This window comes from Microbacterium sp. STRO-2N (genome assembly GCF_057747775.1).
The window spans coordinates 457,430-572,772 of the sequence record NZ_CM173223.1; the positions used below are offsets into that span (position 1 = coordinate 457,430).

General features: G+C 69.8%; 93 protein-coding genes (2 of these 93 running past the window's edge). 59 read left to right on the forward strand and 34 right to left on the reverse strand.

What is annotated here, in order from left to right:
• Together AC3ANN_RS01915 and AC3ANN_RS01920 are read left to right on the forward strand one after the other, a co-directional pair.
• A protein-coding gene (locus tag AC3ANN_RS01915; protein ID WP_488339326.1) for an IclR family transcriptional regulator crosses the window boundary here: on the forward strand, positions 1-142 show its final stretch. Its footprint begins 599 nt before the window's first position; the window shows 142 of its 741 coding nt (coding positions 600-741); its start codon lies off the left edge, out of view; its stop codon occupies positions 140-142.
• 4 nt (positions 143-146) lie between these two features.
• On the forward strand, positions 147-806 hold the full coding sequence (locus tag AC3ANN_RS01920) for an IclR family transcriptional regulator (RefSeq protein ID WP_488339327.1): 660 nt from the start codon (positions 147-149) through the stop codon (positions 804-806).
• 8 nt (positions 807-814) lie between these two features.
• Here the strand turns inward: AC3ANN_RS01920 and AC3ANN_RS01925 are convergent, their stop codons facing one another.
• From AC3ANN_RS01925 to AC3ANN_RS01940, 4 genes are read right to left on the reverse strand one after another with little or no spacing between them, the layout of a single operon-like run.
• On the reverse strand, positions 815-1,489 hold the full coding sequence (locus tag AC3ANN_RS01925) for a TetR family transcriptional regulator (protein WP_488339328.1): 675 nt from the start codon (positions 1,487-1,489) through the stop codon (positions 815-817).
• Entirely contained in the window at positions 1,486-2,412 is a 927-nt protein-coding gene (locus tag AC3ANN_RS01930; protein WP_488339329.1) for a shikimate dehydrogenase, read from the reverse strand. The genes AC3ANN_RS01925 and AC3ANN_RS01930 overlap by 4 nt, the downstream gene beginning before the upstream one ends.
• Positions 2,409-2,711 carry a Dabb family protein gene (locus AC3ANN_RS01935; RefSeq protein ID WP_488339330.1) on the reverse strand — a complete coding sequence of 101 codons (303 nt, stop codon included), beginning with the start codon at positions 2,709-2,711 and terminating at the stop codon, positions 2,409-2,411. Before AC3ANN_RS01935 ends, AC3ANN_RS01930 begins: the two co-directional genes overlap by 4 nt.
• Positions 2,708-4,555 carry a bifunctional sugar phosphate isomerase/epimerase/4-hydroxyphenylpyruvate dioxygenase family protein gene (locus AC3ANN_RS01940; protein ID WP_488339331.1) on the reverse strand — a complete coding sequence of 616 codons (1,848 nt, stop codon included), beginning with the start codon at positions 4,553-4,555 and terminating at the stop codon, positions 2,708-2,710. The genes AC3ANN_RS01935 and AC3ANN_RS01940 overlap by 4 nt, the downstream gene beginning before the upstream one ends.
• A gap of 133 nt (positions 4,556-4,688) precedes the next feature.
• Here AC3ANN_RS01940 and AC3ANN_RS01945 point away from each other — a divergent pair, with 133 nt between their 5' ends.
• Together AC3ANN_RS01945 and AC3ANN_RS01950 are read left to right on the forward strand one after the other, a co-directional pair.
• Complete coding sequence (locus AC3ANN_RS01945) at positions 4,689-5,447, forward strand: IclR family transcriptional regulator (RefSeq protein ID WP_488339332.1); 759 nt, start codon at positions 4,689-4,691, stop codon at positions 5,445-5,447.
• Between the two features lie 3 nt (positions 5,448-5,450).
• Positions 5,451-6,215 (forward strand): IclR family transcriptional regulator, encoded by a 765-nt coding sequence (locus AC3ANN_RS01950; protein ID WP_488339333.1) that lies wholly within the window; start codon positions 5,451-5,453, stop codon positions 6,213-6,215.
• An 88-nt stretch (positions 6,216-6,303) separates the two neighbouring features.
• Here AC3ANN_RS01950 and dctP read toward each other — a convergent pair whose 3' ends face one another.
• Positions 6,304-7,365: a TRAP transporter substrate-binding protein DctP gene (gene dctP / locus AC3ANN_RS01955; RefSeq protein ID WP_488339334.1), complete on the reverse strand. Its 1,062-nt coding sequence runs from the start codon at positions 7,363-7,365 to the stop codon at positions 6,304-6,306.
• 319 nt (positions 7,366-7,684) lie between these two features.
• Between dctP and AC3ANN_RS01960 the strand changes: the two genes are divergently transcribed.
• Complete coding sequence (locus tag AC3ANN_RS01960; protein ID WP_488339335.1) at positions 7,685-8,770, forward strand: Gfo/Idh/MocA family protein; 1,086 nt, start codon at positions 7,685-7,687, stop codon at positions 8,768-8,770.
• A complete protein-coding gene (locus AC3ANN_RS01965) occupies positions 8,767-10,155 on the forward strand; it encodes an FAD-dependent oxidoreductase (RefSeq protein WP_488339336.1) in 1,389 nt (462 codons plus the stop codon). The genes AC3ANN_RS01960 and AC3ANN_RS01965 overlap by 4 nt, the downstream gene beginning before the upstream one ends.
• Before the next feature lie 15 nt (positions 10,156-10,170).
• Here AC3ANN_RS01965 and AC3ANN_RS01970 read toward each other — a convergent pair whose 3' ends face one another.
• The 4 genes from AC3ANN_RS01970 to AC3ANN_RS01985 all read right to left on the reverse strand — a co-directional run bounded on the left by AC3ANN_RS01970 (position 10,171) and on the right by AC3ANN_RS01985 (position 15,459).
• The gene (locus tag AC3ANN_RS01970; RefSeq protein WP_488339337.1) at positions 10,171-10,620 is read right to left on the reverse strand and encodes a type II 3-dehydroquinate dehydratase; all 450 of its coding nucleotides are present in this window, start codon (positions 10,618-10,620) and stop codon (positions 10,171-10,173) included.
• 13 nt (positions 10,621-10,633) lie between these two features.
• Positions 10,634-11,914 carry a TRAP transporter large permease gene (locus AC3ANN_RS01975; protein ID WP_488339338.1) on the reverse strand — a complete coding sequence of 427 codons (1,281 nt, stop codon included), beginning with the start codon at positions 11,912-11,914 and terminating at the stop codon, positions 10,634-10,636.
• A gap of 3 nt (positions 11,915-11,917) precedes the next feature.
• Positions 11,918-12,565, reverse strand: coding sequence for a TRAP transporter small permease (locus AC3ANN_RS01980; protein ID WP_488339339.1), 648 nt, complete (start codon positions 12,563-12,565; stop codon positions 11,918-11,920).
• 200 nt (positions 12,566-12,765) lie between these two features.
• Entirely contained in the window at positions 12,766-15,459 is a 2,694-nt protein-coding gene (locus AC3ANN_RS01985) for an outer membrane protein assembly factor BamB family protein (RefSeq protein ID WP_488339340.1), read from the reverse strand.
• A gap of 240 nt (positions 15,460-15,699) precedes the next feature.
• Between AC3ANN_RS01985 and AC3ANN_RS01990 the strand changes: the two genes are divergently transcribed.
• Genes AC3ANN_RS01990 through AC3ANN_RS02000 form a run of 3 tightly spaced genes read left to right on the forward strand, consistent with a single transcriptional unit; the run spans position 15,700 to position 19,792 of the window.
• Positions 15,700-17,151 carry an aldehyde dehydrogenase family protein gene (locus AC3ANN_RS01990; protein ID WP_488339341.1) on the forward strand — a complete coding sequence of 484 codons (1,452 nt, stop codon included), beginning with the start codon at positions 15,700-15,702 and terminating at the stop codon, positions 17,149-17,151.
• Positions 17,148-18,035, forward strand: coding sequence for a citryl-CoA lyase (locus AC3ANN_RS01995; protein WP_488339342.1), 888 nt, complete (start codon positions 17,148-17,150; stop codon positions 18,033-18,035). The genes AC3ANN_RS01990 and AC3ANN_RS01995 overlap by 4 nt, the downstream gene beginning before the upstream one ends.
• Complete coding sequence (locus tag AC3ANN_RS02000; protein ID WP_488339343.1) at positions 18,032-19,792, forward strand: thiamine pyrophosphate-binding protein; 1,761 nt, start codon at positions 18,032-18,034, stop codon at positions 19,790-19,792. Before AC3ANN_RS01995 ends, AC3ANN_RS02000 begins: the two co-directional genes overlap by 4 nt.
• Positions 19,793-19,845: 53 nt before the next feature.
• On the opposite strand, the gene AC3ANN_RS02005 is transcribed toward AC3ANN_RS02000, so the two are convergent.
• Positions 19,846-21,507 (reverse strand): ABC transporter ATP-binding protein, encoded by a 1,662-nt coding sequence (locus AC3ANN_RS02005; RefSeq protein WP_488339344.1) that lies wholly within the window; start codon positions 21,505-21,507, stop codon positions 19,846-19,848.
• 169 nt (positions 21,508-21,676) lie between these two features.
• Between AC3ANN_RS02005 and AC3ANN_RS02010 the strand changes: the two genes are divergently transcribed.
• Genes AC3ANN_RS02010 through AC3ANN_RS02040 form a run of 7 tightly spaced genes read left to right on the forward strand, consistent with a single transcriptional unit; the run spans position 21,677 to position 29,509 of the window.
• On the forward strand, positions 21,677-22,885 hold the full coding sequence (locus AC3ANN_RS02010; RefSeq protein WP_488339345.1) for a dipeptidase: 1,209 nt from the start codon (positions 21,677-21,679) through the stop codon (positions 22,883-22,885).
• Positions 22,882-24,507: an ABC transporter substrate-binding protein gene (locus AC3ANN_RS02015; protein WP_488339346.1), complete on the forward strand. Its 1,626-nt coding sequence runs from the start codon at positions 22,882-22,884 to the stop codon at positions 24,505-24,507. The genes AC3ANN_RS02010 and AC3ANN_RS02015 overlap by 4 nt, the downstream gene beginning before the upstream one ends.
• Before the next feature lie 21 nt (positions 24,508-24,528).
• Positions 24,529-25,491 carry an ABC transporter permease gene (locus AC3ANN_RS02020; protein ID WP_488339347.1) on the forward strand — a complete coding sequence of 321 codons (963 nt, stop codon included), beginning with the start codon at positions 24,529-24,531 and terminating at the stop codon, positions 25,489-25,491.
• Positions 25,488-26,390, forward strand: a complete 903-nt coding sequence (locus AC3ANN_RS02025) for an ABC transporter permease (protein ID WP_488339348.1) — start codon at positions 25,488-25,490, stop codon at positions 26,388-26,390. Before AC3ANN_RS02020 ends, AC3ANN_RS02025 begins: the two co-directional genes overlap by 4 nt.
• Positions 26,380-27,573, forward strand: coding sequence for a M24 family metallopeptidase (locus AC3ANN_RS02030; RefSeq protein WP_488339349.1), 1,194 nt, complete (start codon positions 26,380-26,382; stop codon positions 27,571-27,573). The genes AC3ANN_RS02025 and AC3ANN_RS02030 overlap by 11 nt, the downstream gene beginning before the upstream one ends.
• Positions 27,574-27,596: 23 nt before the next feature.
• Complete coding sequence (locus tag AC3ANN_RS02035; protein WP_488339350.1) at positions 27,597-28,505, forward strand: alpha/beta fold hydrolase; 909 nt, start codon at positions 27,597-27,599, stop codon at positions 28,503-28,505.
• Positions 28,502-29,509 (forward strand): Lrp/AsnC family transcriptional regulator, encoded by a 1,008-nt coding sequence (locus AC3ANN_RS02040; RefSeq protein ID WP_488339351.1) that lies wholly within the window; start codon positions 28,502-28,504, stop codon positions 29,507-29,509. Before AC3ANN_RS02035 ends, AC3ANN_RS02040 begins: the two co-directional genes overlap by 4 nt.
• Here the strand turns inward: AC3ANN_RS02040 and AC3ANN_RS02045 are convergent.
• Positions 29,469-30,674: an MFS transporter gene (locus AC3ANN_RS02045; protein WP_488339352.1), complete on the reverse strand. Its 1,206-nt coding sequence runs from the start codon at positions 30,672-30,674 to the stop codon at positions 29,469-29,471. The two genes, AC3ANN_RS02040 and AC3ANN_RS02045, sit on opposite strands and share 41 nt — an antisense overlap.
• Positions 30,675-30,791: 117 nt before the next feature.
• Here AC3ANN_RS02045 and AC3ANN_RS02050 point away from each other — a divergent pair, with 117 nt between their 5' ends.
• A complete protein-coding gene (locus AC3ANN_RS02050; protein WP_488339353.1) occupies positions 30,792-31,250 on the forward strand; it encodes a MarR family winged helix-turn-helix transcriptional regulator in 459 nt (152 codons plus the stop codon).
• A gap of 27 nt (positions 31,251-31,277) precedes the next feature.
• On the opposite strand, the gene AC3ANN_RS02055 is transcribed toward AC3ANN_RS02050, so the two are convergent.
• Together AC3ANN_RS02055 and AC3ANN_RS02060 are read right to left on the reverse strand one after the other, a co-directional pair.
• Positions 31,278-32,189, reverse strand: coding sequence for a shikimate dehydrogenase family protein (locus AC3ANN_RS02055; protein WP_488339354.1), 912 nt, complete (start codon positions 32,187-32,189; stop codon positions 31,278-31,280).
• Entirely contained in the window at positions 32,186-33,037 is an 852-nt protein-coding gene (locus tag AC3ANN_RS02060; RefSeq protein WP_488339355.1) for an MBL fold metallo-hydrolase, read from the reverse strand. Before AC3ANN_RS02060 ends, AC3ANN_RS02055 begins: the two co-directional genes overlap by 4 nt.
• 110 nt (positions 33,038-33,147) lie before the next feature.
• Between AC3ANN_RS02060 and AC3ANN_RS02065 the strand changes: the two genes are divergently transcribed.
• The 11 genes from AC3ANN_RS02065 (at position 33,148) to AC3ANN_RS02115 (ending at position 43,207) form a co-directional block, all read left to right on the forward strand.
• Complete coding sequence (locus AC3ANN_RS02065; RefSeq protein ID WP_488339356.1) at positions 33,148-34,185, forward strand: substrate-binding domain-containing protein; 1,038 nt, start codon at positions 33,148-33,150, stop codon at positions 34,183-34,185.
• Between the two features lie 92 nt (positions 34,186-34,277).
• Positions 34,278-35,357, forward strand: a complete 1,080-nt coding sequence (locus AC3ANN_RS02070) for an ABC transporter permease (protein ID WP_488339357.1) — start codon at positions 34,278-34,280, stop codon at positions 35,355-35,357.
• Between the two features lies 1 nt (position 35,358).
• A complete protein-coding gene (locus tag AC3ANN_RS02075; RefSeq protein WP_488339358.1) occupies positions 35,359-36,156 on the forward strand; it encodes an ATP-binding cassette domain-containing protein in 798 nt (265 codons plus the stop codon).
• A complete protein-coding gene (eda, locus tag AC3ANN_RS02080; RefSeq protein ID WP_488339359.1) occupies positions 36,153-36,821 on the forward strand; it encodes a bifunctional 4-hydroxy-2-oxoglutarate aldolase/2-dehydro-3-deoxy-phosphogluconate aldolase in 669 nt (222 codons plus the stop codon). The genes AC3ANN_RS02075 and eda overlap by 4 nt, the downstream gene beginning before the upstream one ends.
• Positions 36,821-37,657 carry an SDR family NAD(P)-dependent oxidoreductase gene (locus tag AC3ANN_RS02085; RefSeq protein WP_488339360.1) on the forward strand — a complete coding sequence of 279 codons (837 nt, stop codon included), beginning with the start codon at positions 36,821-36,823 and terminating at the stop codon, positions 37,655-37,657. The genes eda and AC3ANN_RS02085 overlap by 1 nt, the downstream gene beginning before the upstream one ends.
• A 2-nt stretch (positions 37,658-37,659) precedes the next feature.
• Positions 37,660-38,763 carry a galactitol-1-phosphate 5-dehydrogenase gene (locus AC3ANN_RS02090; RefSeq protein ID WP_488339361.1) on the forward strand — a complete coding sequence of 368 codons (1,104 nt, stop codon included), beginning with the start codon at positions 37,660-37,662 and terminating at the stop codon, positions 38,761-38,763.
• On the forward strand, positions 38,760-39,809 hold the full coding sequence (locus AC3ANN_RS02095; protein WP_488339362.1) for a zinc-dependent dehydrogenase: 1,050 nt from the start codon (positions 38,760-38,762) through the stop codon (positions 39,807-39,809). The genes AC3ANN_RS02090 and AC3ANN_RS02095 overlap by 4 nt, the downstream gene beginning before the upstream one ends.
• A 1-nt stretch (position 39,810) precedes the next feature.
• Positions 39,811-40,758: a shikimate dehydrogenase gene (locus AC3ANN_RS02100; RefSeq protein ID WP_488339363.1), complete on the forward strand. Its 948-nt coding sequence runs from the start codon at positions 39,811-39,813 to the stop codon at positions 40,756-40,758.
• A gap of 19 nt (positions 40,759-40,777) precedes the next feature.
• Positions 40,778-41,374 carry a glucose-6-phosphate isomerase gene (locus AC3ANN_RS02105; protein ID WP_488339364.1) on the forward strand — a complete coding sequence of 199 codons (597 nt, stop codon included), beginning with the start codon at positions 40,778-40,780 and terminating at the stop codon, positions 41,372-41,374.
• Positions 41,371-42,327: a phosphoglycerate dehydrogenase gene (locus AC3ANN_RS02110; RefSeq protein WP_488339365.1), complete on the forward strand. Its 957-nt coding sequence runs from the start codon at positions 41,371-41,373 to the stop codon at positions 42,325-42,327. Before AC3ANN_RS02105 ends, AC3ANN_RS02110 begins: the two co-directional genes overlap by 4 nt.
• The gene (locus AC3ANN_RS02115) at positions 42,302-43,207 is read left to right on the forward strand and encodes a MurR/RpiR family transcriptional regulator (RefSeq protein WP_488339366.1); all 906 of its coding nucleotides are present in this window, start codon (positions 42,302-42,304) and stop codon (positions 43,205-43,207) included. The genes AC3ANN_RS02110 and AC3ANN_RS02115 overlap by 26 nt, the downstream gene beginning before the upstream one ends.
• Before the next feature lie 44 nt (positions 43,208-43,251).
• On the opposite strand, the gene glpK is transcribed toward AC3ANN_RS02115, so the two are convergent.
• Complete coding sequence (gene glpK / locus AC3ANN_RS02120) at positions 43,252-44,751, reverse strand: glycerol kinase GlpK (protein WP_488339367.1); 1,500 nt, start codon at positions 44,749-44,751, stop codon at positions 43,252-43,254.
• Positions 44,752-44,879: 128 nt separating this feature from the next.
• Between glpK and AC3ANN_RS02125 the strand changes: the two genes are divergently transcribed.
• From AC3ANN_RS02125 to AC3ANN_RS02200, 16 genes are all read left to right on the forward strand, one after another.
• A complete protein-coding gene (locus AC3ANN_RS02125; protein WP_488339368.1) occupies positions 44,880-45,971 on the forward strand; it encodes a zinc-binding dehydrogenase in 1,092 nt (363 codons plus the stop codon).
• Between the two features lie 14 nt (positions 45,972-45,985).
• Complete coding sequence (locus AC3ANN_RS02130; protein ID WP_488339369.1) at positions 45,986-46,834, forward strand: transketolase; 849 nt, start codon at positions 45,986-45,988, stop codon at positions 46,832-46,834.
• Positions 46,831-47,811 (forward strand): transketolase family protein, encoded by a 981-nt coding sequence (locus tag AC3ANN_RS02135; RefSeq protein WP_488339370.1) that lies wholly within the window; start codon positions 46,831-46,833, stop codon positions 47,809-47,811. Before AC3ANN_RS02130 ends, AC3ANN_RS02135 begins: the two co-directional genes overlap by 4 nt.
• On the forward strand, positions 47,808-48,350 hold the full coding sequence (locus AC3ANN_RS02140; RefSeq protein ID WP_488339371.1) for a phosphatase domain-containing protein: 543 nt from the start codon (positions 47,808-47,810) through the stop codon (positions 48,348-48,350). Before AC3ANN_RS02135 ends, AC3ANN_RS02140 begins: the two co-directional genes overlap by 4 nt.
• Entirely contained in the window at positions 48,350-49,108 is a 759-nt protein-coding gene (locus AC3ANN_RS02145; RefSeq protein ID WP_488339372.1) for an SDR family NAD(P)-dependent oxidoreductase, read from the forward strand. Before AC3ANN_RS02140 ends, AC3ANN_RS02145 begins: the two co-directional genes overlap by 1 nt.
• 372 nt (positions 49,109-49,480) lie before the next feature.
• Positions 49,481-50,557, forward strand: coding sequence for an ABC transporter substrate-binding protein (locus tag AC3ANN_RS02150; protein ID WP_488339373.1), 1,077 nt, complete (start codon positions 49,481-49,483; stop codon positions 50,555-50,557).
• Between the two features lie 76 nt (positions 50,558-50,633).
• On the forward strand, positions 50,634-52,472 hold the full coding sequence (locus AC3ANN_RS02155; protein WP_488339374.1) for an ABC transporter permease subunit: 1,839 nt from the start codon (positions 50,634-50,636) through the stop codon (positions 52,470-52,472).
• Positions 52,469-53,569 carry an ABC transporter ATP-binding protein gene (locus AC3ANN_RS02160; RefSeq protein ID WP_488339375.1) on the forward strand — a complete coding sequence of 367 codons (1,101 nt, stop codon included), beginning with the start codon at positions 52,469-52,471 and terminating at the stop codon, positions 53,567-53,569. Before AC3ANN_RS02155 ends, AC3ANN_RS02160 begins: the two co-directional genes overlap by 4 nt.
• Complete coding sequence (locus tag AC3ANN_RS02165) at positions 53,562-54,863, forward strand: M24 family metallopeptidase (protein ID WP_488339376.1); 1,302 nt, start codon at positions 53,562-53,564, stop codon at positions 54,861-54,863. Before AC3ANN_RS02160 ends, AC3ANN_RS02165 begins: the two co-directional genes overlap by 8 nt.
• On the forward strand, positions 54,860-56,944 hold the full coding sequence (locus AC3ANN_RS02170) for a prolyl oligopeptidase family serine peptidase (RefSeq protein WP_488339377.1): 2,085 nt from the start codon (positions 54,860-54,862) through the stop codon (positions 56,942-56,944). Before AC3ANN_RS02165 ends, AC3ANN_RS02170 begins: the two co-directional genes overlap by 4 nt.
• 118 nt (positions 56,945-57,062) lie before the next feature.
• Positions 57,063-57,437, forward strand: a complete 375-nt coding sequence (locus tag AC3ANN_RS02175; RefSeq protein WP_488339378.1) for a nuclear transport factor 2 family protein — start codon at positions 57,063-57,065, stop codon at positions 57,435-57,437.
• A gap of 37 nt (positions 57,438-57,474) precedes the next feature.
• A complete protein-coding gene (locus AC3ANN_RS02180) occupies positions 57,475-59,112 on the forward strand; it encodes a phytoene desaturase family protein (RefSeq protein WP_488339379.1) in 1,638 nt (545 codons plus the stop codon).
• Between the two features lie 38 nt (positions 59,113-59,150).
• The gene (locus AC3ANN_RS02185) at positions 59,151-59,531 is read left to right on the forward strand and encodes a cupin domain-containing protein (protein WP_488339380.1); all 381 of its coding nucleotides are present in this window, start codon (positions 59,151-59,153) and stop codon (positions 59,529-59,531) included.
• Positions 59,528-60,985 (forward strand): aldehyde dehydrogenase family protein, encoded by a 1,458-nt coding sequence (locus AC3ANN_RS02190; RefSeq protein WP_488339381.1) that lies wholly within the window; start codon positions 59,528-59,530, stop codon positions 60,983-60,985. The genes AC3ANN_RS02185 and AC3ANN_RS02190 overlap by 4 nt, the downstream gene beginning before the upstream one ends.
• A gap of 22 nt (positions 60,986-61,007) precedes the next feature.
• Entirely contained in the window at positions 61,008-62,636 is a 1,629-nt protein-coding gene (locus tag AC3ANN_RS02195) for an amidohydrolase (protein WP_488339382.1), read from the forward strand.
• An 11-nt stretch (positions 62,637-62,647) separates the two neighbouring features.
• The gene (locus tag AC3ANN_RS02200; RefSeq protein ID WP_488339383.1) at positions 62,648-63,754 is read left to right on the forward strand and encodes a PLP-dependent cysteine synthase family protein; all 1,107 of its coding nucleotides are present in this window, start codon (positions 62,648-62,650) and stop codon (positions 63,752-63,754) included.
• A gap of 13 nt (positions 63,755-63,767) precedes the next feature.
• On the opposite strand, the gene AC3ANN_RS02205 is transcribed toward AC3ANN_RS02200, so the two are convergent.
• The 3 genes from AC3ANN_RS02205 to AC3ANN_RS02215 all read right to left on the reverse strand — a co-directional run bounded on the left by AC3ANN_RS02205 (position 63,768) and on the right by AC3ANN_RS02215 (position 66,414).
• Positions 63,768-64,724 carry a LysR family transcriptional regulator gene (locus AC3ANN_RS02205; RefSeq protein WP_488339384.1) on the reverse strand — a complete coding sequence of 319 codons (957 nt, stop codon included), beginning with the start codon at positions 64,722-64,724 and terminating at the stop codon, positions 63,768-63,770.
• Between the two features lie 69 nt (positions 64,725-64,793).
• Positions 64,794-65,873: a DNA polymerase IV gene (locus AC3ANN_RS02210; protein ID WP_488339385.1), complete on the reverse strand. Its 1,080-nt coding sequence runs from the start codon at positions 65,871-65,873 to the stop codon at positions 64,794-64,796.
• 31 nt (positions 65,874-65,904) lie between these two features.
• Positions 65,905-66,414 carry a TetR family transcriptional regulator C-terminal domain-containing protein gene (locus tag AC3ANN_RS02215; protein ID WP_488340890.1) on the reverse strand — a complete coding sequence of 170 codons (510 nt, stop codon included), beginning with the start codon at positions 66,412-66,414 and terminating at the stop codon, positions 65,905-65,907.
• 14 nt (positions 66,415-66,428) lie between these two features.
• On the opposite strand from AC3ANN_RS02215, the gene AC3ANN_RS02220 reads away from it, so the two are divergent.
• Positions 66,429-67,109: an amidase family protein gene (locus tag AC3ANN_RS02220; protein ID WP_488340891.1), complete on the forward strand. Its 681-nt coding sequence runs from the start codon at positions 66,429-66,431 to the stop codon at positions 67,107-67,109.
• Positions 67,110-67,132: 23 nt separating this feature from the next.
• Here AC3ANN_RS02220 and AC3ANN_RS02225 read toward each other — a convergent pair whose 3' ends face one another.
• The 3 genes from AC3ANN_RS02225 to AC3ANN_RS02235 are packed head-to-tail and all read right to left on the reverse strand — an operon-like array spanning position 67,133 to position 69,543.
• Positions 67,133-67,810 carry a FadR/GntR family transcriptional regulator gene (locus AC3ANN_RS02225; RefSeq protein ID WP_488339386.1) on the reverse strand — a complete coding sequence of 226 codons (678 nt, stop codon included), beginning with the start codon at positions 67,808-67,810 and terminating at the stop codon, positions 67,133-67,135.
• Positions 67,811-67,852: 42 nt separating this feature from the next.
• Complete coding sequence (locus AC3ANN_RS02230) at positions 67,853-68,686, reverse strand: SDR family NAD(P)-dependent oxidoreductase (RefSeq protein ID WP_488339387.1); 834 nt, start codon at positions 68,684-68,686, stop codon at positions 67,853-67,855.
• A complete protein-coding gene (locus tag AC3ANN_RS02235) occupies positions 68,683-69,543 on the reverse strand; it encodes a fumarylacetoacetate hydrolase family protein (protein WP_488339388.1) in 861 nt (286 codons plus the stop codon). The genes AC3ANN_RS02230 and AC3ANN_RS02235 overlap by 4 nt, the downstream gene beginning before the upstream one ends.
• Before the next feature lie 209 nt (positions 69,544-69,752).
• Here AC3ANN_RS02235 and AC3ANN_RS02240 point away from each other — a divergent pair, with 209 nt between their 5' ends.
• The 4 genes from AC3ANN_RS02240 (at position 69,753) to AC3ANN_RS02255 (ending at position 72,704) form a co-directional block, all read left to right on the forward strand.
• Positions 69,753-70,241 carry a DUF6098 family protein gene (locus AC3ANN_RS02240; RefSeq protein WP_488339389.1) on the forward strand — a complete coding sequence of 163 codons (489 nt, stop codon included), beginning with the start codon at positions 69,753-69,755 and terminating at the stop codon, positions 70,239-70,241.
• 15 nt (positions 70,242-70,256) lie between these two features.
• Positions 70,257-70,601 carry a sugar ABC transporter ATPase gene (locus AC3ANN_RS02245; protein ID WP_488339390.1) on the forward strand — a complete coding sequence of 115 codons (345 nt, stop codon included), beginning with the start codon at positions 70,257-70,259 and terminating at the stop codon, positions 70,599-70,601.
• A gap of 52 nt (positions 70,602-70,653) precedes the next feature.
• On the forward strand, positions 70,654-71,649 hold the full coding sequence (locus AC3ANN_RS02250; protein ID WP_488339391.1) for a glycosyltransferase: 996 nt from the start codon (positions 70,654-70,656) through the stop codon (positions 71,647-71,649).
• A 485-nt stretch (positions 71,650-72,134) separates the two neighbouring features.
• On the forward strand, positions 72,135-72,704 hold the full coding sequence (locus tag AC3ANN_RS02255) for a dihydrofolate reductase family protein (protein WP_488339392.1): 570 nt from the start codon (positions 72,135-72,137) through the stop codon (positions 72,702-72,704).
• Between the two features lie 34 nt (positions 72,705-72,738).
• On the opposite strand, the gene AC3ANN_RS02260 is transcribed toward AC3ANN_RS02255, so the two are convergent.
• Together AC3ANN_RS02260 and AC3ANN_RS02265 are read right to left on the reverse strand one after the other, a co-directional pair.
• Positions 72,739-74,124: a permease prefix domain 1-containing protein gene (locus AC3ANN_RS02260; RefSeq protein WP_488339393.1), complete on the reverse strand. Its 1,386-nt coding sequence runs from the start codon at positions 74,122-74,124 to the stop codon at positions 72,739-72,741.
• 1 nt (position 74,125) lies between these two features.
• On the reverse strand, positions 74,126-74,512 hold the full coding sequence (locus AC3ANN_RS02265; protein WP_488339394.1) for a PadR family transcriptional regulator: 387 nt from the start codon (positions 74,510-74,512) through the stop codon (positions 74,126-74,128).
• 155 nt (positions 74,513-74,667) lie between these two features.
• Between AC3ANN_RS02265 and AC3ANN_RS02270 the strand changes: the two genes are divergently transcribed.
• Positions 74,668-75,729, forward strand: coding sequence for an ion transporter (locus AC3ANN_RS02270; RefSeq protein WP_488339395.1), 1,062 nt, complete (start codon positions 74,668-74,670; stop codon positions 75,727-75,729).
• 12 nt (positions 75,730-75,741) lie between these two features.
• Here the strand turns inward: AC3ANN_RS02270 and AC3ANN_RS02275 are convergent, their stop codons facing one another.
• The 5 genes from AC3ANN_RS02275 to AC3ANN_RS02295 all read right to left on the reverse strand — a co-directional run bounded on the left by AC3ANN_RS02275 (position 75,742) and on the right by AC3ANN_RS02295 (position 82,290).
• Entirely contained in the window at positions 75,742-76,998 is a 1,257-nt protein-coding gene (locus AC3ANN_RS02275) for an MFS transporter (protein WP_488339396.1), read from the reverse strand.
• Between the two features lie 154 nt (positions 76,999-77,152).
• Positions 77,153-79,087 (reverse strand): glycoside hydrolase family 127 protein, encoded by a 1,935-nt coding sequence (locus tag AC3ANN_RS02280; protein WP_488339397.1) that lies wholly within the window; start codon positions 79,085-79,087, stop codon positions 77,153-77,155.
• The gene (locus AC3ANN_RS02285) at positions 79,084-79,977 is read right to left on the reverse strand and encodes a carbohydrate ABC transporter permease (RefSeq protein WP_488339398.1); all 894 of its coding nucleotides are present in this window, start codon (positions 79,975-79,977) and stop codon (positions 79,084-79,086) included. The genes AC3ANN_RS02280 and AC3ANN_RS02285 overlap by 4 nt, the downstream gene beginning before the upstream one ends.
• Before the next feature lies 1 nt (position 79,978).
• The gene (locus AC3ANN_RS02290; protein ID WP_488339399.1) at positions 79,979-80,911 is read right to left on the reverse strand and encodes a carbohydrate ABC transporter permease; all 933 of its coding nucleotides are present in this window, start codon (positions 80,909-80,911) and stop codon (positions 79,979-79,981) included.
• A gap of 80 nt (positions 80,912-80,991) precedes the next feature.
• Positions 80,992-82,290, reverse strand: coding sequence for an ABC transporter substrate-binding protein (locus AC3ANN_RS02295; protein WP_488339400.1), 1,299 nt, complete (start codon positions 82,288-82,290; stop codon positions 80,992-80,994).
• A gap of 176 nt (positions 82,291-82,466) precedes the next feature.
• On the opposite strand from AC3ANN_RS02295, the gene AC3ANN_RS02300 reads away from it, so the two are divergent.
• The 3 genes from AC3ANN_RS02300 to AC3ANN_RS02310 all read left to right on the forward strand — a co-directional run bounded on the left by AC3ANN_RS02300 (position 82,467) and on the right by AC3ANN_RS02310 (position 93,716).
• A complete protein-coding gene (locus AC3ANN_RS02300) occupies positions 82,467-83,492 on the forward strand; it encodes a LacI family DNA-binding transcriptional regulator (RefSeq protein ID WP_488339401.1) in 1,026 nt (341 codons plus the stop codon).
• A gap of 192 nt (positions 83,493-83,684) precedes the next feature.
• Positions 83,685-89,825 (forward strand): Ig-like domain-containing protein, encoded by a 6,141-nt coding sequence (locus AC3ANN_RS02305; protein ID WP_488339402.1) that lies wholly within the window; start codon positions 83,685-83,687, stop codon positions 89,823-89,825.
• A gap of 24 nt (positions 89,826-89,849) precedes the next feature.
• Positions 89,850-93,716, forward strand: coding sequence for a family 43 glycosylhydrolase (locus AC3ANN_RS02310; RefSeq protein WP_488339403.1), 3,867 nt, complete (start codon positions 89,850-89,852; stop codon positions 93,714-93,716).
• A gap of 6 nt (positions 93,717-93,722) precedes the next feature.
• On the opposite strand, the gene AC3ANN_RS02315 is transcribed toward AC3ANN_RS02310, so the two are convergent.
• Positions 93,723-94,715 carry an ArsR/SmtB family transcription factor gene (locus AC3ANN_RS02315; protein WP_488339404.1) on the reverse strand — a complete coding sequence of 331 codons (993 nt, stop codon included), beginning with the start codon at positions 94,713-94,715 and terminating at the stop codon, positions 93,723-93,725.
• Positions 94,716-94,760: 45 nt separating this feature from the next.
• On the opposite strand from AC3ANN_RS02315, the gene AC3ANN_RS02320 reads away from it, so the two are divergent.
• Both AC3ANN_RS02320 and AC3ANN_RS02325 read left to right on the forward strand, forming a co-directional pair.
• On the forward strand, positions 94,761-95,147 hold the full coding sequence (locus AC3ANN_RS02320) for a cupin domain-containing protein (protein ID WP_488339405.1): 387 nt from the start codon (positions 94,761-94,763) through the stop codon (positions 95,145-95,147).
• Between the two features lie 9 nt (positions 95,148-95,156).
• Complete coding sequence (locus AC3ANN_RS02325) at positions 95,157-95,447, forward strand: DUF4287 domain-containing protein (RefSeq protein ID WP_488339406.1); 291 nt, start codon at positions 95,157-95,159, stop codon at positions 95,445-95,447.
• Here the strand turns inward: AC3ANN_RS02325 and AC3ANN_RS02330 are convergent.
• Positions 95,444-96,064, reverse strand: a complete 621-nt coding sequence (locus tag AC3ANN_RS02330; protein ID WP_488339407.1) for a DnaJ family domain-containing protein — start codon at positions 96,062-96,064, stop codon at positions 95,444-95,446. The two genes, AC3ANN_RS02325 and AC3ANN_RS02330, sit on opposite strands and share 4 nt — an antisense overlap.
• Complete coding sequence (locus AC3ANN_RS02335; RefSeq protein ID WP_488339408.1) at positions 96,061-96,915, reverse strand: NAD-dependent epimerase/dehydratase family protein; 855 nt, start codon at positions 96,913-96,915, stop codon at positions 96,061-96,063. The genes AC3ANN_RS02330 and AC3ANN_RS02335 overlap by 4 nt, the downstream gene beginning before the upstream one ends.
• A gap of 150 nt (positions 96,916-97,065) precedes the next feature.
• Between AC3ANN_RS02335 and AC3ANN_RS02340 the strand changes: the two genes are divergently transcribed.
• Both AC3ANN_RS02340 and AC3ANN_RS02345 read left to right on the forward strand, forming a co-directional pair.
• Entirely contained in the window at positions 97,066-99,396 is a 2,331-nt protein-coding gene (locus AC3ANN_RS02340) for a glycoside hydrolase family 127 protein (RefSeq protein ID WP_488339409.1), read from the forward strand.
• 28 nt (positions 99,397-99,424) lie between these two features.
• Entirely contained in the window at positions 99,425-101,398 is a 1,974-nt protein-coding gene (locus AC3ANN_RS02345) for an OmpL47-type beta-barrel domain-containing protein (RefSeq protein WP_488339410.1), read from the forward strand.
• Positions 101,399-101,477: 79 nt separating this feature from the next.
• Here AC3ANN_RS02345 and AC3ANN_RS02350 read toward each other — a convergent pair whose 3' ends face one another.
• Together AC3ANN_RS02350 and AC3ANN_RS02355 are read right to left on the reverse strand one after the other, a co-directional pair.
• A complete protein-coding gene (locus AC3ANN_RS02350; RefSeq protein WP_488340892.1) occupies positions 101,478-102,431 on the reverse strand; it encodes an oxygenase MpaB family protein in 954 nt (317 codons plus the stop codon).
• 103 nt (positions 102,432-102,534) lie between these two features.
• Positions 102,535-105,975 carry an immunoglobulin-like domain-containing protein gene (locus tag AC3ANN_RS02355; protein ID WP_488339411.1) on the reverse strand — a complete coding sequence of 1,147 codons (3,441 nt, stop codon included), beginning with the start codon at positions 105,973-105,975 and terminating at the stop codon, positions 102,535-102,537.
• 219 nt (positions 105,976-106,194) lie between these two features.
• On the opposite strand from AC3ANN_RS02355, the gene AC3ANN_RS02360 reads away from it, so the two are divergent.
• Together AC3ANN_RS02360 and AC3ANN_RS02365 are read left to right on the forward strand one after the other, a co-directional pair.
• Positions 106,195-109,698: a family 43 glycosylhydrolase gene (locus AC3ANN_RS02360; protein WP_488339412.1), complete on the forward strand. Its 3,504-nt coding sequence runs from the start codon at positions 106,195-106,197 to the stop codon at positions 109,696-109,698.
• A 13-nt stretch (positions 109,699-109,711) separates the two neighbouring features.
• On the forward strand, positions 109,712-113,110 hold the full coding sequence (locus AC3ANN_RS02365; protein ID WP_488339413.1) for a family 43 glycosylhydrolase: 3,399 nt from the start codon (positions 109,712-109,714) through the stop codon (positions 113,108-113,110).
• 219 nt (positions 113,111-113,329) lie between these two features.
• Here AC3ANN_RS02365 and AC3ANN_RS02370 read toward each other — a convergent pair whose 3' ends face one another.
• Entirely contained in the window at positions 113,330-114,253 is a 924-nt protein-coding gene (locus AC3ANN_RS02370; RefSeq protein WP_488339414.1) for a S1C family serine protease, read from the reverse strand.
• Positions 114,254-114,360: 107 nt separating this feature from the next.
• Positions 114,361-115,343, reverse strand: partial view of a winged helix DNA-binding domain-containing protein gene (locus AC3ANN_RS02375; protein ID WP_488339415.1) — the 3' portion only. Its footprint extends 91 nt past the window's final position; 983 of the gene's 1,074 nt are visible here — the last part of the coding sequence; its start codon lies beyond the right edge, outside the window; the stop codon is at positions 114,361-114,363.

Here is a 115,343-nt window from a genome sequence, read left to right on the forward strand (position 1 = left end):
GATCCTCTCTTCGGAGCGACTGCCGGTCGCGGCGATCTCGGTCGCCGGACCCGTCACCGACATGGACCCGAACCGCATCGCACCGCTCGTGCGCCACGCCGCCCTCGCGCTCACGCACCGGCTGGCGTCCCAGGTGGCCTGACCCCATGGCCGGGGACGACTCCGCCGATGCGCTCGGCGTCCTCGACCGGATGACGTCCATCCTCGAGGCGTTCGACGAGGATGATCGCGGACTCGGGCTGTCCGAACTCGCCGCGCGGGCCGGCCTGCCGAAGTCGACGGTCTCGCGACTCGTCGCGACGCTCGTGCGGCAGCGCTTCCTGGAGCGCGACGGCAAGCGCATCCATCTCGGCCTCCGGCTCTTCGAGCTCGGTCAGCTCGCGGAGCACCCCCGCGAGCTCAGGATCGCCGCCCTCCCGGTCATGGCCGACCTGCGCACCAGGACTGGGCACAACGCGCACCTTGCGATACGCGACGGAGACCAGCTGGTCTGCCTCGCGGCCATGCGCGGCCGAGGCGCACCCCCGCTCGCACCGCGCACCGGCGGGCGCCTGGAACTGAACGCCATGGCCATCGGTGACGCCGTCCTCGGGCGCTCGAGCACTGCCGACCCGGGGCGGGAGTCGCCCGACGGCGTCCGCACGATCGCGCACCCGATCCGCGACTCCACCGGGCGGGTCGTGGCGGCGATCTCGGTGTCGGGCTGGACGGAAGGCTTCGACATCGAACGCTCCGCCGCTGCGGTCCGCGTCGCCGCCCTCGCGGTCTCCCGCCGTCTCGCGCCCGCGGGACGCTCCGCCGGCTGAGGCCTGGATCAGCGAGCAGGCCGTGGGGACGTGGGGTCGGTCATCGTCGCGACGACCAGATCGCCGATGAGGCGGCGGTGCGAATCCTGGAGCGCCGGATCCAGCATGTCGCGCCCGAAGATCGCCGCGAACGTGTGGCGGTTGGCCACATGGAAGCAGGCGTAGGCGCTGATCACCATGTGCACGTCGAGCGCGTCGACGTCGTCGCGGAAGATCCCGTCCCGTACGCCTCGCTCGATCACCTGCTGAAGCAGCGTGATGGCCGTGGCGTTCTCGCGCAGGATGGTCTGCGACTGACGCAGGTGCTCGGCGCGGTGGATGTTCTCGATGCTCACCAGCTGGATGAACGCCTCGTGCGTCGTGTGATGGTCGTACGTGGCCTCTGCGAGCTTTCGCAGGGCCTCGTCCGGCGAGAGCTCGTCGACGTTGATGCCGCGCTCGACCCGGCGGATCTGGGCGTACACGCGCTCCAGAACGGCCAGGAAGAGCCCCTGCTTCGAGCCGAAGTAGTAGTAGATCATCCGCTTCGTCGTGCGCGTCCGTGCGGCGATCTCGTCGACCCGGGCGCCCGCGAACCCGTTGGCGGCGAACTCGGCGGTCGCGACCTCGAGGATGTCGTCCTGTGTCCGGGCGGCGCGTTCGGTCGTCCCGGTGTCGCGCACCTCGTTCAATCCAGCCGTCATCGCAGGCTCCCTTCGGCGCCGGACTCCTCTTCGGCGCGGATGAGCGCGCGGAAATGGCGCTCCATCCGTTCACGATCGGGCTCGGTCCCCGTGATGATTCGGAGACTAGCGCACGCCTGGCCCACGGCCATCCGGCCGCCGTCGAGCACGGGGTGGCCGCGTTCCCGAGCCTGCCGGACGAGCTCCGTCTCGAGCGGCCGGTACACCACGTCCGACACCCACGCGCCCGCGGGCAGCAGGTCGAGGTCGAAGGCGACGCCCGGATGGTGGAGCATGCCGAGCGGTGTGGCGTGCACGACGCCGTCCGCTCGGGCGATCGCTGCGGGAAGCTCGCCGGGGGCGAGCGTGACGATGGTCTGCGTCGGGAAGTGGCCGCGCATTCGGTCGGCGAGCTCCTCCGCCCGTACCGGGTCCACGTCCGACAGGTCGAGCCGCGCGGCGCCGTGGGAGAGGAGCGCATAGGCGGTCGCGGCGCCGGCGCCGCCGCAGCCCAGCTGCACGACGTGCTCGAACGACGCCCCCGGCAGGCCCGTCTCCAGGCCCTCGCGGTACCCCATCCAGTCGGTGTTGTAGCCGACGAGGCCGTCGTCGTCGAACACGACGAGGTTCACCGCCTGCAGGTGCGCGGCATCCTCGTGCAGGTCGTCGACGAGATCGAGGACCAGCTGCTTGCAGGGGTGCGTGATGTTCATCGCGGAGAAGCCGGCGGCGCGGGCCTCGGCGAGGAGCTCCCCGACATCGCCGGCGCGTCGGCCGAGTCGGATGAGATCGAGGACGCGGTACTCGTAGTCCAGCCCGAGCTCGCGCGCTTCCGCCTCGTGCATGGCGGGCGTGAGGGATGCCGTGATCCCTTCGCCGATCAGTCCGACGAGGTAGTGCCGGTCCGGGAGACGGGATGCCGCGGCATCCGTTCGGCTCGTCACGAGACGTCCGGGATCTCGAAGTCGACGGTCGCGAGAGAGACCTTCACCGGCGCGGAGATGCGCAGCACCTCGGCGTGGGCCGGATGCCGCGTGTACGCATCGAGGCCGTCCAGGTCGTCGAAGTCCGCGACGATCGCGAGCTCATGGGAGGCGGGGCCGCCGAGAAGGTCGGGGCCCACTGTCATGCTCCGCAGCTGCGGGATCTGCTCCGGGAGCGCGCGAAGGAGCGTCATCCAGTGCTCACGCTGCTCTGCGGTGAACTCCGGGACGAATCGGAAGACGGCCACGTGCCGGATCACGCGTCGGCCCTCTCATGTTCGCGCCGATGCTGGTACTGCGCTGCGAGACGGACAGGGGCGTTGAGTGCGCCGTACCCGGCGTACCCTCCACGGCGCTCGACGACCTCGAGGAACACGGTTCCGACCGGGTGCGTATAGAAGTGAAGGAACTCGCCCGACGCGTCCCTGTCGTACATGACGTTCAGCTCCCTCAGCTCATCGAGCAGGCCGGGCTCCAGTTGGTAACGGGCCTCGATGTCGTCGTAGTAGTTCGCGGGGATGTCGAGCGGCCGGAAGCCGCGCTCCCGTGCCGCTCGGGCGAGCGCCAGCACGTCATGACTCGCGAAGGCGAGATGCTGCGGCAGGATCGCGTCGTCGGCGGCGCCCGAGGGCACGAGGTTGAGAGCGATCCGCACGACTCCGTCGGAGCTGCGGAGGACCTGGCTGCGTACGAGCCCCACCGGAGCGGCGACCTCGATGGTGGGATCGGCGCCGAGGTCCAGCACGGAGTGGAAGAACAGCACGGCCGCGTCGAAGTGCTGCCAGGGCTGCGCGAGGTTCACGTGGTCGACCCGCGCGATGAGGTGCGGCTCGTCGTCGTCGCGCGCAGGACCGAACTCGCCGACCCATCGCGGGACTGATCCCTCCGCGGCCCCGAAGAACACCTCCGACCCGTCCGGTGCGCGCACGCCCACGAGCGGCTCCTCGTCCACGCCCTGGGACCGCGGGATCTCGGGGGCGAACAGCTCGGTGGCTCGCCGCAGCGCCATCGGGGGATCGTCGACGGAGAGGCCGATGCCTGCCACGGTCGGCCGGGCGCGGTCCGCGCCCGGGGCGCCGAGCACGACCCGGGCTGCTCCCTGCGACCACAGCTCGACGCTCTTGGTGCGGTGCCCGCCGTGGGAGCGGAAGCCCAGTTGCCCGAGGAGTCTCCGGAGCTCCGGCAGCGCGGTCGTGCGCAGCTCCACGTAGTTCAGGTCGGCGGGAGGCCGCACCGGGGGCAGCGTGGCGGCGGGCATCCGTGCCGCGCTCCCGCCTGCTCCCGGTCCGAGTGCGACGGCGGTCTCGTGCTCCAGCCAGCGGAGCGAGCGACGCGCGTCGATCGCCGTCTCGAGGGGGTCGGCCTGGCGGAACGTGTCGTTGAAGATCTCCAGCGACACCGGACCGTCGTAGCCGGTGCGGACGAGGTGCGCCATGAAGGCACCGAGATCGAAGCCGCCCTCGCCGGGGAACAGGCGGTGATGACGGCTCCACGAGAGCACATCCATCGAGAGGAGAGGTGCGTCCGCCATCTGCACGAAGAAGATCTTCTCCGCCGGGATCGTCTCGATCGCCTCGGGGCTGTGCCCCTTGGAGAGGATGTGGAAGCTGTCCAGGCAGAGGCCGATGCGCGGATGGTCTGCGAGGCGGACGATGCGCGCCGCGGTCTCATAGCTGTCGACGAAGCGGCCCCACGCGAGCGCCTCGTAGGCGACCCGGACGCCGAACCGCTCGGCGAGGTCTCCGAGGAGGCGCAGCTGTGTCGCGGCGAGCTGCTCGTCACCGCTGCGGGCCGTCGCGACATTGCTGCACAGCAGCATGGTCTCTATGCCCAGCCGGTTCATGAGCCCGAACTTCGCGGCGGCACGGCGGAGATTGTCGTCCAGGAGTTCGGGGCCGACGCCTTCGAAGTCCCGGAACGGCTGGTAGAGGTCCAGCGAGAGCCCGAGCTCGGCCGCACGGGACCGGATCTGCTCGGGCGACCAAGGTGACGCGATGAGATCCGGCTCGAAGATCTCCACTCCGTCGAAGCCGGCCTCGTGGGCGGCCGCGAGCTTCTGATCGAGGGTGCCGCTCAGGCAGACCGTGGCGATCGATGTGCGCATGGCGCCTTTCTGCGCGCACCGGCGCTGGTGCCCGCGTGATTCTCGGAACAGCATTGCATGGTTGTGTACTAACTAGTACGTTCGAAGCGAAGCGCGATCGACGACGATTCAAGCCGCTGGGAGGGGATGCTCGATGGAGAGTCTCGCCGAATGGAACACGTTTCCCGCTCATGAGGGCGGGCCCGTCTCGGTGCTCGACCGCATCATCGCGATCCTCGACGCCGTGAAGGAGTCGGCCGGGTCGATCTCGGTCACGGATGTCGCGGCGCGGACCGATCTGCCGAAGTCGACGGTCTCGCGACTCGTCGCCGAGCTGATCGCACAGCGTTACCTGGAGCGCACCGAGGACGGCGTCGCTCTCGGCCTTCGCCTGTTCGAGCTCGGCGCGCGCGCGAGCATTCCCCGCAGGCTCATCGGCGCCGCGGCGCCGGTGATCCGACAGCTGCGCGAGGTGACGGGGGAGCGCGTCGGGCTCTGGGTGCAGCAGGGAACCGACATGGTCTCGATCGCCGCCGTCGCGGGTCGCCTCCCGATGCTTCCGACGCGCGCGGGCATGCGATCGCCGGCGCTCACGACCGCCAGCGGCAAGGCCTACCTCGCGTTCTGCGCCGACCAGGGAGTGGTGGACCGCGTGAGCGCGCCGCTGGCCGAGGCAGCCGCGGACCACTTCCGCGATGAGCTCCTGCACGTCCGCTCGGCCGTGGTCGCGATGGACATCGAGGAGTCGTATCCCGGCATCCTCGCCGTCGCGAGCCCGGTCCTCTCGGCCGACCGCGGCGTCGTGGGGGCGATCTCGGTGGCGGGGCCCAGCGGCGGCATGGATCCGGATCGCGTGGCACCGCTCGTGAGAGCGGCCGGCACGACCGTCAGCCGCCGGCTGACGGCGGCGTAGACGATGCGCACCGCCACCTGGACCGACTCGGTCAGCGTGCTCGACCGCGTGACAGCCCTCTTCGACGCCTTCGGCGAGCACGACGAGGGCCTCGGGGTGTCAGAGCTGGCCCGGCGCGCGAACCTCCCGAAGTCCACGGTCTCGAGAATCGCGGCCGATCTGGTCGCGCAGCGCTTCCTCGATCGCGACGGCGACAAGCTGTACCTGGGAATCCGGCTGTTCGAGCTGGCTGAGACCGTGCAGCAGCCGCGGAGGCTGCGGCACGTCGCGTTGCCCGTGATGTCCGAGCTGCGCGACGTGACGCACCAGACGGTGAGTCTCGCGGTGCTCGAGGATGCCGATGTGCTCTTCATCGCGATCGTCCGCGGCGAGGCGAGCCCCGCGCCCGCGGCGAGGGTCGGCGGGCGTCTGCCGGCGCACGCGACCGCGCTCGGGAAAGCACTCCTCGCCTTCTCCTCGCGCGATGTCGTCGAGCGGGTCATCCGCGGAGGGCTCCACCCCCGCACGCCACGGACCATCTGCGATCCGACGAATCTCGCCCGCGAGCTGAGCGACGTTCGCCGTATGGGCGTCGCCACCGAGAACGAGGAGTGCCTCACGGGGCGCGTGTGCGTGGCGAGCCCGATCCTCAGTCACGGCGGCGCGGCCGTCGCCGCGGTCTCGGTGAGCGGCGCCGCCTCGGACGTCGTTCCGGCGCGCCTGGCCCCGGCCGTGCGCGCGGCCGCATTGACGCTCAGCCGCAGGATGGACATCGCGCACCGCGACTGACCGCCGTTGGTGCAGCCTGGGGCGCACGCGAACGGGGTGGGTGCCTTCGCACCCACCCCGTTCGCTCGCCGCGGTCGGGTCCGCGGACTCAGCCCGCAGTCTCGCGGATCGCCTCGTACGCTTCGAGGTTCTCGCCCGTGAAGTAGCCCTGGAAGAACTCCTCGGCCTGGCTGATGAAGGCATCCATGTCGATGTCCTCCTGCTCGACCACGGTGAAGGCGTCGTTCTCGCGGTACTCGTCGAGGATCTTCTCGGTCTCCTCGTCGACGCACGCGCGGTTCTCGGGACGGATCTCGTGGATCGTCTCCTCGAGGAGGGCCGTCTGCTCCTCGTTCATCTTCTCGTAGGTCTTGTCGCTGACGATGATCCAGTGGATGCCGACGTTGTGGTTGTTGAGGATCGCGGTGTTGAGCACCTCGTCGTAGCTCGACGAGCGCGTCGCGACGATCGGGTTCTCCTGGCCGACGGCGATGCCCTGCTGCAGGGCCGTGTAGAGCTCCTCGACCGCGACGGAGACGGGGTTGGTCACGCCGAGCGCCTCGGCGTTGGCGAGGAAGATCGGTGAGTTCGGGAACCGGATCGGGACGCCTGCCAGATCCTCGGGACTCGTCACCTCGACATCCTTCGTCGTGAAGGTGCGGTTGCCGAAGAACCAGCCATCGACGATGTTCACTCCTGTGGCCTCGTGGAAGCCCGTGAACAGATCCTCGGAGCTCTCGTCGATCCACTGGAACGCATGCTCGACATCGTCGAACGCGTAGGCCGCGTCCACGACGCCGATCGGCTCGTAGGTGGCGCTGAGCGCGGACGCGCCCTGCAGGTCGATGTCGATGTCGCCGGCCTGCACCTGCGGGAAGCGATCGGCGTCGGGGCCGAGCTGGCTCGCGGGGTACAGCTCGACGGTGAAGCCCATGTCGGCCTCTTCGAGGCGCTCCTTGAGCAGCTCGACACCGCAGAAGTAGTTCGGCGTCTGCTCGTTCTGGCTGGTGGCGACGGTCAGGGTGACCGGGTTGTTCTCGGCTCCGCCTCCGTCGCCGGTCTCGTCGGGGGCGTCGCCGCCGCCTCCGGCGCAGCCGGTGACGACGAGGGCTGTTGCGGCGAGCACCGACGCGGCGATTCGGCCTCGGCGCGTCGAGCGGGCTGTGCTCATGGGACTCTCCTCTGATTCTGCGCACGTCCTTGTGCAAGCGGTGACGTGTCATTCGATGGCCGGAGCGGGACATCCGGTCGCGGCGTTCGCTCGAGGGCGAGATCGTCGTCGACCACGCTGTCACGTTACGGCCCGGTGGCAGTGCCGACTCTTACCGAGATCGCACGGTTCGCAAAGCGATGTCCCGTCGAGTGGAACATGGCGCATGGCGTGCTGCGCGCATGCCTCCCCGGTGAATGGAACGACTCCCGCGCGCCGGTCCATCGTGGCATACGCTCGGTGCCGACCCGCGCAGACGGCACGCATGCAGGGAGGCTTCGTGACGGCATCCGATCGCCCGACGCTCCGCATGGGCGTGATCGGCGCCGGTTTCATGGGGCGCCAGCACATCGGCTTCATCCGTGCGGCGGCGGGCCTCTCTCTCGCGGCGGTGGCCGACCCCGCCGTCGCAGACGGGGCTTTCGAGTGCCCGACCTACGGATCGGTCGGACGGATGCTGGAGCATGAGCACCTGGATGCCGTCATCATCTCCAACCCGAACGCGCTGCACGTCGACACCGCCGTCGAATGCCTCGAGGCCGGCCTCGCGGTGCTGCTCGAGAAGCCGGCCGCCGTGGACTACGCACAGTCCCTCCGGCTCGTCGACGCGGTGGCGCGGCTCGACGGGCGGCTACTGGTCGGTCACCACCGGCGCCACCATCCCGCGGTCGCGCGAGCGCGCACCGCGGTGGGCAGCGGCGACCTCGGCGAGGTCGTCGCCGTCAGCGGGCTGTGGTCGGCCCGCAAGGAGGACTCGTACTTCACCGAGATGCCGTGGCACAGCCTCCCCGGCGCCGGCGTGACGCTCATCAACGCCGTCCACGATCTCGACCTGCTCCGGCACCTGTGCGGCGAAGTCGCCGAGGTCCAGGCGATGCAGAGCTCACATGCGCGCGGGCTGCCGGTGGAAGACACGGTGTCGCTGAACCTGCGGTTCGAGAGCGGTGCGGTCGGGAGCCTGATCGCGTCCGACGCGGGGGTGTCGCCGTGGGGCTGGGATCAGGCGACCCAAGAGACGTCGGCGTTCCCATACCTCCCGGACGGCGTCGCGTACCGGATCGTCGGCACGCGCGCCGCGCTGTCCGTGCCCAATCTGGCGAGGTACGCCTACGACCCGTCGGTGTCGCCCGACTGGCACTCGCCGCTGTCGCGCACCTACCTCCCGTTCGAGCCGCGAGGATCCTTCCCCGCGCAGCTCGATCATTTCGCGGACGTCGCGCGAGGGCTCGCGGAGCCCCTCGTCTCGGCGCGCGATTCGTCGCGCACGCTCGCGCTGGTGGAGGCGGCGGCGCTCGCGGCCCGGACGCAGCGGACCGTGGACGTGGCCCGGTTCCGCGCCGAGGTCGAGGCGAGCGAGCGGCGATGACACGCGACGAGAAGGCGGCGGCGACGACGCGGCGGAGCGAGCGGGAATACGACACGATCGTCGTCGGCGGAGGGCTTGCGGGGCTGGCCGCGGCGCACCGACTCGCCTCGCACGGGCTGAGCGTGGCGCTCGTCGAGAAGAGCGACCGCCTCGGTGGCAGCTCGGCGCTGAGCGGCGGTTGGTTCGCCCTGTCCGGCACGGAGCGCCAGCGTCGCGCGGGCGTCGACGACTCCGACGGCCTCTTCTTCGCCGACATGCGCGAGACCGGGGGCGAATACGCCGACGAGTCGCTCCTGCACGCGCTTGTCGGCGACCAGGCGGCCGCGGTCGAGGCGATCGATCGTGCCGGCGCGTGGACGGACGAGCTCAAGGTGAGCGCGGGCATGACGGTCGCGCGGGCGCACCTGGTGCGCATCCGCGAGCTGCTCGCACACCTCGAGGCGGAGGCGCTCGCCGCGGGCGCGACCATCGTCACCGGTCGCGCAGCGCACCGCCTCCTCACGGACGGGCCGCGGGTCGTCGGCATCCGATCCGATGACGGGTCCCTCCTGGCGCGGTCGGGAGTGGTCCTCGCCAGCGGAGGATTCTCGCGGTCTCGCGAACTCCTCGAGCTCTTCGTCCCCGATCAGGCGGCCGCGATGCCGTACGGCGGTGTGGGCAACACCGGCGACGGCCTTCGCATGGCATGGATGCTGGGAGCCGGGCTGGCCGACATCGGCCATGTGAGCGGCACCTACGGCCAGCACGCCGAGACGACCGATGACGAGCACGAGCTCCTCACCGCCAACTACCTCGGAGCGATCCTCGTCAACGTGCGCGGCGAGCGCTTCGCGGACGAGTCCGACTCGTACAAGGTCCTCGGCTCCGCGGTCCTGAACCAGCCGGGACGATCCGCCTTCCAGGTCTTCGACGCCGTCGTGCGCGCGCGGTCCCGGCCCGGGGTGCCCCTCTCGGACATGGAGCGGCTCGAGGAGCTGGGCCACCTGGTGAGCGCACCCACCGTCTCGTCGCTGGCGCAGGAGCTCGGCATCCCTCCGGAGAATCTGGAGCGCACCATCGCGCAGTACAACGAGGGCGTGTCGCGGGGGAGCGGCGACGCCTTCGGCCGGACCGGACTGGTCAATGGCGTCGGCGAGCTGACGCCGATCCGCGCCGCCCCGTTCTACGCGTATGCCGCGGTGACGGCGATGACGTCGACGTACGGTGGCTTGCGTGTCGCACCGGACGCATCCGTGCTTCGCGTCGACGGCACACGCATCGACGGGCTCTATGCTGCGGGCGAGATCGCCGGCGGCTTCCACGGCGCCTCGTACATGACCGGCACCGCCCTCACGAAGGCGCTCGTGTTCGGGGTGGTGGCCGCCGACGCGATCGCCGGTGGGTGACGTCCCCGGACGGCGTCAGCCGTTCCCGTCCGACGTGAGCCGATCGGCTGCGCGGATCGCGAGCTCGTACCCGTAGGTTCCCGCGCCCGCGATCACGACCCGCGCCACCGTCGAGATCAGGGAGTCCTGATGGACGGCGTCGCGGGCGTGGATGTTGGTGATGTGAACCTCGACGACCGGCGTCGTCAGCATGTGCAGCGCGTCGAGCAGGGGCACCGAGCCGAAGCTGAACCCGGCGGGGTTGATCACGACGACCGCGCCTTGACGGAACGCGTCGTGCACCAGCTCGACCAGCTCGTGCTCCGCGTTGGTCTGCGCGAAGAACAGGTCGAAGCCGCACTCCGCCGCGACCCGCTCGCACTCCGAACGCACGTCCTCCAGGGTGGCGGTGCCGTACAGTCCGGGCTCGCGCAGCCCGAGCATGTTGAGGTTCGACCCGTTCAGGACGAAGAGCTTGCGTGTCATGCCTCTCCTCGCCCTACATCAGCCCGAGCCACGTCGGCAGAATCGTGACGATCACCGGGAAGAGCGTCAGCAGCAGCAGCACGACGCCGAGGGGGATGAGGAACGGCAGGATGCCGCGGAAGAGCTCTCCCATCGGCCTTCGCGTGATCGAGCCGACCACGAAGAGCACGGCGCCCACGGGCGGTGTCAGCGAGCCGATCATCAGGTTGAGGATCATGATGACGCCGAGCTGGACCGGCTCGATGCCGAACTGTCCGATGATCGGCATGAGGATCGGCACGAGCACGAGGATCACCGGCGGTGCCTCGAGCGGGATGCCGAGCAGGATCAGCAGCACGTTGAGCATCAAGAGGAACAGGAACGGGTTGTCGGTGAGCCCGGTGAGCCACTCGCCCAGGTTGCGCGAGACCTGCTCGCGGGCGAGCACCTGGCCCATGAGGTTCGACGCGCCGAGGATCAGGAGGATCCCGCCCGAGATCACGACCGTCTCCTTGGCCGCCTTCCAGAACACGTGCCACGTGAGGGTGCGATAGATCAGGCCGAGGATCAGCATGTAGACCGCGGCGATGCCGGCGCTCTCGGTGGGGGTGAACCAGCCGCTGAAGATGCCGCCGAGGATGATCACGGGAAGCATCGCGGGCCCGATGACACGCACCGAGGCCTTGGCGAGCATCGACCCGACGAAGGGCTTCGCAACGGCGACGTCCGGGTGGCGCCGCACCCAGAAGAAGACGTACGCCGCGAGGCCCAGCGCCATGAGCATGGCCGGGATGATGGAGCCGGCGAACAGCGCGCCGGTCGAGATCGACGCGGTCGCCGCGAAGAGCACGGCGGGGATGCTCGGGGGCATCACGGTGCTCAGCAGCGAGCCCGAGGCCGTCAGTCCCGCGGAGAAGCCGTACGGGTAGCCGGCCTTGAGCATCTGCGGGATCTGGACCTTGCTCGTGGACGCCGCGTCGGCCAAGGCCGACCCGCTGATCCACGAGAACCCGACCGCGGTGCCCAGGTTGACGTAGGCGAGGTTGCCGGGGAGTCGAGGCAGCAGCGCGCGAGCGAGGTCGTAGAGGCGCGTCGCGATGCCCAGGTGGTTGGCGATCGTGCCGACGAAGATGAAGAGCGGGACGGCGAGCAGCGGGAAGCTGTTGATGCCGTTCACGACCGACGAGATGGCGTAGCCGGCCGAGAGGCCGTGGCTGTAGAAGTACAGCATGCTCGCAGCGATCATCGAGAACGCGACGGGCACCCGCAGCAGCAGGAAGACGACGAACAGCAGGATGTAGAGCCAGAGGTCCAAGGGTCAGGCCTCCATCTCGCCGATGTCGAGCTTCTTCTCGGGCCGGTTGGCGTACGGGATCTTGAACCCGGAGTGGATGGCCGCCGAGACGAAGCCGATGAGGGCGAAGAGGTAGAGGACGCCGATCGGCAGGTTCATCGCGGCGCTCAGCCGGCCCCATTCGGCTTCGAGCTTGACGTACGCCTCGTAGGCGAGGGCGAGGCTCGTGGCGATCATGATGATGGCCGAGATCACGCGCAGGGCGACGAAGAGCTTCGTTCCGGCCAGCAGCTCGTCGAAGATCTCGAGCACGATGTGGCCGTTGCGGCCCACCAGGTAGCCGGTGGTGATGAAGGTCATCGCGATCATCGACAGGAGCGCGATCTCGCCGGCGCCGACCCAGCCGATCGCGGGGAAGTAGCGGCCCAGCACCTGGTACATGACGCCGAAGACGATCAGGGCGAACAGCGCGACGCCGAGGGTGATCTCGATCGCGGAGAGACCGCGGATGAACGCCGGGTCGCGCGGAACGCCCTGGTTGAGCTTCGGCGCGGTGTAGTAGGTGTTCGTGTGCGGGAAGATCGAGTCGCCGATGCCCGGCTCGGCCGGCGGGCCGGGTGCCTTCTCGGGCTCCGGACCCTTCCCGGGGTCTGCGCCGGGCTTGTCTGTCATGGCGCCACCGCCACGGTGTCAGGGTGCATTGCCAACCTCTCTGTCGGTGCGGGGCGGAGCGCGCACGCGTCGCCTCTGTGACTCTGGTCGCTGCGCGCCGGCCTGCAAAGACGAGTTTCGCCGAATGGGACACCGTGCCGCACACGACGATCCGCCCCCGTCGAGGACGACGGAGGCGGATCGGCGCCGTGCGGTCCCGGCTACTTCGTGACGGTCACCGTCGCACTCGAGGTGAGCTGCTCCTGGACTCCCTGCGCGTTCAGCACATTCGCCCGGAGCGTGAGGGTCACCTCCCCGGTCGGCACGTTGTTGTCGACATCGTCGGCCTCGAACTGGACGATGATCCGGTTCTTGTTGGCCGTCACCTTCGACGCCTCGACCGGGGTCGAGGAGAGCGGCGTGAGCAGGACGGCGCCGCTGTCGTACGTGTAGCCGTCGGGCAGCTCGAACTTCGCCGTGACCTTCCCGTCCACGCCGGTGAACAGTCCCGTCTCCGATCGGAGGTCGAGCTTGTCCGGCGGGAAGGTGAGGGCCCCCGGCTGGTCCTGCGGAGTGAGGTAGACCTCGATCTTGCCGGTCGGCCGCGGGTCGGTGCAGTCGTTGAAGAAGTACTCGCCGGCACGCGTGAACGTGTGCTGGTACGTCTCGCCCGGCTGCAGCTTCACGTTGAACTCACCCTCGAAGAACTGCGTCGCGCAATGCGGCTTCTGGTTGGGGAAGTTCGGGAACGTCTCGGCCCCGGGATTGCGGAACGTCACCGTCGTGCCGACGGGCACGCGCAGGTGCGTCGGCTGCATGCCGGCCTGCGCCACGCTGTCGCGCGCCGCTGCCGTGTCGGCGGTGCGGCTCGAGCGGGCCAGGAGGACGGTGTTGCCCACCGTCGAACCCTCGACCGCCGCGCCGCTCACCGGACGGCGGATCGACAGGGGTGCTGTCATCGGACCCTCCTGGCTTCCCGACTCGGTGGTGTACGTGCCACCGAGCTTGAACGCCCACAGCGAGTCGCCCTGCGTGACCGAGTTGCCGTACGGGTTGGTCGAACCAGCGGCGAAGATCGCGACGTACTGCTCGCCGTCGACCTCGTAGGTCACCGGTGCCGCCGCGATCCCGGAGCCCGTCTGGAACTCCCAGAGCACGTCGCCGCTCACGGCGTCCATCGCGAGCAGGCGTCCGTCGATCTGGCCCACGAAGAGCAGGTCGGATGCCGTCGCCAGCGGTCCCTGGCCGTGCGACATGTCCGTTCCCAGATGGTTCTCCCACGCCACCGCCCCGGTCGAGGCGTCGTAGGCGAGGATGCCGCCGGTCTGGTACTGCCCCATCGCGCGCTGTCCGTTGGCCGCGGCGCCGTTCCAGTGCGCCACCGGGTTGGTGCCATACGGGAAGTACACGAGGTTCGTGCTGTGGCTGTACGCGTGGTTCGACCAGTCGCCGCCGCCGTTCTGGCTCGTCGTCGACAGGACCGGCACGTCCCACTGCGGGTCGTACATGCAGCCTTCGCGGTGGCCCACGTGGCCCTCCGGATAGGAGAGGTACGGCTCGTCCACGGCGACGTAGCTGTCGGGGTTGAAGACGAGGTTGCCGTCGGCATCCGGCTGATAGCCGTTGTAGTTCGGCACCGCGCGCCACGGGTCTCCGGGGATGTTGTCAGGGTCGAGCTTCTCCCACACCAGGCACTCGGGCAGCAGTCGCTGCTCGGGGAACGGCTGCGTCTCGGCGTGCGCCTGCCGCGAGTCGGTGATCATCTCCTTCTCGGTGACCGGGAGCACAGGGTCGCCGTTCGTGCGGTCGAGGACGAAGTGGTGACCCGACTTGCTGCCGTAGAACACCACCTTGCGCTCCTCGCCGGCGACGACGATGTCGGCCAGGGTCGGCGGGTGGACGTTGTCCATGTCCCACACGTCGTGGTGGATCGACTGGTAGTGCCACTTGTAGGCGCCGGTCGCGGCGTCCACCGCCACGATCGTGCTCGAGAAGAGGTTGTCTCCGGGGCGGAGCGACCCGTTCTGCGAGGACGTGCAGCTGCGCGCGTTGCCGAACGTCATGTAGTACATGTTCAGCTCGGGGTCGACGGCGCCATGGATCCAGGACGTCGCGCCGCCCTCTTCGGAGCAGTCGGTGCCGTCGGGCAGGACGGGGCCCCAGGTCGCCGACGCGTCGAAGGTCACACCGTCGGGGCCGGTGAACTGCTCGCCCCGCTTGGGCCCGCCGAAGAAGTGCCACTTGTACGATCCGTCGTTCGCATTGAGGGCCACAACCGCCCCGCGGTCGCCGTCGGCCGCATGCGCGTAGACGATCCCGTCGAAATAGACCGTCGCGACCTTGCCGACGCGGCCGAGGTCTTCGCCGTTCGGGCCGGTCGGCTGCACCGCCCAGACCTCCTGGCCGGTGGCCTGGTCCAGTGCGACGACGCGGTTGCCACCCGCGAGCGTGTAGATCCGGCCGTCGCCGGCGGACACACCGCGGCGCGTTCCCGACAGCCCGTAGTCGGTGTTCTCCCACTTCCACACGGGGTCGCCGGTCACGCCGTCGACCGCGATCACGCCGCCGCTCGGGGTGTCGAGGTAGATGACGCCGTCGATCACGATCGGCGTCGTCTGCTGCCCCGTGTCGTCGCTCGCGGGAGCGACTGCCGAGACGTGCGTGCGCCAGGTAGGCGCCAGCTCGCCGAGGTTCTCCTTCGTGATCTGCGTCAATCCGGAGTAGTGCTGGTTGCCGAGGTTCCCCCCGACAGTCGGCATGTTCGCGCCCGTCGGCTCGAGACCGGTCAGACCTGCGGGAGGGACCGGTTCGGCGGGTCTGGCGAGCCCGTAGGCGGGTGAGGCCGCGACGGCGAGCGCCAGCGCGAGTGCGCCGATACCCGCAGCTCTCCACCTCGTGGTCAGTCGTTTGCGCATCAGGTGCTCCTTGATCATCATCGATCGGGTGCCGCCCATGACGGCCGGCGCTCGGACGCTAACCCCGGGCGCCGGGCCCGGCAACCGTGCGACCCATCGAGTGGCACAAACCGCGCCCTTCCCTCCCCGGGGCCGCCTCACCGCTGCCGCGAAACTGCCCAGTGGGACACGCTTTGTCGCCGCTGACGGCGCGTGCTTAGCATGCGGCAGTCGGCACCCACGCCCACGGACGGAGTTGTCATGGCCGCCTCAGCCCCCAGATCGTTGTCGCCCGAGCAGGAGCAGGAACTCGATGACGTGTTCGCGCGAGCGCGGGCGGCGCTCGCCGTCATCGAGACCTTCGATCAGGAGCGCGTCGACCGCTTGATCCGCGCCGTCGCGTGGGCGGTGGCGAACCGCTCGACCTTCCAGCGGCTCGTGAAGATGGGCATCGAGGAGTCCGGCCTCGGCGACTTCGACAGCCGCATGGCCAAGCGCATGAAGATCCGCGGCGTGCTTCGCGACGCCCTGCGCAGCCCCTCAGTGGGGGTCATCGAGGAGGATGCCGAGAAGGGCCTCATCAAATACGGCAAGCCGGTCGGCATCATCGGCTGCATCGTCCCGACGACGAACCCCGATCTGACCCCGGCGGGCAACGCCATCTACGCCATCAAGGCGCGGGACGTCGTGGTCTTCTCGCCGCATCCGCGTTCGAAGGACACCACGTTCGAGACGGTCCGGCTGATGCGCGAGGCGCTGGAGGCGGAGGGCGCGCCGGCAGACATCCTCCAGTGCATCACGCAGCCGAGCCTCGCTGCGTCGCAGGAGATCATGCGCCGGTCTGACCTCGTCATCGCCACCGGCGGACAGGGTCTGGTCCGCGCGGCGTACAGCTCGGGAACACCTGCCTACGGCGTGGGCGCGGGCAACGCGACGGAGTTCGTCGACGAGACGGCGGACCTCCAGGAGACCGCGCGCAACTGCGCGATCTCGAAGACCTCGGACTTCGGCTCCGGGTGCTCCGCCGACGGGAACGTCCTGGTCCCGGCGTCGAGATACCGGGAGATGCTCGACGCGCTCCAGGCCGAAGGCGGATACCTCGCGACGGCCGAGGAGCGGGCGGCGCTGCAGCGGGTGATGTGGGATGACGAGGGGCATCGGCTGCCCGACACCGTCGCCGTGTCGCCCCAAGCCCTCGCGAAGGCGGCGGGTTTCGGCATCCCGTCCCAATCGAGGTTCATCGTGGTGGAGGGTGACGGGATCGGCGAGGACCGGCAGTTCTGCAAGGAGAAGCTCACCACGCTGATGGCGGTGCATGCCTACGAAGGCAGCTTCGAGGACGGCGTGGAGCTCGCCAAGCGGCTCTATGACATCGGAGGCAAGGGGCACTCGTGCGGCATCGCGTCGACGGACGACGCGCACATCGACTACTTCGCGCGGCACATGCCGGTGTCGCGCATCATGGTGCGCCAGCCGAACTCGAAGGCGAACGCCGGGTCGTTCACGAACGGGATGCCGATGACCTCGTCCATGGGGTGCGGCACGTGGGGAGGCAACATCACCTCCGAGAACGTCTCATTGCGTCACTACCTCAACACGACCTGGGTCTCCCGCACGATCGCGGAGGATCGGCCGTCGGACGAAGAGCTCTTCGGCGACTTCTACGACGCCGCGCTCGAGTCGGTCGACGCGACCCTGGCGACGGCGCCGTGAACGCCGACGAAGGCCCCGGCGAGGGGAGCGAGGCGACGGCCGAACAGCTCGTCGATGAAGCGCGGCGCTGGTGGCAGACCGACATCATCGACGTGCATCCGGGTGAGATCTCGCTGCGGGGCTATCCGATCGAGGAGCTCCTCGGGAGAGTCGGCTTCGTCGACACGATCTGGCTCATGCTGCGCGGCGAGCTGCCCTCGCGCGCGCAGGCGACGCTCTTCGAGGCCGCGCTCGTCGCGTCGGTCGACCACGGCCCCCAGGCGCCGTCCATCGCCATCGCGCGGATGGCCGCGACCTGCGGGGTGCCGATCAACGCCGCGATGGCGTCCGCGATCAACGTGCTGGGCGACGTGCACGGCGGACCCGGGCAGCAGTGCATGGAGCTCTACCTCGAGATCGACGCCGAGCTCGGCCGGACGGGTGACCTCGTCGAGGCGACGCGCGTCGTCCTGCAGCGTCACCGCGATGCCGGCGTCCGGTACGTCCCGGGGTTCGGGCACCGCTTCCATCCGCTCGATCCCCGCACGCCGCGGCTGCTGTCGCTCGTCGACGCGGCGGCCGCCGCGGGCGCGGTCGACGGCCGCTTCGCGGCGATCGGGCGTGCCGTCGAAGACGCCATCAGCGAGGGAAGGCCCCGGCGCGTGCCGATGAACGTCGACGGCGTGACGGCCGTCATCTACTGCGAACTGGGGCTGACCCCCGAACTCGGACGCGGCGTGTTCATCCTCGCCCGCTCCGTCGGGATCCTGGCGCACGCCAGTGAGCAGATGACGCAGGGTGGCCGCATCAAGGGCCCGATGCCCAGATCCATCGGCTACACGTACACGGGACCGGCTCGCCGCTCGGTGCCGCTCAGAGGCGACGAGAGAGGAACAACGTCATGAAGGACCTGGTGTCCAACCAGATCGTCCGGTACCTGGAGGCGCGCGATGTCGCGCACGTCTTCGGGCTCTGCGGGCACACCAACATCGCGCTGCTGGCGGCCCTGGAGAAGAGCGATCGCATCTCGTTCGTGAACGTGCGGCACGAGCAGATCGCCGCCCATGCGGCCGACGGCTACGCCCGGGTGACGCAGCGCGCGGGAGTCGTACTCACGCACCTCGGTCCGGGGCTGACCAACGCGACGACCGGCGTGGCGAACGCGGCGCTGGACTCGATCCCGCTCGTCGTCATCGCCGGCGATGTGCCCACCCACTACTTCGGCAAGCATCCCCACCAGGAGATCAACCTCCACGCCGACGCCGCCCAGTACGAGATCTACCGGCCCTTCGTCAAGCGCGCGTGGCGGGTCGACCAGCCGCATCTCATCGCCGAGGTGCTCGACAAGGCGTTCACGCTCGCCGAGAGCGGGCGCCCAGGGCCGGTGCTTGTCGACGTGCCGATGGACGTGTTCTCGGCCGAGATCGACGTGGCGCTCTTCGACAAGGTGATGCTGAACACGCGCTCGCTCGCGAGGCCGTCGCTGGACGAAGCGGTCGCGGAGCGCATCGTGCAGAACCTGCTGGATGCCGAGAGGCCCGTGCTGTACGTCGGTGGCGGCATCGTCGCCGCCGACGCCGCGGACGAGCTCGCCGAGTTCGCCGAGCTGCTCTCGCTCCCGATCGCGCACAGTCTCATGGGCAAGGGCGCGGTGCCCGACGACAGCCCGCTGGTGCTGGGGATGACCGGCTTCTGGGGGACGGCGTTCACGAACGAGACGACGCGCACCGCCGACTGGATCCTCGCCCTCGGCACGCGGTTCGCCGAGGCCGACTCGAGCTCGTGGTACCCCGAGTACACCTTCGACATCCCCACCACGAAGCTCATGCAGATCGACATCGACCCCACGGAGCTGGGCCGCAACTATCCGCTCGAGATCGGCGCGCTCGCCGACCTCAAGTCCGCGCTGGCGGTGCTCACCCGTGTCGCGCGGCGGCTCGCGCCTGCTGGAGTGGAGCGCGGCGAGCTGCTCTCGCAGATCGCGGCGAACCGTGCCGCGGTGAAGCTCCAGAACGCCGATGCCCAGGTCTCCGACGCGTGGCCGATGCGGCCCGAGCGGATCCTCTCCGAGACCCGCGAGGTGCTCCCGGCCGACGCGATCATCACCACCGATGTCGGATGGAACAAGAACGGCGTCGGACAGCAGTTCGACATCCTCACCCCCGGCACGTTCCTGACGCCCGGCGGCTTCGCCACCATGGGCTTCGGCGCGCCCGCGGCGGTCGGCGCCAAGATCGCCCGACCGGATCGCGTCGTCGTCTCCCTGGTGGGGGACGGCGGCTTCGGGCAGAACCCCGCGGTGCTGGCGACCGCTCGCGAGGAGAATGTGCCCGTCGTCTGGGTCGTCATGAACAACAACGCCTTCGGCACGATCGCCGGGCTCGAGAAGGCCGCGTTCGACACGACATACGGGACCGTGTTCGGCAACGGCGACGATCCGATGTACACCGACTTCGCAGCGATCGCGGAGGCGTACGGCGTGACGGGGATCAAGGTCGAGTCCGCCGCCGAGTTCAAGCCCGCGCTCGAGCGCGCCATAGCGCTCCGGGCGCCGGTCGTGATCGACGTCTCGATGGTGAACGTGCCGACGCCGACGACGGGGCACTGGAACATCCTCGACATCTATTCACCCGGTGAGGCGATCGAGCACGTCGCGACGTAGTCACGGCGCGAGAGCAGCATCGCGCGAAAGCGGTCTCCGCACGACCAGCCCGCTCACGCCGCAGCGGAGCGGGTGAGCTTACCCCGCTCGGCGCGAGTGAGCGGTGGGATCGATGCGAGCAGCTGCTTCGTGTAGTCGCGGCTCGGGTTCTCGAAGATCTGCTCCGTCTCGCCGGTCTCGACCTCGTTGCCGTGGTACATCACCAGCACGCGATGTGCAAGGTTGCGCACCACAGACAAGTCGTGCGAGATGAAAAGGATGCTCAGGCCCAGGCGATCCTGGATGTCGGTGAGCAGATCGACGACCTGCGCCTGGATCGTGACGTCCAGCGCAGAGACCGGCTCATCGCACACCAGGATGTCGGGATCCCGCATGAGAGAGCGGGCGATGCCGATCCGCTGCCGCTGACCTCCCGAGAACTGATGCGGGAAGCGGTACATCATGTCGGGCTTCATGCCCACGAGCTCCAGCAGCTCGGCGACGCGGTCGCGCCGCGATGCCGCGGTGCCCGTGCGGGTGACGGCAAGCGGCTCGGCGATGACGTCCCGCACGCGCATGCGCGGGTCGAGAGACGTGTAGGGGTCCTGAAAGATCATCTGGATGCCGGACTGCGCGGGCGGTCGCGGGCCCCTGGTGCGTCGAGTGATGTCACGCCCGCGGTAAACGACGCTTCCGCTGTCGGCGCTCTCCAACCCTACGATCATGCGGGCGAGCGTCGACTTGCCGCTGCCCGACTCGCCCACGATCCCGAGTGTCTCGCCGCGACGGAGGTACAGGTCGATCCCGTCGACGGCGGCGACCGTCTTCCGTGCGAGCGCCGGGCCGGTGCGGAAGCTCCGCTGCAGGCCAGTGACTGACAGCACGACGTCGTCGGCCTCCGGTGCGGGCTCCTCGAGCACGCGCGCCGGTTCGGGGTGCGGCGCCGACGCCAGCAGCGTGCGGGTGTACGGCATCTGCGGGTCGGCGAACACTCGATCGGCGTCGCCCGCCTCGACGATGCCGCCGTTGCGCATGACCACCACCCGATCGGCCACCTCCGTCACGACGCCGATGTCGTGCGTGATGAGGAGGACGCCCATGTCGAGGCGCCCACGGAGATCGTGGAGCAGGCGGAGGATCTGCGCCTGCACCGTGACGTCCAGCGCTGTCGTCGGCTCGTCTGCGATCAGCAGCTCGGGTTCGAGGGCGATCGCCATCGCGATCAGGATGCGCTGACGCATGCCGCCGGAGAACTGGTGGGGATAATCGTCGACGCGTGTCTGGGGCGACGAGATCCCGACGATCTCGAGCAGCTCGATCGCGCGCGCACGCGCCTGACGCCGGCCCATGCGGCGGTGCACGCGGAACACCTCGCCGATCTGGTCTCCGATCGTGAGGACGGGGTTGAGAGCCGACAGGGCGTCCTGCATCACCATGCTCATGCGCTCGCCGCGCAGTCGCCGCCGGGCCTCGTCGCCGAGCTCCAGAAGGGAGACCTCGCCGAGCCGCATCTCGCGCGCCGCGACCACCGCCGCGGGATCCTGCACTCCCATGATGGCTCGGGCCGTCACGGTCTTGCCGGAACCGGATTCGCCGAGCAGAGCGACCAGCTCGCCGGGTCGCACATCGAGGTCGATGTCGCTCACCGCGCGGGTGTACGAGTCGTGTGAGCGGAACCCCACCTCGAGACCGCGAACGGTGAGCACGGGCGCACGTCGGGCGATTTCTTTGTCCACGTCCCCATTGTGCAGCGGAACTCGGGCCGAATTGTTACATCTGTGTAAAGAAATGCGCCGGATCCGCTCATCCCGATTGACACATGCGCCGGATTGGCGACATGGTCGTGTCCAGCCCGAACAGCCGACCCACGCTGTGCGGGCTGCCCGTTCCACGAAGGGAGACACAGTGCTCGAACCTGCCGAGCGTTACACCGGTTACACCGCCTATGAGTACCTCGAGGCCGGGGTCGACTACCGCGCGTTCGAATACGCCAAGCAGATCGGGCGCGTGCCCGAATATGCAGGCCTCGAGCTGACTGCCGCCCAGGCGGAGCGCGCCGAGCGGCTGCTCCGCGAGGAGACCGTCATCTCCCTCCACGAGCACGTCCAGGTGTTTCCCGAGAACATGGACTACCTGAAGGATCACATCCGCCAGGGACGCGAACCCACCGGCTACGAGGGTCTTGCCCGTTCGGGACTGACGGCCGTCTTCGACAATGGCATGGACGGCACGTGCTGCATCTCCAGCGATGCCGGCTGGAAGTATCAGGACGTGCTGTTCGACCTCGGCGTGCGGATGGCCGACCTCGCTCACCAGGACTTCGTCATCAAGGGCGAGACGCTCAAGGACATCCAGTACGCGAAGGAGACGGGCCGCATCGCCCACATCTTCGCGCTCGAGGCCGCGACGATGATCGAGAACGAGGTGGACCGCCTCGACGTGCTGTACGGCTTCGGCGTGCGGCAGATGGGCATCGCGTACTCGGAGGCGAACACGCTGGGCAGCGGTCTGAAGGAGCGCGGCGACGGCGGGCTCACCTATTTCGGCGAGCGAGCGGTCGCGCGCATGAACAAGCTCGGCATCGCGATCGACATCTCGCACTCGGGCGACCGGACCTGCGTCGACGTCATCAAGGCGTCGACCAAGCCGGTGTTCATCACGCACGCCGGTGCCCGCACGGTGTGGCCGACGAACCGCATGAAGACAGACGAGACAATCGTCGAATGCGCGAAGCGGGGCGGTGTGATCGGCATCGAGGCAGCGCCGCACACGACACTGTCGCCCGCACATCCCAAGCACTCGCTCGAGTCGGTCATGGACCACTTCGCCTACTGCGTGGACCTCGTGGGCATCGAGCACGTGAGCTTCGGACCCGACACGCTCTTCGGCGACCACGTCGGCCTGCACCACGCGTTCGCGGCCCAGCTGTCGCTCGGCCAGGCGCACGGTCAGGTCGAGTTCGAAGAGGTGCCCTACGTCGACGGGGTCGAGAACCCCGCCGAGGCGATGGGCAACATCATCGGCTGGCTGGTCAAGCACGAGTATTCCGACGACGAGATCCGCGCCGTCGTCGGTGGCAACACGATGCGGGTCCTAGAGGAGGTATGGGTGTGAAACGTCACAGCACTATCGCCGCCATCGGCGGCGTCGCGGCACTCGCCGCTCTCGTCTTGAGCGCCTGCGCACCGCAGGCGCCCGAGACCTCGAGCACCTCGTCGCCGGAAGCGGGCGACGACACGCTCACCATCGCCACGACGACGGATGTCGTCAATTACAACCCGCTCATCGGCAACAGTCGCAGCGACTACTGGGTCACGAACCTCATGTACCCGCACCTGCTCAGCATCGGCCCCGATGGGTCGAAGGAGGCGCAGCTCGCGGTCGAGTGGGGCTACGTCGATGAGACCACCGGGTACTACGAGATCCGTGACGACATGACGTGGAGCGACGGCGAGCCGCTGACGGCGGAGGACGTCGCATACACGATGAACGCGGTGAAACGAGACGCTCCCGCCGGCACGTACTACGGCCAGATGGGCAACTTCGAGTCCGCCGAGGCCGTCTCCGACACACGCGTCGAGATCACGCTGACTCAGCCCGACTCGTCGATCGTCGAGGAGATCGGCTTCTGGGGCAACGTGGTGCCGCAGCACGTGTTCGAGCCCGCAGGATCGGTGGCCGAGTTCGCGAACGACGGGTCGGACGGGGGCTGGGTCAGCGCGGGTCCGTACGTGCTCACGAAGGTCCAAGTCGGGCAGTCCTACACGCTCGATCGGGTCGAGGACTACCCGCTCGTCGAGGGCGGGACGCCGATCCCGGCCTCGATCGTCTACCGCGTCTTCCCCGACGTAAACACCGAGATCCTCGCCCTGCAGAGCGGCGAGGTCGACGCGATCGCCAACTCGCTGCCCCCGTCGCAGGTTCAGCAGCTGCAGAACACCGAGGGGATCGAGGTGGTGGAGGTCACCGGCCTCGGCTACGCACACATGACGTACAACATGGAGAACCCCGACCTGGCCAAACTCGAGGTGCGCCAGGCGCTCGCCCACGCGGCGGACTACGAGGCGATCCGCAACGTCGTCCTGCAGGGCCAGGCGGTCTCGACAGGGTCGAGCCCGCTCATGCCGGTGCTGTCGAAGTACTACGACGACTCGATCACGGAGTACGATTACGATCCAGAGCTCTCGCGCGAGCTCATGCAGGAGGCGGGTTATACGGAGGGTGCCGACGGCATGTTCCCCGTGTCGTTCCGGCTGATCTACTCGCTGCAGGACCCGGTCACCAGTCAGTGGGCACAGCTCGTGAAGGACGGAGCGGCCGAGGCCGGCATCCCGATCGAACTGCAGGGCATGGAGCGCAACACGTACCTGGCCCGCACCAACGAGGGCGACTACGACATCTATGCCGGCAACTTCGCCATCATGGACGACCCGGTGACGAACTTCAGCCTGTCGTACCTGCCGGGCGGCGCGATCAACTACACCTATGTCGACGACCCGGAGCTGAACGACCTCATCGCACAGGCGTCGGCGACGTTCGACGAGGACGAGAAGATCGACATCATGCGTGAGGCGGCGAAGATCGTCCACGAACAGGTGTACGACAACGTGATGTACACGCAGAACCTGTACGTCGCGCACAGCTCGGACTGGGCCGGATTCATCTCCAAGCCGAGTGAGCTCCTGTCGATCGTCAACCCGGTCTCGCTCGCGAGCGCCCACAAGGTGTCCGACTGATCCCCGAGGAGGGCCCCCCGCGTGTCCATCGCCCTGTTCATCCTGCGCCGTCTCGGCCGCGGACTCTTCACGATCCTGTTCGCCGTGACCGTGACGTTCCTGCTGCTGCGACTGCTGCCGGGCGACCCGGCCCTCGCCGTGGCGAGTCCGAACATGACCGATGATGCGCGGGCGGCCCTCCTCACCCAGTACGGGCTCAGTGAGCCCCTCTTCGTCCAGTACTTCCTGTACCTCGGCCAGCTGGTGCAGGGGAATCTGGGCACGTCCTTCACACAGTCGATCCCGGTGATCGACGTGGTCATGCAGCGGCTGCCGTGGACGCTGCTGCTCACGGTGAGCTCCCTCGTGCTGACGATCGTCATCGGCATCCCGCTCGGCGTGCTCGCCGCCTCGCACAAGAACCGCTTCTTCGACCGGCTCGTGCAGGTGTTCGGAGTCACCGGGCAGTCGCTCTTCGTACCCTCGGTCGGGATCGTGCTGTTGTTCGTCTTCGGCCTCAACCTGCGCTGGTTCCCGATCGGCGGCGCATACGACGAGGGCGTGTACGGCATGGAGTGGTACGGCTCCGTGCTGTCGCACCTCGTGCTCCCGGTGATCTCGCTGACCCTCATCCAGCTGGGCTCGTACGTGCTGACCATGCGCGCCACCCTCATCGACGCGCTCGGTGAGGATTACATCACGCTGGCCAGGGCCAAGGGCGTGCCACAACGCACCGTGCTGTGGAAGCATGCCGTCCGCAACGCCATGCTGCCTGCCACCACTCTCATCGGCCTCCAGCTGGGCTTCGTCGTGGGCGGTGCCGTGCTCACCGAGACCGTGTTCGCCTACCCGGGCATCGGGCGCGGCATCTACGAGGCGGTGACCCAGCTGGACTTCCCCGTGCTGCAGGGCGCGTTCCTGCTGCTGGCCGTGACCGTCGTGATCGCGAACATGCTCACCGATATCGCGTACGGATTCCTCGACCCGAGAGTGAGGACATCATGACCGCGCCGATCCCCGAGACGGAGCTCGCCCCCGTCCTGGTCGACCCTGCGGCGGAAGAGGGTCGCCGGGCGAGCCGGCAGACCTGGCACGCGTTCCGGCGCCAGCCGCTCGGCATGGCATCCCTCGTGATCCTGGCACTGCTCGTGCTGATCACCGTGATCGCGCCGCTGCTGGCTCCCTACCCCGCCAGCTATGGCACCGACGTCCTGCAGCCGCCGAGCGCCGAGTACTGGTTCGGCACCGATTCGCTTGGGCGCGACGTCTACGCCGAGGTCATCTGGGGCACGCAGCAGTCCGTCTTCGTCGCTCTCGCGGCGTCCGCCATCGCGATCGTGTTCGGCACCCTCGTCGCCGTCGTGGGGGCGTACGTGCCCAAGCTGGATGCGGTCATCGGCGTCGTCGTCGACCTCACGCTGTCGCTGCCGGTTCTGCCCCTCATGATCCTCGTCGCGGCACTCGTCGGGCCGAGCACGACGACCATCATCCTGGTCGTGGCCGCCTTCTCGTGGCCCGAAGTGACGCGACTGGTGCGGTCGCAGGCTCTGGCAGTGGTGAAGCTGCCCTACGTGGATGCCGCGAGGCTCATGACGCGCAGGTCGACCTGGATCCTCGGCCGGCACGTCATCCCCGCCGTCACGCCGGTGATCGTCGTGTCGGTCGTCGTGACCGCGTCGCGCGCGGTGCTCTCGGCCGCCGGACTGGCATTCCTCGGGCTCGGCGATCCGACGACGTGGTCCTGGGGGCGCATCCTCTACGAGGCGCAGCAGTCCGGGGCGATGGTCAGCGCGTGGTGGCTCACGCTGTACCCGTCGCTCGCGATCCTCGCGCTCGTCCTGTCCGCCACGCTGTTCTCCATCGCCTACAACGACGCACGCAATCCGAGGAGCCATGAACGCTGACACCGCACCGGCACCCTTCTCCCAGCGCCTGACGGCCGCCGTCTACGACCGCATCCAGGCTCGCGTGCGCGAGCGCCTGTCGCTGGCGGGGCTGGAGGCGATCGTCACTGACGACCCCGAGGATGTCTCGTACCTGACGGGCTTCTTCCATCACCCGTGTGAGCGGCCCGTCGCGGTCTATCTCGACGCCGAGCGCGCGATCCTGCTGGTCCCGGAGCTCGAGAGACAGCACGCCGAGGAGCAGTGCGCCCGCGCCGACATCGTCACGTTCGCGGAGTACCCCGGCGTCGAGAACCCGTTCGCGCCGCTCGCACGCGCCATCCCGCCGCGACGGCGACTGGGCGTGACAACGCTCGTGACGCAGCACCGCCTCGCGCTCATGGCGGCAGCGCTGCCCGGTTCCGAGCTCGTGCCTACGGAGCTGGTCACAGTGGCCCGCTACGTCAAGTTCCCGGAGGAGGTCGCGCTGCACCGCGAGGCCGCCCGCATCACCGATCTCATGCTCGACGCGGGCGTCGCCCTGATCACCGACGCGATCGCCGCCGGCGGTGAGCTCCCGTCCGAAGCAGAGCTCGCCTCCCACGTCGGACGTGACGGAGTCGGGAGGATGTTCGCCGAGCACCACGACGTCGTGGTGATCTCGTTCATGGCCGGCGGGCTCGTCTACGCAGGAGCCAACTCCGCGATTCCGCACGGGCTGCCGTCGTCGTATCGTCTGCGAGCAGGCGACACTTTCATGCTGTCGCTGGGTGCTGCCGTCGGCGGGCGGTTCGTCGAGGGGGAGCGCACCTTCGTGCTGGGCGAACCCACCGCGGAGCAGCGGCGGTACCACGACACCGTGAGGCTCGCTCAGGCCACTGGCTCCGCGGCCATCGCGCCCGGCGTGCGGTGCGCTGACAGCAACGCCCGCTGCCTGGACGTCATCCGGGGGGCCGGTCTCGGGCAGTATCTGCGCCACCGACAGGGGCACGGGATCGGGCTCGGCATGCACGAGCCGCCGTGGCTGGAGGACGGCGACGCGACCGTGCTCGAGCCCGGCATGATCGTGTCGAACGAGCCCGGGATCTACATCCCCGGACACGCCGGCTACCGCATCAGCGACAGCATGCTGGTGACCGCGTCCGGTTCGGAGCCCCTCACGAGCTTCCCGCGGTCGCTCGAGGACTGCGTCATCCCCCTGTGAACGTCCGATCGAGAGGATCATCGATGTCCGATTCCACTGTGTCGCCCGAGTTCGCGCGCGCGACGAGTGCCGCCCAGCGCGTACGGATCAACGGCAACGAGCTCGCCGTCGAGGTTATGGGACCCGAGGGTGCCCCCGTCATCATCGCCCACCACGGCGCGCCGGGTCTGGGCTCTCGCGCCGAGCCGCGCGCGAGCTTCGGCCGACTCGCCGACGAGTACCGTGTCGTCGTTTTCGATGCGCGCGGCAGCGGCGAGAGTGAGGGCTCCGGGGTGTTCAGCCACGAGCAGTGGGCCGCCGACATAGACGGGCTGCGCCACTGGATCGGCGCCGAACGAATCGCGATGGCGGGCGGCTCGTACGGCGGCTTCATGGCGATGGAGTACGCGGTGCGCTATCCGGATCGCGTGAGCGCTCTCGTGCTCCGCGACACCTCCGCCGACAACTCGAACGCCCACTTGGCTCGGGAGAATGCTCTGGCCAGCGATCGCGTCACCATCGACATGGAGAAGTTCGACCGCATCGACGAAGGCCGCGTGCGCGACAACGAGGACCTCAAGGACTGCTGGCGCGAGATCCTGCCGTTGTACGACTTCGTGTACGACCCCGAGGCGACCGAGCGCAAAGTGCAGGCCACGCCCTATCGATACGAGGCGCACAACTACGCGTTCTCGGTGAACCTGCCCTCGTACGACCTGAAGCCGCAGCTGCCTTCGATCACTGTCCCCACCTTGGTCACAGTGGGTCGAACCGACTGGATCACGCCGGTATCGTGCAGTGAGACCATCGTGGAGCTCATCCCCGGCGCGCGCCTCGCGATCTTCGAGGAGTCGGGGCACTCGCCCCAGATCGAGCAGGCGGAGGAATGGACGCGGACGGTGAGGGACTTCCTGCGCGAGGTCTATCCGCCCACGACGAGCGGACGCGGATGACGGTCAGCGCTCTCGACAGGCTGACGGACCTCGACAAGCGGATCATCGTCGCGCTGCAGCGCGACGGGCGCGCCAGCTGGCGCGCGATCGCCGACGCCATCGACGCGCCGGTCTCGACGGTGTCCCGTCGTGGTCAGGCGCTGATCGCTGACGGCGTCGTGCGGATCGTCGCGCTGCCCGCGCTCGACGCCGACGGCCCTCACGCGCAGTTCTTCGTCAGGATCAACTGCGCCCCGGGCAGCCAGATGGCGGTCGCGGCCGAGCTGGTGCGCAACCCGGATGTGCGATTCTGCACAGTGGTGACCGGCAGCTACGACATCATGGCCGAGCTGGTCGTGCGCGGAGGAGCGACCCACTACCCACAGTTGGCAGTGGCTCTTCAGCCGATCGCCGGTGTCGAGCGGTGGCGAAGCGATCTCATCATGCACGTCTACAAGGTCAGCTACGACTGGGGCCGGCAGCTGTACGAGGAGGTCGTGGGAGCACTCGCGGACGACCGATCGGGCGACACGGTGCCCGAGACGTGCTCGCCCGATCACTTCGACCAGGCGGACCGGGCGATCCTGGAGGTGCTCAAGGAGGACGGGCGCGAGTCGTTCCAACGCATCGCGGACCGGCTCGGGCTCAACGAGTCGAGCGTGCGGCGCCGGTTCGAGCGCCTCCGGGCGTCCCGCTGCGTGGACATCGTGACGCTCGTGCAGTCCGCCGCCCTCGGCATGGGAGCGGAGACGTTCCTCACGGTGAAGGTCTCACCCGACCGGCTCGACGCGGTGGCGCGCCAGCTCGCGCAGTACCCCTTCGTGAGGTACCTCGCCGCTCTCCTCGACGACAACGCACTGCTGTGCGAGGTGATCACGACGTCGGTGGATGACCTGTTCTCGTTCGTGACGGACTCCCTCGCGCATCTCGACGGTGTCGAGGGATGGTCGGCGAACATGGAGCTGCTCTTCCTCAAGCGAGGCTTCATCGAGACGCCGTGGTGGCGTGCGCAGGTGGGGATGTGACGAGCCCCTGCGGGCTCACTCCGCGGCGGGCGGTCGCCGCCGCGACGATCATCGCGATCAGCGCGGCGGCCGTGATGATCGCACCGATCCAGATCGGTGATGCGTAGCCGAGCCCGGCTGCGATTCCCACGCCGCCCGCCCACGCCCCCAGCGCGTTGCCGACGTTGAACGCGCCGATGTTCGCGCCGGAGGCGAGCGCAGGGGCTTGGCCCGCGAACGTCATGACGCGGCTCTGCAGACCAGGTACGGTCCCGAAACCGAACCCGCCCATGAGGAGCAGGGCGAGGATCGTCGCGAGCTGCGAGCCGGCGAGCACGGCGAACAGTGCCAGCACGGCCACGAGCGCCGCGATGAAGAGGATGAGGGTGCCGTCGATGGAACGGTCGGCGAGCCGGCCGCCGAGCCAGTTGCCGATCACGAGACCACCGCCGAACAGGACGAGCAGCCATGGCACGGCCGTCGCCGCGAAGCCGCTGACCTCCGTGAGTGTGTAGGCGATGTAGGTGAACGCGCCGAACATGCCGCCGAACGCGAGAGCCGTCACCAGGAGGGAGAGCCATACCTGGCCGGACCGGAAGGCCCGCAGCTCGCTTCGGAGGCTGATCGCCTCGTCGGGCTGGTGGAGCGCAGGCACGAGCGCTGCCACGCCGATGAAGGCGAGCACGCCGATCGCGGAGATGGCCCAGAAGGTCGAGCGCCAGCCGAACTGCTGGCCGAGGAACGTGCCGAAGGGCACGCCGAGCACGTTGGCGGCCGTGAGTCCTGTGAACATGACGGCGATCGCGCCTGCCTTCTTCGCGGGTGGGACCAGGCTGGCGGCCACGACCGAGCCGATGCCGAAGAACGCACCGTGGCAGAGGGCCGAGAGGATACGTCCGATCATCGCGAGACTGTAGTCATCGGCGATCGCCGTGAGCATGTTCCCGACGATGAACAGCACGATCAGACCGAGCAGGACCGGCTTGCGGGGAAGCCGGGTGGTGGCCGCGGTCAGACCAAGAGCGCCCACGACCACGGCGAGGGCGTACCCCGAGATCAACCAGCCTGCCGCTGCCTCGGAGACATCGAAATCAGCGGCCACCGCGGGCAGCAGGCCCATGATGACGAACTCGGTCAGCCCGATTCCGAATGCGCCGATAGCCAGCGCCAAAAGGCCCAAGGGCATGGCAAACTCCTCGTATTGTCGTAAGATAGTTGCAAGCGCGGCATATTGCCGTGGAGAAGATAATACTTGCATACGCAATTAGTGCGCGCAAGCAATGATCAATGCGGGAGATGAACCATGGGCATCGCGGACGACGCCGTCGAGGTGCGAGCACAGGGGTGGCGCACGCTCGCCGCGCTCCACGGGCTGATCGAGTCCGAACTCGAGCGGGCCCTCGGTGAGGCCGAGCTGTCGGTCGTCGAGTACACCGTGCTGGACGCCCTGAATCGACAGGATGGCTGGCACATGCGAATGCAGCAGCTCGCTCGCGCCGCGGCGCTCAGTCCCAGCGCCACGACGCGCCTGGTGAACCGTCTCGAGGACAGAGGGCTGCTCACGCGGATCCTGTGCGCCGACGATCGGCGTGGCATCTACACAGAGCTCACGGCGAAGGGGCGTGAGCTCTACGAGCGCGCGCGTCCAATACACGACGACGCTCTCGAGCGTACGCTCGGCGAGGCGGGCGCACAGCCCGAGCTCGCGCCGGTCGTCGAGGCCCTTCACGGAGTCGCACTCCCGTCGCTCGCCGTGAGCTAGCGACACGCGCGGCGGCTGCGCACCGTGCTACGCGTGCTCTTCGCGGGCGATCCGCGACAGGCGGTCGAAGAGAGGTCCGTCCGGCGGGACGTCGACATCGTGGACGACGGACACGACCTGTGTCCAGGAGTACACGAAGTAGTCCCAGCCGTCGACGATGAGGGCTCCCGCGGCCGCCGCCTGGTTCAGGAACATGCGCTCGCCGCGGTAGTTCATGTCCCAGGCGACCGCCCCGGGTGGGAACCGAACCTGATCGCTCAGCGGTGAGCCGGGGCGATCCTTGCCCATGCCGGTCGCGTTCACGACGACGGCTCGCTCACCGCTGCGGGCGATGACCGCGTCCGCGGAGGCGGGTGTGGGGGTGACGTGGAGCGTCGTCGGGATGTCGAAGCCGATGCGCGCATGGAGGGCTCGCATCTCGTCGAGCCGAGTCCGCGAGCGGGCGGTCACGTGGATGTGCGAGGGGACGCCGCGACCGGCGCGCTGTGCGCGGTGCAGTCCGAGCGTCGTCGCGGTCGATGCGCCGCCGGCCCCGAGCAGCACGAGCTGGGAGCCGTCCCACTCGTCGGGCGGCCGGAGCCGGTCGAGCGCAAGCAGGCTGGTCCGGTCGTCGAGCGCGGCGCCGAGGATCCTGCCGTCGCGCTTCGCGATGCAGCTGACCTCCCGTAGCAGCGCCGCGGACTCGTCGAGGTCGTCGAAGAGATCGGCCGCGGCCGCCAGGAGATGGAGCTTGTGGGTGGTGATCAGCCCGCCGACGCGGTCTGGATCGGACTTGATCTCCTCGACGGCGGCGCGATAGTCGCTCCGTGACGCCTCGACGGGCAGGTCCACGCCGACCAGGCGCGAGTCGATGCCCAGCGCTGCCATCCAGCGCGGGTAGATGCGCCGGATCGCCGACTTCCCGGTCGTGACCCCGACGAACGTGAACACGCTCGTCATGCCGGGACCTCCGTCGCCACAGCGCCCACCACGAAGGGGTCGCCGAGCCGAGGGATCGTCCACTCGATGTCGGAGACGGAGGCGAGGTCGCGAGCGAGCTCCTCGGGATTCGCCGTGTTGAAGCCGAAGAGACCCCAATGGTGCACGACGAGACGCGGGATGCCTGCCGCATGGCACAGGGCGATGGCTTCCGCGAGGTGGAAGTTTCCCGGGACGCCGTTCTCGTTCCGATCGTGGTCGCGCCCGTTCACAGGAAGCAGTGCCAGATCGACGTTCATCCCGCGGATGATGTCGTCCTGACCGTCGTATGGCGCGCAGTCCCCGGAGTGGTAGATGCGGAACCCGTCGAAGTCGATCACGTATCCGAGGAAGACGTCCTGACCATGCTCGTCGAAGCCGCGCTCCTCGTGGGCGGCCGGGACGGCGGTGATCGACGCACCCCCGCTCATGGTGAGCGTCTCGCCGGCGGCAAGACCCACGAGCCTCGACACCGGTACACCGCGGCCGATGGCGCGAGTCGACTCCGCGCGAGGCACGACGAAGAGCGGATCGCTCGCGAGCTGCAGGAGCGGAATCGTCCCGAGATCCATGTGATCGGTATGCCCATGGGTGCACAAGACCACGGAGAGCCCCGACACGGCCGCGGGCTGGACCGGAGCGTCGTGCAGACGAGTGTGCGGGAACCGCCTGCCGGCGTACTTGTCGGCGAGCACGTCGCTCAGGTACGGGTCGATCATCAGCAGCCGATCGCGGAAGCGGATCGCGAATCCGGCCTGGCCGAGCCACCACAGCGTCAGCTCGGCATCGCTCGGGAACGACGGATCTATGGGAGTCGAAGAGATGGCCACGCTGGCTCCTTCGTTAGAGAGGAAATTTCTAGCCGTTACTATACAAGCGAAATCTTTTCCGATACAGTGGCGGCAGCTGAGGAAGTCAGCGTCGACCCGAAAGGAACCTCATGCGTTCACGCACTCGCGCCGCCGTCGTCGCGACAGTGCTCGGCACCGTGGCGGTGCTGGGACTGAGCGGCTGCGCCGGCAGCGCCGCCGGATCCTCCGAGCCGCTTGTCGGCCTCGTGATCAAGACCCAGGACAACCCCTTCTACGTGAAGATGACCGAAGGAGCAGAGGCGGAGGCCGAGTCCCTCGGCCTGAATCTGCAGGTCGCCAGCGGCGACGGGCAGAGCGACGTCGACTCCCAGATCAAGTCGATCGAGAACTTCGTCGCGCAAGGCGCCAAGGCGATCCTTGTCACGCCCGCCGGTGACGGCATCATCCCCGCCATCCAGAAGGCACAGGATGCCGGAGTCCTCGTCCTCGCGCTGGACTCGCCTCTCGGCGAGGGTTCGGGAGTCGACGGCACCTTCGCGACCGACAACAAGCTCGCAGGCGTCCTCGTCGGCGAATGGTCGAAGGCCGCGATGGGTGACACAGAGGCGCGCATCGCGACTCTCGACCTCAGCACCGATCAGATCCCCGTCGACGTCGCCCGCAATCAGGGCTTCCTCGAGGGCTTCGGCATCGATCTCGCCGACCCGACCCGGATGTGGGACGAGACCGACCCGCGCATCGTCGGCTACGAGGTCACGGACGCCAACGAGGCCGGCGGCCGCGCAGGCATGGAGAAGCTGCTGCAGAAGGACCCCACGATCAACCTCGTCTACACGATCAATGAGCCGACGGCCGCGGGCGCGTATCAGGCCGTCGTCGCCGCGGGACTAGAGGACCAGATCACCATCGTGTCCGTCGATGGCGGCTGCCCGGGTGTCAAGAACGTCCAGGAAGGAGTCATCGCGGCGACCTCGATGCAGTTCCCGCTCGAGATGGCGGCGCAGGCCGTTCAAGCCGTGAGGGCCTTCCTCGACGACGGGACCAAGCCCGAGAACTCGCCGGGACTCGACTTCACGAACACCGGCGTCACCCTCGTGACCGATCAGCCCCAGGAAGGCGTCGAATCCGAGGACACCGCCTACGGACTGGAGAGCTGCTGGGGCTGAGCCTCAGTCGCCCGGAGCCTCGTGTACCGGGTCGGGTCGCGCGTCGCGCTGCCCGACCCGTGGACCGACGACGCCTGAGGAGCTGATGAACCATGACCGAACAGACACCTGAGGTGGCAGACCCCGTGATGTCACGTGTCACGCCCGCCTCGAAGCCGACCAAGACCGGACTCGTCGAGATCGAACAGAGCGGCTCGCTCGGACCCATCCAGTGGATCGAGCGCAAGATGCTGACGCGGCCGCTCATCGGCCCGCTCGCTGTGCTGGTGATCGCGACGATCGTGTTCTCGATCGTCTCGCCGAACTTCGGAACACTCCAGAACTACTCGCTCATCCTCCAGCAGGTGCAGGTCATCGCGATGCTGGGCATCGCCCAGACGCTCATCATCCTGACCGCCGGCATCGACCTCTCCGTCGCGGCGGTCATGTTGCTGGCCCAGGTCGCGATGGGCAAGTTCGCTGTCACGCTCGGACTGCCGGTGGAACTCTCGCTCGTGCTCGGCATCCTCGTCGGCGTGCTCTGCGGCGTCATCAACGGGTTCGTCGTCACGAAGCTCAACATCCCTCCCTTCATCGCGACGCTCGGAACGCTCAGCATCTTCTACGCACTCAACATCTTCATCTCGGACGGCGAGAGCGTGCCCTACGCAGAGGTGCCTGCGCTGTTCAACTGGCTCGGCACGGGCTTCCAGATCGCGGGCGCGACGTTCACGTACGGGCAGGTGCTGACACTCCTGATGTTCCTGCTGTTCGCGTACATCCTGCGCAGCACGGCATGGGGCACGCACATCTACGCCGTCGGCGACAACATCGAGGCGGCACGTCTCACCGGCATCCGGGTCAATCGTGTCCTGATGAGCGTATACATCGTCGCCGGACTCATCATTGGCATCACGGCCTGGCTGCTGATCGGCCGCATCGGCTCCATCTCGCCGACGGCGGGAGTGGGCTACAACCTCGCCTCCATCACGGCCGTCGTCATCGGCGGCACGTCTCTCTTCGGCGGCCGCGGCCGCATCATGGGGACGCTCCTCGGCGCCCTCATCGTCGGAGTGTTCTCCTCTGGCCTCTCGCTCGCCGGCTTCGACAGCCTGTGGCAGGAGTTCACGATCGGCGTGCTCATCATCGGCGCGGTCGCCGTCGACCAGCGCCTGCGGAAGATCGGACGCTGACATGACCACCACGCAGAACAAGACCGGCCTCGTGATGGAGGCCCGCGGCCTCGTCAAGCGCTACGGGCACGTCGTGGCACTCGACGAGACGGATTTCGAGATCCGGGAAGGCGAAGTGCTCGCCGTCATCGGCGACAACGGCGCCGGCAAGTCCTCGCTGATCCAATGTCTCGCCGGCGCCGTGCAGCCCGACGAGGGGGAGCTGCTCGTGAGCGGGGAGCCGGTCGTTCTCAAGTCGCCCGTCGAGGCGCGCCGCCGCGGAATCGAGACGGTGTTCCAGAGCCTCGCGGTGTCGCCCGCGCTCGACATCGCGAGCAACATCTTCCTGGGTCGCGAGATCCGCCGGCCTGGCGTCGCCGGCGCCGTCTTCCGCATGCTGGACCGCAAGAAGATGCGCGAAGAGGCGCTCGAGGTCATGTCGCAGCTCGGACTGCAGACGTTGCAGAACATCGGACAGTCCGTCGAGACCCTGTCCGGCGGACAGCGCCAGGGCGTTGCGGTGGCCCGCGCGGCAGCCTTCGGATCGAAGGTCGTGATCCTCGATGAGCCCACCGCCGCGCTGGGCGTCAAGGAGTCGGGGCGGGTCGTCAAGCTCATCAAGGACATCAACGCCCGCGGCATCCCCGTCGTGCTCATCAGTCACAACATGCCCCAGATCTTCGAGGTGGCCGATCGCATTCACATCCAGCGGCTCGGCAAGCGCATCGCGCTCGTGGAGACCTCGCAGATCGACATGGCCGACGCCGTCGCCCTGATGGTGGGCGCGAAGACGCCCGCGGACCTCGGGATCGCCTCGTGACCGATCTCGCTTCCGCCGAACTCTCCGAGCGCCTCTCGCGCCACGGCGTCGTCCCGGTCGTCGCGGTGTCGACCGCCGACGAGGGCGTGCGACTCGCGGAAGCCCTCGTGTCGGGCGGGCTGCCCGTCGTCGAAGTGACTTTCCGGACGGATGCCGCAGCTGCGGCGATCGCGGCCATCATCGGCGAACTGCCGCAGATGCTGGTGGGCGCCGGGACCCTGCTGTCGCCGGCATCCGTGGACGCCGCGATCGATGCCGGCGCCGCCTTCGGTGTCGCCCCGGGCCTGCACGAGCCGGTCGTGGAGACAGCGGCCGACCGCGGACTGCCGTTCGTGCCCGGCGTCGCCACGGCGAGTGAGATCGAGCAAGGCGTCTCGTTCGGCCTCGACTTCTTCAAGCTCTTCCCGGCAGAGCCGTCCGGCGGCGTCGCACTCATCGACGCGCTCTCCGGCCCGTACGGCGTCCGGTTCATGCCGACCGGCGGCATCCGTCCCGACAATCTCGAGACCTACCTCCGCCGGCCGACCGTCGTGGCATGCGGCGGTACCTGGATCGCGCCGCGCAGCGTCCTCGACGCCGGCGACTACGACGAGATCACGCGACGAGCGGCGGCCGCGGTACGGATCGCGACCCGCGACAGCACCACTGGAAAGGACGAACTCTGATGGTTCCGGACTATCTGCCCGAACCGGGCACCGCACTGGAAGGCAAGGTCGCGATCGTGACCGGCGCGGCCTCGGGCATCGGCGAGGCGGTGAGTCGAACGTACGCCGCGAACGGCGCCCGCGTGACGATGGTCGACATCGACGCGCAGCGACTGGCCGAAGTCGCAGAAGACATCCGCGCACGGGGCGGCGACGTCTTCGCCGTGGTGGCGGACGTCGTCGACGAGGAGGCGGTGCGCGACTTCTTCGCCGACACCGTCGCGCGCTGGGGCGGGCTGGATCTGCTCGTGAACAGCGCGGGCCGCGACTCACTCTCGCCGCCCGTCACCGAGGTGACGCTCGAGGAGTGGAACAAGACGATCGGCCCGAACCTCACCGGCGTGTTCCTCTGCTGCCGCGAGGCCTTCCTCATCATGGAGAAGCAGGAGTCGGGCGGTCGCATCATCAACATGGGGTCCTCGTCGACGCGCGTCGCCTCGGGACCCGGACACAGCCCGTACCGTGCTTCGAAGCACGGCATGCTCGGCTTCAGCAAGAACATCCTGCTCGAGGGCGTGGGCAAGAACATCGGTGTGACGGTGCTGAACCCGTCGCACGTGCGGACGCCGATGACCGAGATCATCGACCAGGGTCTCTACGACGGAGACCTCCCCGCGTACACCGACGGATGGCTCGACCCGCACGAGATCGAGCACGGCATCGCCGCCAGCTGCATCGACGTCTCCAACGTGGCCGAGGCGTCGCTGTACATCGCGACGCGCACACCCGATGTGACGATCCCGACCTTCTCCCTCTATCCGACCCACAAAGCGCACCGTTACGGCATGGAGGTGTGACGATGCGTGCCGCTGTCCTGCGCGACGTGCGCACCATCGACGTCGTCGACGTCCCTTCCCCCGAGCCGGTGGGAGCGGACTCCGTGCTCGTGCGCATCGGGGCGGTCGGCGTCTGCGGATCGGACGTCCTGCGCTTCGGCGTCGGAAAGGGATACGGGTTCCCGCTGGTGCTCGGACACGAGATGTCCGGCACCGTGGCAGAGGCATCCGTCGACGGTGGGTTCCAACCGGGTGATCGCGTCGCGATCTTCCCGTGCCTGCCCGATCCGCATGATCCCATGACCGAGATCGGGGAGTACGCGCTCGCCGCCTCATACGATTACTTCGGCTCGCGGCGTGACGGCGGCCTCGAGGAGGAGCTGCGCGTCCCGGCGCGCAACCTCTTCCGCCTGCCCGATCATGTCTCCCTCATCGAGGGAGCGCTCGTCGAGCCGGCAGGCGTCGCGCTCCACGCGGTGCGCAAGGCCCCTGTTCCACCGAACGCCTCGGCCCTGGTGATCGGAGCAGGACCGATCGGACTCCTTGCGGCCCAGTGGCTGCGCATCGGCGGAGTCGTGCGCGTCCTCGTCGCCGACATCGATGAGCGCAAGCGCCGCATCGCCGAGCAGCTCGGCTTCGAGACCATCGATCCGGGCGACAGCGGCAGCGATGCGATCGCGATCGAGCGCACCGGCGGACGTGGAGTCGACATCGCCGTCGAGGCGAGCGGCCTCGGCGTCACCTTTCTGCAGGCGGTCCACGCGACCGCGCATCAGGGGCACGTCGTCCTGCTGGGAGACCTCAGCACCGACGTGCCGCTTGCGAAGGAGACGGTCTCGAGGGTGCTCCGGCGCGAGCTCACGCTCCATGGCACGTGGAACGCGCGGATCACGCCCCGAGGGCGCAGCGACTGGGACATGGTGATCGCCTCGATCGGCCGCACCGTCGACGCCATCGACCTCGTAAGCCATGTCGAGCCGTTCGAGGACGCGCAGCGCGTGCTCGAAGGTCTCGCCGACCGGCGCGTGTGGGCGAACAAGACCGTCTTCGCGGTATCGGAGGCGGCTCGCAGCGAAGCGGATCGGGTGCTCGCGGCATCCCTTTCGCGGAAGGAGGTGACGGCATGAAGGCGGCGGTCTTCCACGAACCCGGCCGGATCGAGGTCGCTCAGCGCGACGAGCCGACGATCGGCGCCGATGACGTGCTGGTGCGCGTTCGCGCCGCGAGCATCTGCGGGACGGACCTGCGCATCATGCGGCATGGACACTTCAAGATCCCGCACGGGACCTCACGTGTGCTCGGGCACGAGGTGGCGGGCGAGATCGCCGCCGTCGGCGCCGCAGCGGCCGGCTTCACCGTCGGCGATCGCGTGAGCGTCACACCGAACGTCGGATGCGGGCAATGCGCCATGTGCCGGCGCGGGCTGAACCAGCTGTGTCCGACGTATGAGGCATTCGGCATCACGATCGACGGCGGCTTCGAACAGTACATGCGCGTACCCGGCTGGGTGCTCGGCCGCGGGAACCTGCATCTCGTCCCCGAGGCGATGACGTTCGACGTCGCGGCGCTCATGGAGCCTGCCGCCTGCTGCCTCCACGGGCAGCGCAAGGTCGACGTGGGGCCTGGTGACGATGTCCTCATCATCGGTGCCGGGCCGATCGGGTGCCTGCACACCGTCATCGCCAAGCGACGCGGGGCCCGGCGCGTCATCGTCGCCAACAGGCGGCAGTCGAGGCTCGACATCGCGCGCCGGCTCGGTGCCGACGTGCTCGTCAACGTGGGCGAGCAAGACCTGCACGCCGAGATCATGCGGCTCACGGACGGACGCGGAGTCGACGTGGTGATCACGTGCGTCTCGGATCCGGCGGTCATCGCATCGGCGACCGACCTGCTGGCGCGCCTCGGACGCCTCAACGTCTTCTCGGGCCTCGGCGACGCGGCTCGCCCCCAGATCGATGTCAACGCGCTGCACTATCGCGAGCTGGTCATGACGGGAACGACCGGGGCCAGCAACGACGACTACCGCGACGTCCTCGAGATGTTCTCGCACGCGGACGTCGACCTGTCCCCGATCATCTCCGGCCGCTTCGCGATCGACGAGATCGAGGCAGCGCTCGACCACGCCTCGTCGGGCGCCGGCATGAAGCCGCTGATCGCGTTCGAAGGAGCATGACGTGGCCACCGTCTACACGCCCGACACGCTCGAGCGCGCGACCGAGCCCACGTTCTCGTTCATCGGCGTGACCACGGGGGCGTCGTCGATCATGAAGGTGTATCCCGCCTGGGCGGAGCATCTGGGCATCTCACCGCGGATCGTCGGCGTCGACGTGCCGCTGGACGCCTCGGTCGACGAGTACCGGCGCGTCGTCTCGTTCATCGCCGGCGATCCGCTGTGGCTGGGCGCCCTCGTGACGACGCACAAGCTCAACCTCTTCCGCGCGACGCGGGACCTCTTCGCCGACGTCGGGGACTCGGCGGGGCTGCTCGACGAGATCAGCAGCATCTCCAAGCGCGCTGACGGCCTGCACGGCCATGCGATGGACGACGTGACGAGCGGCCTGGCGTACGAGGACGCCGTGGGGCCCGGCTTCACGGGCGACGTCGTGCTTCTCGGAGCCGGCGGCGCTTCGCTGGCCCTGACGCTCTACCTGCATCGTCGGGAGCGGGCAGGCGGGCCGGTGCCGTCCCGGCTGATCGTCACGAACCGGCGCCCGGGCCGCCTGGACGAGATGCGGTCGCTCCACCGCCGGATCGGGCTGCGCATCCCTGTCGAGTACCGGGTCGCTGCGACTCCCGAGGCGAACGACGCCGCGCTCACGGCTGCGCACGCGGGCGCTCTGGTCGTCAATGCGACGGGTCTCGGCAAGGATCGGCCGGGTTCTCCGTTGACTGAGGCCGCCGTGTTCCCCGAGAACGCCGTCGCGTGGGACTTCAACTACCGTGGCGACCTGCTGTTCCTCGCTCGGGCGCGCGCCGCGGCAGCACGCGGCGTACGTCCCGTCGACGGCTGGTTCTACTTCCTCCACGGGTGGACCCGCGTCATCGCGCAGGTCTTCGACCTCGACATCCCCACGAGCGGGCCCCGCTTCGAGGAGCTCTCCCGTATCGCGCGCTCCGTGTGAGCCTCACGAAAGGAACCCCATGACCGCCGAGATCATCACCGATCCCACGCTCGTCGCCGTTGCGACGCAGTTCGACCTGACGACGGGCCTCGCCGACGGCAAGCCCTCGCTCCGCCGTCGGCTGTCAGCGATGCGCGGCATGTACGCCGACTCCGAGGCTCTCGAGGCGGGTGTCGCCGCGGGCGACCCTCTCACGTACGAGTTCTACGACATGGGCGTCCCCTCGCTCGAGACGGAGGTCGCCTACGGAACGAGCATCACTTATCCCGGCAAGGTCGGCGACGAATACCTCATGACGAAAGGCCATTTCCACGAACGGCTGGAATCGGCCGAGATCTACTTCTGCCTCTCGGGTCGCGGCCTCATGCTCATGGAGAGCCCGGAAGGCGATGTCCAGGTGGAGGAGTTCACCGCCGGGCGCGCGGTCTACGTGCCGGGACGCTATGCCCACCGCAGTATCAACACATCCCCGGACGAGCCTCTGATCACGTTCTTCGCGTTCCCCGGCGATGCGGGTCACGACTACGGCACCATCGAGACGAAGGGGTTCCGCAAGATCGTGATCGAACGCGACGGTGCACCCGTGCTCGTCGACAATCCGCGCTGGCAGGAATGACGACCCTGAGCGGGCGCCCTCGCGTCCTCGTGACACCCCGGTCCGCGCCAGGGCACCCGTCGCTGGAGCGCCTGACGGCCGCGGGGTACGACATCCTGCTGCCGGCTCCCGGGCGGATGCCCACGCGTGACGAGCAAGAGCACGCTCTCACGACAGCCGTCGGCTACGTGGCGGGCGTCGAGCCGATCGACGCGGACCTGCTGCACGCCGCTCCCCGCCTGCGTGTCATCTCACGGAATGGCGTGGGAGCAGACGCGATCGATGTGGATGCCGCGGCAGCGCTGGGCATCGATGTGCTCCGCGCGCCGGCCGCCAATGCGCAAGGCGTCGCCGAGCTGGCGATCGCTTTGATCCTGGCGTCCGCGCGATCCGTCCCCGCGATGTCCCACGCGATGCGGGCGGGACGATGGGAGCGCGTGAAGGGGGTCGAGCTCGCAGGTCGCACGCTCGGGATCGTCGGCTGCGGTCAGATCGGCCGGCGCGTGGCGCGGGTGGCCATCGCGATCGGCATGGAGGTGCTCGCATACGACGCCTTCCCCGATCCGGAGTTCTCTCTTGATGGCTTCCGCTACGCCGAACTGGGCGAGCTCCTCCGCAGCGCCGACGTCGTCTCGCTCCACGCGCCGCCGGGCGCGCGACCGCTCATCGATCGCCGCACGCTCGCGCAGCTGCGTCCGCACGTCATACTCGTCAACACGGCGCGGGCGGCGCTCGTCGACGAGTCGGCGGTCCTCGAAGCGCTCGACGATGGACGGCTCGCCCGCTACGCGGCCGACGTCTTCGAACACGAACCGCCAGGGGACACTCCGCTCACGCGGCATCCGTCGTTCATCGGCACTCCTCACGTCGGCGGATACACGGCCGAGAGCATCGACCGTGCCATGGACGCTGCCGTGCAACAGCTCGTCGAGCGCCTAGACTCGGCGCGTGGGCGAGAGTTCGATGGGCAATAACCTTCTCCACCGCATCTCGCGGAAGTCGCCGTCGCTCAGCCCCGCGCTCCGAGGCGTCGCCGAGGTCATCCTCGCGCACCCGGAGCAGGCGCAGGAGATGTCGATCACCGAGCTCGCAAACCGTGCCGGCGTCGCGGATTCGACCGTCTCTCGGTTCCTCCGCGAGCTCGAGCTCGACGGCTACAACCAGCTGCGTCTGGGAATCGCCCAGGCGATCTACTCCCGCGAGCCCGCCGTGGCAGAGCAACGCTCCGACTGGGTGTACGAGGGCGTGCTCAAAGGAGACGACACCGAGCAGATCATCGAGAAGGTCCTGCACGGCAGTCTGGAGTCGCTGCGGCGGACGACGGAACGACTCGCCCCCGAGGTGATAGACGCCGTCATCGAGAAGATCCACGACGCGCCCGCGCTGTACTTCGCGGCCATGGGCGCGTCCGCGACCTCAGCCGAGAACGGTGTGATGCGCTTCGTGCGCGCCGGCAAACGCTGCCATCTGTTCCGCGATCAGAGCACGCAGTCCATGGGCGCTGCGACGCTTCGCCCCGGAGACGTCCTGATCGCGATCAGCGACTCCGGCGACTCGACGTCCGTCGTCACGACGGCCGAGATCGCGCGCTTTCACGGGGCGTACACCGTCGCGATCACGTCGAACGTCTCCTCCCGACTGGCCGACGGCGTCGACACGGTGCTCCTCACAGCGTCCTCCGTCGCGAGCAGCGACGTCTACGGCGAGAGCGTGACGTCGAAGTGGGGCCAGCTCCTTGCGATCGATGCGCTATACGCCGCCTACGCTGCACGGTACTACGAGGAGACGGCCGACTACCTTCGCGAGAGTTATCTCTCGGTCATCCGCTCGACGCGGGGCGCGACGTCCGCCTGAGACGCCGACGCCGCCGCGGCCGGCTGGGCCCGTCCAGTGGCGCGTCAGTGCTCTGCCCAGTCGCGCGACCGCTCGACGGCTCTCGTCCAGCCCGCGTACAGGCCGTTGCGCCGCTCTTCCGGCATCTGCGGCTCGAAGGTCCGCTCGATCTCGATCGATGCCGCGAGGGCATCTTGAGACGGCCAGAACCCGACCGCCAGACCGGCGAGGAACGCGGCGCCGCGTGCAGTCGACTCCGTGACGACGGGGCGATGGACGGGAACGCCCAGCTGGTCGGCCTGGAACTGCAGGTGGAAGTCGTTTGCGGCCGCTCCGCCATCGACGCGCAGAGACGGCAGGCGATTGCCGGACTCGGCGGCCATGGCGTCGATCACGTCGCGGTACGAGTAGCTCATCGACTCGAGGGCAGCGCGCACGATCTCGGCGCGCCCGGTGCCGGACGTCATGCCGACGAGCGTCGCGCGCGCGTGCTGATCCCAGTGCGGTGAGGCGAGACCGGTGAAGGCCGGCACGAGGTAGACCCCGCCCGTGTCGGGGATCGACTGCGCGATCGCGGCGGTGTCTGCGGCGTCGTCGATGATCCCGAGCTCGTCCCGAAGCCATTTCACGGTGGCGCCCACGCCGAAGAACACTCCCTCGAGGGCGTACTCGACGCGGCCGTCGACGCCCCACGCGATGGTCGTGATGAGCCCGGCATCCGAGAACACCGGTGTGGTCCCGGTGTTCATCATCACCGAACCGCCCGTGCCGTAGGTCGCCTTGACGGCTCCCGAGCGGAAGCAGGCCTGCCCGAACAGGGCGCCCTGCTGATCGCCGATGGCGGCGGCGACGGGGATCGGCGAGCCGAAACCGTTGATGGCGCCGGTCGTTCCGTACACGTCGCTCGACGGGCGCACCTCCGGCAGGATCGCCCGCGGAATGTCGAACAGACTCAGCAGATCGTCGTCCCAATCGAGAGTGGAGATGTTGAAGGCCAGTGTGCGCGAGGCGTTCGAGTAGTCGGTCACATGAGCACGTCCGTCGGTGAGCTTCCAGATGAGCCACGAGTCGACGGTCCCGGCGGCGAGCTCGCCGCGCTCGGCCCTCTCACGTGCGCCGGGGACGCTGTCGAGGATCCAGCGGAGCTTCGTCGCAGAGAAGTACTTGTCGATCGGCAGTCCGGTCTTCGCGCGCACTTGCTGCGCGCGACCGTCGCGCACGAGGTCGTCGCAGACGGCTGCCGTGCGTCCGTCCTGCCAGACGAGTGCGCGGTGGACCGGGCGTCCGGTCTCGCGGTCCCAGACGACGATGGTCTCGCGCTGGTTCGTGATGCCGATGGCGGCAATCTCGGCTGCCGACACACCGGTGCGCTGGAGCACCGCGTGCGCGACCCGCAGCTGCGAGGTCCAGATGTCGTCAGGATCGTGCTCGACCCAGCCCGGCTGTGGATAGTGCTGGGGGAACTCCTCCTGGGCGATGCCTGTGATCGCACCGGCGCGGTCGAACAGGATCGCTCGGACACTTCCGGTGCCGGCGTCGAGCGCCATCACGTGTGTCGGGTTCATCGGTGAATCAGTCCACTTCTTCGTGCTGTTGACGGATCTTTCCGCACTCCCTAGAGTGACGGAAGTAATTTTCGATCGCAAGTCCCTGCCGGAAACATTTTCTGGCTCGTCTCTCTCAGGGGGAACCCGTGCGAGCAGCGCTGCTCACTGCACCAGGCCAGGATCTCATCGTCGGCGAGGTCGAGACCGTCGCGCGCCTGCGCAGCGACGAGGTGCGAGTGCGCACCAGCGCAGTAGGCCTGTGCCACTCGGACCTGCACGTCATCGATGGCCTCGTGCGCAGGCCGATGCCGGTCGTCCTGGGCCATGAGGCGTCGGGCGTCGTGACCCAGGTGGGCTCCGGAATACGCGACGTGCGGCCCGGTGACCACGTCGTGGCGTGCTTCGTCGTCTCGTGCGGCGCCTGCCGGATGTGTCGGGCGAGCCGGCCCGCGATGTGCCAGAACCGTGAAGCCACCATGCGGGGCGCCGACGAGGAGCCCCGGCTCAGCGTTGCGGGCGTGGAAGTCCACCAGTGGACGAACATCGCCGGTTTCGCGGAGGAGATGGTGCTCCATCGCAGCGCTGTGACCGTGATCGACGAGCGCATGCCGCTCGATCTCGCGGCGCTCCTCGGCTGCGCTGTCGCGACGGGAGTCGGCGGCGCCACGACCGTGGCCCGGATCGGCGCCGGCGATCACGTCGCCGTCATCGGATGCGGCGGCGTCGGTCTCAATGTGTGCCAGGGTGCCGCCCTTGCCGGCGCGGCGAGCATCATCGCGATCGACCGGAGCGACGCGCGGCTCGAACTCGCACGGCGCCGGTTCGGCGCAACGCACACCGTCAATCCGGACCGAGAGCCCGACGTGGCCGCGCGAGTCGCCTCCTGGACGCTCGGGGGCGTCGACCACGCCTTCGAAGCCGTCGGCATTCCGCGCCTCATCGGCACCGCCCTCGACCTCACGGTGCGGGGAGGGACGGTGTGGGCGATCGGCGTCTTCGGCGACGACGCCGAGATCGTCGTCCCGGCGAATCACCTTCACGCCGGCAAGGGACTGCACGGCATCCGCGCGGGCTCGCTCGTGCCGTCTCGCGACCTGCCGCGACTCGTCGACGCCTACCTCGAAGGGCGTCTCGAACTCGAGGCGCTCGTGGGCGAGCGCCTCCCTCTCGACCGCATCAACGACGGGCTCGCGGACCTGCACGCCGGCGCGGGAGCCCGCACGCTCGTCGTGTTCTGAAACGAAAGGCCGATATGACCAGCCACACCGCGCTCGACATCGACGCGCTTCTCCGCGATCGGGCGGACTTCATCCGGACGGAGACGGTCCGTCTCATCGAGATCGCGAAAGTGGGACACTACAGCTCCGTCTTCTCCGCCGCCGAGATCTTCGCGGCGCTCTACTACGACGTCATGACGATCGACCCCGAACGGCCGGAGTGGCCGGACCGCGACCGATTCCTCATGGGCAAGGGTCACGCCGCGGTGGGGCTCTACCCGGTGCTCGCCGACCTCGGCTTCTATCCGCCGTCCGCGCTCGACGACTACGCGCATCTCGGGAGCGCCTTCGGCGATCATCCCGACATGACGAAGATCCCGGGCATCGACTTCAGCTCGGGCTCGATCGGCCATGCGCTCTCGAACGGCGCGGGCATGGCGCTGGCGGGCCGGATGACCGCGCGGGACTTCGCGGTGTTCGTGATGGTCGGAGACGGCGAGATGCAGGAGGGGCAGGTGTGGGAGGCGGCGCTGTCGGCCGCGCACCACAGGCTCGATCGCCTCGTCGCCATCGTCGACCGCAACGGCTACCAGCTCGACGGCTCGGTCGACGACGTCGTCGGGATCGAGCCCCTCGCCGACAAGTGGCGCGCGTTCGGCTGGCGCGTCGTGGAGGTGGACGGCCATGACGTCGCGGCGGTGCGGAGCGTCCTCACCGAGGCGAAGGCGCGCAAGAGGGACGGCGTCCCGACCTGCGTCATCGCCCACACGAAGAAGGGGAAGGGAGTGTCGTACATGGAGCGCGAACCGGGATGGCACCTGGGATATCTGGATCCCGCGGACGGACGACGTGCGATCGACGAGATCCTGGGGGAGTCGGCATGAGCAGCGTGACCCTCGAACCCGCGTCGTGGCAGTACCGGGCGCTCAACGCCCTCAATCCGGGCCTGGACTACCTGTCGCTCGGACTGGACGACCTCGTTGCGGCCGGCGAGCCGGTGGTGGCGGGGACCGCCGACTTGAGCTACTCCAACGGCCTCGTCTCGTTCCAGCAGCGACACCCCGAGCGCTTCGTGCAGTTCGGCATCTCGGAGCAGCACATGGTGTCGGCCGCGGCCGGGATGGCCACGGCCGGGCTCACTCCCTTCGTCGCGACGTTCGCGTCGTTCCTCGGGCTCCTCTGCTGCGAACAGATTCGCATGGACGTCGCGTACACCAAGCTCCCCGTGCGCCTCATCGGCCACCACACCGGCATCGCCCTCGGCTTCTACGGCACGAGCCACCACGCGACCGAGGACATCTCGACGATGCGTGCCATAGCCGGACTCACGGTCGTCTCACCCGCGGACGGGCCTCAGCTGCGCGCGGCGATCCGTGCCTCGGCGACGTGGCCCGAGCCGATCTACTTCCGCATCAGCCGAGGTCGGGATCCGCAGGTCTACTCGGACGACATCGTCTTCGAGTACGGCCGCGGCATCGAGCACGAGCGGGGCGCCGACGTGACCTTCGTCGCGTGCGGGACCCTCGTCCACCCCGCGCTGGAGGCGGCCGCGCGCCTTCGCGCTGCCGGGGTGTCGGCCGGCGTCGTCGACATGCCGACCATCAAGCCGCTGGACACCGAGCTCATCCGGGACGTAGCGAGCCGCACGGGCGTGATCATCACAGCGGAGGAGCACAACGTCCTGGGCGGACTGGGTTCGGCAGTGGCCGAGGTGATCGCGGAGCGGCCCGGCGGCGCGAGGCTCGTGCGTCACGGCATCCGCGACGAGTTCAGCCTCATCGCACCGCCGACGCACCTCTATGCGCATTACCGCCTCGACGCCGACGGGCTGGAAACGGTCGCGCGGGAGGCGATCGCATGAGCGGGCAGCTGACGAGCGTGCGGCACGCGAACTGGTACGCAGCTGGGGATGATCGCACCGTCGAGGGCGACGTTCTCGTCTTCGACCTGGACGGCGTGCTCGCGGACGCTTCGCATCGCCAGCGGTTCCTGCACCTCGCCGAGCCGGATTGGGACGGCTTCTACGCCGCAGTGGACCAGGACACGCCGCTGGAGATCGGCGCGGCGCTCGCCGCGGCGATGCACCCCCGACTGCCCGTCGTCATTCTCACGGGCCGGGTCGCCGCGGTCGCCGCCACGACGGTCGAATGGCTCCGACGGCACGGCATCCGCTGGGACCTGCTCATCTGCCGTTCGGTCGAGGACGACGACGAGGTGACGCACGCGGTGGATTTCAAGCGCCTGGAGGTGCGGAAGCTGCTCGAAGCCGGAATACGCCCGGTGCTCGCCGTGGATGACAATCGCAAGATCGTCGCGATGTACGAGGAGTTCGGTATCCCGAGCCTCTATGTTCCGAGCGGGTACTACGACGATCTCGCACGCTACGACGGGGGCGTGTGATGCGCCCCGTCGTGGTCGTCACGGGGGCGGGCCAAGGGATCGGAGCGGCGACGGCGCGAGAGCTCGCGGCCGCGGGCAGTCGCGTGGCGCTCGTCGACCTGCGCCTCGACGGAGCTCAAGAGCACGCCGCGCTCCTGGACCGGCAGTATCCGGCCGACGGTGGACACCTCGCCGCGGCCGTTGACGTGACGGATGCCGCCGCCGTCGCGCGCTTCGCCGATTCGCTGTCCGCGTCGAACCTCGACGTCCAGGGGGTCGTCAACGCGGCCGGCATCATCTCGCGCGGGGCTGCCGAGCAGTTCGACCGGAGCGCGTGGGAGCTGCATCTCGCCGTGCATCTGACGGGCGCCTTCGGGCTCCTCCAAGCGCTGTTCCCACTCATGGGACCCGGGTCCGCTGTCGTCAACATCGCCTCTGTCGGCTCGACGTTCGGCCTTCCTGGCCGGATCGCGTACACGACGGCGAAGAGCGGCGTCCTCGGGCTCACGCGGACGCTCGCGTCGGAATGGGGGCGTCGCGGCATCCGCGTCAACGCCATCGCACCCGGATACGTCCGGACAGAGATGGTGCTGTCGGGCCTGCGAGCGGGCACCCTCGACGAGCGCAGCCTCGTCGCTCGCACTCCGCTCGGACGACTCGCCGACCCGGACGAGATCGCGCGCGCCATCCGCTTCCTGCTCTCGCAGGACGCCTCGTTCGTCAATGGCGCCGTCCTGCGAGTCGACGGCGGGCTCACGATCGATGGCGCGTTCGACTAGACGCGATCCCACTCGACGGATCGACCCACCGTCGCGGCACTGAGCGCCTCGCGGAACTCACGCCAGGTCTGCCCGTCCCGCTCGGCGTGGGCGCTGCGCGTCCTGGCAGACCCGGCCCGCCTGGCTGACGTCGCCGTCGACCGACCCCGCATCGGCGGGTGCTCGACCGCTCGCTCTCACGAGGGAGGAGCTCCCGGTTACGGCGATTGAACCCGGATTCGTCGCGCCCGCCGAGCGTGGGATATCCGTTGGTTATGGCGCCCATTGAGAACGCGTGCGCCTGTCGACGGCGTCCTAACATCCCCAACAACGCCCGTGGGGTCGATGACGTCGCCACGAACCGAGAGTTCTGCAATGGAGAGGATGCCCGCCATGGCACATCGTTCACGATCATCCCGCCGTCTGCTCGCGGCCGGAGTCGCCGCCGTCGCGGCCGTCGTCCTCGCCGGGTGCACGTCCGGCGAGCTCGGTGGCGGCGCATCCGCCGGCCCAGACGACGCCGGAACCCTGCTGTACTCCGGTTTCGGCGGCAGCTACGAGGAGTCGATCCGCGCTGCGGTGTTCGACCCGTTCTCGGAGGCGACCGGCGCCGAGATCCTGTACGACACGGACGGGTCGAATGTCGCCAAGCTCGCCGAGACGGTCGCAGCGGGCGCCGAGAGCCCCGACCTCGTCGACACCGAGACCCGCACCCTCGCACAGTTCATGGCGGACGACCTCATCCAGCCGCTCGACTTCGACGCCCTCGACGTCTCAGGCATCGCCAGCCAGGAGACCATCAACGACTACAGCGTCCCGTGGTATCAGTTCTCGCGCAATCTCTTCTGGAACGCGGACGCGTTCCCCGAGGGCGGTCCGCAGACGTGGGCCGAGGTGTGGGACGTCGAGCGATTCCCCGGCACGCGCAGCTTCCCGACGTACCCGACCGGGGTGCTGGAGGTCGCGCTCCTCGCCGACGGCGTCGCGCTCGACGACCTCTACCCGCTCGACATCGACCGCGCATTCGCGAAGCTCGAAGAGATCAAGCCCTACGCACTGTTCGGTGGACAGGAGGATGTCGCGATCGCACAGGGCGAGGTCGTCGCCGGGCTGTACACGCTCGGCCGCATCCGTGACATCCAGGCGGGCGGCGCGAACGTCGAGTACACGTGGGACGGCGCCGTGGTCTCGGTCCAGTCGCTCACGGTCTCGAAGAACGCCGCGAACCCCGAGCTCGCACACGAGGCGATCCAGTTCGCGCTCGAGCCCGAGCAGCAGCGCGCCGTGCTGGAGGCGCTCAAGTACACACCGACGGTGACGAGCGTCCTCGACGAACTGTCGGCGGAGGAGCGGGCGGATCTGCCGGGAACCCCCGAGACCAACGAGGTCACCTTCTACATCGACGGCGACTGGTACGCCGAGAACTGGGACGAGGTGTCGACGCGCTGGCAGGAGTTCGTGAACTCCTGACCGCTCGGACTCATCATCGCCGGGGCGGATCGCACGCACGCGATCTCCGCCCCGGCGCGACCTGGAGGACCATACGATGACTTCGAAGGCAGCACGCCAGCACCGCGGCTGGGGCTTCTTCGCGGCGCCGGCCGTCGCGTACGTGCTCGGTGTGTACGTGCTCGCACTCGCGGTGCTGGTCGTACGCAGCTTCACCGACGGCGCCGAGTTCGGCCTCGGGATCTACGCGCGCCTTCTGACGAGCGCGGGGTTCCAGAACGTCCTGGTGAACACCGTGGTGCTGGCGCTCATCGCGGCGGTTCTCTCGGTGCTCATCGGATACCCGATCGCGTACACGATCGCCCGGTCGCGCGGGTTCCTTCGAGGGTTCCTGTTCGTGTGCGTCCTCACGCCCTACCTGACCTCGATCCTCATCAGGACGTTCGCGTGGCAGGTCGTGCTAGGACAGCACGGCCTGGTCAATTCGGTGCTGACGGCCATGGGGCTGCCCAAGGCCGACCTGATCTACAACTCGATCGCGACGACGATCGGCCTCATCCACTCGCAGCTGCCTCTCGTCGTGCTCATCCTCGTACCGGTCATCCAGCGGGTCGACGTCAGCCGGGTCCTTGCGGCCCGGAGCCTCGGCGCGGGACCCGCCCAGGCGTTCTTCCGCGTCTTCCTCCCGGCGACCCGGCCCGGGGTACAGGTGACCTTCATCCTGGCCCTCGTCTACAGTGCGGGATCGTTCGCGGTCCCGGCGCTGCTGGGCGGGAACTCCGGCCGGATGCTGGGGTCCTTCATCCACGGCGCGATCGAGGAGCAGGCGGACTACTCCGTCGCGGCCGCGGCATCCGTGATCCTCGGCTTCGTCGTCTTCCTGATCCTGATCCTGTTCACGACGTTGTCCCGGCAGAAGATCCAGACCGTGGTGGCGCCGCAGATCGCGGCCGCCGCCCCCGCCGCAGCGACATCGGGCGAATCGGCGAGACGGGAGTCGGTCACCGAGACGATCGCACTGGGCGACGTCGGCGACGTCGCAGGTCTCGAGACCGAACCCGAGCCGACGCTGAAGACGAGCCTGTGGTCGCGGGCAGTCACCCGGTTCGCGCAGTTCCTCGACGCGACGCGCGTGAGCTATGTGCGCGGCCTCGGCACGACGATCTCGGTCGTCCTCGCGATCCTCGTGCTGATCCCGCAGCTGCTCGCCATCCCCATCTCGTTCTCTGGTGCGCGTGCGCTCATCTTCCCGCCCCAGACGTGGTCGACGATGTGGTACTCGAACTTCTTCCAGCCGACCTGGCTCGACCCGACGATCATCAGCTTCCGCGTCGGAATCATCACGGCGCTCGCCTCGACCGCCCTGGGCATGCTCGCGGCCATCGGGGTCAGCCGCACCCCCTCCCGTCTGCTGCGCGGCGGCATCACCCCGTTCCTGCTGATCCCCCTCATCTTCCCCGCGGTCGTGGCGGCGGGCGCGTTCTTCATCGCGTTCCTGCGGATCGGCCTCATCGACACGCAGACCGGCATCGTGCTGGCGCACATCGCCATCACGCTGCCTCAGGCGTTCATCATCACGCTGGCCGGCATGCAGACCATCGACCCGGACTACGAACGGGCCGCCGCGAGTCTCGGCGCCAACCGTGCGACCACCGTCCGCCGCATCCTGATCCCGCTGCTCACCGGGCAGATCCTCGCGTCTCTCTTCCTGACGTTCATCACATCGTTCGACGAGTCGACGATCGCGATCTTCCTTTCGGGGGTCACGGTGAAGACGCTGCCGAGGCGTATCTATGAGGCGCTCGCCGTTCAGACCGACCCCACGGTGGGCGTCGTCGCGGTCCTCTTCATGGGACTGGTCGCCGTCGTCGGGGTGGCGTGGGCCATCACTCAACGCGTGAAACGCACTCGCACGCACGAAAGGAGCCACTCGTGAGCCTCAAGCTCTCGCTGCGCGATGTGACCAAGGACTACCACGGCGTGCGCGTGCTCAGCGTGCCCGAGCTCGACGTCGACGAAGGCGAGTTCTTCTCGCTGCTCGGACCGTCGGGTTCGGGCAAGACGACCACGCTGAAGCTGATCGCCGGATTCGAGTCGCTCACGACGGGCCGCATCGACATCGACGGCAAGGACGTCGCGCCGGTTCCGGTCGAGAAGCGCAACATCGGCGTCGTCTTCCAGAACTATGCGCTCTTCCCCCACATGACCGTCGCCCAGAACATCGCGTTCCCGCTGGAGACCAGACGGATGCCGCGCAAAGAGATCGCGCGTCGCGTCGCCGATGTGCTCGAGCTGATCGACCTGACAGCGCACCGCGACAAGAACGCGGCGCTCCTGTCGGGCGGACAGCAGCAGCGCGTCGCGATCGGCCGCACACTCGTATTCGAGCCGTCGCTGCTCCTCATGGACGAACCCCTCGGCGCGCTGGACAGGAAGCTGCGACAGCGTCTGCAGGAGGAGCTGCGCGCTCTGCAGCGCAAGCTGGGGATCACCGTCGTCTATGTGACGCACGACCAGGATGAGGCGATGTCGATGAGCGATCGCATCGCGATCATGAATCACGGCGTCGTCGAGCAGCTGGGCAACCCGCGGGCACTGTACGACCAGCCCGAGACCCTCTTCGTCTCGAACTTCCTGGGCGACAACAACACTGCCTCCGCCGTCGTCGAGTCCCGCGGATCGATCCGGTTCGCCGAGGGTGCCTCGGTGCCGGCGCCCCCTGCGGAGTTCGCCTCGGGCGCTCCGGTCGCGGTGACCCTGCGGCCGGAGCGGCTGCGCCTGGCGCACACGCCCGGGACGGATGCCGGACCCGCGCTGCGCGGGACGGTGACGGATGTCGTCGCGTTGGGCGCGACCACGACGTACAAGGTGGACGTGGCGGGCGTCGGTCAGATGAAAGCCAACGTGCAGCACAGCGGCGAGTACTTCACGGCGGCGCCCGGCGACCTCGTCCACGTGGCGTGGGAGCCTCGCGACCTGCATGTGTTCCGGGACTCCGGCGATCCGCTGGACGCCGGCCTGGGTGATGAGTGACTCCGCCTCGCTGCTGACCGACCGCGAGCGATACGAGCCCTCCCACGCCCTGCGGCTCCCTCTGGAGTGGAGTAAGTCGCGAGCGCAGGAGCTCCTCGAACGCGTCGACCCGCAGCGCCGGACGGGCGTGCTGCTCGTCGACCCGTGGAACATCGTGTACTTCACGGGCCTGTGGGCCCTGACGACCGAGCGGCTCCTCGCGGCCTACCTGCCGCCCGACGGCGGTGCGCCCACGTGGTTCTATCCGTGGCTCGACGAACGTCTTGTCGCGACGTGGTGGTACGGCGACGGAGATGCCTACTTCGACACGCCGGACGCCGAGGGACAGTTCCCCCCGAAGGGGTCGATCGCGACGGAGCCGGTGGTCGACTCGTGGTCGTGGCTGTTCGCCCGCGTGAAGTCGCGTGGACTCGCGACTCGCGACGCGGGTGGGCGAGGGCTCGTGGTCGATGTCGACCTGCCTCGTGGCGCGGCGCGTGCGGCGGAACAGGCGATCGGCGAAGCGCCCGCCTCGGTCGCCGCCGTCGCGCTGGCGATGCGCATGGTGAAGACGGACGACGAGCTCGCACTGTGGGCGCGCGCATACGCCTACTTCGACGCGGTGCATGCGCGGGCGCGCGACCGGCTCCTCGAGCGGGATCCGCAGCTGTCCGACTCGAGGCTGCGACTCGAGCTCAGCGGGTGGCTGCTGGATCGCATCATGGCCGACTACGGGCCGGATCGGTCGCTGCACGGGCCGGTAGGCATCAACATCGACCTGGCATGGATCCGCGCCGGCGCTGTGACCGGCTACCCGCATCCGAACCAGGTCCGCCACGCCGTGATCGAACAGCAGCGGACCGTGCAGATCTCGGGGATCGTGCAGGTCGGAGGGTGCGGCGGTGAGCTGTACCGTCCCTTCCTCCTGCGGGAGCCCGATGCGCACGAGCGACGGCTCTGGACCGTCGCACGCGACAGCTGCCTGCTCCTGAAGGACGCGCTGCGCGCGGGTCGCACCGGCGGCGAGGTCGCCCACGAGATCCACCGGTTCCAGCTCTCGCAGGGCGTCGAGAGGTTCGCGGCCACCAGGCCGTCGCATGGGCAGGGCACGGAAGGGCATCAGCCGCCCTACATCTCGCTCGGCGAGCGGACGGTGCTGGAGCCAGGCATGTGCTTCTCGGTCGAGCCCGGTCTGTACGACCAGGACGGCGGATTCGGCGTGAACTTCTCAGACACCTTCGTGGTCCAGCCGTCCGGAGCCGCCGTGCAGCTCTCGCGTGTTCCGTGGACGGAGGAATGGTGCTGGCTGGCATGAGCGGCTCATCGACACCGGCGAACGACATGGACGACGACCTCTCGGCGTTCGCGTGGCTGCGCGGTGCGGCGGGCGACGAGCCGCTCGCCGCATGGCTCGCCGAACGCGCGGAGGAGATCGAGCTCTTCCGCGTAGATCCCCGCGTGGCGGATGTCAGGAATGACGCCCGGACCGCGCTCGCGGCGGTGGCTGCCCTGCCCGCGGACGGAGCACCTTCGGCCGTCGGAGACGCGATCTTCAGCCTCGACCGGCCCCCCGGAGCGACCCGTCGGCGCATTCAGCGCCAGGCGCGCGGCCGGTGCGAGCCGGTGTTCGAGGCCGACGAGGGAGCGATCGACTGGTTCTTCCCCGGCCCCGATGGCCGACACCTCGTCGTGGGCGTCTCTGCAGACGGCTCGGAAAGGTCGGTCGGCCTCGTCGCCGAGACGGCGACCGGGCGCGTCCTGCCCGACAGGCTCGACGGCGTGCGGCACGCCTGTGTGTCATGGCTGCCGGACGGCACGGGCTTCGCGTACACCAGGTACCCCGGCGACCGACCGTATGGGCGGGAGGTTTGGCTTCACGTGCTCGGCAGCGAAGACGATCGACTCCTGTGGGGGAACCGACCGGATTCCACGGATTGGCCGGATGTCGAGCTCTCGCCCGACGGTACGCAGGCGCTCGTCCACGTGGCGCGCGGTTGGGACTCCACCGACGTGTACCTCCTCGACGTCGCGAGCGGCGGGCGGGCGCCCATCGTCGAAGGACGCGAGGGCCTGAATCGGTTCCATTTCACCGAGTCCGGCGCCATCATCGGCGTCACTGACCTCGGGTGCGAGCGCGGTCGCGTCGTACGCGTCGACCCGCGCGATCCGAGCCCCGGACGATGGACCGAACTCGTCGCCGAGACCGACGTCGTCCTCGACGACTGCTCGGTGCGGGACGACGGCGTCTTCCTCACCGGCGAACGCGACCTGGCCGGAACCGTGGGATACGCCCCGCTTCCTCCGCCGGGCGACGTGCCCACGCATCCGATCCGTCCGCACTGGGCACCGCTCCCACTCGGCGACGTGTCGATCGGCTTCCCGACCCCGGGGCGATCGACGATGCGCAGTCGCGTCGTGCGTCACTTCGGCGAGCGTTCGGCGGTGTTCGCCTGGTCCACCACGGTGACACCGCCGACACTCTTCACGTGGACGCCCGGCGTCGCGCCGCTTCCGCTGCGAGCAGATGCGAGGCCGGCCACCGCCGCCGACGTGCGCCCGCGAGAGATCGCGGCATCCGACGGCGTCGGCATCCCCGTCGTGATCGCCGAACCCGAGGGATCCGCCGGCCGCCCGCTTCCCGCGTTGCTGCACGCGTACGGCGGCTTCGGGCTCTCGGCATCCGCGGGCTTCTCGGACGTCGCCGCCGCATGGATCGCGCTCGGAGGCCGGTACATCGGAGCGGGTCTGCGAGGCGGCCGTGAGCGCGGGGCCGGCTGGCATGCGGCGGGCAGCCGAGCGCATCGGGAGCGCGTCTTCGATGACTTCGCCGACGTCGCGGACGGGCTCGTCGCGTCCGGTGAGGCCGAGCGGCACCGTCTCGCGGTGTGGGGGAGCAGCAACGGCGGTCTCCTCATGGCAGCGACGATCGTGCGGCGCCCGGATCTCTGCGCGGCCGTGCACGCCGCCGTGCCGATGACCGACATGCTCGGCTACCACCGTCTTTCGATCGCGCGCCTATGGCTGAGCGACTTCGGCGACCCCGACGACCCGGCGGATCGGCCGTGGATCCGCGCGTATTCGCCGATGCACAACCTGCCACCGCATGACGCGGCTCTGCCCGACATCCTGGTCACCACCGGCCTGCACGACACGAGGGTCGACCCGTTCCACGCCTTCGCCTTCGTCGAGGCCCTGCGCGACAGGCGTGACTCCTCCCCGGACGCACGACTCCTCCTCGGCGTCGATCCCCGTGGCGGTCACGGGATCGGGAAGCCGACGGATGCCTTCGTCTCGGAGCGAGCGGACGCGTTCGCCCTCTTCCTCACGGCGTTCCAGCGCCGTGCCGGCGAACACCGCCGCGCGCAAGGGCGACCCTGCCCGGGCCCCTGCGATTAGGAGTCGTTATGGGCCTCATCGGGTCACCCGAGGGCCGCTGGCCCCTCACCTAGAGTTCGAGACAGCCGGGCGGTGACGTGCCCGGTGCCGAAGAAGTCGCACCGAAAGGACGCCGCCGATGACGTCGAACGCCGACACCGAGCGCGCGATCGAGCGCACCCTGCACTCAGTCGCCTACATCCTCGATGCGGGGGAGTACGAGCGGATGGGCGAGGTCTTCCACGAGGGGGTCTTCTTCTCCAACCCCGGTCGCCTCGAGGCGCAGAGCCTGCAGACCCTGCAGGAGAAGTTCGCCGCGATCGCGAACCCCGCCAGAAGCCACTCGATCACGAACGTGATCGTCACGATGCGCGACGACGACCGCGCCGAGGCGATCAGCAAGGCGCTCACCGTCCGGGCCGACGGCGAGGTCGCGCCGGCCGAGTATCGCGACCTGCTTCTCCTCACCGACGCGGGGTGGCGTGTGATCGAGCGCCGCATCCGCCCGCTGTGACTGTCGTATCTCCATCCACCACACCCGAGGAGGACTCGTGAGCAAGGACACCTTCGACGCCATCGTGGTGGGCGCGGGCCACAGCGGGCTCGTCGGCGCGTTCTACCTCGCCAAGGCGGGATGGCGCGTGCTCGTGCTCGAGGCGCGCTCGGTCGTGGGCGGATGCTGCGTGACGGAAGAGGTGGTCCCCGGCTACCGGTGCAGCTCGGTGTCCAACTCGAGCCACAGCCTCGACCCGCGGATCATCGCCGACATGGAGCTCACGTCCTTCGGTCTGGCCTACACACAGCCGACGCTCGGCTCGCTGACGCTCTTCGAGGACGGACGCGCCTTCGTGCCGTGGCCGGATCGCGCCAAGCGTCGTGAGCAGGTGGAGAAGTTCGCTCACGGTCCCGAGGACGTGGAGGGGTTCTTCGGTGTCCTCGAGCGGATTCGACGCGTCGCGCAGCGCATGAGGGTCTCGTTCCACGACGTCCCTCCGACGTTCGCCGAGGTCGCCGCGCGGTTCACCTCGCCGAGCGATCTGGACGACTTCAACGCCCTCATGTTCGGAAGCGTCGGCGATCTGCTCGACGAGCATCTGAAGTCCCCCGAGCTCAAGGCGTTCTTCGCGGCCACCGCAGTCGCCACGAACCTCGTCGGCCCATACACGCCCGGCTCCGCGTATCTCCTCCTGCAGCGTCCTCTGTACGAGGAGTCGATGGCCGCGTTCGGGGTCGATGACCGCAACGATCTGATGATGAAGAACGCGGCCCCCCTCGGCGGGATCGGCTCGGTGACGCAGGCGATGGCGCGCTCGGCGCAGGCGCGCGGCGCCGTCATCGAGGTCGACGCTCCGGTCGAACGCGTGCTCACCGAGAGCGGTCGTGTCGCGGGCGTCCGTCTGCGCGACGGGCGCGAGTACTTCGCGCCGCGCGTGCTGTCCAACGCCGACCCCAAGCTCACGCTCACGCAGCTCGTCCGGCCGGACGATCTCCCGGACGAGTTCGTCTCCCGCGCGCGGAAGCTCAAGATGGACGGCACCAGCGCGAAGGTGCACATCGCGATGAAGGGGACGCCGCGTTTCGCCGTGGCGGCCGACGATGCCGAGAACGCGCTGTTCCTGCCCACGAACTTCCGCGTGGCGTCATCCATGGACGCGCTTCAGGAGGCGTACAACGAAGCGGTCATGGGGCGCTGGTCGCGTCGAGTCACGGTGACGGGGCTCATGGACTCGGCGATCGACCCGACGCTCGTCGACGAGCCAGGGCACCACATCATGAGCCTGAGCGTACGCGGCGTGCCCTATCACCTCGCAGCAGGCACCTGGGACGAGCAGCGCGTTGAGCTCGGCGAGGCGGTCCTCCAGACCATCGCGCATCACATGCCGAACGTGCCCGAGATCCTCGACGCCGTGCATGTCTACACCCCCCTCGATCTCGAGCGCGAGTTCGGGCTGGTCGAAGGGTCGGGCTCTCACGGCGATATCGTCCCGGGCCGGCTGTTCGACGCCCGTCCGCTCCCCGGCGCCAGCGACTACTCGACGCCGCTTCGCGGGCTCTACCTCTGCGGCGTCGGGACGTGGCCGGGCAACTTCATGAGCGGCGTCACCGGGTACAACGCCAGCCACCGGATGCTATTCGACGAGGCGACCGACATCCCGCCGCTCGACGAGACCGAACCGCAGGTCTGGTGACGCCGCCGGCGCACCTCTGCACCATCGAAAGGACCATCATGCTCATCGGACGCGGACAGCGCGACGGCAAGGCCTCGGGCCGCAGGGACGACACGACAGCGGGAGGCGTGTGGTCCGACATCCTGCTCAATCAGGACGGCGTGCGCTCAGCCAACATCATCTTCCCGCCGGGTGCCCGCACGCATTGGCACCGGCACCCCGGCGGACAGTTCATCTACACGCTGCAGGGTGAGGGCTGGATTCAGGAGCGCGACGGCGAGCGCGTCGTCGTGCGACCCGGTGACGTCGTGTGGACGGCGCCCGGCGTCGAGCACTGGCATGGGGCGACCGACACGAACCTCGTGACGCAGGTCATCCTGCACTTCGAGGACGTGGAGTGGACCGGCCCCGTCAGTGACGAGGAGTACACGGCCTCATGACGACAAGTCCGACGCGCGTCCCCTCGCGCCTGCTGATCGGCGGTGAGTGGCGCGACGCCGCAGAGGGTGCGACGTTCCCGGTGTGGGATCCTGCGGCGGGCGAGAAGCTCGCCGACGTCGCGGACGCGTCCGCGGCGGACGCCGAGGCCGCCGTCGACGCGGCAGCGGCTGCGCTGGAGGGCTGGGCTCGCACTACGGCCTCGGTCCGCTTCGACATCCTCCAGCGTGCCATCGGCGGTCTTCGCCACCGTGAGGAGGAGATCGCCCACTTGATCGTCCGGGAGACGGGCAAGCCGCTCCGGGAGGCGCTCGGCGAGATCAGGAACAGCCTGCGGTTCTTCGACTTCTTCAGCCACGAGACGCTCCGTCTGCCCGGCGAGTACTGGCCGGGGATCCAGGCCGATCGCGACGCCTACGTCACGCGGGAGGCCGTCGGGGTCGTCGGCGCGATCACGCCGTGGAACTTCCCGGCGTTCATGGTCGCGTGCAAGGTCGGCGCAGCGCTCGCCGCCGGCTGCACCGTGGTGCTCAAGCCCGCCGAGCAGACGCCGCTGACGGCGCTCGCCATCGCGACGGCCTTCGTGGACGCCGGTCTGCCTCCCGGCGTGCTCTCGGTGCTCCCGACGAGCCGTCCGGCTGCGGTCGGCGACGTGCTGCTCCAGCACCCTGAGGTCGCGTGCATCACATTCACCGGGTCGACGGCTGTCGGCCAGCGGCTGCTCGCCGGGGCGGCGCCGGGCGTCAAGCGCGTGCTGCTCGAGCTGGGCGGCAATGCTCCCGTGGTGATCACCGAGGATGCGGACATGGATGCCGTCGCCGAGGCCGTCGTGCGCGCACGGTTCGCCAACGCCGGGCAGGCCTGTGTCGCGGCCAACCGGGTGTATGTGAACCAGGACGTCGCCGACCGGTTCCTCGAGACCTTCGCCGCGCGCGTCGGAGAGCTGAACGTCGGCGACCCCTGGGCCGGCGCCACCGACATCGGCCCGCTGATCGACCTGCGCGCCGTGGAGACCATCGAAGACCAGGTGGCGCGTGCCGTCGCCGGGGGAGCGGTTCTGACGCGAGGCGGTCGGCGTGGCAGGTCGACCGGAACGAGCGCGTTCCTCGAGCCGGGAATCCTGGCCGTGCCCGGGGCAGGCTCCGACGTGCTGCGCGAGGAGTTCTTCGGGCCGGTCGCGAGCGTCATCGTGGCGTCCGGTGACGATGAGGCTGTCGCGCTCGCGAACGATACCCCGTACGGCCTGTCCGCGTACGTCTTCAGCGGCGACGCCGAGCGCGCACGGGGCATCGCGGCACGGCTCCGCGTCGGCACGGTCGGCGTGAACTGCGCGCTCGTGAGCGACCCCGCGCTGCCGTTCGGCGGCGTGCGGATGAGCGGCATCGGACGCGAGCGCGGCCGCGCCGGCGTGGAGGAATTCCTCGAGACGAAGACCATTCAGGTCGCTCGGCCCTGACGGCCGGCGGAAAGGGACGGACATGACGAAGGAACTGTGCATCGTCAACGGGCGCGTGCTCACCATGGATGCGGGCGACCGCGTCGTGCAGGCTTTCCGTGCGGTCGACGGCGTCATCACGCAGGCCGGGACGGATGGCGAGATCCTCGCCGACGCCGGCGTGGATGCCGAGATCGTGGACGTTCGCGGTGCCACCGTGATCCCCGGGCTGATCGACGCGCACTCGCACATCGAGATGCTGGCGTTCGCATGGCAGATCGCCGAAGACGTGCGCGCCGCGCGCGTCGGATCGATCGACGAGCTGGTCGACGTGCTGCGGGTCCGCGCGGGCCGTACGCCCGAAGGGCAGTGGGTCATGGGGCACGGACAGCACTTCCAGGACTCGCTGTTCGCCGAGGGCCGGTTCCCCGACGCGCGCGATCTGGACCGCGTCTCGACGCGGCATCCGGTGATGTACCGGTCCAGCTTCCACACCAACATCTTCAACTCGTACGCGCTCGAGCTCCTCGGCGTGACGCGTGAGACGCCCGACGCTCCCGGGGGACGCATCGAGCGAGACGAGAACGGCGACCCCACGGGACGCACGTTCGACATGTTCGCCGCCATCGGCGGACCGCAGGCCCCTGTCGAAGACCTCGCGGACGCCATCGAGAAGACGCAGGACATGTATCTCTCCGTCGGCGTGACGGGGCTCGGTGAGATCTCGCTCCTCTCGCACGGCCTCGAAGCGATGCTCACTCTGGCGCGGCGAGGGACCCTGCGCCTGCGGACGACCTCGTATGCCACGTTCCCGAATGTCGTCGATCGAGCCGAGGTCGTCGAGGGAGGGCTCGCCGAGCGGTTCGAAGGCGTCGACGAGACGCGACTCAAGCTCGGCGGCGTGAAGCTGTTCCTCGACGGCGGCCTGACGTCGCTGGCAGCGGCGCTGACGGAGGACTACCCCGAGAAGCCGGGATACCGCGGAGAGCTCGCCTACGAGCCGGAGCAGCTGCGGGAGTGGGTCGACATCGTCACCGAGCGCGACATGCAGATCGCGATCCACGCGATCGGCGACCGCGCGCTGGACCAGGCCCTCGACGCGATCGAGGCCGTGGGCGAGACCGCGCGGATCCGGCGTCACCGCATCGAACACGCGGGCAACCTCTGGATGACACCCGAGCGGATCGAGCGGCTGGTGCGCCTCGGTGCGATACCGGTGCCGCAGCCCGCTTTCATCCTGACGACCGCGCTCGGTTACCGTCGCCATCTGGGCGATCGAACGGGCGATCTCATGCCATTCCGGAGCCTCATCGACGCCGGTCTGGCCCTCGTCGGCAACAGCGACGCCATCGGAATCACGGCAGACCAGCACGACCCGTTCCCCGCGATCCAGGCCGCCGTCACCCGTCACACGCACGATGGGCGGCCCGTCGACCCCCACCAGGCGATCACCGTCATGGAGTCGCTCGCGATGTACACGCGCGACGCCGCGTACGCCATCCATCGCGAGCACGAGATCGGATCGATCGAGCCGCGGAAGCGTGCCGACTTCGTCGTCCTGGACCAGGACCTGCTCGCCCTCGACCCCGAAGAGATCGGTGGGGTCCGCCCACGCGAGACCTGGATCGACGGCGAGCGCGTGTACGCGCGCGACGTCCTGCCCGTCGCGTGAGCCGGCGCAGCGTGAGCTCCGACGCGGACCACGTCGCGCCCCCCGAGCACAGGGCGTGGGTAGCCGAGGCGGTCCGGCTCCTCGAAGCCGACGCGAACCGCAGCGCAGACACGCACCTGCACGTCTTCCCGCTGCCGCGCGACTGGGGCATCGATCTGTACTTGAAGGACGAGTCGGTCCATCCGACCGGCTCGCTCAAGCATCGCCTGGCGCGGTCCCTCATCCTCTACGGCCTGGTCAACGGTCACATCGGTCCGCGGACCACGCTGGTGGAGGCGTCGAGCGGGTCGACTGCCGTGTCCGAAGCGTACTTCGCCCGCATGCTCGGCCTGCCATTCGTGACCGTCGTGCCACGGGCGACGAGTCGCGAGAAGCTCGACCTCATCTCGTTCTACGGGGGCCTCTGTCACTTCGTCGACCATCCGGCTGACGCGTACGGCGAAGCGGAGCGGCTGGCGCGCGAGAGCGGCGGCCACTACCTCGACCAGTTCACGTACGCCGAGCGCGCGACAGACTGGCGCGGCAACAACAACATCGCCGAGAGCGTCTACGGCCAGCTCGCACGGGAGCGGCACCCGGTCCCCGCCTGGATCGTGGTGAGCGCCGGGACGGGAGGCACCTCTGCGACGTTCGGGCGCTACGTTCGCTACCGCAGCCACGCGACGCGGATCCTGGTGGTGGATCCGGAGGGATCGGCCTTCTTCGACGCCTGGCGGACGGGAGACCTCTCTCGCCGCACCGACACGGGCTCGCGCATCGAGGGGATCGGGCGGCCGCGTGTGGAACCGTCGTTCGTTCCGGGGGTCATCGACGAGATGGTCCAGGTGCCTGACGCGGCATCACTCGCCGCGATCCGGCTGCTGCGCGAGCGGACGCAGCACTGGGCCGGCGGCTCGACCGGCACGAATCTGGTCGGCGCATTCCACGTCGTCGCGCGGATGCTGGCTGCAGGGGAAGTCGGAAGCGTCGTGACCCTCATCTGCGACAGCGGCGCCCGCTACACGCACACCTACTACAGCGACGACTGGGTGCGCGAGCAGGGTCTCGACCTCGCACCGCACCGCAGCGTGATGGAGCGATTCCTCGAGACCGGCGAATGGAGCGGCGCGGGGGCCTGACGCCCGACGGACGTCAGGCCTCGAGGCTTCCGGGCCGCCCGAGCCGCCACGGGGTCCCGTCGAGCTCGGAGATGACCCCGGTCGTGAGCTTGACGGCAGGCAGCGCCGAGCGCTCCGCGGTCGTCGCGACGAGGATGGTGCGGAACTCCTGGGGGTTCGTCGGCTTCACGACGCAGCCCCGCGGGATCGCGGCCGTCGTGAGGGGGAGCCGGGGAAGGATTGAAACGCCGAATCCGCGTGCGACCAGCCCGAGCACTGCGATGAAGTTGTCGGTGGTCATCGAGACCTTCGGTGTGAACCCGACCTTCTTGCAGACCTCCTCGGCGTGCCAGCCCGAGATCCAGTCGTCATCCTCGAGGTCGATGATGTTCACCGTCGGCTCGTCGGCCAGAGGGTGGTCGCGCGGGAGCACCGCGTAGAGCGGATCCACGAAAATCGCGGTGGCTTCGACACCGTAGGCGTCGAACGCGGCGTCGTCGGTGTCGGACCCGTATCCGCAGACGAGTGCGACGTCGCACTCGCCCACGGACAGCGCCTCGAGGGCGTCGTGGGGCTCGGACTCGGTGTACTCGATCGAGATTCCGGGTCGGGCGGTGCGTATGTCGTTCAGGAGAGTCGGCACCAGTGTGGACGACGCCGACGGGAAGCCTCTCATCCGCACGTGCCCCGACCGCAGCTGAGTGAGGCCGTCCAGGCGCTTGAGTACGCCGTCGACCTCGCCGATCACGCTGGGGGCGACCGCGGCGATCATCGCGCCCGCTTCCGTGAGCTTGATGCTGCGCCCCAGACGGGTGATGAGCGGCATGCCGATGCGGGATTCCGCCCGCTGCAGGTGCTGACTGACGGCGGGCTGACTGTAGCCGAGCGCCTGCGCGGCCGCGGTGATCGATCCCTCACGGTCGATGGCGTGCAGGATGCGGATCGTGCGCAGCTCGATGTCGCGCGATCCCTCTCCGCTCGCTGAGGTCATGCCCCCACGCTACCCGGCGGCGGCGAGGCATTCGGTTCCCGAATGGATCCTCCTCTCGCCCGCCACCCGTCACCACCCGCCCCGCGTCGGGGTGTGCCCCTCCCGTGCGTCCTCCGGCATCGCCATCTCCGCACGCACGCCGAGGAGACGGATCGGCCGACCGGGCTCGATCTTGGCCACGAGCTCCATCGCTCGGGCGATGACGGTGTCGCGTTCGGCGGTCGAGGGGATCTTCTTGGTGAACGTCTTCGTGAGGAACGGCGCGTAGCGCACTTTGAGCCCGAGCCCGACTACGGGCCGGTCGTCAGAGGCGACTTCGTCGAGCACCTGGTCGAGCAGGTGCCGCGCCGCCGACTCGATCTCGCCCGGGTCGACGATGTTCGACTGGAACGTCGTCTCCTTGCTGTGGCCGCGTGCGACCCAGGGGGTGTCGTCGACGACGGCCGAGCCGTCGCCCCGGCCGAGCTGCCGGTACCAGAGCCCCATGCGGGGTCCGAACTCCGTCGTCAGCACCACGTCGTCGGCCACGGCGAGCTCGGAGACGGTGCGGATCCCGAGAGCCGCGAGTCGCTTGGAGACCTTCGAGCCCACGCCCCACAGGTCGATGGTGGGACGCTCGCCCATGACCTCGAGCCAGTTCTCGGCGGTGAGCCGGAACACGCCACGCGGCTTGCCGAAGCCGGTCGCGACCTTCGCGCGGACGAGGGTGTCGCCGATCCCGATGCTGCAGTGCAGCCGCGTGCGTTCGAGCACGGCCTCCTGAACGCGCCGGGCGTACTTCTCCGGATCGTCGGTCTCTACCCCGACGAAGGCCTCGTCCCACCCGAGCACCTGAACGACCGCGCCCGGCTGCGACCGCAGGGCCGCCATGACCTCCTCCGACGCCTCCAGGTATGCGGGGGCGTCGACGGGGAGGATGACGGCATCGGGCACCTTCCGCGCCGCGATGCGCAGCGGCATCCCCGATCCCACGCCGAACTCGCGCGCTTCGTACGATGCCGTCGAGACCACCGCGCGTTCGGTGGGGTCGCCGCGCCCGCCCACGATCACCGGCTTGCCGGCGAGCTCGGGCCGGCGGAGCACCTCGACGGCTGCGATGAACTGGTCGAGGTCGACGTGCAGCACCCACGAGCGCGGCATCCCGGTCATGTGCTCAGTCTGCCGGTCGGCGCCGACGAGGTCACCCCAGCGTGGCGATGAGGCGTTCCGCCGCCGCGCGCGCGGTGGCGGTGCCGGTGGCCTTCGAGGCGATGTCGCTGAGGAACACGTTGTGCAGGGCGATGCCGACGACGCCGTAGGCAACGCTCTCGCAGGCGGCCCGGTCGGCAGCCGGGTGGTCGGCCCTCAGCAGCTCGGCGAGCAGGTGATGTGTGCCCTGGTACGCCGACACGAGAAGTCGCGCGAGCACGGGGTCGGTGCGGGCCGCCTCGACGAAGCCGAGGACCACCGCGTTCTCATTGCCCGGGGCGGCGAACTCGTCGCTGAAGAGAAAGTCCAGGGCGGAACCGACGTCCGTCGTACCGGCCGGAAGGACGGACTCGCCTTCCATGCCGTCGTAGTAGAACCGGCGCGCGCTCTCGCGCAGGAGCTCCTCCCGGTTGCCGACGAAGTGCCGCACGTGTCCGCGCGACATGCCCGCCTCCTCGGCGATCCGCTCGAGGCTCGCGCCGGTGATGCCGTGCGCGCCGATCGAGCGCTGTCAGCATCCCGCACCCCTCGTCGTACGACGGCCCGAAGCGGGTCGCGGTGGTCCGCGATCCGCTCGGCTGGGGCGTCGATCCCCAAGTGGCCGACGCGGTCGGCCGCGCGGCCGACGCTCTCGCCGCCGCCGGCTGGGAGCTCGTCGAGGTCGAGCCACCGATGATCGAGGAGGCCGCGACCCTCTGGCGGCGCATCTCGTCGACCGAGATGGTGGGGGCGTTCCTCCCGGGCGCGCTCCCGGTGCCGCTCTCGGAGGGCTCGACCCGGTACTTCCTCGACAACGTGCAGGAGATCGAGGTGCTCGACTCGGGCGAGGCCTATGGCGGGGCGTGGGCGCAGCGTGTCGTCATCGCGGCGGCGTGGGAGAGGTTCCAGGTGGAGCACCCGATCGTGCTCGGCCCGGTGTCGACGCGACGCATGCCCGAGATCGGCTTCGACCTCTCTGGGCCGGCCGCGACGACCGAGTTGTGGCGCAGCCATCGCCTGCTCGTCACGGTGAACTTCCTCGGCCTGCCCGCGGTGGCGGTGCCGACCGGGCTCGACGAGGACGGCCTCCCCACCGGCGTGCAGCTCATCGGCCCCCGCAACGGCGACCACGTCGCGCTCGCCGCGGCGCGCGACGTCGAGGCCGCGCTCGGCACGCTCACTCCGGTCGACGCACGGGCGGCCGCCGCGATCGCCTGACGAGGCGCACGCGATCTGAGGATTCAGGCATCCGCCGCCCGGCGCAGCCACTTCTCGATGCCGGCGATGTGCACGGAGCTGAGCGCCGTGGCGAGCTCGAAGTCGCGGTCGGCGATCGCGTCGAGGATCGCGCGATGCTCGGCCAGCGTGCGCTCGGCCGCGCCCGCCTGAGTGAGCCCGCGCCACAGCCGCGCGCGCACGGTCTGGCTGGTGAGGCTGTCGAGGAGGCTCGCGAGGTAGTCGTTGCCGGCGAGGCCGGCGATGGCCGTATGGAACCTCGTGTCGTGCGACACGAGCTCCTCGATCTCGGTGTCGGGCGAGACCGACTCGATCTCCGCCCGCAGCATCTCGACGTCCTCGTCTGTCACGAGCTGCGCGGCCAGTCCCGTCGCATGGGATTCCAGGACGCGCCGCACGGCGAAGATCTCGAGCAGCGACCGGTCGTCGTGGAGGTCGACCACGAACGACACCGCCTCGAGGAGCAGTCTCGGTTCGAGGCTGGTGACATACGTGCCGTCGCCACGGCGGACGTCGAGCACGCGGATCACCTCGAGGGCCTTCACCGCCTCCCGCATCGAGCTGCGCGACAGCCCGAGGCGCTCGGCGAGCTCCTTCTCGGGAGGCAGCCGCGACCCCGGCGACAGCTCACCGCTGACGATCATCTCTTTGATCTTCGCGATCGCTTCGTCAGTGACGGCCACGAGCCCCTCCTAGAGATCGGATGTCAACGTTCGCGGTCGGCATCAGCTGCCGACCGGACGGAGCCGCAGCGCCGCCATCCCGCCGTCCACCTCGATGTACGTGCCCGTCGTCGAGCCGGATCTCGGACTGACGAGGTACAGCACGGCGCCGGCGACCTCGTCCGCCGACACCAGGCGTCCATGGGGCTGGCGGGCCTCGAGCGCGGCGCGCTCCGCCGCGGGATCCGGCGCGCTGTCGAGGAGCCGGCTCACCCACGGCGTATCCGCCGTGCCGGGGTTGACCGCGTTGACGCGGATCCCCTCGCGCAGGTGGTCCGCCGCCATCGCGCGGGTGAGCGACAGCACCGCGCCCTTCGAGGCGCTGTACAGCGCGCGCTGCGGCAGTCCCGCAGTCGCGGCGATCGACGACGTGTTGCAGATCGCCGCGGCAGGCGAGCGACGCAGCCACGGAAGGGCCGCGGACGTCACGCGGGCGATGCCGGTGACGTTGATCGACAGCACGCGCGCCCATTCGTCGTCGTCGTTCGCAGTGATGTCGCCCTGCGCGCCGACTCCGGCGTTGTTGACCAGGATGTCGATGCGCCCGAAGCGGTCGGCCACGCCGGCGACCGCCCGCTCGACGGCGGACCGATCCGAGACGTCGGCCGTGAACGCGGCGAAGCGCGGGTCGGCGTGGGACGTGTCGCGATCCAGCACGGCGACGGTCGCGCCGGCCGCGTGGAGCGCGTTCGCGACGGCAGCGCCGATGCCCGACGCGCCGCCGGTCACGACGGCGACCAGGCTGTCGAGGTCGCCCGGGGGTGCGGCTGGGCCCACGCGCCCGGAGGCTCCGGGCGACGCGCCAGCGGCGCCTGGAGGGGGCGTGGGGAACGTCATGACTGCTCCTGCCATGCGACGAATCGCTGTCGCTGTGCGCCGAGACCGTCGATCTCGATGTCGACGACGTCGCCGGGTGCGAGGTAGGGGAACCGGCCCGAGAGCGCGACGCCCTCGGGCGTGCCGGTGAGCACCAGGTCTCCGGGCTCGAGAGCGAGGAACTGCGACAGATGCCACACGATGTGGTCGACCGGGAAGATCATGTCGGCCGTGGACGAGTCCTGGCGTGGCTCTCCGTTCACGTGGCTGCGCAGCCGCAGCGCCTGCGGGTCGACTTCGTCCGGCGTGACGAGCCACGGCCCGGTCGGATTGAACCCCGGGGCGCACTTCCCCTTGGACCACTGGCCTCCCGACACCTCGAGCTGGAACGTGCGCTCCGACACGTCGTTGACGGTCACGTACCCGGCGATGTGCGCGGCCGCGTCGGCTGGCGAATCCAGGTACGAGGCGCGACGTCCGATGACGACGCCGAGCTCCACCTCCCAGTCGGTCTTCTCGCTGCCGCGCGGGATCGTGACCGTGTCGTCGGGGCCGACGACGGTGTTCGGTGTCTTGAGGAACATCACCGGAACGGAGGGCGGGGCCGATCCTGACTCAGCGGCGTGGGCGGCGTAGTTCATTCCGATGCAGACGACGGCACCCGGCCGCGCGATGGGCGCGCCGATACGGAGCACGTCGGCGCCGGGCAGTTCGGCAAGCAGGCCGTCGGAGATGGCCGCCGACGTGCGACCGACAGGGTCGTCGGCGAGGAACCGGCCATCGACATCGGATGTGATGGGGCGCAGATCGAGGCGCCGATCTCCGTCGAGGACGACGGGGATCTCGCTTCCGGGCTCGCCGAGGCGTGCGAACTTCATTGCTCTCCTGGACTCTCCGTGCGGGCCGGCTTCTTCGGCGCTGAGACCCGCTGCGTGATTGACAGTATAGACATCCGATGTTTATTCGGGCCGAATGCCGCGTTCGATGCGTCTGGGTCTGCCGTTACCCCGACCCCGCTGACCCGTCAAGCCCTGTGCGGCCGCCGCTGAGGCATCCGTAATCTGGCGATCCCGGAGGGAGGATCGCGATGACCGACGCCGACCCGCAGCCCGCGCAGCGGGGAGATGCGACGGCAGGCCTGCCCCTGTTCATGACCGAGACGCTGACCGAGACTCTCGGATCGCTCGACGAGCTCGCGGCGGCGGTGCGGCGCTCCGGGCGCGCGTACGTGCGGTACAGCGAGGGGCCCGAGGACGACCGCGACCCCAGCGTCGACACCGAGAGCGGACTCACCCTGCCGGGGCTGTCGGTCAATCCGCTGCACGCCGAGCCGTGGTGGACACGGCCCTTCGAGGACTGGCTCGCACGCCAGGTGTGCCAGTACCGCGAGCTCCAGGAGAAGAACCCAGACCGGTTCGCGTGGGTGCTGTGCGGCACCGAGGTCGGTCGCGGTCCCGACTGCGAGCCGCTGATGCGCGAGGTGATCCCGATCGCGCGGCTCGACGACGCGCTGCTCGATGAAGCGGTGTCGCGCTATGAGACGCGCTTCCGCGCCGGCCACGGCCCGGAGGACTGAGAGAGAGGAAGACGGATGTCTGACAACCTGCCCCCCGAGGTGCCACCCGCCCCCGACGGACAGCCGGGAGTGCAGCCGGTGCGCGATCGCGACACGTCGATCGAGCCCGATCCCGACCGCGACCCCGCACAGGCCGAGTGGGCCCGCACCGCAGCGCTCGACGAGGGAGCGAGCCCGGACGACCTTGCCGCGGCGACCGCGACCGGGGATGACCCCGCGCAGATCCCGGCCGACGACGACGAGATCCCCGCGGCCGATCTGCCGGGCGAGGTGCTGCAGCCCGAGACGCAGGGTGCGTCGCCCGAAGTCGCTGAGCTCGGAGACGAGGGGCAGGGCGACCTCGCCCCCGAGGACCCGTGACACCCGGGTTCGGCGCGTCCGCCGCGACGCCTTCCGAGGGGGAGGCGCCGCGGTGAGGGTGCTGCTCTGGCCGATCCACGGCGGCTATGCCGATGCCTTCGTCCGAGGCGGCCATGAGTATCTGCTTCCGATCGAGGCGGGGACGGATGCCGATCCGCATCTGACCGCATGGGGCTGGGCGCAGGCACGCCAGGTGCCCGAGGACCGCCTGCACGATGAGCACATCGACGTAGTCGTGCTCCAGCGCCTCGAGGAGCTCGACGAGTGCGCCCGGATCACCGGCCGTGTGCCGGGAACCGATGTGCCGGCGCTCTTCCTCGAGCACAACACGCCGCAGCCGGAGGCGGCGACCTGCCGGCATCCGCTGGCGGAGCGCGTCGACATCCCGATCGTCCACGTCACGCACTTCAACCACCTCATGTGGGACAGCGGCAGGGCGCCGACGTTCGTGGTGGAGCACGGCGTGCCCGATCCCGGGCCGCAGTACACCGGGGAGCTTGCGCGGATCGGGGTCGTGGTCAACGAGCCCGTCCGCCGCGGACGCGTTGTCGGCACGGACCTGCTGCCCCAGTTCGCGCTCGAGGCGCCGGTCGACGTGTTCGGCATGGGTGGCGGTGAGCTGCGCGGCGCGTTCGAGGACGCGCCCGACGTCACGTCGGCCGGCGACCTGGCGCCCGGGCCACTGCACCGAGAGCTGGCGCGGCGGCGCCTGTACCTGCATCCGTTCCGCTGGACCTCGCTCGGGCTGTCGCTGCTCGAGGCGATGCACCTGGGCATGCCGGTCGTCGCGCTCGCGACCACCGAGGTCGTGCGCGCAGTCCCACCCGGCGCGGGCGTCATCTCGACGAATCCCGCGGACCTGCGCGCCGCGGCCCGCGCATTCCTCGCCGATCCGGAGTGGGCGCACGAGGTCGGCCGCCGGGGCAGGGAGCACGCACTCACCCACTTCGGACTCGAGCCCTTCCTTGCTCGCTGGGACGCTGTCTTGTCCGAGGTCGTCGCGATGCACGGCCGCGATCGCAGTCGCCGCGCGTCCGTGGTCGGCTGACCCGCGGCGACTGCCCGGCTGCTCGCTGGCCCGACGTTCGCGGGGCGCGACACGCGGCATCGGTTCGTGGATTCCGCGTGTTGTGACACCTGAGCCGGGCGGGTGAGTGCTCGAAGTGCGGCCTAAGTCGCTCGTGGCCGGTTCGCGGGGCGCGACACGCGGCATCCGTTCGTGGATTCCGCGTGTTGTGACACCTGAGCCGGGCGGGTGAGTGGCCCGAGGTGCGGCGCTGGTCGCTGGCCCGACGTTCGCGGGGCGCGACACGCGGCATCCGTTCGTGGATTCCGCGTGTTCTGACACCTGAATGTCGGGGCGCGCGCCCGTATGACCGCGGAGCGGCCGGTGATCGTGACGGCCGCCTGACCGGCGTACAGCAAGGGGACGGATGCCTCGGCTCGAGGCATCCGTCCCTTCGTGGTGGGGGGGTGAGTAGTCTGAGTGCCGTCCCGCGCGAACCCGGGACGTGCATCAAGGGAGAGCACGAGATGAGACCGCTTCGATACTCCATCAACGTCACGCTCGACGGCTCGTGCCATCACGAGGCGGGGCTCCCGCCGGACGAGGAGTCGATGCGCTACTGGACCGCCGACATGCAGCGAGCGGATGCCGTGCTGTTCGGGCGGACGACCTACCAGATGATGGAGTCGGCGTGGCGGAAGCCCGCCGCGGGTCCGTGGCCGGACTGGATGCGGGAGTGGGAGATCCCGTTCGCCGAGGCCATCGACGCGACGAAGAAGTACGTCGTATCGAGCACCTTGACCGAGGTCGACTGGAACGCCGAGCTCGTGCGAGGCGACCTGGGCGAAGCGGTGCGGCGACTCAAGGAGGAGCCCGGCGAAGGGCTCTCGGTGGCCGGTGTCACGCTCCCCCTCGCGCTGGCGGAGCTGGACCTGATCGACGAGTACGAGTTCGTCGTGCATCCGGTCCTCGCCGGACACGGGCCGACGCTTCTCTCGGGCCTGAGCCGGCGCATCCAGCTCGAGCTCGTGGATCGCCGCGACTTCGCGTCGGGTGTGGTCGCCCAGCGCTACCGGCCCGTGCGGGCTGCGGACTGACCCCGCCACAGCAGGCGCGGCCGGGTGCGACGGGTCACACGAACTGGAACACCGGCGGGAAGACCACCACCACGATCGCAGCCCATGCCAGGTACACCGGCAGGTAGCCCGTCTGCCAGCGCTCGAGGCGCTCGAAGGGGGTCGTGCGCATCAGGAATCTGAGCTGCAGCCACGCGGCCCCGGCGAGGTTCGCGAACAGGATGAGGTTGAGCCCGAGCGATGCGAGCTTGTTGGGGCTCGCGCCGTACTCGGCGATGCGGCCGATCATCGCGACGAGCACCATGATGTCGACCACGAGCGCGGCGAGCACCATGACCAGCTGCAGACGATCGAACCACGACGGCGGCGCCAGCCCGTCGCGCGCCGACAGCGCGTACAGCAGCAGGCCGACCACCACCAGCAGCACGATGTCGAACAGGATCAGCAGGTCGCGCTGCCCGAAGACCTCGGGGGCGTCGCCGCCCGAGCCCACCAGATCGCCCTGCAGGAATCCCGCCACGATGAAGGCGAGGAGCAGCAGCGTGAACAGCGGCGTGAAGAGGCGCGTGAGCACCGGGGCGATGTTCTCGACGACGCTCTGCTTCGCCTCGACGAGCCAGCCCGCGATGATGACGGCGCCGGCGACGCCGCACGGCATCACCCAGTCGACGACGAAGCGGCTCGCGTCGAGGTCGATGGAGGCGAAGACCGCGACCGTGAGCCCGATGAGCACGGCGCCGCCCAGTGCGATGAGCACGAAGTACACGAACCACTCGCCGGTGAAGCGGATGAAGTCCATGCGGGCACGGCTCGACCCCACCGCGCCGCCGACGTAGGCGAGGCCGATCACGAGCCAGAGCACGACGACCAGATGCAGCGCGGCGAGCACGAGGGTCGCCCCGCCCGGCGCGAACGGGTAGGCCGCCATGATGACGGCGGTCAGCACGAACGGCACGGCGACGATCGCGATGGTCTGCGGCGAAGCCCGGCGGGTGACGAGGAAGTACGCAGCCAGGAAGGGCAGGATCAGCAGCGCCGCGAACCGCGCGTAGAAGTCCCCGTCGGCCGCCCAGCTGATGCCGAAGAGCGCCGGCACCTTGATGGCGAGCGCGGCGCCGACGGCGAGCCCGAGCGCGAGCCACAGCGACCCGCTGCCGCGCGGCTCGGTCGGCGATTCGGCGAACATGAGCTGCTTCCACAGCCGGTCGGAGTGCTCCCGTGCGAACTCGCGGGAGAGGTCGTCGAGCTTGCCGAGGCGTTTGACGGCGATGAGGAACGCCTCGTCGGGGGCGAGACCGGATGCCTCGAGCCGGTCGATCTGGCCGCGCAGGTGGTCTTCGAGCTCGTCGACGTCGCGGCTGTCGATCGCTTCGCCTCGCGACACGTAGGTGCGCCACGTGGCGATCTGATCCTCGATGCGCGGTTCGAGATCCTCGGTCATGTCAGGCCCCTCCGAATCCGGCGGCGTACCCGCGGTTCAGCGCGAACTCGCTCCCGCCGTCGCGTTCGGTCCACACCTGCTGCAGCGCCTTGCTCACGACGCTCCACTGCCGGCGCTGCTCGGCGAACGCCGCGCGGCCGGCGCTGCTCAGACGGTAGTGCTTGCGCGGGCGTCCGGTGGGTGAGACGCCCCACGTCGCCTCGACGTGTCCGAGTCGTTCGAGCCGGTGGAGCAGCGGGTACAGCATCCCGTCGCTCCATTCGAGCTCGCCGTCCGACAGCTCGCTGACGCGCTGCAGGATTGCGTAGCCGTACGACTCGCCGTCGGCGAGGATGCCGAGCACCATGGGCGTCGCCGCGGCGGCGACGAGGTCCTTGCCGATCTTCATGACGCCTCTTCGATACCTAGAGCTGCGAGGTACATAGAGCTACAAGGTATCACTGTCGACGGCATCGTCGACATCGGGTGACGCGCTGACGGGGCCGGAGGGCTCACAATGGTGCCGCGGGCAGCACCTCCTGCCGCGACCCGAGAGGACCTGCCATGGCGAGACAGCGCACGCGGACGCGAGTCCGCACGGAGCTGAAGAACACCGCGTACGAGATCTTCATCGGGGTGCTCTCGATCCTGTCGATCGTCAACCTCGTGCTGATGTACGCGTTCGCCTCCGACCCCTCGCTGCAGCTCGTGCTCTCGGTCATGAACGGCCTGTTCAGCGGGATCTTCCTCGGCGACTTCCTCTACCGGATCTTCACCGCGCCATCGGCGGCGCACTACTTCTTCCGCGGCTTCGGGTGGGCCGACCTGTTCGCGAGCCTGCCGTTCGCGCAGGTGAAGGTCCTGCGCGTCTTCCGGGTGCTGCGCGTGTTCCGACTGCTGCGCGAGCTCGGCCCCGGCACGCTCTGGTCCACCCTCATCCACGATCGCGCCAACAGTGCGCTCATGACCCTGCTGCTCCTGGGCATCTTCGTGCTGCAGTTCGGCAGCCTCTCGATCCTCGCGGTCGAGGGCAAGGCCGACGGCGCGAACATCACGTCGGCATCCGACGCGCTGTGGTACACCGTCGTCACGATCTCGACCGTCGGCTACGGCGACCAGTTCCCGGTGACCAACGCCGGCCGGCTCATCGGCACGCTGATCATCGTGGTCGGCGTCGGGATCTTCGGAACGTTCACCGGGTATCTCGCGAACCTGTTCCTCGGGCCGTCGAAGTCGGCGCCGGAGGAGGAGACGACGGTCGCCACGCCCTCTCCACACGACGCTGACGCGCCGCGCGCAGCCTCGGGGCGCGTGGCCCCAGCCGCGGCCCCGAGCGCGGCGGAGTCCGAGGCTGCGGCACCCACCGCCGCCGTCGGCGCCGCGGAGGGCGATGCGGTGAGCTCGACGCGCGTGACCCATCACACGGCGAAGGGTGTCGCCGCGGGCGCGGCTTCGGGTGCGGTGCGGGCCGGCGCGGCGGCGGGCGATGCCGCCGGCGGGTCCGCAACGGCGGCTCCGGGCGACACCCCGGTGGACGACACCCGGGAACGGCTGCGCGTGCTCCTGGCCCAATCCGAGGAGACGATGGCCGAGATCCGCCGGCTCCTCGCCGACTCGCGATCCTGAGGTCGGCCGGGGTCAGCGCCGCGACGCGACCGCGGCCGCGACACCCGCGCCCAGCACAAGGAGCGCTGCCGCGAGCGGGGCGTACAGAGCGACCGACGACCCCGCCGAGTCGGCGACGAGACCCGTGATCGCGGACGACGCGGACTGGCCCACGATCACCGCCGAGCCGAGCATCGTCATGACGGTGGCGGAGCGTCCGCGCGGGCTGAACGCAGCCGCGAGGCTGTACTGCGAGACGAGAGTCGGGCCGATGCCGACGCCGATCACGAGCAGGCACACCGCGATCGCGGCGACACTGTCGACGAACGGCAGGGCGATCGTCCCGCCCACGAGGATGGCCGCGAACGTCAGCCATCGCGCGGTGAGCGTGAAGCGCGCCGGGAACAGTGCGACGCCGAGCGCCAGCGCCGCGGACCCGAGCCCCATCGCGCCGTAGACGAGCCCCGCCTGCTCAGGGGCGCCGCGCTCGGCCATGAACGCGGTGAGCGAGGTAAGCATCGATCCGAAGAACAGGCCCATGCCGAGGGCGCCGGCGACTGGCGCGAAGACGCGGGCGCGGAACAGCTCCCGCGCGGGTGCCTGTTCGGCGCGTGCGGCCGCTCCCGCCGCGCGGGTCGTGGCGGGCGTCGCCGCCGTGGGGTGCAGGGCGAACGCCGTCACGAACACCAGCGCGAGCAGCGCGGCGCCGATGACAGGGGCGGCGGGGCTCATCGTCGTCGCGAGCAGGCCGACGACGACCGGACCGAACACGAAGGCGATCTCGTCGGCCGCCGACTCGTACGCCATCGTCCCGTTGACCGCCTTCGTGCGGCGGTCCTTCGGGAAGGCGCGGCCGATGATGCCGACGAGACGGCTGCGCGACAGCGGCGCCACCTGCGGCATGGTCGCGCCGATGAGGAACGCGACGCCCAGGAGAGCGGCATCCGGTGCCGGCGAGAACGCCAGCCACGCCATCGCCGCGAGCAGCAGGCTGTTCACGGTGCCCGCCACGAGCAGCACGCGGCGCTGCCCGAAGCGGTCGGCCGCGGCGCCGAGCAGCGGACCGACGAGCGCCGTGCCGAGCCCCGTCATCGCGCTCGTGGCGCCGCCGAGGGCGAGCGAATCGCGTGCCGATACGACGAGCGTGAGGATGCCGACCACCATCATCGCGAACGGCAGCCGCGCGATCAGCGCGATGGGGAAGTAGGCGTAGCCGGCTTCGCGGATGAGGCTCGGCCGGCGCGTTGCGCGATCGGCGGCCGTCTCGGGCGCGGCGAGTGTGGTGTGCATCGGATTCCTGGCTCTCCGCCGACGACGGCGGGACATCGTGCCGCCTTGTCGCGTGCGCCGGAGGCGCGGACAGGTAGATGCACATCGAGGATGGGCACCGCCAGTGTATCGCGGCAGCCTGGACGACCGCCGGGCAGTCCGGAGGGCCCGTGCCTCAGCTCGACACGGGGATCCACACGCGCATCGTCGACGGGCCGCGCTGCGCCCACTCGTGGTACGGCACGAGCGGGACCTCGAGCGGAGTCGCGTCGGCACCAGGCACCGGGTCGCCGTACGGCCAAGGCGCGTCGTCGAGCGGGAGCGGCACCACCGGCACCCAGACCCGCCCGTCGCGCTCGACCGGCTGCGCATCCGGTGCGATCGCGACCCGGGCGACGTCGTCGACACCGGCGGGCGCGAGGTCGACCGACTCCAGGGCCAGCACCTCGGGTCCGCGCTCGATCGCGACGCAGCCGCGCACGGCGTCGATGCGGGCATCGGGGGCGGACACGCGCGGTGCCATCGGCAGGTCGAGCTGCACGACGTCGCCGGCGCGGAACGCGTGGCGGAGCTCGACCATGCCGGGCTCCACGGTCCGCTGCTGCACGAAGTCGGAGCTGACGACGCGCAGCGACGCCCCCGCCGCCCACGCCGGCACCCGGACGCTGAGGGTCCACGGCTCATCGGCGTCCGAGAGATGCGTGATCGTCACGCGCCCGTCGGCCGGGTACGCGGTCTCGACGTCGAAGGCGACCGTGCGTCCGTCGTCGAGGGTCGTGCGGATCTCGGCTGGCGCGTACTGGTGCAGCTGCACGCCGTCGGAGTCGGCCGTGGCGACGTAGGCGTCGAGGCTCGCGAGGGTCCGCGCGACGTTCGGCGGACAGCACGACACCTCGAACCACGGCGCGCGCAGCGACGACGACGCGCGCGGCGACGTGCCGTCGGGGTCGGCGGGGGCGCCGGGCACACGCTGGTGGAGCGTGTTGGCGTAGTAGAACGAGCGGCCGTCGGGCGCAGGGGAGGTCGCCACGACGTTGTAGAGCGTGCGCTCGATCAGATCGGCGTGGCGAGGATCGGCGCCGGCGAGCAGCAGCCGCCACGTGAACATGATCGAGCCGATGCTCGCGCAGGTCTCGGAGTACGCGCGGTCCGGCGGCAGCTCCCAGTCGTCGCCGAAGGCCTCGTCCTGGTGATGGGAGCCCTGGCCGCCGGTGATGTAGGTGCGACGGGCGATGGTGCGCTCCCATTGGAGCCGCAGCGCCTTCTGCAGTTCGTTGTCGCCGGTCTCGACGGCGACGTCCATCGCGCCCGCCGACAGGTAGTTCGCGCGCACCGCGTGACCGCGCAGCACGGTCGCCTCGCGCACCGGCACGTCGTCCTGGAAGTACTTGCGGCCCCACTCGATGTCGCGCAGCGTGCCCTTGCCGTGGCGCTCCACGAACAGCCGCGCCTGAGCGAGGTAGCGGCGGTCGCCGGTCACCCGCGACAGCTCCGCGAGCCCCACCTCCACCTCGGCGTGCCCGCAGATCGCGTCACGGCCTTCGGGACCGAACACCTCGCACACGAGGTCGGCGGCGCGCCGGGCGATCCCGAGCAGCCCGTCGTCGGCACCCGGGCGCGTGCGCTCGCGCGCCACCGCCGCCTGGAACAGGTGCCCGAGGCAGTACAGCTCGTGGCCCCACTCGAGATCCGACCACCGTGCGCCCTGCCCGGCCCGGCCGAACATGGTGTTGAGGTAGCCGTCCTCCTCCTGGGCGCCGGCGACCCGGCCGACGACCTCGCGGAAGCGCCGCTCCAGTGCGTCGTCGTCGGTGCGGCCGATCTCCCAGGCCAGCGCCTCGAGGTACTTGTACACCTCCGAGTCCGAGAACTCCCGGCCTCGCCGCCGCGCGGGGAGGCCGCCCGAGACCGCGAGGTCGAAGTTCGGCAGCCAGCCTTCGGACTCGAGCCTCGACCCGATGTGCTCGAGCGTGTGATGGCCGTTGACCCGCTGCCGATCGCCCCAGAAGCCGCCCGTGATCCGGACATCGCCGAGGCCGAGGGGCCGCAGGCGCCCGCGGCTGGGCACGGCCGGCGCCTGCGGCGCCGGGCTGATGGTGTGCATGGTCATCCCTTGAACGCTCCCGACATGAATCCACGGACGTAGTGGCGCTGCAGCACCAGGAACAGCACGACGCACGGGAGGGCGAGCACGACGACCCCCGCCTCCGTGGCGCCGTAGTCGATGACCCCCATCACCTGACCGCGGAGGTTGGCGACGGCCAGCGGCAGCGTCATCCGGTTGGTGTCGTTGATGAGGATGAGGGGTGCGATGAAGTCGTTCCACGCGGTGAGGAACGCGAACAGCCCCACCGTGATGAGCCCGGGCTTGACCGCCGGCAGCAGCACGCGCCACAGCGCCGAGAAGCTGTTGCACCCGTCGACGAGCGCCGCCTCGTCCATCTCGCGGGGGATCGACTCGAACGAGATGCGCATCATGAACATCGAGAACGGCAGCTGGAACATCGTGAGGACGAGCGCCACCCCGACGAGCGAGTTGTTCAGCCCGATCGCGTTGAGGATCACGTACAGCGGGATGAGCAGCGTCGCGTACGGCACCATCAGGATCGCCAGCACGAGCAGGAACAGCAGGTTCTTGCCGGGGAAGGAGAACCGCGCGAACGCGTAGCCGCCGAAGAACGAGATCACCAGCGTGAGGGCCACGGTCAGCAGCGACACGAAGAGCGAGTTGCCGAGGTACACCCAGATGCCCGCCTGGAAATTCGCCAGCGAGATGAAGTTGCCGATGCCCCAGCCGTCGGTCTGCGCCGAGCCGGCCTGCGGGCTGAACGACGAGATCGTCGTCCACACCAGCGGGTAGAGGAAGATGATCGCCAGTGCGCCGGTGAAGACCACATAGGGGATGCCCATCACGAGGCGCCCGCGCCGGCCCGGCCGGTCGTCGCCGCGGTAGTCGGGGGCGACGATCGTGCGTGTCGACGTCGTGTCGGTGAGGGTCATGTCACGCCTCCTCGGGTCGGCGGAAGGCCCGCAGCTGGGCGATGTTGATGACGATGAGGGCCAGCAGCACGATCACCGACAGCGCGGCGGCGATGCCGAGGTTGTTCTGGCCCTGGAAGGCGACGTTGTAGATGAGCTGGACGATCGTCATGGTGCTGTTGTCGGGCCCGCCTTTGGTGAGGATGTAGAACTGGTCGAACGCCAGCAGCGACCCGGTGACGCACAGCACGATGGTCAGGGCGAACGTCGGGCGCAGCAGCGGCACGGTGATGTGCCGGAAGGTCTGCCAGCGCGACGCGCCGTCGATGCGGGCGGCCTCGAACACGTCGTCGGGGATGCCCTGCAACCCGACGAGCATGAGCAGCATGTAGAACCCCGCGTAGCGCCACACGATGAGGAACACCGTCGACCACAGCGCGCCCTCGGGAGTGCCGAGGAACGTGAATCCCCACGACTCCATGAGGTTCGCGAAAGGGCCGGCGAACGGCGAGTACAGGACGTAGAAGAGGAGGGATGCCGAGGCCAGGCCGAGTGCGCTGGGGATGAGGAACGCCGTGCGGAGGAAGCCCTTCCAGGCCGTCGACTCCTGTACGAGCATCGCGAGACCGAGGCCGAGGCCGATCAGCAGGACCGTCGTGATGACCGTGTACGTGATCGTGAATCCGATCGCGTCCCAGAACAGCCGGAGGTCGACCGCGTCGATGTAGTTCTGCGGGAAGTTGGGGCCCATGTTGCCGCGCAGCAGCGGCCACTCGGACCCAGACATCTGCAGCACGAGCAGAAGGGGGATGACGAACAGCGCCACCACGAACAGCGCGGTCGGCGCGGCGTAGAGCCAGCCCTGGACGGGACCGCCCAGAGCGCTCCGGCTCTGGCGGCTCGGGCGGCTCGCGCGAGGCGATCGCGCGCGGCGCGCGGTGGTCGTGAGGGCCACGTCGCTCCTTCGGTCGGGATGTGTTGCGGGGAGAAAGCGGGCGGGGCGCATCGTCGCGGATGCGCCCCGCCCGGGATGGATCACTGGCCGAGGACGGCCGTGATCTCTTCGTTGTCGGCTTCGACGGTGTCGGTGCCCTCGAGCACGGCGTTGCGCACCAGCGTCAGCCACGGGCTGCCCGGAGCGTTGAACGCCTGCTGGAAATGCATCGCCACCGGGGTGTCGCCCTCGGCGGCCACCTCGTTGATCGTCACGAGCCGCGGGTCCTCGGCCGAGTACTCGTTGTCGGCGAGGTCGGAGCGCGAGACGGCGTTGCCGTCCTTGGCGAGGACATCGACCTGCGCCTCCTCCGACATCATCCACGCGAGGAAGTTCCACGCCTGCGCCGACTGCTCGGAGTCCTTCGAGATGCCGATGCCGTCACCGCCGACGAACGTCGATGCGCCGCCGTCCACGCCCGGGATGCCGGCCACGCCGGCGTCGAACTCGAGGCTCGACAGCAGCGTCGCGGGGTAGGGCATGATGCCGACGTTGCCCTCCTGGAACCCGGCGACCCAGGTCGCTCCCGTCTCGTCGGCCGAGCCCGGCGCGACCGCGCCCGACTCGTACAGGTCGCGCCACGTGGAGTAGACCTCCTGAGCGGTGTCACTCGCCAGCAGCGACTCCGTGCCCTCCGCGTTCATGACCTCTTCGCCCGAGGCCCAGATCGTCGGGAACCACGTGAAGACGAGGCATCCGCCGCAGTTGAGGCCTGTCGACGTGCCCGAGACGCCGTCCTTGCCGAGGTCCTGGATGGCCTTGGCCGCGTCGGCGAACTCGGCGAGCGTGGCGGGAGCCTGCTCGGGGTCGAGGCCGGCCTCGGCGAAGAGCTCCTTGTTCCACATCAGCATCGACAGGTCGAGGACGAACGGCAGGACGTGCTCGGCGCCCTCGTAGGTGCCGGCCGACAGGTGGCCCTCGTTGATCGTGTCCTTGTAGGGGAGCGTGTCGATCTGCTCGGTGATGTCGGCGAACAGGCCCTGCTGCACCCAGTTCGGCACGTACACGATGTCGGCGGCGAACAGGTCGGGCAGGCCGCCCGAGCCGGCGGCAGCGCCGACCTTGGCGACGTAGTCGTCGTTGGGGACGATGGTGAGCTCGACCTGGTTCTCGTGGCTTTCGTTGTACGCCTCGACGAGCAGCTTCGCCTGGCGCTCGAGCGGCGCGCGGGTCCACAGCGTGAGCGTCGAGCCGTCGTCGACCCCCTCAGCGGGGATGGACTCGGCCGGGGCGGGGGCGCCCCCGGTGCCCGAGCAGGCGGCGAGGGCGCCGATGAGAGCCCCCGCGGTGACGAGGGCCGTGGCCGCGCGCAGCGCGCCACGACGTCGGGTGGTGATCATGCAACTGTCTCCTCTGGCTCTTCTTCGAGCGGATGACGCCGAATCGGGTCGGCACCGCTGCTGTTGGTGCGTGGGCATTCGAAAAGACCGAAAGCCATTTCGAGCAAGCTATCGTGAGGATCGTCGCGTCGTCAAGTATGGTCAGCGATAACCTTTCAGCACCAGAGGAGGTGCCCGTGGCAACGAATGAGACGGGCCCGCGGGCCGCCACGCTGAGCGATGTGGCACGGCGGGCCGGAGTGTCCATCGCGACCGCTTCGAAGGCGCTCAACAACAGGGACGACGTCGCGGTGGCGACGCGCCAGCGCGTCCTGCGCGCGGCCGACGAGCTGGCCTTCACGCCGAACGCCATGGCCAAGGGCCTGCTGGCAGGCAGGACGGGCACCGTCGGGCTCCTCACGAGCGACCTCGAGGGTCGCTTCATGATCCCGATCCTGATGGGGGCCGAAGACGCTTTCGGCGCCGGGCAGGTCAACGTCTTCCTGTGCGACGCGCGCGGCGACGCCATCCGCGAGCAGCACCATCTCAAGGCGCTGCTGAGCCGGCGGGTCGACGGCATCATCGTCGTGGGGCGCCAGACCGACCCGCGGCCGTCGCTCGGGCAGGAGATCCCGGTGCCGGTCGTCTACGCGTACGCGCCGTCCGACGACCCGCGCGACCTCTCGCTCACCCCCGACAACTACGCCGGCGGGCGCCTCGCGATCGAGCACCTCCTCTCGTGCGGGCGCACGCGCATCGCGCACATCACGGGCGATCCGACGTACGCCGCCGCGCAGGACCGCATCGCGGGCGCGCGCGCCGCCCTCGACGCCGCAGGGCTCGAGCTGGTCGGCGAGCCGATGTTCTCGGAGTGGACCGAGCACTGGGGGAGGGATGCCGCGGCGATGCTGCTGCAGCGCCACCCCGATGTCGACGCGATCTTCTGCGGCTCCGACCAGATCGCGCGCGGCGTCCTCGACACCGCGCGGGATCTCGGGAGAAGAGTGCCCGACGACCTCGCGGTGATCGGCTACGACAACTGGGAGGTGCTCGCCACGAACTCCCGCCCGCAGCTGACCAGCATCGACGCGAACCTGCAGCAGCTCGGCCGTCAGGCGGCCCAGCGGGTCTTCGACGCCATCGACGGCGTCGACATCGGCGACGGCATCCATCACCTGCCAGTGCGGCTGGTCATCCGGGGGTCGACCATCGCGCGCCGGTGACGCGCGCTCTTTCGAAATCTCCGAAAACCATTGCGCTAGACGCATTCGCACTGCCAAACTGCCGCTCACGCGTGATCTCAGCGTCGAGAGGTAGTCATTGTGAGCGTCCCCCCGTCGTCCCGCCGGCTCGGCCGGCCTTCCACTTACATCGCGGTATCAACGGTTTCGGTCCTTGTCGGATCGCTTCTCGCCGTGTCCGCGAGCTCCGTCGCAGCCGCCGTCCCGGGTGACGAGGTGCCGCAGAGCTCGCTCGGGTACCCGGCCTTCGTGGGTGCGGCAGACCCGGTGCCCGACACCGGCGTCGACTTCGCGCCCGGCGGCTACCTGGGCGACGTCTTCGCCGCCGATGCCGCCGCCGGTGCGGGCGCCGCGCCGGGCCAGGACTTCTGGATCGACCGCATGCTGGCCCGTACGGGTCCGATGTTCGACGGCACCGAAAACGCGGTCGCGTTCACGCGTGGCCGCACCGTGTTCATGAAGACGCACAGCCCGACCGGGCTCGGCTGGCGCGGCGACACCGCCTACATCGACACCACCGGCAAGGGCGACGCGTTCCGCTTCACGGTCGAGGTCGACGGCGCGCCGGTGACGCTCGCCGAGCAGAGCGCGCAGCGCCGCCAGACGCCGAGCTACTTCTCGTCGGTCTTCACCGGCGGCGGCATCACGCTGACCCAGACGAAGTACATCACCGAGCAGAACGTCATGGTCGCCGGTATCCGCGTCGAGAGCGATGCGGCGCGCACCGTCACGATCACCGCCGCGTCGCCGCACGCGACGCGGGCCGAGGGCGACGAGCTGGTCGGGTCGGTCAGCGCGTACAACCGCCTGACGACGATCTTCCCCCGCCTCTCGGGCGACGGGTTCACCGCCGAGGGCGACGAGCTCGTCGCGACCCTCGACGTACCCGCAGGCGGCGCGGCGGCCACGAAGCTGCAGCTCGGCATGATCGCCGAGGAGGTCCCTGCCTCGACGACGGAGTACGAGCACTTCCGGGGGCTGTCGCCCGACGCCGCGTTCACGGAGCACGTGACGGCGTACAACCGCTGGTGGGCCGACAACATCCCGTACCTCGACACCCCCGAGGACAACATCGACAAGACGCTCTTCTACCGCTGGTGGCTGATGCGCTACAACTTCCTCGATGCCGACATCCCGGGCAACGACTACCAGTTCCCGACGTCGATGGAGGGGGTGCTCGGGTACAACAACGCGATCGTGCTGACCGTCGGCATGTTCATCGACGACCTCAAGTACTTCCGCGACCCGGCGTACGCGTACGGCCCCGCGGTGTCGGTGGGCGAGACGTCGAAGGGCGGCAAGTTCGTCGACAACCCCGGCGACCCCGCGAACTGGTCGAACAGCTACACGCAGTACATCACCGAGGCCGCGTGGCGCGCGTACGAGCTGCACGGCGGCCCGGGCGCGATCGGCGGCAAGCTCGGCGACCACTCCCGCGACGACGTCGAGGGCCTCCTCGAGGCGTACGACGGCAACGACAACGGGCTCATCGAGTACTCGTGGGGCGCGATGACGGGCAACGACGCCGACGCCGTGTCGTTCCACTGGCGCCCGAACCCCAACATGGACCGCGCCGAGAGCGCGTACCTGTACTCGAACGCCAAGGCGGCCGCGGAGTTCTATCGCGTGGCCGGCGACACCGAGGGCGCCGCGCACATGGACCAGCTCGCGGAGCGCGTGAAGTCCGCCGTGCTCGAGTACCTGTGGGAGCCTGAGCGGTCGACTCCCGACCAGGTGGGGCTCATGGGCAACCTGCTCAAGCACCGGGTGACCAGCGACGGGGCCCTGAACCCCTGGAAGGAGATCAACAACTACTACCCGTTCTCGGTCGGCCTCATGCCCAAGCCCGGCGACTCCGACTACGAGCAGCCGTACGTCGAGGCCCTCCGGCTCTTCGCGGACGCCGACCAGTACCCGGTGTTCCCGTTCTACACGGCAAACCAGGTCGACCAGGCGGACTACGGCGGGCCGGGATCCAACAACTTCTCGGTCATCAACTCGACGGTGTGGTTCCGCATGCTGTCGTCGGTGCTGCGCGACTACCCGCAGGACTACGTCACGCCCGAGATGTACAAGCAGCTCCTGTACTGGAACGCGTGGGCGCACTACCAGAACGGCGACAACCGGATGCCGAACCAGAACGAGTTCTGGTCGAACGGCTCCGCGGCCGACGGCGGCTCGATCGGGTACCGCTCGTGGATCCACCACACGATCCTCGGCGCGACGAACTTCACCGTGATCGAGGACGCGATGGGCCTGCGCTCGCGCGCCGACGCGAAGATCGAGCTCGACCCGATCGACATCGGCTGGCCGAGCTTCGCGGCCGACAACATCCGGTACCACGATCGCGATCTCGCCGTCGTGTGGGATGCGGACGGCTCGGCGTACGGCGGGCCTGCGGGCTACTCGGTGTACCTCGACGGTGCGCTCGCGTTCACCGTGAGCGACCTCGCCCACGTCGTGTACGACCCGGCCACCGGCACGGTGGAGCTTCCGGACGGCGGTGCGACGGTCGTCACGCAGCAGGCGGGTGCGCTCGCCGTCGCCTCCGACATCCGCTTCGCCGACGATGCGCGCGTCGTGGACCTGTTCGCCAAGGCGGGAACCGACATCGCGTCGGCGTCGACCGCCGCGAGCGACCTCGCGGATGGCGCCGCCGCGACGGCGACGTTCGAGGCCGCCGGGCGCCCGGCATCCGCCGCCGTCGACGGCTCGACCGCCAACGAGCCGTTCTGGGGCACCGCCGGGTCGCCGAACACGAGCGACAGCATCGTGGTCGACCTCGGCGAGGCGACGACGATCGACGAGGTGCGCGCGCACTTCTACAAGACGTCGACCTCGGCCACCGTCTCGGGGTACGAGCTGCCGCAGATGTTCGGCCTCGAGTACGACTCCGGCGGCGAGTGGGTCGCGATCGGCGGTCAGGCCCGCACGCCGTCGTACGTCACGGCCAACGGCAACACCGTGCGGTTCCCGGCGATCACGACCAGCAAGGTGCGACTGACCCTCACGCACGCCGCGGGGGCGCGCACGGGCCTCAAGGAGATCCAGGTGCGCTCCACCGGCCTCGAGGCACCGCCGTCGACAAACGCGGCGCCGCGCGTCAGCGCCTACCTCGACCCGACGTTCTCGCAGCCGTCGCAGGCGCGCCTCATCGGCTCGGTGTCGGACGACGGCCTGCCCTCGCTCGACCTCGACTCGTCGTGGTCGCTGGTGTCGGGGCCGGAGGGCGGCGAGGCGATCTTCGCCAGTGCGTCCAGCGCCACCTCCGTCGTGCAGTTCACGGCGTCGGGCACCTACGTCGTGCGGCTGACCGCGACCGACGGCGAGCTCACCACGACGCGCGACGTGACCGTCGACGTCGTCGGCGGTGAGACCGAGAAGACCAATGTCGCCCCCGACGCTACGGCCGCGGCATCCGCCGTCACCGGCTGGAACCGCGTCGCGGCGATCAACGACGGCAACGCCCCGTACCCGGTGTCGGCCGAGACCGACGCGTGGGGGACGTGGGGCACCGCCTCGTCGAACGGCGCGTACACCGCCACCCTCACGTGGCCGAGCGCGGTGCGCGTCGACGAGAGCCGCATCCTGTTCCACAGCAACGGCGCACCGGACGGCGTGCTGCCGCCCTCGTCGTGGAAGCTCGAGTACCTCGACGGCTCGACGTGGCGCGACGTGCCCGGCGCGAGCGCGTACGGCACGACCGCGGGCGTCTTCAACTCGGTGACGCACGCGCCGGTCGAGACGACGGCGCTGCGCGCGACGCTCGTGCGCAACGGCCAGTCGTATCCCGGCATCATCGAGTGGCAGGCGCTCGCCGAGGCCCCCGTCTCGGTTGAGACCGTCGCGGTCCGCACGGTGCCCGGCACCGCGCCCGCGATGCCCGGCGAGGTCGAGGTCGTCTTCGCCGACGGCAGCCGCGATTCCCGCGCGGTGAGCTGGCAGGCGATCGACCCGTCGCAGTACGCGGGCGAGTCGTCGTTCACGGTGCTCGGCTTCGTCGAGGGCACGTCCGCGCTGGCACGGGCCACCGTGTGGGTGCGCGCCAACACGAGCGTGCAGGTCAACACGTTCGACCCGGTCGCCGTGTCGACGTTCCGGGGCACGGCCCCGTCGCTGCCCGCGCGCGTCATCGCGGTCTACAACGACGGCGGCCAGGCGTCGCTGCCGGTGACATGGGACGCGATCGACCCCGCCTCGTACGGCACGGTCGGCACGTTCACGGTCGAGGGAACGGTCGAGGGCACCGACAAGCGCCCGGTCGCAACCGTCACGGTGCTCGCGACCGCCGACCAGGCGCCCGCGGTCACCCTTTCGACCGACCCGGCGACGCCGGCGTCCGGCTGGTTCGCCGGGCCCGTCTCGGTGACCGCGGCCGCGACCGACGACGACGACCCGTCGCCGGCGATCGAGGTGCAGACCGGCACGGAGTGGAACGCCTACGAGGGTCCGCTGACGGTGAGCGCCGAGGGCGCCACGACGATCCGCGCCCGCGCGACCGACGACAGCGGCCTGGTGTCGCCGGTGGTGTCGGTCGTGGTCAGCATCGACACGGTGGCTCCCGCGGTGACGGCCGCGTTCGACTCCGCCTCCCGCACTCTGACGCTCACGGCGACCGAGGGCGGCTCCGGGCTCGACGCGATCGAGTACCGCATCGGCGACGGCGAATGGCGCGAGTACCGCGGCGCCGTGACGATGACGGATGCCGCGACCGTCGCCTACCGGGCGACCGATGTCGCCGGGAACGCGTCCGACGAGCAGTCCATCGACGTCCCCGAGCGCGAGCCCGGACAGTCGGTGAACGTCGCGGGCAATGCCACGGCCTCCGTCTCGGCCACCACCGCGTGGAACCGGGCCACCGGCATCAACGACGGCGTCGCGACCTTCCCGGTCGCGGTGCAGTCGACCGCGTGGGGCACCTACGGCATCACCGGTGAGACTCAGTGGGCTCAGCTCACGTGGGACGAGCCGGTGACCGTCGGCACGAGCCGTCTGCTCTTCTTCGACGACGGCGGCGGCATGGACCTGCCCGCGTCGTACAAGCTCGAGTACCTCGACGGCGAAGCGTGGGTCGAGGTGCCGGAGCCGTCCGGCTACACCACGACGCTCGGCGAGTTCGACGTGGTGACGCACGGGGCGATCACGACGACCGCGCTGCGCGCGACGCTCACCAAGCCCGCGTCGGCGTACGTCGGGATCGTGGAGTGGCAGGTGCTCGACGTGCCGACGGCGCCCGATCCCGTGCTCGAGGTGCCGACAGGACCCATCACGGCCGGAACCGGGTTCCCGGTGACTCTCACCGACGGTGAGGCGGACGCGGACTACGCGGTCACCCTCGAGCCGGGCGGGTTCGGCCTCGGCACCCTCACGACCGACGCCGACGGCGCGGGGGTGCTCCACACCCGGGCGCTGCCGATCGACCTCGCCGCCGGCGAGTACACGGTGCGCGCGACACGCGGAGACGCGGTCGTGGAGGCGACGGTCACCGTCGAGGAGGCCGATGTACCGGACGAGGTCGTCGCGGGCACCGTGTCGATCGCCGGCGCGCCGGAGGTCGGCGGGGAGCTGACCGCCGAGACGTCGGGCTGGAGGCCCGAGGACGTGTCGTTCGCCTACCAGTGGTTCGTCGACGGCTCGATCGTCGACGGCGCCGACCAGGCGACGTTCACCCCGCGAGCGGAGGACATCGGCAAGACCGTCGTCGCGCGCGTCACCGGGTTCGCGGACGGCATGTTGTCGGCGTCGGCCGAGTCGGAGCCGGTCGGCCCGGTGACCCTGCCGAGGCTCGAGGCGGGCGACGTCTCGATCGACGGCACCCCGAAGGTCGGGCGCAAGCTCCGTGCCGAAGTGAGCGGCTGGCCCACCGGCGCGCGGCTCGAGTACCGCTGGCGCGTGGACGGCGTCCTGGCCTCGGGTGCGACTCGGGACACGTTCGTGCCGCGCGGAGTCGACGCCGGCAAGCAGGTCGTGGTGGAGGTTCGTGCGACGCGCAAGGGCTTCGAGTCGACGGGCTGGGTGGCGTCGGAACCACGCGAGGTGAAGCCGGCGAGCTTCTTCGCCATCGGCGGTCTGCTGCTGGGCAGCGGAAAGGTCGGCAGCACGCTCGTCGCCGCGAAGGGGATCTGGCTGCCCGTGCCCGATGAGGTCGCATACCGATGGTTCGCGGACGGCACCGAGATCTCGGGCGCAACCGGCGGGACGTACAAGGTGCGCCGGGGCGACGTCGGCAAGAAGATCACCGTCGCGATCACCGGCACGCGGGCGGGTTATGCCCCGCTGACGCTGACATCCAACGGCATCGTCGTCCGCCGATAGCCCGGGCGCGGAAGAGGACTCGAAATGACGAAGAACACCCTCATGCGGGCTGCGGTGGCGACGGCCGCCGCCGCAGCCCTGGCCCTGACGGGCGCGGCGGCTCCGGCATCCGCGGCCGATGTCCCGCCGCCGACGCGCACGATCATGTCGGCGGGCAACCCGATCATCGGCGACGGGTCGCTCTACACCGCGGATGCCGCACCCCTCGTGGGCGCGGACGGACGCCTGTACGTCTACACCGGCCACGACGAGGCGGCGCCCCAGCAGGGCGGGTTCGTGATGCGCGACTACGCCGTGCTCGCGACCGACGACGTCGCGTCGGGCGAGTGGGACGTATACGAGAACGCGCTCGACCCCGACCAGGTGTTCTCGTGGGCCTCGGGCAACGCCGCGTACGCCGGGCACGCCGTGCTCGGCGGCGACGGCCGCTACTACTGGTACGTGCCGGTCGAGTCGACCGACACGACGCAGGCGAACCGGATGGCGATCGGCGTCGCGGTGTCGGACTCGCCGGTCGGCCCGTGGACCGACGCGGTCGGCGAGCCCCTCGTGACCTGGTCGGACGTGTTCGGCTCGAGCGCGAACGGACAGGAGGTCATCGACCCGCACGTCTTCACCGACGCCGACGGCACGGTCTACCTGTACTGGGGGTCGTGGGGCGTCGCGCGCGTCGTGAAGCTCACGCCCGACATGACCGCGCTCGCGGGTCCCATCTCGACCATGTCGGGACTCACCGCGTTCTACGAGGCGCCGTGGGTGTTCGCCAAGAATGGCCAGTACTACCTGCTGTACGACTGGAAGCAGGGCGGCAGCGCCTGCACGCCCTCGAACTACCAGGCGTGCGTCGCGTATGCGACCTCGACCAGCCCGACGGGTCCGTGGACGTACCAGGGCATCATCCTGTCGGGCACGTCGGCCACCACGGTCCACCCGTCCCTCATCGAGTTCGAGGGTCAGTCGTACCTGACCTATCACACGAAGGATGCCGTGAACGGGGGTCACTTCCGCCGCTCGGTCGCGATCGACCGTGTGCAGTGGGACGGCGCCACCATCCTGCCGGTCACCCAGACCCTCGCGAACGATCCGGCACTGACCCCGTCGGCCAACCTCGCCCTCGACGCCCAGGTGACGGCATCCTTCACCGAGCAGCCGCCCATGCGCACCACCGCCGTCAACGACGGCTTCCGTGCGACGACCGCGCTGCTGCCGCCCGACCAGTGGGGCAATTACCGCGGCACCACGAGTGCGAACGAGACCGACTGGCTCATGTACCAGTGGCAGACGCCGGTGCGCACCGGTTCGGTGGGCATCCAGTTCCACCAGGACCCCAACTGGATCCGGCCGCCGGCCTCGTGGACGCTCGAGTACCTCGACGCGGTGGGCGACTGGCGGCCCGTCGAGGGCGCGACGCTGCCGACCGCGGTCGGGTCTTGGCTCACCGCCGATTTCACGCCGGTCACGACGACGGCGCTGCGCGCGACCTTCGCGGGCCGCGCGAACGGCGCCTACTTCCATTCCGTGTCGGTCTCGGAGTGGGAGGTGTACGCGCGCGAGGCCGCGCTCGCCGCGCCCGTCGCCGTGTACACCGAGCCCGGTGTCGCGCCGGTGCTGCCCCCCGCGGTACGCGTGGCTGTGGACGGTGCCGAGCAATGGGCTCCCGTCACGTGGCTGCCGGTCGAGGCATCCGCCTACGAACAGTCAGGCACGTTCGCGGCCGAGGGACGCGCGCTCGGCGTCGCGGCAGGACTCGTCAAGGCGACCGTGACCGTGACCACCGACGACCCGCCGCCCCCGCCGGCCGACGACGACGCGCCCGTCGTGGCGCTCGCCGCAGCAGGCACCTCGGGTGCCGACGGCTGGTTCGCCTCCGACGTGACGGTGCGCGCACGCGCCGAGGACGCCGTCGACTACCTCACCGCGATCTCGACACGCGTCGGCGAGGGCGAGTGGACGACGACAGCCGATGCGCGGTTCGCCGACGTCGCCGTGACCGCCGAGGGCTCGACCACGGTCGCCGCGCGAGCCGAGGACGCCGCCGGCAACGTGTCGTCCGAGGTCAACCGCACCGTCAAGGTCGACAAGACCGCGCCCGCCGCGAGCGCCGTGCTCGACGACGCGGCGCGAGCGGTGACGATCACCGCGACGGATGCCCTGTCGGGCGTTGCGGCGATCGAGTACCGGTTCGACGGGGCAGGGGCCTGGCAACAGGTCACCGCGGGCGCCGCCGTCGCGGCGCCGGACGCGCTGCCGCACCAGCTCGCGTACCGCGTGCGCGACACCGCCGGAAACACCGCGAACGGCACCATCACCATCCCGATGGGCGATGACGCGCAGCTGACCGGGAACGTGTCGGGCTACGCCACCGCGTCGGCGTCGTACACGAGCGGGTGGGAGAACGTCGGCGGTCTCAACGACGGCACCAACGCGCCCTTCGAGAACGTCGCCGCCGAGTACGGCACGAGCTGGGGCACGTGGCCCCGCGTGGGGGAGCAGACCGCCCGCCTCACGTGGCCGTTCGAGGTCGACGTCGACTCGATCGGCGTGTGGTGGTACCGGGACAGCCCCGACACCGCGAACGCGGGCATGATCCCGCCCTCGAGCTGGGTGCTGCAGTACCTCGACCCCGACGGCACGACATGGCGCGAGGTGACGCTCGACGACGGCCAGGCGTACGGCCGCACCGGCACCGGCTTCGACCGCGTGGACTTCGAGCCGGTCGCGACGACCGCGATGCGGATCGTGTCGCAGTCGTGGGGCGCCGCCGAGGGCGGCGGCTCGACCGGGATCCGGGAGTGGCAGGTGATCGCGGCCGAGCAGACCGCGTCGATCGTCACCCCGCTGCCGCCGACCTTCACCGAGTCGCCCGGGTGCATCGACGGCGTGCTCGCCCCCGCGACGGTGACGCTGCCGGTCGTGCCGGGCGTCGTGTACCGCGTCGACGGCGAGCTGGCCTCCGGCGCCATCGAGGTCGGCGCGAACGCCCAGACGACGGTGACCGCCGAAGCCGCCGAGGGCTACGAGCTCGCCGAGGGCGCCGCGTCGCAGTGGACGCACGCGTTCACCGCCGAGCCGTGCCCCGAGCCCGACATCGAGGTGAGTCCGAATGCGCCCACAGCGACCGAGGTCGCGTGCGTCGACGGCGCGCCGACCACCGGATCGCTCGTGGTTCCGGTCGTCGAGGGCGTGCGCTACTCGATCGACGGCGCCGAGGTGACGGGCACCCTGTCGATGCAGCCCGGGACAGCCGTCTCGGTGCAGGCGCGCCCGCTCGCGGGCTACGTCTTCGACGGAGTCGCCCAGGTGGTGACCTACGCCTTCGCGTTCCCCGTTCCCGAATGCACGCCGGCTCCGGCGCAGGTGATCGTGGGCTCGGTGACCGTCACGGGCTCCGCGGTGGTGGGATCGAAGCTCACCGCGGCCACGGCGGGCTGGGGCCCCGGCGGCGTGCGGCTCGCGTACCAGTGGCAGGCCGACGGGGCGGACATCCCGGGTGCCACCGGGTCGAGCCTGTCGATCTCGCCGGCGCTCGAGGGCGCCGTGCTGCGGGTGCGTGTGAGCGGATTCGGCGAAGGGCTCGTCGGCGCGTCGGCGGTGTCGGCGGGTGTGGGTCCCGTGGCACCCGCGGCCTTCGCCGCCGCCACGCCGAAGATCACGGGCAAGGCCAAGCCTCGCAGCACCGTGCAGGTCGCCGTGGGCACGTGGACGCCGCAGCCGACGACGCTCGCCTACCAGTGGCTCGCCGACGGTGTCGCGATCGACGGCGCGACCGGGGCATCCTTCACCATCCCGTCCGCCCTCGCAGGGAAGGAGCTCACCGTGACCGTCACGGGGTCGCGCAACGGCTACGAGACGCTCAGCGTCACGTCGCAGCCCGTGCGGATCCGCCGCTGAGGCACGTCACAGAACGGCGCCGACCAGGGCCTCTCCGAGAGGTGTGCGACGGTGCAGCATCCGTGCCCCCTCGCGCGTGCTCGAGAGCAGCCCGGCGTCGCGCAGGACGGTGAGGTGGTGCGACGCGGTCGAGATCGCGAGCGCGGAGTCGCGCGCGACCTGCGAGGTCGTGCGCGGCTCGTGCGCGTCGAGCAGGATGCGTGCGCGAGCGGGACCGAGGAGGGCGCCGAGCGCCGTGGTCACCTCGGTGGGGTCGCGCGCCCACGCTTCGGTGACGCCCTGCGCGGGGTAGAACAGCGTGGGCTGCGCCGGCGGCTCGGTGAGCACGTTGCAGCCGTTCGAGCCCATCACCGACGGCACCAGCACGAGCCCGCTGCCCCGGCAGTCGACGACCTCGCTCCAGATGCGCATGGTGACGCGCACGGCGCCGTCCTGCCACGCGACCCGTTCGTGCAGCGTCTGGATCATCGCGCCGACGCCGCTCTCGGCGATGCGCCGGGCGCGCACCGCGATGTCGGCGCGCAGCAGGCGCTCCAGCTGCGTCCACACCGGGGCGATGGCCGCGCGCCACACGCCGAGCCACGCGTCGGCGATCATCGCGCGCGCCCGGTCGGGGTGGTCGAGCATGCGCTGCACCGCGACGCGGCGCGCGGTGCCCTCGGTGCGCACGAGCACCTTCGTCATATCGACCTCGAAGCGGGAGTCGTCGATGTCGCGCAGGCGGTCCGCCTCGGCCTCGGGCGTGAGCTCCCACGTCGGGGTGGTCGTGAGGAAGTCCGGGAAGTAGCCGTCGTCGCGGATCAGCAGCGCGAGCACGTCGAAGTCGTCGCGTGGGATCGCGCCGCGCGTCGACCGCATCCATCCCCACTGCAGCGGATGGTGGTCGGGCCGCTGCAGCGCGCGCACCGCGTGGCACAGCTCGTGGCCCGGCGAGATTCCGAACCGGATGGCGGTGAGGTCGTCGGGGGCGAGGCGGAAGTCGACATACTTTCGATCCACATCGAAACTGTAGGGCGACGGATGCCTCGGCGAAAAGCTGAGGGCATGAACACCGACACCGCCACCATCGTCCCCGCGGCCGAGCTGATCATCGGCACCGGCCGCACCCGCCGCTTCATCGGCGCCGAGCACGGCGCCGGCGTCTCGTACTTCTTCGTCGACAACGAGCCGGGTCAGGGCCCCGACATCCACCGGCACCCCTACCCCGAGACGTGGGTCGTGCTCGAGGGCGAGGCCCGCATCACCATCGGCGACCGCACCCTGCGGGCGGTCGCCGGAGACACCGCGACCGCGCCCGCCGACACCTGGCACGGCTTCAAGAACAGCGGCACGGGCCGGCTGCGGGTGCTGTGCATCCACGCGTCGGACCGCATCATCCAGGAGTGGCAGGATGCTCCTGGCGAGCTCGACATCCCCGCCACGAACCGCTGAGGAGAACACATGTCGTTCCAGGCATACCTCGACACGATCGAGAAGAAGACGGGCCTGACGCCGCGCCAGCTCATCGACATCGCCCACGAGAAGGGCTTCGACGAGAGCACGAAGGCGACGCCGATCGTCGAGTGGCTCGCCGCCGACTACGGCCTCGGGCGAGGGCACGCGATGGCGCTCGTCCACGTCATCAAGAACGGTCCGCAGATCAGCGACAAGCACGTCGGCACCGACGGAACCCACTCCGACCCGTCGGACATGCTGTGGCTCGACGGGGCCGCGACGAACCCGAACCCCTAGTCCCGCTTGCGCGCGCGCAGGAACGCCAGGATGCCGCGGGCCCGCCGGGTCGCGGCATCCTGCGCGTCCCGATCCTCGGTTCGCGCCTGAGCGGCGCGGGCGGCTCGCCGCTCCCGCCACGCGTGGACCCCGGCGTCGACATCCCGTGTCGGCGTGACGACGGGAGGGCCGCCGAGCAGCTGCCGACGCGCCTCGATCACGCGGCGGTTGAAGTCCTCGAGCGCCTCGCGCACGTCGTGCTCGTGGTGCAGCTCGTCGAGCTTCGCGTCGAGCTCGCGATCCTCCACCCGCAGCATCAGTGCGGGCGGCCCGAGACCGGTGAGCTTCTCGGATTCGATCTTGCGGCGGATCCACCAGTCCGGGTCGTGGCTCTCGCCCAATCCGGGAATGGGCTTGCCCGCGCCGGGCAGGTCGTCGAACTCGCCGCGACGGATCGCCTGCTGGATCGACATCTCGACGACCGCGGCGCGATCCGCGGCCGAGTACGCTCGCGCGGCGTCAGACGCGCCGGCCGGCTCGGCGGCCTCGGCGTCCTCTCCGTCCGGCGCGAGTCCCTGCTCGCGCTGCCACTGCTCGAAGCGGTAGCGCTCGGCCTTCTCGCGAGGGTCTTCGCTCACTCGGCCTCCACGTGGTCGCGCCACGAGTGCTGCGGGTCGTAGCCGAGCAGGCGCCGCGCCTTGTCGATCGAGAGCAGCGTCTCGTGCTCGCCGAACTCCCGCTTGTGCTCGACGCCCGGGAACACCTCGGCGACGAGCTCGGCGTTCGGGCGCGACATCACGGTGTCGGCCGCGGCGATGATGTACGTCTCGAATCCGACGGGCGCGACCTCGAGTGCGCGTTGCACCGCGTGGGCGCCGTCGCGCGCGTCGATGTAGCCCCACAGGTTCCACTTGCGCCGACGCGCGTCGGCGTCGAACGACGGGAACTCGGCGTAGTCCTCGGGCACCATGACGTTCGAGAACCGGAACGCCGTGATCGAGAGGTCGGGGTGCCACCGCACGAGCTCGACCGCCATGCGCTCCTCGAGGGTCTTGACGAGCGAGTACACCGACTCGGGGCGGGGCGCGTACTCCTCGTCGACCGGGATGTACGGCGGCGGCGCATCGAACGGCAGGCCGAGCACCGTCTCGCTCGACGCGTAGACGATGCGACGGATGCCGAGTCTCACGGCAGCCCAGAACACGTTGAAGGTGGCCGTCATGTTGTTGTGGAACGTCGCGACGTCGGAGCGGATGCCGGGGGCCGGGATCGCACCGAGATGCACGACGGCGTCGAACCCGTCGTGACGGTCGTTCACCGCGGTGAGGGCGTCGACCACCTGGCCGTAGTCGGTGAGGTCGACCTGGACGAATTCGGGCCCGCGAGTGCCGACGACGTCGAGGCCGATGACGTCGTGACCGGCCGCTCGCAGTTCGCGGGCGACGACGGTGCCGAGCTTGCCGGAGGAGCCGGTGAGAGCGATGCGCATGCATCCAGCGTGCCACGCGCGCAGGGGCGGGAGCGGAAAAGCCTTTCGGCGGTCGAGGATTGTTTCCGCTAACTGTTAGCGCTATCGTCGCATTCGCGGCCCGAAATGCATTTCGTCGCCGAGCACACCGTGTACGAGGAGGTCACGAATATGACGAGTCCGGATCATCCGAGCCCCGACATCCGAGCAGGCGTCTCGCGCCGCCACGTCGTCGTGGGAGGAGGGATCGCCCTGGCAGGCATGGCCGCCGCCGTCGCGCTCCTCGACCCGATGGCCGCGCGCGCCGCCGCACCATCCGCACGGGTCGACACGTCGGCGTTCCGCGCCGCCGGGCCCGCCCGCTCGGCCCAGGTCGTGCGCGCCGGGCAGACACTCGTCTACCCCGACTCCTGGACGGTGCGGCCCTTCCCGCTCTCGTCGGTGACGCTCGGCCAGAGCGTGTTCACGCGCGCGCTGAACCAGCACCTCGTGCTGTACCGCGCCTACCCGGTCGACAAGATCCTCGCCGTCTTCCGCCGCAACGCCGGCCTCGACACCCGGGGCGCCACGCCGCCCGGGGGGTGGGAGGAGTACGGTCCCAACCCCGATGCGCAGCGCTGGGGTCCGCGCGAGTACGTCCGCGGCCAGAACACGTCCGGCGCGGGCGGGTGCCTGCGCGGCCACTACGGCGGCCACTTCCTCAGCGGCATCTCCATGGCGTACGCCGCGACGGGCGAGCTCGCCCTCCTCGACAAGGTCAACGCGATCGTCGCGGGGCTCGAGGAGTGCCGCGCCGCCCTGGCGGCGCAGGAGTTCGAGGGCGCGCCGCGCTACTCGCACCCGGGCTTCCTGTCGGCGTACGGCGAATGGCAGTTCTCGGCACTCGAGGAGTTCGCGCCCTACGGCGAGATCTGGGCGCCGTACTACACGTTGCACAAGATCCTCGCGGGCCTCCTCGACGCGCACGCCCTCGCCGGCAACGACCAGGCGCTCGCGCTCGCCGAGGGCATCGGCCACTGGGTATACAGCCGCCTGTCGACCTGCACGCCCGCTCAGCTCGCACGGATGTGGGGCTCGTACATCGCGGGCGAGTACGGCGGCATGAACGAAGTGCTCGTCGAGCTCTACTGGCGATCGGCCGACCCGCAGAAGAGCGAGTTCCTCGACGCGGCGAAGCTGTTCACGCTGCACACGCTCGTCGACGCGTGCGCCACGAACATCGACACGCTGAACGGCAAGCACGCGAACCAGCACATCCCTCAGTTCCCGGGGTACGTGAAGCTCGCCGCCGAGACGGGCGACGCGCACTACCTCGACGCCACGCGCGGGTTCTACGACATGGTCGTGCCCGGCCGCGTCTACGCCCACGGCGGCACCGGCGAGGGCGAGCTGTGGGGCCCGGCGAACACCGTGGCCGGCGACATCGGCCCTCGCAACGCCGAGTCGTGCGCGGCGTACAACATGCTCAAGGTCGCCAGCTACCTGTTCTTCAACGACCACGACCCGAAGTACATGGACTACTACGAGCGCACGGTGCTCAACCACATCCTGGGCGGACGGCGCGACCGCGACTCCACGAGCGGCCCCGAGAACCTGTACATGTTCCCGGTGCAGCCGGGCGCACGCAAGGAGTACGGCAACGGCAACATCGGCACGTGCTGCGGCGGCACCGGGCTCGAGAGCCACGTGAAATACCAGGAGGGCATCTACTTCCGCTCGGCCGATCAGTCCGAGCTGTACGTCAACCTCTACATCGCGTCGACGCTCACGTGGGACGAGAACGGTCTCGAGCTCGAGCAGGTGTCGTCGTACCCCGAGGGCGAGACGTCCACGCTCACGGTGAAGGCCGCGCCTGACCGTGCGCTCAAGATGCACCTGCGCGTCCCTGCGTGGTCGCGCGACGTCGAGATCGAGGTCAACGGCGCCCCCGCGGGCGTCGACGCGGTGCCCGGCACGTACGCCACGATCGAGCGCGACTGGGCGGTGGGCGACACCGTCTCGGTGCGGATCCCGCTCGCCGTGCGCACCGAGCAGGCGGTAGACCGAGCCGACATCCAGGCGCTCATGTACGGCCCCGTCGTCCTCGCGGCGACGAGCTCGTCCACGAGCTTCCTCAAGGTGTCGCTCGCCGACCGGCTTACCCTCAGCGGCGACATCGCGCGCGGCATCTCGAAGACCGACGCGAACGTGTTCACGATCGGTGATCTGACGTACGAGCCGGCCTACAACGGCAAGGACGTCGCGTACCACATGTACTTCCAGCGCAACGAGCCGACCGTCAGGTTCGCCGGGCAGGACTCGGGGGTCGCCAACCCGCGGCGGTCGGGCCGCACGCTGCTCGACGACGTGTGGGCGGGCGCGCCGTTCGCCGACCGGGCGGCGTTCCTCGCGAAGGTGGGCGAGGTGACCGCGTCGTACGTCGCGGACGGACTGCTCACCGCTCGCAACCGCCAGAAGATCCTGCTGGCCGCCGGCCGCGCCCCGATCGACACGGTGGCCTGACATGCCGACCATCACGGAGAGGACATCCATGCACACGCTTCGTTCCGGCCGGTCCGGCGTGAAGAAGATCGCGGCTGCGGTGGCGGTGACAGTGGCGCTCGTCGCAGCGGCCGCGACCGCCGCGCCCGCGACCGCCGTCGAGGAGCCGTTCAACGTGGCCCTCGCGTCGGGCGAGAACGCGCCCGCGCTCGAGGTGAGCTACGTCACCGGGTGGAACTCGGCGGCTGCTCTGAACAACGGCAACGTCGCACCCACGAACACCTACACGCAGATGTGGGGCACGTGGGGGGCGCCGGGCAACCCGACGCAGGACGTCGCCACCTACACGTGGGAGCGTCCGGTCACGGTGAGCTCGTCGAAGCTCTACCTGTGGCAGAACCGCATCACCGGCGATGCGGGCGTCATGATCCCGGCGGCGTGGAAGGTCGAGTACCTCACGAAGGCGGGGGAGTGGGCGCCGGTGACCGGCGCGGGTCTCGAGTACCCGGTTCCGGTGCTCGACACCGCGAACCCGGTGTCGTCGCTGCCGCCGGTGCAGGCGACGTTCGACGCGGTCACCACGACAGGCGTCCGGCTGGTGCTCGACCGCGTAGTGTTCGACGGCCAGCGCAAGGCCACGAGCGTCATCGAGTGGGAGGTGTGGGGCGTCAACGCGCCGGTCGTCGATCCCGAGCCTGAGGACCCGAACGCGTTCATCGACTCGGAGCGCGTCGCGGTGCGCACCGTCACCGGCACGGCGCCTGCGCTGCCCGAGCAGGTGTGGGTGATCGGCGAGGACGGACCTCTGACCTACGTCGACGTCGAGTGGGCGGCTGTCGCGGAGTCGAAGTACGCGGCGGCCGGTGAGTTCGAGGTCGCCGGCGATCCCGCGGGGTACGACGGGCAGACCGTCACGGCCACCGTGTTCGTCGCCGACGCGCTCTCAGAGGCGATCGACGCCGTCGACTACACCGCGACGATCACGACGCCCGGCGTCGCGCCGGTGCTCCCCGCAACCGTGCGCGCCACGTACGACGACGGCACGGCGAGCAGCGCCGTCGACGTCGAATGGGCGGCGATCGATCCGGCCGCCTACGCCGAGGCCGACGCGATCTTCGACGTCGAGGGCACCGTCGCGGGCTACGAGCCCGGTGCGCTCGCCACGGTGTTCGTCGTCGAGCCGCTCACCCAGGCCGAGCCGATCGTCGCGATCGAGCTGGACTCCGCGCCGCAGGGTTCGGGGTGGTACACGACCGCGCCGACCGTCACGGTCACCGCGGACGAGACCGCCAGCCCTGTCGCAAGCATCGAGTACAGCCTCGACGGCGCGACGTGGCACGCGTACGACCAGCCGTTCACGGTCGACGCGCAGGGCGAGGTCACGATCAGCGCCCGCGCCACGAGCGAGGACGGCGCGGTGGGCGAGGCATCCGAGTCGATCAAGGTCGACACCGTCGCACCGCAGACCGGCATCGACTGGATCGTCGTCGACGGCACGTCCGTCACCGTGACGCTGACCCCGTCCGACGCGCAGCCGGGCTCGGGCGTCACCCGAACGGTGTGGTCGGACGGCCCCGACCCGTCGCCGACCGGCGAGACGAACAACATGTACGCCACGTACGAGGAGCCGTTCTCGGTGCAGCTCACGACAGAGCCGCGTTACGTCCACGTGCAGGCGCAGGATGCCGCGGGCAACGTCGAAGCGCACGTCACGGTCGAGCTGCCCGCGCTCGTCGCCGACGGCCTCGACCTGCAGCCCACGGTCGGCCAGCGCTGCGTGGCGGGCAAGACGTACCTCGCGGTGTCGGTGCGCAACGCCGATGACGTCGCGGCGGACGTGACGGTGCAGACCGCGTTCGGCTCGAAGACGCTCTCCGCCGTCGCCCCGGGCACGGCGGCGACCGCGACCTTCGCGACGCGCGCCCTCGGGGTCGTGGCCGGCGAGGTCTCGGTGACGGGCTCTGCCGGTGACGCGACCTACGAAGGGACGGTCGCTTACCCGGCGTTCAACTGCGGCTCCTGAGCCGCCTCGCGAACGGCCCGCGGTCCTCGGATCGCGGGCCGTTCCGCGTGCCGGGGACGTGCGGAAGAGTCCGGGTGGTTCACGAGGAGCCGCGGTGTGCGGCATCCGCTCTCTCGAGACGGCGCAACCGCACGCGCGCGAAGTCCTGCGCACGGGGTCCGGCGCCGAGGGTCCTCTCGGTGACCGCGAGGATGAGCCGGGTCGCCGTGACGACCGGGAGCCACGTGCGACGCAGCCCCAGCAGCCGGCGGTACCGGGCCGGGATCGTGGCGACCGCGCTCGCGAAGAGCACGCGGTAGGCCAGTGCCATAGGGCGCGAGTCACGGAACGGCGGACGCCGGAGGAACCGGACGACGTCGTCGACGCGCGCGTCCCGGCGCAGCACGCCGTCGTCGAGGTGCGCGTCGAGCCGGCGCCGCAGCTCGGCCTCGGTTCGCGGCGGGTCGGCGACCCGCATGAGCCGGCCCGCCGTCGCCCACTCGGCGACGTAGGCGTCGGGTCCGCCGGGGATGGGGCGTCCCCATGTCTGGTGGCACGTCAGGAACGCGTCGGTGAAGGCGAGGTGCACCCACTCGACGAGATCGGCGTCCGCCGCGGAGTACGGGATCTCGCGCCCGTCGATCGCCTGGTAGGTGCCTGCGACGCGCTGGTGGAACCGGCCGACGCGCGCCGTCTCGCGCTCGGCCTGCGCGCGGGAGCCGTACGTCAGGCAGATCACCCACCGCACCGTGCCGGTGAGCCGCCCGATCGGATCCTCTCGGTACCGCGACCAGTCGTGCACCCCCGCTAGCGCCCCCGGATGCAGTGCCTGCAGCAGCAGCGCGCGGATGCCGGCGACCATCGTGCCCATGCCGGCGTGCACGGTCCACGCCGGACCGTCCTCGGCGAACCAGCCCGGGTCGTCTCCCTCGGCCAGCACGCGCACCCACGGCGGCGTGCCCTCGGGGTCTCCTGACAGCGCCGTGAGCAGCCGCGCCCGCAGGCGCGTCGGGCGCCCGCCCGCCCTCGCGGACCGGCCTCCGCTCGCGCGAATCGTCGTCACGTCACCAGCGTGCCACGGCGGCGGATGCCTCGGCCCGGCGACGCGGAACGGCCCGCCCCCTCGGGGACGGGCCGTTCCGGATCGGGGGACGGGGTCAGCCGCAGGATGCCGCGGGGTGCGGGATCTCCTGCTCCACGGTGACCGGGGTGCCGTCGACGACGGCGGACGCCGTGAGCGCGACGTCGCCGCTCGGCACTGAGACCTGCCGGGTGGTGAAGGAGGCCGACGCGCTCTTGCCCGCTGCCACTGAGCCGAACGCCTTCGTACCGTGGGGCGTCGTCGCGGTGAGGGTCACGGGGAAGTCCTCGGCGTTCTTCACGGTGACGATCTGCACGACCTTTCCGCTCACGCAGCGCGTGGCCACCGACGCCGACACGTCCAGCGCGGGGCCGACCACGGTGACGGTGAGCGACACCGTGCGGTTCGCCGGCGCCACCTCCTCCTCGCGCGTCTGGTTGAGCACGGCTGAGCCGTCGGCGGCGAAGTGCACCGTTTTCACCCGAGCGTGACGACTCGGGTCGTTCAGGCCGCCGTCGGCGCCCGGGATCCACTCCGAGATCGGCGGGCGGGCGTGGTAGACGATGACGGGGTTGCCGTCGGCGTCGAGCGTGAACGAGTTGTGCCCGGGCCCGTTCTGCTGGCCGCCGAAGTCGTCCGACGTCAGCAGCGGGTAGCCGGTCTTCTGCCACGTCGACTGCTTCATGAGATCGCCCCCGATCGGCGCGCGCAGCATGCCGATCGAGTACGTCTCGTTCACCTCGGAGGCGGAGAAGAACACGAACACCTCGTCGTCGCTCTTGATGACGGCGGGGCCCTCGTTGATGACCTGGCTCGCCGTGCGCTCCCACGCGTAGTTGGGCGTGGAGAGCAGGATCGACGGCGTGATCAGCTGGCTGGGGTTCGACGGGTCGATCTCGGCCATGCGCAGGTCGGAGCTGCCCGGCTTCTCGGCCCACACCATGTAGTGCTTGCCGTTCGCCTCGAAGTACGTCATGTCGAGCGAGAAGCTCGTGAACGCCGAGGTGTCGCCCGGCGCGGCCTTGATGTAGCCGAGCTCCTCCCAGTTCGAGGCGACCATCGGGTCGCTGTCACCGGGTGCGCGCATGATCGCCGGGCGGATGTTCCACACATCGGTGCTTCGGCTCGAGGTGAACAGGATGTACCAGTCGCCGTTGATCTTGTGAAGCTCCGGCGCCCAGAAGTAGCGGTAGGCGCCCACCGCGACCTTCGAGCCGTTGGACGTGTCGGGCGAGGCCGCGTTGCGCGACCACAGCAGCACCTGCTCCTGCGCGGTCGAGAGCCCGTTGATCGAGTCGGCGCGCCGCAGCACGATCCGGTCGTAGCCGACGCCGGGGTTCGCCTGCGTGGTGGGGTACGAGCCGGTGAGGTAGTACTCGGTCTCGCCGGTGCGCTCGTCGTCGCGGAAGACCCAGGGGTCGGCGCGCTCGGGGACGAGGATCCCCTTGCTGTCGCCGTACACCGGCTGGTTGACGGTGCCCGTGACGGTGTACTCGCCCGGGGTGTCGAGGTCGACCGCCGAGGTGTCCCACTCGACGCCGAGCTGCTTCGTCGATCCGTCGGAGTAGCCGAGGGCGACCTTCGACGGCAGCTCGAGTTCGCCGCCCACGTCGACCTGGACGTCGTCGCCGGCATCCACCGTCGTGTTGACGATGCGCCCGAGCGACTTCTGCAGGAGAGCGAGCTCCGCATCGGTGACGGGCAGAGCGGATGCCTCGATCGCGCCGGTCGGCAGGCCGGTCAGCGTCGGCACCGCCGGCGCCGTGATGGGCTGCGCGCTGCTGAACGTCGTGAAGTCGGACGTCGTCACCTCGTAGGCGGCGCCGGCCGGAGTGCGCAGCACGACGCGGTAGGCCAGGATCCCGTTGTCGTAGGCGACATCGGCGCGAGAGACGACGATGCCCTCCGTGTTGGTGAGCGCCCACTTCTGGCCGGTGAAGGTCACGAGGTCCTTCGAGGTGTAGACGAAGATGCGTCCGTTGGCGGCGTTGTCGGTCGCGACGAGGCCGTAGCCGCCGTCCGGGGTACGGAACAGGGTGGGGTTCGCGAACTGCGACGTGCCGGTGCCGAACGTCGGGTAGAGCACGCCCTTGTTGTTGTTGAGTGCGACGAGCGGTGCGCCGTCGGCGCCGATCGCGAGATGCAGCACCTCGGTCTTGGCGGTGCCGCCGGTGCGCACGTAGGCCACGGCCCGACCGGTGTCCTGCGCCTTGACCGTCACGGTGTACGTGCGCTGGGCGCTGAGGTCGCCGCGGCGGAACGTCGCCGTCAGCTCTACGCCGGTGTCGGTCGAGGGACGCGTGACGACGCCGGTCTGGGAGATGACGCCGGGCTTCGACGACTCCCAGGAGACCTCGATGTCGTCGACGGAGTCACGCAGCACGATGTCGGCGGTGACGACCTCGATGCCGAGGTCGAACGCGTCGGCGCTGCGCTCGAGGTCGCGCTGCGGGTCGATGGCGGGCACGGTCACATCGTAGGAACGCGTGAGCGTCTCGCCGCCCAGCGAGAACGTGGCCGTCAGCGACACGGTCGCATCGGACTGACCGGCCGAGGGCCGGGTGACGGTGCCGTCGGCGGCGATGACGTCGGGACGCGAGGATGCCCATGTGATGCGGGACTGGCTCTTGCCGGCCGCCGGGAGCGTGAGGTTCGCGATGGTCTCGCCCGGCAGCGACACCGCGTCGGCGTCGGCGGCGAGGGCGGCCTGCGTCTGCGCGGGAGTCGTGCGGTCGCTCAGGTGGTACAGCTCGGCGATCTGCCCCGCGCTGTAGGCGGACGCCGACACGATGACATCGTCGACCGAGCCCTTGAAGAACGGGTCGGCGTAGGTCGACCGGCCGATGTAGCCGACGAGCGCGGTGCCGAACTCGGTGACCGTGCGCGTCGTCGCCACCGTCCCGACGAGGGCGCCGTTGTAGTACCCCGAGATCGAGGTGGGCGTGATGACGGTGGTGTACATGCCCCACGCGGTGCCGGTGGTCGGTCCGGCGATGCCCTGAGCGGCGTTCGTGGGCGAGATGCCGTACTCGGTGCCCCACGGCGCCGTCGGGACGTTGCCGTTGGTGACGACGCTCTTGAAGCGGCTCTGCGGATTGCGCGGATTGAGCAGCCAGTACTGCGCCGGGTAGGTGCCCGTGCCCGAGCCGAAGAACATCGCGGCGTAGTTGCCCGCCCCGGTGTCGTTGCGCAGCCAGGTCGAGATCGTCAGCGTGTCCTCGCCGTCGAACAGGTTCGCGGGGAACCGGACGTAGCCCGCACCGCTGTTGGCGGCTCCGCCGGGAAGGGTCAGCACCCCATCGGCGACGGCGGCGCCTGTGCCCAGGATCGTGCCGTCGTTGCCGTTGCCCGAGGCATCCGTCACCGACCCTGCGGTGCTGAAGTCGTAGTGCAGGATCAGGTCCGGGTCCTCCGGAACCGGATCCGCGTGTGCTGCGGGCGGTGCGAGCATGCCCATGGCGAGCGCTGCGATCGCAGCTCCCGCCACTCCGATGCGTCGCCTTGACGTCGTCGCCATCTCAAACCTCTCCATCGCGGCCTGTGGCCCGCTCGGGTGGCGGGCATCGCCCGTCACGATATCGCGTTACCGCTCACATTCCTAGACCGGATGCCGGACGTGACGTCGCTCGTTCTTGGACCTTCACGCGACGAACGGTGGCGATATTCGTTTGGTTACCGCTAACGTGAGCGATAACACCCGTTCGAAGATGTTCGGACTCACTTGATGGAGAGTGGAATGAGAGTGTCCTCCCGGACCCCGAAGACAGCGGCCGCCGTCGTGGCGATCGGTGCGATGATCGTCGGCTTGGGCGTGAGCAGCGCGGCCGCAGCGGTGCCTGACGAGGGCCTGCTGGCGGAGTACCTGTTCGACGAGGCGTCGGGGTCGTCGGTGCCGAACACCGCCGTGGGCTCCACATTCGGCGCGGCCACCGTGCGCAACGTGCAGGCCTCCGACTGGACGGGATCGTCGCTGACGCTCCGTGGTGGTGCGAAGACCTCGACGGGCAACTGGGTGGAACTGCCCGACGACCTGCTCACGGGTGCTGAGTCGGCCACCGTGACCGCCGAGGTGAAGGCGTCCGCCGCCATGCTCAACGGGTTCCACTTCCTGTGGAACATCGGCAACGAGTCGTCGGCGACCGAGTACTTCTTCGCGTCGCTCAACTGCGGTTCCGGACGCTCGCCGCTCGTGGGCATCAAGGCGGGCGGGGCGGAACAGCTCGTTCAGTCGGGCTCGTGCGGCCTGACGGCCGACACGTGGGTCAACGTCACGTCGGTGGTCGACGGAGCGGCGGGGACGGCGTCCCTGTACATCGACGGAGTGCGGGCCGCCCACGGAAGCGTGGGAGCCACTCCCGCCGACGTGGTGGACCAGTCCCTCAACACCATCGGCCGCGCGCCGTGGCCGGATCCGCTCTTCCAGGGCGCGATCTCGTCGTTCCGCGTCTTCGACCGCGCCCTCACAGCGGTCGAGGTCGCCGAGGTCTCGGCCGACGACGCGCAGGCGCACGCCTCCGAGCTGCGGGCCCAGGCCCAGGCGATCATCGATGCGCTCGGTCTCGCCGACCGGGAGACGAGCACCGACATCGACCTGCCGACGTCGAACGGCCGCGTCACGTGGGCCTCGAGCAACCCCGCCGTCGTCTCGACGACGGGCTCGGTCACCGCGCCGCTGGCCGGCGAGCCGGCGGTCCCGGTGGAGCTCACGGCGACCGCGAACGTGCGCGGGATCACGGCGTCCCAGACCATCACGGTGACCGTGCTGCCCTCGACCGAGACCGCCCAGCAGCGTGCCGACCGGCTCGCGCAGCGGTTCGTCATCCCGTCTGTCGTGCGTTCGGGCGCGGCGCTGCCTGCCGCACCCGAAGGAACCACGATCGACGTCACGGCGGTGACGGGTGCTGTCGAGGTCGGCGACGCGATCGTCTCGGGCGACGACGAGCCCGTCGACGCCGAGATCGAGGTGACCGTCACCGACGCCGCCACGAGCGCGTCGTCCGTGCGCCGGTTCGCGGTGCGCGTGCTGCCGGCGACGGCCGCGCAGCTGCTCGCCTACCACCGCACCCCCACCTCGGTATCGGAGGCGAACAACGCCGATGTCGCGCTCAGCATGCACCTCGCGCTGGAGGACGGTGCGGGATGGTCGCCACTCAACGAGAACTACGGCATCTTCTTCGCCAAGACGTCGGCGACCCCGCCGCCGAACGGCACCACCGAGAGCATTCTGCGGAGCCTGCGCGACCCGCACCTCTTCTACCTGGCCGACGGCGGCTTCGGCATCGTCGCGACCCGCACCGCGCGGGGAGGCGCCGCTGACGGGACGCAGTCGAACCGGTTGCTCTTCGCCCGCAGCGCCGACCTGCTGACGTACCAGGAGGTCGGGCTGGTCGACGTCGGGGTGACGAGCGGCGTCAACGACCCGGCCGTCGTGTTCGACACCGCGTCGAACAGGTACGTCGTCACGTGGACCTCCGACGCCGGCGCCCCCATGTACACGACCTTCGGCGACCTCGCCGACATCGCCACCCGCGGTCCGGTGCTGCGCGGCGAGGTGGGCGCGACGGCCGGCGTGGCATCCGCGGCGGTCGCGAACTACGCGAGTGGGAACGCGATCGCGGTGACGCCCGAGATCGCCGATGCGCTGCGGGTGCGATTCGGCCGGGTCGTCAACACCGGCGTCGCCGCGCTCGACGACGTCGAGCTCGAGGTGGGCGGGTCGCTGGACGGTCTGCTGCCCGAGCGCGCGGAACTGTCGTACAGCGACGGATCGTCGGCGAGCCGCGCGATCGCGTGGGACGCGGAGTCGCTGGCGGCGGTCGACACCGGCACGCCGGGCACGTACCAGGTCACCGGCACGGTGGAGCAGCCGGAGTACGCCACCCCGTTCGCCGACGAGAGGGCCGATCCCTCCATCTTCCGGTTCGACTGGAACGGCGACGAGAAGTTCCTCATGATCGCGACGGAGGACCTCAACCTCAACCCGATCGACCCGGCGAACGGCCCGCACATGCCGATCCGGATCGCCGACCGCATCGAGGATCTCTCCGACGAGGCGATCGCCGACGGACGCAACGTCGAGATCGACCTCCTTCGCGCGGGCGACACCGATGCCGACGGAGGCGTCATGACGGGGTGCTTCTGGGCTCCCGAGTTCCACGTCATCGACGGTCGCCTCTCGATCCTCTTCATGCCCTGCTACAACGGCTCGAACGGTCGCCCCGACATGTGGACCGGACGCGCGAGCATCATCCAGCTGAAGCAGGACGCGCTGGGCGACGACCTGGACCCGGCCGTGCCGGCGAACTGGACCAAGGCTCAGAAGGTGCTCCGCGCCGACGGATCGATCCTCAACCCGGTCCAGAGCATCTCGCTCGACATGACGTACTTCCAGGACTCGGGTCAGTCGTACTACGCGTGGCAGATGCTCGGCTCGATCTTCATCGCGAGGATGGACCCGGCCGACCCGACGCGTCTCACCTCGGCCCCGGTGCGCATCCTGGCGCCCGAGTACGCGTGGGACAACACCATCGCCGAAGGACCCAACGTGCACGTGCGCGATGGCAGGCTGTACCTGATCTACTCCGGGTCCACCGTCGGCGACACCTACACGACGGGGCTCGCCACCGCCACGGCGGGCGAGGGGGTCGACCTGACGAGCCCTGCTGCCTGGTCGAAGCTGAATCACCCGATCCAGAAGTCCGGGCTGTTCAACGGCGAGTGGCAGCTCGGCACCGGCCACGGCATGTGGTCGTTCGACGAGGACGACAACCTGCTGTACGTCTTCCATGCGCGTACGAGCAACAACGGTCTGACCGGACGCGACACGTTCGTGCGTCGCGTGCACTTCGCCGCCGACGGTCTCCCGATCTTCGACATGGAGGCCGACGAGGAGGTCGCGCCCGGCAACCGTGCGGTCTCGGTGACCGTCACGGTCGTCGGAGAGCCGGATCCGGCGCTCGACGTGTCGGCCGTCGCCGCCGCGAGATGCGTCGCGGGCAAGGTGGTGCAGACGGTGTCGGTGACGAACGGCGAGGCGTTCCCCGTCTCGGTGACGACGAGGTCGCCGTACGGCACGAAGACCGTGGCCGTGGCCGGTGGCAAGACCACCTCGCATGCCTTCTCGACGCATCTGACCTCGATCGAGTCCGGCACCGTCGGCATCGACGCGTCGGCGACCGTCGACGGCGCTCCCACCACGATCACGACCGACCTGGCGTACCCCTCCGCGTACTGCGGCTGAGAAAGGAAGACACGTGGATCGCACACACATCGATGTCCCGCGCGCGTCAGGCCGCGCGCCGAGGACGAAGCTCCTCGCCGGCCTGGTCGGCACCGCCCTCGTGGCGGGCGCGGTCGGCGTGACCGGTCCGGTCGCCGCGCACGCGACCGAGCCCGCCTCGCTGGTGGCGTCGTACGACTTCTCGGAGACCGGCGGCACGGTGCTGCGCGACGTCTCGGGAGCCGGCCGCGACGCCGGTGTCGTCGGCGGCGAGGCGTGGCGCGGCGGATACATGCAACTCACCGGGGCGAACCACGTCAAGCTGCCCGACGGCCTCCTCGCCGGACGGAACGCCGCGACGATCGTCATCGAGACGAGCCCGACGGCGCTCTCGGGCAACAAGTTCCTGTGGAACGTGGGCGGGTCGGGTGACTCGTCGACGGGCCAGTTCTTCATCCAGCCCGTGGCGCCACGCGTCGCGATCTCGAAGACGAACTGGTCGGGCGAGCAGTCGGTCACGTCTCCGACGAAGCTCGTCCAGGGGCGGTGGCAGTCGGTCGCAGCCACGATCGCGAAGAACCCCGACGGCGCCACGTCGACGCTCTCGCTCTATATCGACGGGGCGCTGGTCGCGCAGAAGGCCGACTCCGCCGTCGCGCTCAGCGATCTGACGACGCACACCATGAACTTCATCGGCAAGAGCGCGTATAACGGCGACACGCTGTATCAGGGCGGCGTCTCGGCGTTCCGCGTGTACGACGAGGCGCTGTCGGCGGCCGAAATCGCGACCGCGTCGGCGACGGATGCCGCGGCCACCGCCCGCGAGGTGGCGAACGCGATCGACCTCGCTGCCGCCAACGTGCAGGATCTCTCGCAGGTCGAGTCCGACCTCGTGCTCCCGACCGCGGGCGGCGTGACGTGGACGTCGCAGCCTGCCGGCATCGTGGCCGCCAATGGGCAGGTGACCCGCCCCGCGGCCGACACGACAGTCACTCTCACGGCGACCGCGACGGTGCGCGCGCAGACCGCGACGAAGAGCTTCGAGGTCACGGTGCTGAAGGCCCCGACGGCCGCCGAGCAGGCGGCGCGCGCGGCCGAGACGCTGATGCTGCCGTCCGTGCTCGAGCAGGGCTACGCGCTCCCGGCGACCGCGCTCGGCCTGCCCGTCGTGTGGTCTCACGTGTCGGGTGCAGGCTCCGTCGTGGACGGGGCGATCGCCACCGGTCCGACCGAGGGATTCGCTGCAGCCCGGCTAGAGGCGGTCGTCGGCTCCGGCGCGGACGCCGCGACCACGCAGCTCGACGTGCGGATCGCCGAGACGGGCGCCTCGCGCCTAGCTGCGTACACCACGTCGAAGAACACCCGCGGCGGCGACGACCCCGAGGTCACGCGCACCGGCCACCTCGCCCTCAGCGCGGACGGCGCCACCTTCACCGCGCTGAACTCCGGAGCGGGAGTCGTCTTCCCGACGGTCAGCGGAATGACCGAGACGAACAACGGGACGAAGCGCTACCTCGCACAGCCGTACGTCTTCCGCCTGGCCGGTGACGAAGGCTTCGGCATGATCGCGCGCCGCACCTCCGACACGGGAGCGGCCGACGCATCCGGCGCACTCGTCTTCACGTCGCGGGATCTCGCGGACTGGACCGAGGCCGGATTCCTCCCGCTCCCCGGTCAGGGGGCGAGCGGTGCAGTGTCGGCGGAGTGGGACTCCCGCGTGAGCGCCTACCGCATCGCGTGGACGAGCACGTCCGGATCGACATTGACCGGGACCACTGCCGACTTCGGCTCGGTCGCCGCGGTGAAGATCGGCCAGCAGCCCGTCGGGCGAACGGGCACGATCGACGTGACGTACGCGGAGACCGCGTCGATCGTCCCCGTCACCGTGGCGGAGGCCCGCGTGGCCGAGCAACTGCTCGGGCGGGTGCGCAACACCGGTCTGCAGGCGCCGGAAGGCGCGACGATCACGGCGGGCGGCGAGGTCGAGCTGCCCGACACGGTGACCGCCGACTACTCCGATGGCGGCACGCACGACTTCCGCGTGGACTGGGACACGTCTGCGGTCGACCCGTCGACGCCGGGGGAGTACACGGTGACCGGAACGCTGAAGCCCACCGACACGATCTTCCCGCTGCTGCCGAACCGCGCCGATCCGCACGTCCTGCGGTACACGCTCCCGAGCGGCGAGAAGACGTGGCTCTACATCGCGACCGACGACAGCGGGCAGGACGAGTTCTTCATCCGCCAGGCCGACACGATCGCCGGCCTGGGGTCGGCATCCGACAACCGTATCCTCGGCTACGGGCTGTCGGGCACCAGCACGAACGCCCAGCTGTGGGCGCCCGAGCTGCACGTCGTGGACGGGGACCTGTACATCCTCTTCGCGGCCAACGCCAACAGCACCAACTCGTGGATGGGCGTGCAGTCGTACACCATGCGACTGAAGCCCGGCGGCAACCCGCTTGTCCGCGCCGACTGGGAGACCCCGCAGCGCGTGGTCGACGCCGACGGCCAGCCGCTGACGACGTACGGCACCGGGATCACGCTCGACATGACGCACTTCGAGGACGACGGCAGGGACTTCGTGGTCTGGTCGGAGCGGGTCGTCGCGCCTTCGACGGGCCCTGCGGTCCTGAAGATCGCCGAGGTCGTGCCGTCGACGGTAGGCCCATGGCGGCTCTCCAGCCCCCGGTCGACCATCGTCTACCCCGACAAGGGGTGGTCGACCAACACGTCGCCGGTCGCCGAGGGGCCGTTCGTGATCCAGCGCGACGGGAAGGTCATGATCACCTTCTCGGGCTCGAACATCGACTGGACGTACGGTGTGGGTCTCGCCACCGCAGCGTCGGGCGGCGACCTGCTCGATCCCGAGGCGTGGGACGTACGGGGCAACGCGATCTGGAGCTACGAGGGCGTCTTCTCGAACAACTGGGGCCCGGGGCACAACTCGTACACGTACGACGACGACGGCAACCTCATCAACGTCTTCCACGCGAAGGCGACGCAGAACGGCACGCGCGACTCCGGCGTCCGGATGGTCTACTTCCGCCAGGACGGCAGCCCGATTTTGGACATGACGGATGCCGAGTGGCTGGCGACCTCGAACCGCACGGTGACGACGACCGTGACGGTGACCGCTCCCGCGCTCGACGTAACTGCCTCGGTGGCGGCGCGCTGCGTCGCGGGCAAGGTCGTGCAGGTGCTGACCGTGACGAACGGGGAGGACGTGCCCGTCTCGGTGTCGGCCTCGGGGCAGTACGGGACCAAGACGTTCGCGGCGCTCGCTGCGGGGAAGAGCGCCTCCGCCTCCTTCACGACGCGCGCGGTGTCGGTGCCAGCGGGGTCCGTCACGCTCACCGCTGCGGCCACGATCGCCGGAACCCCGGTGACCCACACGACGGAGGTGACCACCGCACCCGCTTCGTGCGGGTGACCTGACCCGGCCGCGAGAGCGGCCGTCGCGACGCGCGCCGCGGGTGGGTCCCGACCCCGCGGCGCGCTGTCGCGCGCCTGCCGCGTCGAGGTCGTCCGGGCCGCAGCAGACGTGTCTCGGGGCCGCCCAGCAGGACTTCAGGCCTTCCACAGGACGAATGGCCACGATCCGTCCTGTGGGAGGACGGTTCTCCTGTTGAGGGATGCCGGAGCCTGCCCGTCAGCGGACCCGCAGCTCCTCCGGGAGCACCACGATGTCGACGAGCGCGCCGTTGCGCCAGACCGTCATCTCGATCCGGCGGCCGATGGCGCCCTCGACCATTCGGCGCTGCAAAGCTGTGGGGTTCGGGATGGGCGCGCCATCGAGCGAGAGCACGATGTCTCCGACGCGGGCGCCCGCGACAGCGGCGGGGCTGTTCGGGATCACCGAGACCACCTGCATCCCCACCCGCGAGCCCGCTTTCATCGCGACCTCCGGACCGAGAGGGACGGTCGAGCCTGCGACACCCAGCCACGCGCGGCGCACGCGGCCGGCAGTACGCAGGGCGTCGATGATCTCGCGCGTCGTGGCGTTGATGGGTACCGCCAGGCCTAGTCCGATGCCGGCGACCGCCGTGTTGACGCCGATCATGCGCCCTGCGCTGTCCGCCAGCGCACCGCCGCTGTTGCCCGGATTCAGCGCGGCGTCGGTCTGGATGACCTCGTCGATCACCCGCCCTGCGCGCGTGGGCAGCGACCTGCCGAGCGCCGAGACGATGCCGGCGGTCACGCTCCCCGAGAACCCGTGCGGATTGCCGAGCGCAACCACCAGCTGCCCCACGCCGAGAGACGTCGCGTCCCCCATCCGCACCGGCGGCGGCGTGGATCCCTCCGCGTGCAGCACGGCAAGGTCTGAGAGCGGATCGGACCCGACGACCGTCGCGGCCGCCTCGGTGCCGTCATGGAACGCGAGTTCTACAGCATCCGCACCCTCGACCACATGCGCGCTCGTGAGCAGGTGGCCCTGCTCCGTGATGACCGACGCGCTGCCGGCGCCGACGCCCTGTGGCGTGCGCACACGCACAGAGGCGACCGACGGCATGAGTGCCTGCGCGACGCGCATGACTGTCGACGAGTACGCGTCGAGCGCTTCCTGATCGTCCACGTCACCAGTGTCTCCGCGTGACGGATGCCGCGGCTCGAGTTCGCGCACGGCGGACAGCGGTCGGCGCCGCCCGCGCGTCGGCTCACCGCCGAGCAACCCGGTCGCGGTCAGCTCGATGGCTCTTGCCACGACAGGCGCGGCTCGAGCTCGAGGTAACGGGCATAGCGGGTCGCGGCATCCTGAATCGCGTCCTTCTCGGCGGAATCGAGGGGTCGCAGCGCGCGAAGCTCGAACGTCACGGCTCGCGTCGTGACCCCGCGCTTCATGCCGGCGACGAGCTGACCGTCGACGAGGGCCATGCCGATCGCGGTCTCGCGGCCCCGGGAGGCGAGGCCGTCGGCGTCGAGTGCCCAGCGAGAGTCCTGGTAGCCGCGGTACATCTCGTCCAGCACCTGCAGCAGGTGGCCGCGTGGCGCAGCGGATGACGGTGGCTCGCCCGGGGCGTGCCAGTAGGTCCGTCCGTCGTGCTCGAACGACCCCAGCCGGTCCGCCGCGCCGGCTAGCCCTCGGCGCACGTCGGTGAGGGTGAGCGTTGCCCAGTAGGCCAGGTCGCGCTCCGTCGCCGGGCCGTGAGAGGTGAAGTACCGCAGGGCCAGCTCGACGAGCGCCTCGTCTCGATCCAGGCGCCGTGGCGTGCGGACCCGGTCGGAGAAGAGCGCGTAGGTGTGCTCGCCGTCACGGGGCGCACCGCTGCAGATGAGGGCGTGCAGCTCGAGGTGCCCGGCCAAGAGCATGAGCTGCATCCCGGTGAGGGTGTGTCCGCGCTGCGCGAGCGATTCGGCGAGCTCAGCGCGCGTCCGGTCGGGCGACTCGGCGAGCACCTCGAGCACGGCGTCGGTGAGTGCGGCCAGTCGCTCCTTGACGGGTACGAGCTGCTGATCGATCGTGGGCAGCACCCTGTCACGGGTCAGCTCGATCAGCCACAGGGCATCATCGGCGTGCACGTAATGCCACGTGGGTCGCAGGACGTGGGTTCTCAGTACGCGCCCGCTCGTGAGCAGCTCGGCGAGGTCCGCCTGGTGGGGTTTCTTCGTACGAGTGGCCACGGCCCAGGCCGACTGCGACGGGTTCTCGGCCTGGACGGCGAGGA

Coding starts and splice junctions, on each gene's coding strand:
- AC3ANN_RS01920 (WP_488339327.1), top strand. CDS start 147: ATGGCCGGGGACGACTCCGCCGATGCGCTCGGCGTCCTCGACCGGATG.
- AC3ANN_RS01925 (WP_488339328.1), bottom strand. CDS start 1,489: ATGACGGCTGGATTGAACGAGGTGCGCGACACCGGGACGACCGAACGC.
- AC3ANN_RS01940 (WP_488339331.1), bottom strand. CDS start 4,555: ATGCGCACATCGATCGCCACGGTCTGCCTGAGCGGCACCCTCGATCAG.
- AC3ANN_RS01945 (WP_488339332.1), top strand. CDS start 4,689: ATGGAGAGTCTCGCCGAATGGAACACGTTTCCCGCTCATGAGGGCGGG.
- AC3ANN_RS01950 (WP_488339333.1), top strand. CDS start 5,451: ATGCGCACCGCCACCTGGACCGACTCGGTCAGCGTGCTCGACCGCGTG.
- dctP (WP_488339334.1), bottom strand. CDS start 7,365: ATGAGCACAGCCCGCTCGACGCGCCGAGGCCGAATCGCCGCGTCGGTG.
- AC3ANN_RS01965 (WP_488339336.1), top strand. CDS start 8,767: ATGACACGCGACGAGAAGGCGGCGGCGACGACGCGGCGGAGCGAGCGG.
- AC3ANN_RS01970 (WP_488339337.1), bottom strand. CDS start 10,620: ATGACACGCAAGCTCTTCGTCCTGAACGGGTCGAACCTCAACATGCTC.
- AC3ANN_RS01980 (WP_488339339.1), bottom strand. CDS start 12,565: ATGACAGACAAGCCCGGCGCAGACCCCGGGAAGGGTCCGGAGCCCGAG.
- AC3ANN_RS01985 (WP_488339340.1), bottom strand. CDS start 15,459: ATGCGCAAACGACTGACCACGAGGTGGAGAGCTGCGGGTATCGGCGCA.
- AC3ANN_RS01990 (WP_488339341.1), top strand. CDS start 15,700: ATGGCCGCCTCAGCCCCCAGATCGTTGTCGCCCGAGCAGGAGCAGGAA.
- AC3ANN_RS02000 (WP_488339343.1), top strand. CDS start 18,032: ATGAAGGACCTGGTGTCCAACCAGATCGTCCGGTACCTGGAGGCGCGC.
- AC3ANN_RS02025 (WP_488339348.1), top strand. CDS start 25,488: ATGACCGCGCCGATCCCCGAGACGGAGCTCGCCCCCGTCCTGGTCGAC.
- AC3ANN_RS02030 (WP_488339349.1), top strand. CDS start 26,380: ATGAACGCTGACACCGCACCGGCACCCTTCTCCCAGCGCCTGACGGCC.
- AC3ANN_RS02035 (WP_488339350.1), top strand. CDS start 27,597: ATGTCCGATTCCACTGTGTCGCCCGAGTTCGCGCGCGCGACGAGTGCC.
- AC3ANN_RS02040 (WP_488339351.1), top strand. CDS start 28,502: ATGACGGTCAGCGCTCTCGACAGGCTGACGGACCTCGACAAGCGGATC.
- AC3ANN_RS02045 (WP_488339352.1), bottom strand. CDS start 30,674: ATGCCCTTGGGCCTTTTGGCGCTGGCTATCGGCGCATTCGGAATCGGG.
- AC3ANN_RS02050 (WP_488339353.1), top strand. CDS start 30,792: ATGGGCATCGCGGACGACGCCGTCGAGGTGCGAGCACAGGGGTGGCGC.
- AC3ANN_RS02055 (WP_488339354.1), bottom strand. CDS start 32,189: ATGACGAGCGTGTTCACGTTCGTCGGGGTCACGACCGGGAAGTCGGCG.
- AC3ANN_RS02065 (WP_488339356.1), top strand. CDS start 33,148: ATGCGTTCACGCACTCGCGCCGCCGTCGTCGCGACAGTGCTCGGCACC.
- AC3ANN_RS02070 (WP_488339357.1), top strand. CDS start 34,278: ATGACCGAACAGACACCTGAGGTGGCAGACCCCGTGATGTCACGTGTC.
- AC3ANN_RS02075 (WP_488339358.1), top strand. CDS start 35,359: ATGACCACCACGCAGAACAAGACCGGCCTCGTGATGGAGGCCCGCGGC.
- AC3ANN_RS02085 (WP_488339360.1), top strand. CDS start 36,821: ATGGTTCCGGACTATCTGCCCGAACCGGGCACCGCACTGGAAGGCAAG.
- AC3ANN_RS02090 (WP_488339361.1), top strand. CDS start 37,660: ATGCGTGCCGCTGTCCTGCGCGACGTGCGCACCATCGACGTCGTCGAC.
- AC3ANN_RS02095 (WP_488339362.1), top strand. CDS start 38,760: ATGAAGGCGGCGGTCTTCCACGAACCCGGCCGGATCGAGGTCGCTCAG.
- AC3ANN_RS02105 (WP_488339364.1), top strand. CDS start 40,778: ATGACCGCCGAGATCATCACCGATCCCACGCTCGTCGCCGTTGCGACG.
- AC3ANN_RS02110 (WP_488339365.1), top strand. CDS start 41,371: ATGACGACCCTGAGCGGGCGCCCTCGCGTCCTCGTGACACCCCGGTCC.
- glpK (WP_488339367.1), bottom strand. CDS start 44,751: ATGAACCCGACACACGTGATGGCGCTCGACGCCGGCACCGGAAGTGTC.
- AC3ANN_RS02130 (WP_488339369.1), top strand. CDS start 45,986: ATGACCAGCCACACCGCGCTCGACATCGACGCGCTTCTCCGCGATCGG.
- AC3ANN_RS02135 (WP_488339370.1), top strand. CDS start 46,831: ATGAGCAGCGTGACCCTCGAACCCGCGTCGTGGCAGTACCGGGCGCTC.
- AC3ANN_RS02140 (WP_488339371.1), top strand. CDS start 47,808: ATGAGCGGGCAGCTGACGAGCGTGCGGCACGCGAACTGGTACGCAGCT.
- AC3ANN_RS02145 (WP_488339372.1), top strand. CDS start 48,350: ATGCGCCCCGTCGTGGTCGTCACGGGGGCGGGCCAAGGGATCGGAGCG.
- AC3ANN_RS02150 (WP_488339373.1), top strand. CDS start 49,481: ATGGCACATCGTTCACGATCATCCCGCCGTCTGCTCGCGGCCGGAGTC.
- AC3ANN_RS02155 (WP_488339374.1), top strand. CDS start 50,634: ATGACTTCGAAGGCAGCACGCCAGCACCGCGGCTGGGGCTTCTTCGCG.
- AC3ANN_RS02165 (WP_488339376.1), top strand. CDS start 53,562: ATGAGTGACTCCGCCTCGCTGCTGACCGACCGCGAGCGATACGAGCCC.
- AC3ANN_RS02170 (WP_488339377.1), top strand. CDS start 54,860: ATGAGCGGCTCATCGACACCGGCGAACGACATGGACGACGACCTCTCG.
- AC3ANN_RS02175 (WP_488339378.1), top strand. CDS start 57,063: ATGACGTCGAACGCCGACACCGAGCGCGCGATCGAGCGCACCCTGCAC.
- AC3ANN_RS02185 (WP_488339380.1), top strand. CDS start 59,151: ATGCTCATCGGACGCGGACAGCGCGACGGCAAGGCCTCGGGCCGCAGG.
- AC3ANN_RS02190 (WP_488339381.1), top strand. CDS start 59,528: ATGACGACAAGTCCGACGCGCGTCCCCTCGCGCCTGCTGATCGGCGGT.
- AC3ANN_RS02195 (WP_488339382.1), top strand. CDS start 61,008: ATGACGAAGGAACTGTGCATCGTCAACGGGCGCGTGCTCACCATGGAT.
- AC3ANN_RS02205 (WP_488339384.1), bottom strand. CDS start 64,724: ATGACCTCAGCGAGCGGAGAGGGATCGCGCGACATCGAGCTGCGCACG.
- AC3ANN_RS02210 (WP_488339385.1), bottom strand. CDS start 65,873: ATGACCGGGATGCCGCGCTCGTGGGTGCTGCACGTCGACCTCGACCAG.
- AC3ANN_RS02230 (WP_488339387.1), bottom strand. CDS start 68,686: ATGACGTTCCCCACGCCCCCTCCAGGCGCCGCTGGCGCGTCGCCCGGA.
- AC3ANN_RS02235 (WP_488339388.1), bottom strand. CDS start 69,543: ATGAAGTTCGCACGCCTCGGCGAGCCCGGAAGCGAGATCCCCGTCGTC.
- AC3ANN_RS02240 (WP_488339389.1), top strand. CDS start 69,753: ATGACCGACGCCGACCCGCAGCCCGCGCAGCGGGGAGATGCGACGGCA.
- AC3ANN_RS02245 (WP_488339390.1), top strand. CDS start 70,257: ATGTCTGACAACCTGCCCCCCGAGGTGCCACCCGCCCCCGACGGACAG.
- AC3ANN_RS02255 (WP_488339392.1), top strand. CDS start 72,135: ATGAGACCGCTTCGATACTCCATCAACGTCACGCTCGACGGCTCGTGC.
- AC3ANN_RS02260 (WP_488339393.1), bottom strand. CDS start 74,124: ATGACCGAGGATCTCGAACCGCGCATCGAGGATCAGATCGCCACGTGG.
- AC3ANN_RS02265 (WP_488339394.1), bottom strand. CDS start 74,512: ATGAAGATCGGCAAGGACCTCGTCGCCGCCGCGGCGACGCCCATGGTG.
- AC3ANN_RS02270 (WP_488339395.1), top strand. CDS start 74,668: ATGGCGAGACAGCGCACGCGGACGCGAGTCCGCACGGAGCTGAAGAAC.
- AC3ANN_RS02275 (WP_488339396.1), bottom strand. CDS start 76,998: ATGCACACCACACTCGCCGCGCCCGAGACGGCCGCCGATCGCGCAACG.
- AC3ANN_RS02280 (WP_488339397.1), bottom strand. CDS start 79,087: ATGACCATGCACACCATCAGCCCGGCGCCGCAGGCGCCGGCCGTGCCC.
- AC3ANN_RS02285 (WP_488339398.1), bottom strand. CDS start 79,977: ATGACCCTCACCGACACGACGTCGACACGCACGATCGTCGCCCCCGAC.
- AC3ANN_RS02295 (WP_488339400.1), bottom strand. CDS start 82,290: ATGATCACCACCCGACGTCGTGGCGCGCTGCGCGCGGCCACGGCCCTC.
- AC3ANN_RS02310 (WP_488339403.1), top strand. CDS start 89,850: ATGACGAAGAACACCCTCATGCGGGCTGCGGTGGCGACGGCCGCCGCC.
- AC3ANN_RS02320 (WP_488339405.1), top strand. CDS start 94,761: ATGAACACCGACACCGCCACCATCGTCCCCGCGGCCGAGCTGATCATC.
- AC3ANN_RS02325 (WP_488339406.1), top strand. CDS start 95,157: ATGTCGTTCCAGGCATACCTCGACACGATCGAGAAGAAGACGGGCCTG.
- AC3ANN_RS02335 (WP_488339408.1), bottom strand. CDS start 96,915: ATGCGCATCGCTCTCACCGGCTCCTCCGGCAAGCTCGGCACCGTCGTC.
- AC3ANN_RS02340 (WP_488339409.1), top strand. CDS start 97,066: ATGACGAGTCCGGATCATCCGAGCCCCGACATCCGAGCAGGCGTCTCG.
- AC3ANN_RS02345 (WP_488339410.1), top strand. CDS start 99,425: ATGCACACGCTTCGTTCCGGCCGGTCCGGCGTGAAGAAGATCGCGGCT.
- AC3ANN_RS02355 (WP_488339411.1), bottom strand. CDS start 105,975: ATGGCGACGACGTCAAGGCGACGCATCGGAGTGGCGGGAGCTGCGATC.
- AC3ANN_RS02360 (WP_488339412.1), top strand. CDS start 106,195: ATGAGAGTGTCCTCCCGGACCCCGAAGACAGCGGCCGCCGTCGTGGCG.